This window comes from Sorangium sp. So ce131 (genome assembly GCF_051519095.1).
GTDB lineage: Bacteria > Myxococcota_A > Polyangia > Polyangiales > Polyangiaceae > Sorangium.
The window spans coordinates 10,302,907-10,418,249 of sequence record NZ_CP150455.1; the positions used below are offsets into that span (position 1 = coordinate 10,302,907).

The 115,343-nt window shown below is 69.9% G+C and carries 79 protein-coding genes and 1 pseudogene; 51 read left to right on the forward strand and 29 right to left on the reverse strand.

Going from position 1 to position 115,343, the window contains the following annotated elements; translation table 11 throughout:
- Positions 1–741: 741 nt before the first annotated feature.
- The 7 genes from WMF43_RS37440 (at position 742) to WMF43_RS37470 (ending at position 20,250) form a co-directional block, all read left to right on the forward strand.
- Positions 742–6,417, forward strand: a complete 5,676-nt coding sequence (locus WMF43_RS37440; protein ID WP_437672231.1) for a pentapeptide repeat-containing protein — start codon at positions 742–744, stop codon at positions 6,415–6,417.
- 221 nt (positions 6,418–6,638) lie between these two features.
- The gene (locus WMF43_RS37445) at positions 6,639–7,985 is read left to right on the forward strand and encodes an SIR2 family protein (protein ID WP_437672233.1); all 1,347 of its coding nucleotides are present in this window, start codon (positions 6,639–6,641) and stop codon (positions 7,983–7,985) included.
- Positions 7,986–9,226: 1,241 nt separating this feature from the next.
- Positions 9,227–16,297 (forward strand): hypothetical protein, encoded by a 7,071-nt coding sequence (locus WMF43_RS37450; protein WP_437672235.1) that lies wholly within the window; start codon positions 9,227–9,229, stop codon positions 16,295–16,297.
- Positions 16,294–17,313, forward strand: a complete 1,020-nt coding sequence (locus WMF43_RS37455; protein WP_437672237.1) for a P-loop NTPase — start codon at positions 16,294–16,296, stop codon at positions 17,311–17,313. Before WMF43_RS37450 ends, WMF43_RS37455 begins: the two co-directional genes overlap by 4 nt.
- Positions 17,310–17,753 (forward strand): hypothetical protein, encoded by a 444-nt coding sequence (locus tag WMF43_RS37460; RefSeq protein ID WP_437672239.1) that lies wholly within the window; start codon positions 17,310–17,312, stop codon positions 17,751–17,753. The genes WMF43_RS37455 and WMF43_RS37460 overlap by 4 nt, the downstream gene beginning before the upstream one ends.
- Positions 17,713–18,450, forward strand: a complete 738-nt coding sequence (locus WMF43_RS37465) for an HNH endonuclease (RefSeq protein WP_437672241.1) — start codon at positions 17,713–17,715, stop codon at positions 18,448–18,450. Before WMF43_RS37460 ends, WMF43_RS37465 begins: the two co-directional genes overlap by 41 nt.
- Positions 18,451–19,407: 957 nt before the next feature.
- Positions 19,408–20,250 (forward strand): helix-turn-helix transcriptional regulator, encoded by an 843-nt coding sequence (locus WMF43_RS37470; RefSeq protein ID WP_437672243.1) that lies wholly within the window; start codon positions 19,408–19,410, stop codon positions 20,248–20,250.
- Between the two features lie 98 nt (positions 20,251–20,348).
- Here WMF43_RS37470 and WMF43_RS37475 read toward each other — a convergent pair whose 3' ends face one another.
- A complete protein-coding gene (locus WMF43_RS37475) occupies positions 20,349–21,083 on the reverse strand; it encodes a ferritin-like domain-containing protein (protein WP_437672245.1) in 735 nt (244 codons plus the stop codon).
- The gene (locus WMF43_RS37480; protein ID WP_437672246.1) at positions 21,080–21,742 is read right to left on the reverse strand and encodes a hypothetical protein; all 663 of its coding nucleotides are present in this window, start codon (positions 21,740–21,742) and stop codon (positions 21,080–21,082) included. Before WMF43_RS37480 ends, WMF43_RS37475 begins: the two co-directional genes overlap by 4 nt.
- 243 nt (positions 21,743–21,985) lie before the next feature.
- Here WMF43_RS37480 and WMF43_RS37485 point away from each other — a divergent pair, with 243 nt between their 5' ends.
- From WMF43_RS37485 to WMF43_RS37495, 3 genes are all read left to right on the forward strand, one after another.
- Positions 21,986–22,465 carry a hypothetical protein gene (locus WMF43_RS37485; protein WP_437672248.1) on the forward strand — a complete coding sequence of 160 codons (480 nt, stop codon included), beginning with the start codon at positions 21,986–21,988 and terminating at the stop codon, positions 22,463–22,465.
- Between the two features lie 342 nt (positions 22,466–22,807).
- The gene (locus WMF43_RS37490) at positions 22,808–23,317 is read left to right on the forward strand and encodes a hypothetical protein (RefSeq protein WP_437672250.1); all 510 of its coding nucleotides are present in this window, start codon (positions 22,808–22,810) and stop codon (positions 23,315–23,317) included.
- Between the two features lie 566 nt (positions 23,318–23,883).
- Positions 23,884–24,723, forward strand: coding sequence for a fibrinogen-like YCDxxxxGGGW domain-containing protein (locus tag WMF43_RS37495; protein WP_437672252.1), 840 nt, complete (start codon positions 23,884–23,886; stop codon positions 24,721–24,723).
- Positions 24,724–24,746: 23 nt separating this feature from the next.
- Here the strand turns inward: WMF43_RS37495 and WMF43_RS37500 are convergent, their stop codons facing one another.
- The 3 genes from WMF43_RS37500 to WMF43_RS37510 form a co-directional block, all read right to left on the reverse strand.
- On the reverse strand, positions 24,747–25,232 hold the full coding sequence (locus WMF43_RS37500) for a PaaI family thioesterase (RefSeq protein WP_437672254.1): 486 nt from the start codon (positions 25,230–25,232) through the stop codon (positions 24,747–24,749).
- Positions 25,233–25,329: 97 nt separating this feature from the next.
- Positions 25,330–26,571 carry a fatty acid desaturase family protein gene (locus tag WMF43_RS37505; RefSeq protein WP_437672255.1) on the reverse strand — a complete coding sequence of 414 codons (1,242 nt, stop codon included), beginning with the start codon at positions 26,569–26,571 and terminating at the stop codon, positions 25,330–25,332.
- A gap of 83 nt (positions 26,572–26,654) precedes the next feature.
- Positions 26,655–27,704 carry an alpha/beta fold hydrolase gene (locus WMF43_RS37510; RefSeq protein ID WP_437672257.1) on the reverse strand — a complete coding sequence of 350 codons (1,050 nt, stop codon included), beginning with the start codon at positions 27,702–27,704 and terminating at the stop codon, positions 26,655–26,657.
- A gap of 552 nt (positions 27,705–28,256) precedes the next feature.
- On the opposite strand from WMF43_RS37510, the gene WMF43_RS37515 reads away from it, so the two are divergent.
- Positions 28,257–28,949, forward strand: coding sequence for a hypothetical protein (locus tag WMF43_RS37515; RefSeq protein WP_437672259.1), 693 nt, complete (start codon positions 28,257–28,259; stop codon positions 28,947–28,949).
- A gap of 320 nt (positions 28,950–29,269) precedes the next feature.
- Here WMF43_RS37515 and WMF43_RS37520 read toward each other — a convergent pair whose 3' ends face one another.
- Complete coding sequence (locus WMF43_RS37520; protein ID WP_437672261.1) at positions 29,270–30,457, reverse strand: MFS transporter; 1,188 nt, start codon at positions 30,455–30,457, stop codon at positions 29,270–29,272.
- A gap of 247 nt (positions 30,458–30,704) precedes the next feature.
- On the opposite strand from WMF43_RS37520, the gene WMF43_RS37525 reads away from it, so the two are divergent.
- Positions 30,705–33,497 (forward strand): PAS domain S-box protein, encoded by a 2,793-nt coding sequence (locus WMF43_RS37525; protein WP_437672263.1) that lies wholly within the window; start codon positions 30,705–30,707, stop codon positions 33,495–33,497.
- Between the two features lie 203 nt (positions 33,498–33,700).
- The gene (locus WMF43_RS37530; RefSeq protein WP_437672265.1) at positions 33,701–36,472 is read left to right on the forward strand and encodes a beta-propeller fold lactonase family protein; all 2,772 of its coding nucleotides are present in this window, start codon (positions 33,701–33,703) and stop codon (positions 36,470–36,472) included.
- A 32-nt stretch (positions 36,473–36,504) separates the two neighbouring features.
- On the opposite strand, the gene WMF43_RS37535 is transcribed toward WMF43_RS37530, so the two are convergent.
- Positions 36,505–38,811: a GMC oxidoreductase gene (locus WMF43_RS37535; RefSeq protein ID WP_437672267.1), complete on the reverse strand. Its 2,307-nt coding sequence runs from the start codon at positions 38,809–38,811 to the stop codon at positions 36,505–36,507.
- Positions 38,812–39,074: 263 nt separating this feature from the next.
- On the opposite strand from WMF43_RS37535, the gene WMF43_RS37540 reads away from it, so the two are divergent.
- From WMF43_RS37540 to WMF43_RS37550, 3 genes and pseudogenes are all read left to right on the forward strand, one after another.
- Positions 39,075–40,145, forward strand: coding sequence for an NAD-dependent epimerase/dehydratase family protein (locus WMF43_RS37540; protein WP_437672269.1), 1,071 nt, complete (start codon positions 39,075–39,077; stop codon positions 40,143–40,145).
- A gap of 263 nt (positions 40,146–40,408) precedes the next feature.
- Positions 40,409–41,845: an FAD-dependent oxidoreductase gene (locus tag WMF43_RS37545; protein ID WP_437672270.1), complete on the forward strand. Its 1,437-nt coding sequence runs from the start codon at positions 40,409–40,411 to the stop codon at positions 41,843–41,845.
- Positions 41,846–41,976: 131 nt separating this feature from the next.
- A pseudogene (locus tag WMF43_RS37550) lies at positions 41,977–42,517 on the forward strand (integrase core domain-containing protein); the annotation flags it as partial.
- Between the two features lie 164 nt (positions 42,518–42,681).
- Here the strand turns inward: WMF43_RS37550 and WMF43_RS37555 are convergent.
- Complete coding sequence (locus tag WMF43_RS37555; protein ID WP_437672272.1) at positions 42,682–43,659, reverse strand: LysR family transcriptional regulator; 978 nt, start codon at positions 43,657–43,659, stop codon at positions 42,682–42,684.
- A 238-nt stretch (positions 43,660–43,897) separates the two neighbouring features.
- Between WMF43_RS37555 and WMF43_RS37560 the strand changes: the two genes are divergently transcribed.
- A complete protein-coding gene (locus WMF43_RS37560) occupies positions 43,898–44,947 on the forward strand; it encodes a DUF998 domain-containing protein (RefSeq protein ID WP_437672274.1) in 1,050 nt (349 codons plus the stop codon).
- Between the two features lie 665 nt (positions 44,948–45,612).
- Here WMF43_RS37560 and WMF43_RS37565 read toward each other — a convergent pair.
- From WMF43_RS37565 to WMF43_RS37575, 3 genes are all read right to left on the reverse strand, one after another.
- A complete protein-coding gene (locus WMF43_RS37565; protein ID WP_437672276.1) occupies positions 45,613–45,762 on the reverse strand; it encodes a hypothetical protein in 150 nt (49 codons plus the stop codon).
- 77 nt (positions 45,763–45,839) lie between these two features.
- Positions 45,840–46,229: an FG-GAP repeat domain-containing protein gene (locus WMF43_RS37570; RefSeq protein ID WP_437672278.1), complete on the reverse strand. Its 390-nt coding sequence runs from the start codon at positions 46,227–46,229 to the stop codon at positions 45,840–45,842.
- A 107-nt stretch (positions 46,230–46,336) separates the two neighbouring features.
- Positions 46,337–47,899 carry a hypothetical protein gene (locus tag WMF43_RS37575; protein WP_437672280.1) on the reverse strand — a complete coding sequence of 521 codons (1,563 nt, stop codon included), beginning with the start codon at positions 47,897–47,899 and terminating at the stop codon, positions 46,337–46,339.
- Positions 47,900–48,489: 590 nt separating this feature from the next.
- Here WMF43_RS37575 and WMF43_RS37580 point away from each other — a divergent pair.
- Positions 48,490–49,962, forward strand: a complete 1,473-nt coding sequence (locus WMF43_RS37580; RefSeq protein ID WP_437672282.1) for a glycoside hydrolase family 5 protein — start codon at positions 48,490–48,492, stop codon at positions 49,960–49,962.
- Positions 49,963–50,123: 161 nt separating this feature from the next.
- Here the strand turns inward: WMF43_RS37580 and WMF43_RS37585 are convergent, their stop codons facing one another.
- Entirely contained in the window at positions 50,124–50,522 is a 399-nt protein-coding gene (locus tag WMF43_RS37585; protein ID WP_437672284.1) for a hypothetical protein, read from the reverse strand.
- 155 nt (positions 50,523–50,677) lie between these two features.
- Between WMF43_RS37585 and WMF43_RS37590 the strand changes: the two genes are divergently transcribed.
- Genes WMF43_RS37590 through WMF43_RS37600 form a run of 3 tightly spaced genes read left to right on the forward strand, consistent with a single transcriptional unit; the run spans position 50,678 to position 55,178 of the window.
- The gene (locus WMF43_RS37590) at positions 50,678–50,869 is read left to right on the forward strand and encodes a hypothetical protein (RefSeq protein ID WP_437672286.1); all 192 of its coding nucleotides are present in this window, start codon (positions 50,678–50,680) and stop codon (positions 50,867–50,869) included.
- A gap of 60 nt (positions 50,870–50,929) precedes the next feature.
- Entirely contained in the window at positions 50,930–51,496 is a 567-nt protein-coding gene (locus tag WMF43_RS37595; RefSeq protein ID WP_437672288.1) for a winged helix DNA-binding protein, read from the forward strand.
- A gap of 10 nt (positions 51,497–51,506) precedes the next feature.
- Positions 51,507–55,178: a hydantoinase B/oxoprolinase family protein gene (locus WMF43_RS37600; protein WP_437672290.1), complete on the forward strand. Its 3,672-nt coding sequence runs from the start codon at positions 51,507–51,509 to the stop codon at positions 55,176–55,178.
- Between the two features lie 119 nt (positions 55,179–55,297).
- Here the strand turns inward: WMF43_RS37600 and WMF43_RS37605 are convergent, their stop codons facing one another.
- Positions 55,298–56,104 carry a hypothetical protein gene (locus WMF43_RS37605; RefSeq protein WP_437672292.1) on the reverse strand — a complete coding sequence of 269 codons (807 nt, stop codon included), beginning with the start codon at positions 56,102–56,104 and terminating at the stop codon, positions 55,298–55,300.
- 428 nt (positions 56,105–56,532) lie between these two features.
- On the opposite strand from WMF43_RS37605, the gene gstA reads away from it, so the two are divergent.
- The 6 genes from gstA (at position 56,533) to WMF43_RS37635 (ending at position 61,499) form a co-directional block, all read left to right on the forward strand.
- Positions 56,533–57,141, forward strand: coding sequence for a glutathione transferase GstA (gene gstA / locus WMF43_RS37610; protein WP_437672294.1), 609 nt, complete (start codon positions 56,533–56,535; stop codon positions 57,139–57,141).
- A gap of 166 nt (positions 57,142–57,307) precedes the next feature.
- Positions 57,308–58,078 carry a TVP38/TMEM64 family protein gene (locus WMF43_RS37615; protein WP_437672296.1) on the forward strand — a complete coding sequence of 257 codons (771 nt, stop codon included), beginning with the start codon at positions 57,308–57,310 and terminating at the stop codon, positions 58,076–58,078.
- 188 nt (positions 58,079–58,266) lie between these two features.
- Positions 58,267–58,698, forward strand: coding sequence for a hypothetical protein (locus tag WMF43_RS37620; protein WP_437672298.1), 432 nt, complete (start codon positions 58,267–58,269; stop codon positions 58,696–58,698).
- Between the two features lie 17 nt (positions 58,699–58,715).
- A complete protein-coding gene (locus WMF43_RS37625; RefSeq protein WP_437672300.1) occupies positions 58,716–59,129 on the forward strand; it encodes an HNH endonuclease in 414 nt (137 codons plus the stop codon).
- Positions 59,130–59,346: 217 nt separating this feature from the next.
- Entirely contained in the window at positions 59,347–60,180 is an 834-nt protein-coding gene (locus WMF43_RS37630) for a hypothetical protein (protein ID WP_437672302.1), read from the forward strand.
- A gap of 20 nt (positions 60,181–60,200) precedes the next feature.
- Positions 60,201–61,499: a PAS domain-containing protein gene (locus WMF43_RS37635; RefSeq protein WP_437672304.1), complete on the forward strand. Its 1,299-nt coding sequence runs from the start codon at positions 60,201–60,203 to the stop codon at positions 61,497–61,499.
- A gap of 68 nt (positions 61,500–61,567) precedes the next feature.
- Here the strand turns inward: WMF43_RS37635 and WMF43_RS37640 are convergent, their stop codons facing one another.
- Positions 61,568–62,539, reverse strand: a complete 972-nt coding sequence (locus tag WMF43_RS37640) for a matrixin family metalloprotease (RefSeq protein ID WP_437672306.1) — start codon at positions 62,537–62,539, stop codon at positions 61,568–61,570.
- 226 nt (positions 62,540–62,765) lie between these two features.
- Here WMF43_RS37640 and WMF43_RS37645 point away from each other — a divergent pair, with 226 nt between their 5' ends.
- The 4 genes from WMF43_RS37645 to WMF43_RS37660 all read left to right on the forward strand — a co-directional run bounded on the left by WMF43_RS37645 (position 62,766) and on the right by WMF43_RS37660 (position 65,303).
- Positions 62,766–63,350 carry a Mut7-C RNAse domain-containing protein gene (locus WMF43_RS37645; RefSeq protein ID WP_437672308.1) on the forward strand — a complete coding sequence of 195 codons (585 nt, stop codon included), beginning with the start codon at positions 62,766–62,768 and terminating at the stop codon, positions 63,348–63,350.
- Positions 63,351–63,577: 227 nt separating this feature from the next.
- Positions 63,578–64,171, forward strand: a complete 594-nt coding sequence (locus WMF43_RS37650; protein ID WP_437672309.1) for a hypothetical protein — start codon at positions 63,578–63,580, stop codon at positions 64,169–64,171.
- Positions 64,172–64,220: 49 nt separating this feature from the next.
- Positions 64,221–64,571 carry a 4Fe-4S binding protein gene (locus WMF43_RS37655; RefSeq protein WP_437672311.1) on the forward strand — a complete coding sequence of 117 codons (351 nt, stop codon included), beginning with the start codon at positions 64,221–64,223 and terminating at the stop codon, positions 64,569–64,571.
- Positions 64,572–64,679: 108 nt separating this feature from the next.
- The gene (locus WMF43_RS37660; protein WP_437672313.1) at positions 64,680–65,303 is read left to right on the forward strand and encodes a glutathione S-transferase family protein; all 624 of its coding nucleotides are present in this window, start codon (positions 64,680–64,682) and stop codon (positions 65,301–65,303) included.
- A gap of 56 nt (positions 65,304–65,359) precedes the next feature.
- Here WMF43_RS37660 and WMF43_RS37665 read toward each other — a convergent pair whose 3' ends face one another.
- Positions 65,360–67,606, reverse strand: coding sequence for a prolyl oligopeptidase family serine peptidase (locus WMF43_RS37665; RefSeq protein WP_437672315.1), 2,247 nt, complete (start codon positions 67,604–67,606; stop codon positions 65,360–65,362).
- A gap of 108 nt (positions 67,607–67,714) precedes the next feature.
- On the reverse strand, positions 67,715–68,650 hold the full coding sequence (locus WMF43_RS37670; protein ID WP_437672316.1) for a hypothetical protein: 936 nt from the start codon (positions 68,648–68,650) through the stop codon (positions 67,715–67,717).
- A gap of 369 nt (positions 68,651–69,019) precedes the next feature.
- Between WMF43_RS37670 and WMF43_RS37675 the strand changes: the two genes are divergently transcribed.
- Together WMF43_RS37675 and WMF43_RS37680 are read left to right on the forward strand one after the other, a co-directional pair.
- Entirely contained in the window at positions 69,020–70,624 is a 1,605-nt protein-coding gene (locus WMF43_RS37675; RefSeq protein WP_437672318.1) for a sigma 54-interacting transcriptional regulator, read from the forward strand.
- A gap of 151 nt (positions 70,625–70,775) precedes the next feature.
- Positions 70,776–74,552 carry an nSTAND1 domain-containing NTPase gene (locus tag WMF43_RS37680; protein ID WP_437672320.1) on the forward strand — a complete coding sequence of 1,259 codons (3,777 nt, stop codon included), beginning with the start codon at positions 70,776–70,778 and terminating at the stop codon, positions 74,550–74,552.
- A 36-nt stretch (positions 74,553–74,588) separates the two neighbouring features.
- On the opposite strand, the gene WMF43_RS37685 is transcribed toward WMF43_RS37680, so the two are convergent.
- Positions 74,589–75,653, reverse strand: a complete 1,065-nt coding sequence (locus WMF43_RS37685) for an ADYC domain-containing protein (RefSeq protein ID WP_437672321.1) — start codon at positions 75,651–75,653, stop codon at positions 74,589–74,591.
- Between the two features lie 357 nt (positions 75,654–76,010).
- On the opposite strand from WMF43_RS37685, the gene WMF43_RS37690 reads away from it, so the two are divergent.
- The 3 genes from WMF43_RS37690 to WMF43_RS37700 all read left to right on the forward strand — a co-directional run bounded on the left by WMF43_RS37690 (position 76,011) and on the right by WMF43_RS37700 (position 79,842).
- Positions 76,011–77,102 carry an ADYC domain-containing protein gene (locus WMF43_RS37690; RefSeq protein WP_437672323.1) on the forward strand — a complete coding sequence of 364 codons (1,092 nt, stop codon included), beginning with the start codon at positions 76,011–76,013 and terminating at the stop codon, positions 77,100–77,102.
- A 210-nt stretch (positions 77,103–77,312) separates the two neighbouring features.
- Complete coding sequence (locus WMF43_RS37695; RefSeq protein ID WP_437672325.1) at positions 77,313–78,503, forward strand: M20/M25/M40 family metallo-hydrolase; 1,191 nt, start codon at positions 77,313–77,315, stop codon at positions 78,501–78,503.
- A 226-nt stretch (positions 78,504–78,729) separates the two neighbouring features.
- Complete coding sequence (locus WMF43_RS37700; protein WP_437672327.1) at positions 78,730–79,842, forward strand: hypothetical protein; 1,113 nt, start codon at positions 78,730–78,732, stop codon at positions 79,840–79,842.
- A 54-nt stretch (positions 79,843–79,896) separates the two neighbouring features.
- Here the strand turns inward: WMF43_RS37700 and WMF43_RS37705 are convergent, their stop codons facing one another.
- Together WMF43_RS37705 and WMF43_RS37710 are read right to left on the reverse strand one after the other, a co-directional pair.
- Positions 79,897–80,865, reverse strand: coding sequence for an alpha/beta hydrolase family esterase (locus WMF43_RS37705; RefSeq protein ID WP_437672328.1), 969 nt, complete (start codon positions 80,863–80,865; stop codon positions 79,897–79,899).
- 265 nt (positions 80,866–81,130) lie between these two features.
- Positions 81,131–81,964, reverse strand: coding sequence for an alpha/beta hydrolase family esterase (locus WMF43_RS37710; RefSeq protein WP_437672330.1), 834 nt, complete (start codon positions 81,962–81,964; stop codon positions 81,131–81,133).
- A 755-nt stretch (positions 81,965–82,719) separates the two neighbouring features.
- Here WMF43_RS37710 and WMF43_RS37715 point away from each other — a divergent pair.
- The 5 genes from WMF43_RS37715 (at position 82,720) to WMF43_RS37735 (ending at position 88,527) form a co-directional block, all read left to right on the forward strand.
- On the forward strand, positions 82,720–84,288 hold the full coding sequence (locus tag WMF43_RS37715) for a S8 family peptidase (RefSeq protein ID WP_437672332.1): 1,569 nt from the start codon (positions 82,720–82,722) through the stop codon (positions 84,286–84,288).
- Between the two features lie 220 nt (positions 84,289–84,508).
- Positions 84,509–85,162, forward strand: a complete 654-nt coding sequence (locus WMF43_RS37720; RefSeq protein ID WP_437672334.1) for a PGRP and LysM peptidoglycan-binding domain-containing protein — start codon at positions 84,509–84,511, stop codon at positions 85,160–85,162.
- 14 nt (positions 85,163–85,176) lie between these two features.
- Entirely contained in the window at positions 85,177–87,228 is a 2,052-nt protein-coding gene (locus WMF43_RS37725) for a hypothetical protein (RefSeq protein ID WP_437672335.1), read from the forward strand.
- Positions 87,219–88,043, forward strand: a complete 825-nt coding sequence (locus tag WMF43_RS37730; protein ID WP_437672336.1) for a hypothetical protein — start codon at positions 87,219–87,221, stop codon at positions 88,041–88,043. Before WMF43_RS37725 ends, WMF43_RS37730 begins: the two co-directional genes overlap by 10 nt.
- A gap of 4 nt (positions 88,044–88,047) precedes the next feature.
- Complete coding sequence (locus tag WMF43_RS37735) at positions 88,048–88,527, forward strand: hypothetical protein (RefSeq protein ID WP_437672338.1); 480 nt, start codon at positions 88,048–88,050, stop codon at positions 88,525–88,527.
- A gap of 54 nt (positions 88,528–88,581) precedes the next feature.
- Here the strand turns inward: WMF43_RS37735 and WMF43_RS37740 are convergent, their stop codons facing one another.
- Positions 88,582–88,881: an alpha/beta fold hydrolase gene (locus WMF43_RS37740; protein WP_437672340.1), complete on the reverse strand. Its 300-nt coding sequence runs from the start codon at positions 88,879–88,881 to the stop codon at positions 88,582–88,584.
- A gap of 417 nt (positions 88,882–89,298) precedes the next feature.
- Between WMF43_RS37740 and WMF43_RS37745 the strand changes: the two genes are divergently transcribed.
- Positions 89,299–90,108, forward strand: a complete 810-nt coding sequence (locus WMF43_RS37745; protein WP_437672342.1) for a hypothetical protein — start codon at positions 89,299–89,301, stop codon at positions 90,106–90,108.
- Positions 90,109–90,343: 235 nt separating this feature from the next.
- The gene (locus WMF43_RS37750; protein WP_437672344.1) at positions 90,344–92,644 is read left to right on the forward strand and encodes a DUF2169 domain-containing protein; all 2,301 of its coding nucleotides are present in this window, start codon (positions 90,344–90,346) and stop codon (positions 92,642–92,644) included.
- Between the two features lie 108 nt (positions 92,645–92,752).
- Here the strand turns inward: WMF43_RS37750 and WMF43_RS37755 are convergent, their stop codons facing one another.
- The 6 genes from WMF43_RS37755 to WMF43_RS37780 all read right to left on the reverse strand — a co-directional run bounded on the left by WMF43_RS37755 (position 92,753) and on the right by WMF43_RS37780 (position 101,056).
- Entirely contained in the window at positions 92,753–93,223 is a 471-nt protein-coding gene (locus WMF43_RS37755; RefSeq protein WP_437672345.1) for a hypothetical protein, read from the reverse strand.
- A gap of 69 nt (positions 93,224–93,292) precedes the next feature.
- Positions 93,293–93,667 (reverse strand): DUF4150 domain-containing protein, encoded by a 375-nt coding sequence (locus tag WMF43_RS37760; RefSeq protein WP_437672347.1) that lies wholly within the window; start codon positions 93,665–93,667, stop codon positions 93,293–93,295.
- 6 nt (positions 93,668–93,673) lie between these two features.
- On the reverse strand, positions 93,674–94,264 hold the full coding sequence (locus tag WMF43_RS37765; RefSeq protein ID WP_437672349.1) for a DUF3540 domain-containing protein: 591 nt from the start codon (positions 94,262–94,264) through the stop codon (positions 93,674–93,676).
- Between the two features lie 67 nt (positions 94,265–94,331).
- Positions 94,332–95,423: a pentapeptide repeat-containing protein gene (locus WMF43_RS37770; RefSeq protein ID WP_437672351.1), complete on the reverse strand. Its 1,092-nt coding sequence runs from the start codon at positions 95,421–95,423 to the stop codon at positions 94,332–94,334.
- Positions 95,416–98,559, reverse strand: a complete 3,144-nt coding sequence (locus WMF43_RS37775; protein ID WP_437672353.1) for a DUF2169 family type VI secretion system accessory protein — start codon at positions 98,557–98,559, stop codon at positions 95,416–95,418. Before WMF43_RS37775 ends, WMF43_RS37770 begins: the two co-directional genes overlap by 8 nt.
- An 82-nt stretch (positions 98,560–98,641) precedes the next feature.
- Positions 98,642–101,056, reverse strand: a complete 2,415-nt coding sequence (locus tag WMF43_RS37780; protein ID WP_437672355.1) for a type VI secretion system Vgr family protein — start codon at positions 101,054–101,056, stop codon at positions 98,642–98,644.
- 609 nt (positions 101,057–101,665) lie between these two features.
- On the opposite strand from WMF43_RS37780, the gene WMF43_RS37785 reads away from it, so the two are divergent.
- Both WMF43_RS37785 and WMF43_RS37790 read left to right on the forward strand, forming a co-directional pair.
- The gene (locus tag WMF43_RS37785; protein WP_437672357.1) at positions 101,666–102,085 is read left to right on the forward strand and encodes a Nif11-like leader peptide family RiPP precursor; all 420 of its coding nucleotides are present in this window, start codon (positions 101,666–101,668) and stop codon (positions 102,083–102,085) included.
- 97 nt (positions 102,086–102,182) lie between these two features.
- Positions 102,183–103,478 (forward strand): cytochrome P450, encoded by a 1,296-nt coding sequence (locus WMF43_RS37790; protein ID WP_437672359.1) that lies wholly within the window; start codon positions 102,183–102,185, stop codon positions 103,476–103,478.
- A 76-nt stretch (positions 103,479–103,554) separates the two neighbouring features.
- Here the strand turns inward: WMF43_RS37790 and WMF43_RS37795 are convergent, their stop codons facing one another.
- A complete protein-coding gene (locus WMF43_RS37795) occupies positions 103,555–104,727 on the reverse strand; it encodes an endo-1,4-beta-xylanase (RefSeq protein WP_437672361.1) in 1,173 nt (390 codons plus the stop codon).
- A gap of 508 nt (positions 104,728–105,235) precedes the next feature.
- On the opposite strand from WMF43_RS37795, the gene WMF43_RS37800 reads away from it, so the two are divergent.
- Entirely contained in the window at positions 105,236–106,810 is a 1,575-nt protein-coding gene (locus WMF43_RS37800) for a hypothetical protein (RefSeq protein ID WP_437684170.1), read from the forward strand.
- A 107-nt stretch (positions 106,811–106,917) separates the two neighbouring features.
- Here WMF43_RS37800 and WMF43_RS37805 read toward each other — a convergent pair whose 3' ends face one another.
- A complete protein-coding gene (locus tag WMF43_RS37805) occupies positions 106,918–107,838 on the reverse strand; it encodes a transposase (protein WP_437672363.1) in 921 nt (306 codons plus the stop codon).
- Positions 107,839–108,393: 555 nt separating this feature from the next.
- Between WMF43_RS37805 and WMF43_RS37810 the strand changes: the two genes are divergently transcribed.
- The 5 genes from WMF43_RS37810 (at position 108,394) to WMF43_RS37830 (ending at position 114,808) form a co-directional block, all read left to right on the forward strand.
- The gene (locus WMF43_RS37810; RefSeq protein WP_437672365.1) at positions 108,394–109,179 is read left to right on the forward strand and encodes a phytanoyl-CoA dioxygenase family protein; all 786 of its coding nucleotides are present in this window, start codon (positions 108,394–108,396) and stop codon (positions 109,177–109,179) included.
- Between the two features lie 59 nt (positions 109,180–109,238).
- Entirely contained in the window at positions 109,239–110,657 is a 1,419-nt protein-coding gene (locus WMF43_RS37815) for a family 43 glycosylhydrolase (RefSeq protein WP_437672367.1), read from the forward strand.
- Positions 110,658–111,262: 605 nt separating this feature from the next.
- Positions 111,263–112,303: a poly(ethylene terephthalate) hydrolase family protein gene (locus tag WMF43_RS37820; protein WP_437672369.1), complete on the forward strand. Its 1,041-nt coding sequence runs from the start codon at positions 111,263–111,265 to the stop codon at positions 112,301–112,303.
- Between the two features lie 401 nt (positions 112,304–112,704).
- The gene (locus WMF43_RS37825; protein ID WP_437672370.1) at positions 112,705–113,442 is read left to right on the forward strand and encodes an alpha/beta hydrolase family esterase; all 738 of its coding nucleotides are present in this window, start codon (positions 112,705–112,707) and stop codon (positions 113,440–113,442) included.
- 64 nt (positions 113,443–113,506) lie between these two features.
- Positions 113,507–114,808 carry an extracellular catalytic domain type 1 short-chain-length polyhydroxyalkanoate depolymerase gene (locus tag WMF43_RS37830; RefSeq protein ID WP_437672371.1) on the forward strand — a complete coding sequence of 434 codons (1,302 nt, stop codon included), beginning with the start codon at positions 113,507–113,509 and terminating at the stop codon, positions 114,806–114,808.
- A gap of 157 nt (positions 114,809–114,965) precedes the next feature.
- Here WMF43_RS37830 and WMF43_RS37835 read toward each other — a convergent pair whose 3' ends face one another.
- Positions 114,966–115,262, reverse strand: coding sequence for a hypothetical protein (locus WMF43_RS37835; protein WP_437672372.1), 297 nt, complete (start codon positions 115,260–115,262; stop codon positions 114,966–114,968).
- Positions 115,263–115,343: the final 81 nt, after the last annotated feature.

Here is a 115,343-nt window from a genome sequence, read left to right on the forward strand (position 1 = left end):
TGTCGCAGTCTGTTCTCGGGCCCGCGTCCGCGGGGGTCGTTGGGACCGGTCCTGCCGGCCATGCCCTTGCGCTTACCTCCTAGACCGACGCGACCACCGCATGGGCCTCTGCCTCCGGCCGCGTTGTTCGTCGCGGCCCTTGATGGTACTACGGCCCCCTCGGACTCCCGCCGCGCAGCGCTCGACTTCACCTTCGGCTGATACAAGCCACTTTGCCGCGACGACGGCAGCGCCGATGAGTCTCCCGTGTTCCGTACTTTCCTTGAACGCGTGCTCCGTCTTCTACCCCGGAGGGACCCGACGCTCATGCTGCTCCGGACTGCCATGTGGCGGACGTGGCCTTCTGTGGCGTGCGCCGCTCGGCTCCCTCGTTGTTGGCCTGTCGAGGCGGCAGGCTTCTCTCGATGCTACGGCCCGCGTTCTTGCTCTCTTCGTGGAGGCCTTCTACGCCCCGCTCGGACCGCGGGGTCTCCCCCGCCAACCTGAGGCATGCAACCGGGCGCTCCGGCGCTTACCCGGGCGGGACTCCCAGTCACTGGAGATGTGCACCGTGAGACCGCTCGCCTGCTCTGCGGACGGGGCCAAGGCTCGATCTCATCACGACGCACCATGGTCGCCTCTTATGGAACACTTGACAAGGAGGGCCTACTGTCGGCTACACTACCCCCAACGATTACCGGGAGCGGCATCGTGAAAGTGAAGCGATATGTAGGATCGAGTACGCTCCTTTAGGGTCCGGTCATGCCAACCGTTCGTCTTGCAGCCGCACAGCTGAGCTACCACGCCGCCTTCGAGGGTGGCGGAAGGCAACTGCAGCGCGAGCCTACCGGCTCGTGGGAGGGGCGCGGGCTCTCCGCTCTACGCGCTGGGACCGCAGACGGTGACCGACTATTGCGAACGCTACGCGAGCGTATCGAGCAGGTTTACCTCGACGAATTCAGACCGCGACTGGAAGGCGTGGTGCGATTTTGTCGAGATCTCAATGTCGACCTACTCGTGCTTCCGGAGTATGCCGCGCCATACCCGCTGTTGCCGACCGTCGCTAAGGCTGCGGGAGCACGAATGACTGTCGTCGCCGGAACACATCTCGTGACCGTCGATGCCTATCGAAAGTCCGGTGTGTATGAGCGGCTCGGTCTATCGGGTGACACGAAGCCAGTGATCGGATCCGCCACGGCCCCCGTGCTCCGCAACGGCGTCGCAATCGCAATGCAGACCAAGTTGAGCGCATCGAAATGGGAGCCGGATCTCGTGCTCGGCGACCGATGGTCGGCGATTCCGATCGGATCCTGGGCTCTGGGCGTGCTGGTCTGTCTTGATTTTCTAAAGCGAGAGGGCGACGTGGGGGCGAAGGTGGCGGCGGAGCTCAATCGATGCGCCGTCCTTGCGGTGCCGTCGTTGACGCCGTTCGCGACCATTGAGCATTTTGAGCGCAATGCCGAGGAACTTCTATTCGGCTATGGCACGCCGGTCGTCTACGCAAATCACGCCAGCGAAGGCGGCACAAGGCTGATCACGCCTGAAGACGCTGCGCCCGCCGTGCTCGCCTCCGGGCGACCGCCCATATTGCCTAGTGGCGTGGAGGGCGTCGTCGTGGCCGACGTGCAGATCGAAGAGCCCAGGCAAAGATACGCGCCCGTCGTAGCGTCGCGAACCGTCGCCGCAGCCGTTTTTATGGAGGAGCGCCACTGGCGCGATCTGAAGGAAAAGGCAGAGGCGATCCTCGCGTCGAGCAGCGTCGACGAAGCCTTCTCGCGGTTGGAGGGCGGCGCGACTATCTTCCGGCAAGCAGCAGCGAGCGCCGAACTTCCGTCGATCGCCAGGGACCGCTGGCAGTATCTCGCGGACGGCGCGGAAGGTACGCAGCGGCTCGAGCACCTCCACGCGCTCTCGCGCGACGTTTGGCACGACGGCATCGTCTCGCACGCCCGGCTCGAGCGCGCTCTCACCGAGGCATCGATCCGGGTCTTGCGCGAGGTGGAGCGAGGCGCACAGGTGCCGATCGAGGTCGCCGGCGTTCGCCGGTGGCTCGAGAGTGAGGTCTTAGAGCGTTTGAAATCGGCAGGGCCGCCTCCTGAGCGTATCATCAATCAAATTATCCACGGCCTCGTGCCGGAAGCCCTGCCGCTGCCGCGAAAAACGCCCGCCTCAGACGGTCGGATCGAGCGGTGGATCGAGGATCCCGGAGAAATTCCGAACGGTATCTCGACAATCCTGGTAGGCGCGCTACGAGTGCCCCTCCCAGCCTGGTCTCGAGCAGAGTTAGAGAAAGTTCCCATCGACAGCGGAACATTACGTGACGGTGCCTCGTTCCGCGCCACCAAGTTGGCGCTCCCACGCCTCGATCGCGCGGCGGGCCTGCTCTCGCTCCTTGGCGCGCCGCCCGCTTGGGCATCTTCGGTGGATGGGCACCTATTGCTGATCCTTCGCGACGGCCGGATCGTCCTTTATGGGAACGAGGCATCCTTCCCCGAGGAACTCGTGTCGCTGACGGCCTCGCGTAGGGACTTCCCGCAGGCGCTCATCGAGTTCGGCCCGCCCCCGTCGGCAGCTCCTCTTTATACGTCCGCGGTGGTCGGGACCGAAATTCGTCGAATGGCGCGCCATCAGCGGCACATCCATAAGATCTCACAGTTCGAGACATCGGACGAGGGTAAGCGCTTCGTCGAGCCTGACGCTCGGCTGCGCGGCGGAAAAATCGCCCCCATTTTTACCCACTTCGACAGCTGGCTCGTCGGCAACCAGTCGCTGCTCCTCGTCCTTGGTGAATACGGCGTCGGCAAATCCACCACGGCCCGCGCGCTGGCTGCACGCCTCGCGCATGCTGCCATCGAAGGCGGCGCGAGGCCGATCGTTCTTGTCGATCTTCGAGAGTGGTCCGGGGACGTCGACCTGGCCGGTCTCGTCCGCCGCGCCATCGGAGAAGAGGACGTGTCCAAAATTCGCTTCGCGGTCGAGGAAGGGGAGTGCATCCTCATTCTAGACGGATTTGACGAGATGACGAATCAATTGTCGCCGTCGCAGCTCGCCGATGCGCTGCGGGCATTGCTTTCGTGGCGTACCGACCGGAGCAAGATTGTCCTCACGTGCCGCACGCATCTCTTCGTTGATCCTGTAGAGCTTGAGAAGGTGTTCTCCGAGGTCGTCGTAGCGCCGCTAAGAACCACCCTTGGCAACCTGACGAACCTCGCCGTCGTGGAGCTTCAGCTCTTTAATGAGAGCCACATTCGTTCCTACTTGCGTCGTGTTTCCGCGGCCGATGGTTCTTGGGAGGCGCTCACGAGGACGCATGACCTGCGCAACTTGGCGGAACGCCCGCTCCTTCTGGACCTTATACGCCAGACGCTGCCTAAGTTGGTCGATGACGACAACCTGGCCGTCAGCGATATCTACGAATACTACATCGACGGTTGGGCGACCTGGGCCGGCAGCCAAGAATGGCTGACGCCCGAGGAGAAGATCGCATTCGCGGAGGCTCTGGCGCGCGTCATCTGGCGTGGCGGAGACGGCGTCGACGGCGACGCTGTGCACTGGTCTGCCCTTGTAGGACTCGTCAGCAATAAGCTTAGCGAGGACATCTGTAGAAAAATCGCGAGTCATGCAGGCGCCCAGCTTGAGCTCCGGTCGGGCTCGTTCCTCGTCTGGCGCGACGCCGAGGGAGGCGGCTACTATCGATTTGCGCACAGATCGTTTCTTGAGTACCTGCTCGCCCGCCGTATCGTGCGGGAGCTCGCGAGCGGTGTCGAGATCACGCTCGACCTTCCGAGGGTATCCCCCGAGGTCATCGCGTACTGTCTAGCTCGTCCAGCGTGGGCCGAGGCGCGACGCGCCGTGGAAGCGATCCTCATCAGCGGGTACCGGTCGCGACTCTCTGAAAATGCGCTTCTCCTCGCGCATCATGATCGCACGATCGCTTCGTCGAAGACTCGCCCGTGGCGCCTCGACGGCGCCCAGCTCGAGAGCATGCGCCTTCCCAATGCGGCGCTTGCAGGCGCGTGGCTTGAGGGCGCGAACCTCTCGGGCGCGCAGCTTAACGCCGCGAATTTGTCGGGCGCCCGCCTCATGAATGCAAATCTTCAGAGGGCGGATCTCCGGCACGCAACATGCGAAGACGCAGGGATGCGTTCGATTGATGCGCGAGGTACTCAAATCGATGATTGTCGTTTTGACAGGGCAGACCTTCGCGACGCACGGTTCGACGGCAGCTCAGCCCTGGAGCGCCAGCCATCATTCGTGGATTCAATGCTTAGCAATGTGTCGGTCGCGGCCACCGCATGGCGCAAACCTATATTGAATAGCACGCAGGGACTTGTCGGGTTATCCGACGCTCGATGGCGGGACGACCTTCGACATGCCGAGCAGCCTGCGTCGAGCGGTGAAGTGGTGACTGTCGAAGTCGGCCTGCATACGGACCAAGTTGCCGACATTGCGTTCGATCCGTCCGGCGCGCGGTTAGTGACCGCTTGTCATGATGGTAAAGTGAGGATTTTTGATTCGTCCAGCGGCCGGCTATTGATGTCGTTGGTTGGTCACGCCTATTGGGTTACCTGCCTGTCGCTCTCGGCCGACGGGACCAAGATCGTTTCGGGGTCACGGGACAAGACGGTTCGCGTGTGGGACGCAGCAAGCGGCGCGCTTCTCCGCTGTATCGAGGAGCAGAACATGCTCTTCGGCGTGTCCATTTCGAGAGACAATTCGTTGGTCGCAGCCGCTGTCCTCAAAAACGTCGTTCGGATTTGGAGCACAACGACGGGCAGGGTTGTCCGCGAATTGACGGGCCATGAGGGGCCGGTTGTCGCTGTCGTCTTTCTCCCTGACGGTGCGCGTGTGATGACGGCCTCCTGGGACAAGACGGTGCGTCTCTGGGACGTCCAGTCCGGGGCTCAGCTTCAGGTGCTCACAGGACACACCGAAATAATTCGCAAGCTCGTCGTTTCGGCCGACGGGCTTCGCGCCGTTACGGGTTCAGACGATAAGACGGCGCGCGTGTGGGACATCATTGAGAGCCGCGAGATTAAAGTATTAACCGGTAGTCTTCACCAGGTAATTAGCGTGGGGATCTCTCCGGATGGGCAACGTGTAGCCGCCGGATCGACGTCAACAATCTTGTGGGATGTCAATAGCGGTATCGAAGTCGCTCAGATTTCTAGGCGCGGTGTATATTCCATTGCATTTTCGCCCGATGGCGCGCGTATCGCGCTTGGATTGGTCGGATCGTTTTCGGTCTTTGGTGCGAGGACATGTAATCTGCAGCTCGCGGTTGAGGCCGGGTCTCCCCACGAGGGGGAGGTGTGTGCCTCAAAGGACGGCCGGTTAATCGCTAGTGCGTCCTTTGGAAGTCCGGCTAGCGTTCATCTATGGAGCGCGCTTGATGGCCGGTTCCTGCGTGAGATCGAGGCTCATCCGAGTCTCATCGGAGGCATTGCCGCTTCGCGGGATGGTCGGCGAGTCGCGTCTGGTGCCCACGACGGTATCGTCAAAGTTTGGGATACGGAATCTGGAGCGCTGATCGTTACGCTGCTTGAGCCGGGCGTTACTGTCAACGCCGGCTCATCCGATGAAACTGTCGACGCTCTAGCGATCTCGGATGACGGTAAAATTGTTGTGGCCGGTCATCGCGGAGGCTGGATAAGAATCTGGGAGCTTGCCACGAATAGCCTGTTAAAACGCTTGATTGGTCATAAGAGTGCGGTAGCCGACGCAGCATTTTCACCAGACGGTCGCTTCCTTGCTACTGCATCCCACGATGATACTGTCCGCCTTTGGAATGTTTCGAGTTGGACGCCGGGTCCGGCATTTGTTTGGCACGGCTCTTGCGTTAGCGCGGTCGCATTCTCGCCAGATTCGAGCCTGCTCGCGACGGCTTCATATGATAATTTTGTGGGCATCTGGGATATTCGGAATGTTCGAAGAGGTCCACTGAGGGTCCTTCGTGGACATTCAGATTGGGTTAGTGGCGTTGTGTTCACGGCGGACGGAAAGCGTGTTGTCAGTAGTTCGTTCGACGCAACACTGCGTATATGGGATGTTGCGACCGGTCGTCAGAACAACGTGCTCGGCGCGCATAGCGGCCCTGTCGTGGCAATGGCATCGCTGAGCAACGGAAATGGTGTGGTTACGACGAGTTTCGACGGCACGACCCGGATCTGGGACATCGACAAGGGTTTAGTGCGGGCGCAGTTCTGGGCGGTTCGCAATGGTGGGGTGACGACAGCCGGCTCGTACGCGGCGCTTTCAAACCCGGTGGATGTCGAGCTGTGCGCGGTCCGCACGTCGGCGGGATGCGCGCCCCTCGCATTGTACGCAGACCTGTGCGTGCGGCCCGATCTAGTCGCCGCGATCGTATCCGGGGAGACCGTGCCTTTCCTTTCAATACCAATGGACGTAGCAGAGAGATTTTTGCCGCAAGGGAGTTAGTCCTGGTTCCCCTCCGAGTCCGGGTCCGCACGTAGAGCCGGATACGCCGAGCTCCGTCGGAGGAGAGCGGTCGCGACGGCCACCACGCACGCCAGCAGCGCATTCTATGCTTTCCTCTCCAAGGCGGGCGGAAGGACTGTTTCCTGACTACCCAGCGCGTAATGTGTAGCCGTTCTCATACGGCGCGAAGGTCGTGATCCATGCTGCGCCGCTAAAGGGGCGTGAGCTTCAAGCTTGACAGAGCGTGGGCGTTGGTGTCTCCTCGTCCGGTCATGAGATTACCTGCCAACGACCGCGCCTTCGTGGCGCTCCTCGGCGCGCTGCAGACTGGGTTGGTCGCTTTTGTTGGAGCCGGCACGAGCATTCCGTGCGGGTATCCGGGATGGCAGGCTCTCCTCGATATGTTAGCAGACGAGGCGGACGTATATGACCCGCGTCCTCCACGCACGTCACCTCAGCTCGATGCCGATGATTTGCTCTGGACTGCAGAAGAGTATCGCCGACGATTGACGGACGATCGCTATCTCGCGTTTGTTAAGAAGACTTTTAGCCCGAAACCGCATGGTAATGCCGAAGCCCTTCGGCATCTGGTGAAGCTCCCTATCAAGGAGTTCTTGACCACCAACTATGACGACCTGCTCGAACGGGTGGAGACCGCCGAACGCCACGTTGGACCCACCAGTTTCTGCTGGGATAGTAAAGATGCCGTCCGGGAATTCCTGGCTGAATTGACTATGCCGCGCGCCTCGGACGCGGCCCGTCGCGTGGTCCATCTACATGGGAGGTGGGACGATCCCAGGACGGTCGTACTCACGGAGCGCGATTACATCAGCCGGTATGTGTCGAGCGAGTCCACGAACCGAATGCTCTTCGGGTTGTTCGCGGTGCAACCCGTATTCTTCATTGGCTTCGCGCTTGGGGATCCGGATCTTATCGCGCTTCTCCGGGAGGTGCAGGCGTCGCTTGGCCCCGGCCTTCCACGCCACTACGCCATCCTGGGCCTGAAGGACTGGAATCACGAGCCGGCCATCCGGCGCCGTCTTGAGGGCAAATTCGGCGTATCGCCGGTGTTCTACCCGATCGTGACGCGGCCCAATGGCGACGACCACGTCGGGCTTGTGATACTTCTGCGCAGGCTTGTGGACGCTCTGGCCGCCGCGAGAGCCGCGTCCACGAGCGTAGCGTGCGGTGGCACCACGCCATCGGGACTCGATCCGGCTGATCCTCACAAGCGAGCGTTCGGTGGTAGTCCCGAGGCGGACGGCTTCGCTCTGAGGGGGCTCGTCGAGCCTGCCAGCACCCGCCCGGGGTGGTTCAGCATTCAGTTGAAGGTGACGAGCATCGATCCATTGCGACCGCTGACGGATGAGGTGGCGTTTCACCTACACCCCAGCTTCCGAGATCCAGTACGAACCGTGGCGCCGATAGGCGGGGAGGCAGCGCTGCGGCTGCTGGCGTATGGGGCCTTCACTGCGGGGGCAAGGGTCAAGCAGGGCGGCAAAGAAGTCGCACTGGAGCTGGACCTCGCCGAGCTCACAACCGCACCTCACGAATTTCTAAAGCGCTGAATTTTGCCGCAGGCTATGGTACGAAGGTGGTCCCTTCGGCGCGTGGATACGCTATTCCTATAACTGCAATGTTATCAGAGGATGGGCGGGTCGCACAAGGAGCCTTGTGCTACCTCAGAGGCCAGGAAGGCGAGGTCTACCGGAACCGAGGCCAGTCCTTGAGCACCTGCGCGAGGCAATCGCGAGCATAGGCGGAGTTGCGAGAACGTGGTTTCGATGGGCATCTTCAGGATTCGGGCGATCTGTCGGCCCTGGTCGCTTTAGCCGACACCAAGAGGATGACGATGCGCTGATCAGCCGGAGCTGATCGGGGCATTGCGCGCCTCGACCAGCCCGTGAGGGGACGGCGCCTGCTGCTCGGCGACGTGGTGCGATCCGCGGGTGCCTCCTCCCGGTGGCGGTAGGCCTGCGCGCTACGGGCGCGAGCGCACTCGCGCGTCCGACACGGGCGCCAGACCGAGATGTCCACCGATCGCCTCGTGAACGACGCGGGCTGCTAGCTCATCTCCGAGGGTGACGGCACGGCTCAGGGGGCCGGCGAGCGACGCGACCACGGCGGTCGGTGGCGACGGGCCGGTCTCGGCGAGCTCCCCGGGCCCGGGGCTCGCCGGTTCGGCCTGGGTTGGGCCGTACGCCCAACCGTACGCGTTCGGTAGAGCCCATCCTGACGTCGAGGCGGCCAGCGACATAGGCTTGCCGTGCGATGCGAGAGCGACGGCGCCGGCAAGGGCGGCGAGACCGGGCTGAGGAGCCCCCCGAGGCGACGACCGAGGAGCGCACGGCCAGTGACGCCAGCGTGCGGAGGCGGCTGTCGGTGATCATCGCGTTCCGCGTCGGATCGGTGACGACCGCGGCTGCGTAACCGCCCGACGATCGCGATGGGCGCGGCGCGTTGCGGCGCTCGTCAGGGTCGACGAGACTGGACGCGGGGCCGCGTTGGCCCACGGCCGGTGCGGTCCTGCAACGATGCCCACCGAGGCGGTCTCGGCCCGCCTCGCCGCGTCGCGACGAGGTCTGCGTTGCTCAGGTCGCGTCGTCGCCGGCGGTCGGAGCAGCGCGCGACGAGCTCGCCCACGCGTCGGGCAGCAGTTCGTCTAGTCGTTCGCGCTGCCAGCCCGCCTGCAACTTGCCCCCCCCCCGGGGGGGGGAGGCTCAGGCTCGGGTGCCTCGCGCTCCCTGTTCGCGCTCGCAGCACCGGCGGGTCGAGGCTAGCATCCCGCTGCTGCTCCGCAGCCGCAGCCATGAGCAACTCCCCGGAAACATCACAGAAAGACGGCCAGACGAGCGAGGGGGCCGGGCGACCTCTGGCGGCGAGGCACCTGCGCGTCGGCGTGGTCCAGCTCGCTTTTCATCCGGCGGTGCCCATCCCCAAGCCCAGCGGCGCGCTGGATGACCCGCTCGGCGACCCCAATCGGGAGATGTCGTCCCTGCTCCCCGCCGGCCATGCCAGTGCCCCCCGGCCCGTCCAGCTCCAGTTCAAGCAGCTCAGACGGCGGATTCGCCAGGCCTACCTCGATCAGACGCAGCGCAAGGTGGAAGCGATCCTCGATGTGTGCCGCGCATGGCGCGTGCAGATTGTCGTCTTCCCTGAGTACAGCATCCCGGCCGCGCTGCTGGAGAGCATCGCAAGGAGGGCACCGAACACCGTCGTCGTCGCCGGGACGCACTTTGTCGATGACGAAACGCTCGAAGAGAAGATCTATGAGAAGCTCGGCAGCACCGCCGATCATGACGCGCTGCTCAGGTGCGCCGTGAGCCCGGTGCTGTACGGCGGCCGGCTGCTCGCGCTGGTTCCGAAGCTCCACCCGGCCAAGCCGGAGCTCCGCTTCCTGAGCCCAGGGCAAGGCTGGGAGCCCATCGACCTTCCCGAGAACATCGGCGGTCGGCTCGGGGTGCTCATTTGCCTGGACCTCGTACAACGCGAGAGCGAGCCTCACCGCGAGCTGATCGGCCCGCGCCTCTCGCAGTGCAGGCTCATCGCCGCGCCGAGCCTCACCGGGAAGCACACGCGCGCCGAGTTCAGCGCCAAGGCCCTTGACGATGCCCGGCGCAAGGGTCGCCCGGTGCTTTACGCCAACCATGCTCCGGACGGGGGTAGCAGCATTTATGTGGACGAGGGGCGTGCGGAGGATCTCCGCCTCTTCCCCGAGCACGCAGGGTGCCTGGAGGAGGACGAAGAAGGCGTCATCGTCGCGGACATCGATCTCGGCTACGATGCGGCGGGGACGTCGACTCGCCACGTCTCGACGCATCCGGTCCTCCCCTTCGCGGCGGCGTCGCTCGTTTACTCGGGGGTGGATCGCGAAGGCGCTGGCTGGTACCAGCGGCTCGTCGCGGAGCTCGACGCGCCGGCGCGGAGCGAACGGCAGCGGCTCCGCGCCGTGAAGGCGTTCGCGGCGGAAGCGCCGCCCGATATACCGAAACGACCCAGCGCCCGCCAGCGCCGCTTGCAGCGCTTCGTAGAGGAAATTGAGGAGGAGTCGGATCTCGATCGCGTCCGGCAGCTCACGCGCGAGATCGTGCTGCCCGAGGACGTGCTCCCGCTCCAAGGGCTCCGCGCGGCGCTCGCGCGCGGCGCGGCGGACGAGATCCAGCGGTGGACCATCGAGCACGGGGCCGGAGACTTCGGCCCCGTCGTGAACCGGCTGCGGGAGCTGTGGGAGAGGCTGGAGCGCACGGCCGCGTTGTGGAGTGAGAGGGCCAGCCGCGCGGCCGACGAGGTGAGCGCGACGGTGCGAGGCGGGCCGACGCCGCTCAAGGAAAGCATGCTCCGGCAGCTGCTCTCCACCTACGAGAAGGACTTCGACGCGTCGCTGGAGCAGATCAACCAGGAAGCGTTGAAGCTATTCAACGCAGGCCGTTACGCCGAGGCGCGGGAGCGCTATCAACAGATGCTGCGCCGGGCGGAAGAGAAGCTCGCCGCTGCCGGCAACGCGGCGCCGGTCGAGCTGAAGCAGCGCGTCGCGCGTTCTCGCCTGAACATCGCCGTGACCACCCTCAACCTGCAGGAGGTGGATGAGGCCAGGAGGCTTCTCGCCACCGTCGATGCGGACCAGCTGTCCGTCAAGGGCCGGCTCAGCCTGGCCGAAGCCGTGGCCCTCGCCGGCGACCTGGACCGTGCCGAGGCCCTGCTGCCCGGCGAGGACGCGCTGGAAGATGCCGAGCAGCACGGGCGCATCGCGGAGGTCCGGCAACGGATCGCGATCCGGCGCGGCCACATCCCGGCGGACCTACGGCCCTCTGCGCCGGTCCAGGTGGACGCGACCATGGCCCTGCTCTCGCGCGACGATCTCGCCGGTGCCGCAGCGCTCGCGCTGGCGGTGCTGAAGAGCAGCGACGACGACATGCTCACAGCTGCCTTGCTCACGACCGCGCTCACCGACGCGCTCGTGAGGACGATCCTCGAGAAGCCACCGAGGGCTGTGCTCGTCCCCGTCGGGCAGCGCGCCGACGTCATCGCGGCGCTGGAGAAGTGCTTCCGTGTCCTGCGTGATCGGGATCTACCGCCCCCGCAGCGCCGGGATCTGGACCATGCCGAAGAGGTCTTCCGCGGGATCACACACGACGACGACCAGCTGGAGGAGCGCTTTGCGACGCGGGGTGGCGACGAGAGCGAGGAGGCGGACGATGGCCCTCGCCGCATCGCGTTCCAGCTCGCCGTCGATGGTCGTGCGGAAGAGGCGTTGCGCGCTCTGCCGGCCGATCCGGACAACCACCCGTGGCGCGGGCGCCTCGAGCGCGTGGAGCTGCTCGCCGTGGGCGGGAAGCTCGATCGGGCGCTCGACGAGGCCTTGGCGCTCGTGCGCGACTTCCCCGGGCGGGCGCCCATCGAGCACATCACGGCGCAGCTCTGCGCGAGCCAGGGCCGGCCGGAGGAGGCGCTGGAGCACGCGGCGTCGGCCTATGCGCAGCTTCCCGGCAAGGGGTACCGCTTGCTCCTCGCGGGGCAACTCTTGGTCAACGATCAGGCCGAAGCCGCGTGGGAGCTCGTCAAAGATCTCCACGACGACCGCCCGCTCACGCTGCGCACATATGCTATCGCAGCCGAGCGGACCGGCCGCCTGGAGGAGGCAGACCAAGGATGGCGACGGTACGTGGAGCGCAGGCCTGAGGACGTTCCGGCCCGCGTGCGCCATGCACAGCTCCTCCTCCGCATGCACCGGCCGGAGGAGGCCGCCGCGGTGGCCTGGAGGCTCTACACGGAGCAGCCCGACCGCCTCGACCTGGATGCCCTCTACGTCGTCGGCTCGCTCCAGCGGCTCGCGGGCGCGCTCGATGCGGAGCAAACGCGGCGGCTCAAGGACATCGCGAGCCGCGTCAAACAGAGGTTTCCTGCTGATGCCAGGGCCGAGTTCCTGCGGCTTCAGCTCCTCATGCTCCTGGGAGAGTTGCCGGAGGACAGGGAACCCATCGACTATGAGCGCCTGATCGAAGCTGGGTTCCTGGAGGCGCGCCCTGCATCCGAGCTTGTCGACTTCATCCATCAGCAGCAAGCCCTCCGTCATACCGTGTCGCAGCTCGCGCGGCTGGGTGCCATCCCGACGTCCACTGCGCTCGAGCTCACCGGAACCCAGCTCGCCTTCTTCGTGACGCGCATCCTGGAACGGAGGCGTATGGCCGCCCCGGGCTTCCTCTGTCCTCCGGTCTCTCTCAGCGATCAGCCGCCGTCACTCCAGCTTGAGGGCGCCACGATCCTGGTTTCGGAACTGGAGTTGCTACTCATCGAGGTCCTCGACCTGACCCGCACGCTGCGCGATGCCCTCGGCCCGAGCGGCCGGCTCGTCCTCTTCTCGCGCGCCTGCGACCGCATTCGAGACGACTTCACCAAGCTCCGGATTGCTGCGACCCCGAAGAAGCTCGCAGAGACTGAGGCGCTCCTGCGCCAAGTCGAGCACCTCCCGGCCCTCGAAGCCGATCCCAGCGCGCCCTACGACGATCTTGCAGCCGCCCGGAAGAACGGCGCCGCCATCGTCGACGTCGAGGCGCCGGCCGATGTGCAACGTATCTCGCCGCGGGCGTTCCTGAACTACCTTCACGACGAGGGGTGCATCGACGAAGCCCAGCGACGCCGCATCGAGCCTCATCTGCCGAGCGAACCGGAGCCTCCCACGACGCCAGAGTCGCTCCCTGAACGGATCCTGATCCCTTGGTATTTCATTGAGAGGCTCTTTCAGGAAGACGCCCTCCTCTCGGTGTTTAGGGCTCACCACGGGCGCGTCCGCCTCGGGCCACGCGCGAAGATCCACTTCCAGACCGAGCACGACGATCAGGCGGACACGATCCGTGCGGAGAAGCTAGCCGAGAGGGTTCACGCGCTGCTCGCGGAGACCTGGATCCAGGAGGTGCACGAGCCCGCCGTGAGCGATGTCCCTGCCCTGCGAGAGCCAGAGGAGGGTTGGGGAGAAGCCCTGGCGCTAGAGCCGCTTCGAGAGATGCTGGCCTGCCGCTACGCGGTGCTGCAGAACCCTACGTGGTGGAGGCTTTCGGCCGACTTCTTCGGGACTAACGCTCTTGGGGCGCCGAGGCTCACCGCCGCGCTGGCCTGGAAGAGCCATGATGAGTATCATGCCCTGATGGAGCGCGTGCGCCCTGCCGCCGCGCGAGACGTCACGCTGCCGGGGCTTGTCAGGCTTCTTCTTGAGTACGAGGGAGAGGCAGATTCGCGGCTGCTCAAGCTCGCTGAGCTGGGCTTCCCGGACGCGCTGGGCGCCGCTGAGATCTTGCGCCTGGAGCGCCGGTACAGAGGACTTGACAAGGTCGAACCGAAGCGAATCCTCAATAATCAGGAGTGGATGGCGCGGGAAGCGGGGCACCTCGGAGGAGATCTCGCCCGGCTCCGACTGGCTCAGACGTACGCGGCGTGCGTCTTTCGCGCCTTCTGCAATGAAGACGGCTCGGCGGCCGCCGGTCGCTCCGGAGCCGAGCAGGCCGCCCTCGCCCGCGCGCTCCTCAGTCGACAAGAGACCATGGCAGCTGCGTCCATGAGCGATTCGCTGGCGCAAACACTGCAATTTTTGGGCTTTAAAACCCTGGACAACCCTCTGATCGCGTGGAGGCGGGAGGACGGCGGGTATGTGACCGATCACGAGGGCTCGGCGGCTCGTCTATGGGATGCCATCAGGGAATGGACGGGTGAGAACAGGGTACGACGTGCGGCTCATAACCGTGCCATCCGGGAGGCCTGGCTCCTGCTCGACAAGCGGGAGGACGACGGTGCGCTGATGATGAGAGCGATGACGCTCGACTTCGCTCATCCTCCCGAGAAGAGCAACCTTGGCGAGACCGTGACCCTTGTCGATACCAGCGTAGAGGCGCTGGCAATCCTCTCGGCAAACTGGCAAGAGCGCCCTCTCAAGCAGCGCGGGGTCGACGTCGCTCATCCAGACGCGCAAAGAACAGAACGGATCGACTTCGAGCAGATGCTCGAGCACGGCGCCGCCGTCCTCGCCGCTGATCCCACAGACGTGCACGGCAGCCGGAGCATCGAGTACGAGATGGAGATCCCCGGAGGTGATGGCGCACTTCCTGTGCAGGCGCCGGTGGAAGCGGCGCTCTTGAGGGCGGCAGCGGGAGACCGGAGCGAAATCGCCAGACAGCTCAAGACAGTCCAGGGTCGTCATGACGGTGTGCTCTACGATCTCCTCGAAGAGATTGAGCGAGCACCCACGAATCGAAGCGCCCTGCGAAACTACGCACAGAGATCCGCATCCGCATTGTTTCGCCTCGTTCGTGATGATCCGCCGTTCATCCGCGCCTTTAGCCAGACGCGCGGCGTTAGCGCGGGAGGCGCGCGTCCTCACATCGCTGATCTGCTAAAAATTCTATCTGAGCCCGACGAGCCGCTGCCTGCGTCGCTCCGGGACGTCCTTCGAAATCGCCGTGGCGGCGCCTGGTCGACCCGTGAGGATCGAGGCGTCCTGTTAATCATGGCGAGCGAAATTCCTGGATTCTTCTGCTCCGCACTTACTCCATGGAGGCTGGAGCAGGCTGATTATGAACAGCACATCGATGTGGCTCTTGACCACCTCGATCACCCTGATGAGTTTCCGATCGCCCGCGTGGCTGGCGATGTCATCTTCCTCCGCCTCGCTGCCACCCGCCGCGCGCTCGTCAATCTCCCCGAGGGAGAGGTCGACCTCCGAGAAATCCTTCCTGCGCGCTTCGCGCGCCTCCTCAACAAAGTGAGCGAACCGCCGGAACCGGACACTCTCGGCGCCGCGGAAGGTCCTCTGCTGCGCGTATGCGGCGAGGTGGTGCAGCGCCTTGCCCATCCGGCGCTCCTCCCGCTCCGCGAAGGTCTCTGGCTTACCTGGCGACTCTTCCAGTGGCTATGCCTCCAGCTCGGCGCCCTCTCCCCCGACGCGCGACGCGACGGCATCCGACGCCTCGTTGCGCAGGCACCACCGCCCGCGGAGCAACGTGACGTCCTCGACCCCTTCGGCTTCGGTCGCGACGCCTTCGATCATCGCCTCGCCGCCGTGCTCCACGCGCTCGGTGCCATGGAGGATCTCGCCCGGGTCCTCCGGCAAGAGCAGCCGGGACAGCACGCTTCTGAGCCACGGAGTGTCTCCTCGCCGGCACTGGAGGACAAGCTCCTCACCCTTGCGCGCCGCGTCCACTTGGGCCCGAAGCTCGGTTCGGTGCTCGAATGGCATGCACCTGGAGACATACCGGATCTCGCGCTCTATGCGCTTTTGCACATGAACCGCGGGCGCATCGCCGACCTGAGCCCAGAAGCGCGGATGCGCCGCCTCGAGGCACTCCCCACGGATCTGCAGGCCCTGGAGAAATCCGACGAGGCAGCGTTCTGGTTCGTGCGCCGGCTGGTGCTTGCTGCTGCCGATGTGGCGGAGCATCTGACTCCCGAGGAGCGCGCACTCCTGGAGACGAAGCTGCGCGCGACGGTCGGCAGCCCCCGAGTCCAGGAGTTACGCTGGTGGGGGTTCGTGCGCCTCTTCGCCGCGGGTGTGGATTCTCTGGAGAACGAGTCGCACGCCTTGACGATCAAGCATATCCGCCTTCCGCTTGCCTCCGCCGCGGTCGGCCTCTACCTGCTCGGCGTGGCCGCGCGCGATCCGGCCCGCGTGGAAGGAGCGACTGAGGCCATCCTCACCGCGGCGGAGGAAGACGGCGCAGATATCGCTGCGCTAGCTGCCGGTGCACTCGGTCGCCTCGTGGTCCATGGCAAGCCCCCCACCCAGAAGATCGCGGGGGCGCTCCTGCTACGGCTTGCGGAGCGGTCGCCGTTCCGGGAGGATCCTCGCATGCACGAGGTGATCGGCGCCTTCGGCCTGCGGGAGGGGAAGCCGTGAGCGAGCGCACGATACGTCTGCACGCCTTCTGCTCCGTCAAGGGGGGCGTCGGGAAGTCGACTCTCGCGACCGCGTGCGCCAAGCTCCTCGCAAAGGGCGGCCGCGTGCCCGTGCTCGTCGACTGCGATCTCACGGGGACCTCGCTGGCCGATGGCCTCCGCCTGCGCGCGCCCGCCGTGACGCTGCTCGACGACGGCTCGATCAACCTCGAAGCGCCCCCAACGGGGCAGTTCCTCAGCGTCGAGGAGACACGGGCGCGGCGCGGGCGGCGGCGGGATGCCCTGCGGGGCGACGGGCAGAAGTGGAAAGACAAGCCGCTTCCGCCGCCGTACTTCAACGATCCCCTGAACTACGCGTTCCTTACCGGGCAGCCGGCGAGGGTGGATGCGCTGCTGTGGCGGCACGAGCGCGACGACCGCGTGCTCTACCTGCCGTCATCGTCCACCCATGACGACGTGATCCAGAGCGTCGAGTGGTTCTTCGGGCAGCCATTTGACTGGGCGAGGAGCTTCGCCTGGACCCTCGATGGACTTGCGCATCAGGTGCCGGCACTCACCGACGTGGTCGTCGACCTTCCGCCCGGCATCTGGGGCTTCCCGCACGAGGCGTTGGTGCTGGTCTCGACTTTGCTCCTGGGAGAGCCGATGCCCGACGACTACCCGCCGTGGCACGCGGGACCGGTTCGATGGGCGCCGAACCCTTTCCTGGTCACGAGCCGCGATCCGAACGACATCCTGCCGGCACTCGAGTATGTCGCGCGGCAGCGGGCGCGGGTTCCGAGCCTCAAACCGGTCGTGAACCGGGATACCGAGGGCCTGAACGCGCTGCGTGCGATGGCGCGGGCTCGCGTCGGCCCTCTCCTCGAGGCCGCGGGGCTCCACGAAACCCTGGAGCGGGTTGCGGAGATGTCCGGACTGGCGCGCCTCTTCTGGAATGGTGATGTGGCGGTCGACGGAGAGCACCGAGAAGAGTTCCGAGAGGTCACGAGGACGCTCCGGCTGGAGGACGAGCCATGAGCATGGCGACGGCTGAGCTTCTGGTAGAACGGCGGAAGGCGACCGAAGGCAGGATGAGCTGGCGCCTCCCGCGGGGCAATGTGCTCTCCCCGAGCCAGCCTCCTGCCGAGGATGCGCGCGCCGCGCTGCGCCGCCGGATCGAAGCCCTGGAGGAGCAGACGGGGGCCCAGCACGACCGCATTGCCGCGCTGATGCACGAACGGAACGCACACCCGGACGACGGCGATGTCGCCGCGCGGCTCCAGCAGGCGCTCGACGTGCTCCTGGACATGCAGCGCGAGTACACCGAGCTGATGTCGGCGTACTACCGCCCGACGTTCCCGATGCCGTCCGAAGATGCCCTCCAGCTGCTGGAAGAAGCGAGAGGAATCCTGAAGCACTATGAAGATCTTACCTCCCGTGACGAGACCGCCGGCGACCCCCTTCTTCCGAAGCCATGATCCTGCGGCGGCGGAGCGGCAGCGCGGCTACCAGGCTTTTCGCCCGTGCCTGCGGTGGGAGTTCGGCTTCACCTGCGCTCTTTGCATGTTGCACGAGGCGGACCTTGCGGAGCACGGGATAAACTCCACCGGCCTCACCACCGTGGAGCACATCGTACCCCAGAGCAAGGACGTGACGCATGCCAATACGTATGCAAATTGCCTGTATGCGTGTCGCTGGTGCAACCGTTCAAGGTCGACGAAACCGCTGCACGACGCGAGTGGAAACGCACTTCTGAATCCGACGACATGCGCCTGGGCGGATCATTTCGAGGCGCAGGACGACACGCTGGTGCCGAAGACTGGCAGCGGCAAGTACACCGAGGTGGTCTACAGCATCAACGACCCGTTCAAGGTCCGGATGAGGGCGACGAGACGAGAGCTCATCGAGCGCTGCCGCAAGCTGGTTCTCGAGGGACCTTCAGACATCGAAAAGCTATTGCAGCTTCTCCAACGCCTCGTGTCGCGCAATGAACTGAAGGATGCAGAGGCAGAGACGATGCGCTCCACGATAAAGCGTCTCATGGCTGACGTGGCGCGCGCCCGGCAGGCGCTCGAACGTTACCGAGGCGTCCCGGTCGGCGCCGACACGGTGTGCCGCTGCCGAATCGAGCTGACGATGCCTCCACAGGTCGCCGAGCAGCTCATCGATATCTGAGCCAGCGCCGTCGGGCCGACGCCGGCATCCCTACACGTCCCTTCGCGCCGGTACCCGCCACGCCCCGCGCGTCCGGTGCGACGCAACCGGCGCCACCGTCCGGTCGATACCCCGGACATGATTGACCCTGACGATGTGGCCGACATCGCTGAGGCCGCTCTCGCGGAAGAGACAGAAACTTGCTCCCTGCCCGTAGCGCCCGGCCTCATGCTGGTGCTCGTTTACGACGATTGGGGGGTGTTCATGGCAACCTGGCAGGCGGGGTCATGGTCGCGGGTGGGTCGAGATCGGGGAGGCGTGAGCCCCGAGGCCCGCCGCGAAGTCGAGCGAGAGCGACGCCGTCGCTTGAGAGCCGCAACGAGGCGGTCAGGTTGCGGGAGAGCGAGACAGTCCGCCCCAATGCGGCGGGCTACTATCGGCACGAGCGTGCTCGTCGCCCGCCCGCAGCTGGCGACGCGCCGAGCAGCTGCCCGATCGCCTCGTGAACGACCAGGGCTGCTTCTACATCCCCGAGGGCGACGGCTCGGCTCAGTGTGCCGGCGAGCGACGCAACCACGGCGGATCGAGGCGACGGTTCGACCGTCGCGAACTCCCAGGGCCCAGGGCTCGGCGGTTGGGCCCGGGTTGGGTCCATGCCCTCCGAATGGGAGCCATCCGTCGTCACACCCTCCCGAAATGCCGGCCGATCCCACGGATCGCCACGGTTCGCCACCGCAGAATCGTTGCCCAAGTTCGTCCCTGCTCCCGAAGGGCCGCAGGCCCCCACCCTCCCCCGGCCCCTCGGCCCAACTCCCGCCCAACCAGGGACGTATCGAAGCGGGATTGAACCCGGCGAGGCCCCAGCGCCCGCAGCGCAGGAGAACCCCTCCCTGGCCGCCTTTTCGACCGCCTGGGCCTCCTCTTCGATCCCCGCCCCCGCGAGCCCATGCCCCGACCGGCGGGTGCTAGAATGCCGCGGTGATCTTCGACGACCTCGGCCCCACGCCGATCCGGGTCATGCGGCAAGCCGGGCCCCTGGAGTGCCTGCGGCCGCCGCGGACCCCGGCCGTGCACACGTTCGTCGTGCTCGCCCTGCACGTCGGTGGTCGCACCCGGGTCGAGCACCACGGCGAGTTCGAGCTGCGGGCCGGCCACCTGCACCTCATCCCCGCCGGCGACGCGCACCGCGTGCTGTCCGCGAGCGGCCCCGAGGTGTGGAAGTTGGCCTTCTGCCGGTCGTGCCTGGACCCGGATCGTTATGGCCAGCTCCTCGCCCCGCTCGACCGCGTCCGTCAGGGCGCCTCCCCCGTCGTCGAGCTGCCCACGGCGCGCCAGGCATACGTGCTCGACCTGTTCCGGGAGCTCGATCGCGAGCAAACGGCCGCGGGCGCGATGCCCGTCGTGGCCGAGAGCCTGCTCGCGCTGGTGCTCGCCGAGGTCGTGCGCGCGCGCGGCGCCGGCGCCGCCGCGCCGCCGCCGCCGCCGCGTCAGCCGCCCTCGCTCGTGGCCGACGCCCTGGCCTTCATCGAGGCGCGCTGCCTCGGGCCGCTGACCCTGAACGAGGTGGCGCAGGCGGTGCGGCGCACGCCCGCCCACGTGACCACGGCGGTCAAGCAGGCCACCGGGCGCACCGTCGTCGCGTGGATCGTGGAGGGGCGCATGGCCGAGGCGCGGCGCCGCCTCCTCGCGACCGACGAGTACGTGGACGCGATCGCCGAGCGCGTCGGCTACGCGGATCCAAGCCACTTCGTGCGGCTGTTCCGGCGCCACCACGGCGCCACGCCCGCCGCCTGGCGCGCCCGGCACCGGAGCGCCGGCTGAGGGACAGGCCTCACGCCCCACCTCACGCCCCGGGCCCACCCCGGGGGGCAACACCCCCGAGGGCTCCCGACGGGAGCCCTCGGGAGGCCGTCAACAACTCAACAAGCGAAGAAGCGCCCGAGCCCAGGGCGAATGACCTGATCGATGGTCTCGTCGAGCAGCGATCGGGCGCTCAGGCCGCTGCACAGCCCGAGCTGCTCCCCTTCCGGCGGAGCGTCGTGGGGCGGCAGGTGCGCGTGCTCGTGGGCCACGAGGTGCCGGAACGCGACCGGCAGGTACCGCTCGACCGCGCTCCGCTCCTCCGCGGAGAGCGTCGGCGCCACCTCGTCGAGCAGGCGCCAGCCGAAGCGGGCGTGGCCCACCTCGTCTGCATAGATGCGGGTCAAGAGCTCCAGGAGAGGCCCCGGCGGCATCTCCAGCCGCTCCGCGCCGATCAGCGCGACCGCCACGGTCTCGCTCATGCAGCAGATGTGGATCACGTTGCGGAGCACGGCGGCGCGCGGCGGCGCGTCGCGGTGCAGCGGGAACTCCGCGCGCTCCGGGAGGCTCGCGGCCGCGACCCCCCCGAGGGACTCGACCACGGCGCCGCACAGGATCCCGTGCTCCCGCTCCTCGCGGGCGAACCCGAGGCACGTGTCGACGAGCTCCGGCGAGAACCGCGCCTCGGCGAGCTGACGCGCGAGCGCCTCGAACACGGCCGACGACGTGTACTCGTTCACCATCCGCCCGCGCCAGGTGCGGATCGCCGACGGAAACAGCGCCTCCGGATAACCGCTCACGTCGAGGGCGCGCGCCCGCGCCCGCTCGCGGAGATCGAGGACCGGCGCGTTCATGCGACCTCCAGCGCGGCGCCCGCGTCGAGCGCCGGCGGGACAGGAGGACCCCAGGGCGTGCAGAAGGCGCGCGAGTAAAGCTCCTCCTCGGGAGCGACGATGTCACCGAAGCAGCACACGCCGCGGACGGGCTCGGCGTCCGCGTACGTGACGACATTGGTCTCCACGCCCTCGATCACCGCCGCGCAGCAGTTCACGAACGACTCGTCCCCCGAGAGGGCGGCCAGCTGCGCCTCGGAGGGCACGGGGTCAGCAACGGGCATTCGCTCCTTCGTGTAGCTCAGGCAGCAGTCGATCTCCTCGCGCGGACGCGCCTGCACGTGGTCGAGATTGACCTTGTCGGTGCACGCGAGCGTCCCCGGCTCCGGCAGCGAGCCCCCGCCGCCCTCGCCGGGCCCGGATCCGGCCGTCCCGACCGAGGTCGTCCCCCCGCCGCCGTTGACGGCGGCGTACGGATCGGTGCCGCCCGGCGCGCCGCCGCCGGTGGAGGCGCCGCCGGTCAGCACCTCCGGCGGCTGCTGCTCCCCGCCGCCCAGGCCCGGCGGCCCCTCGCCGGTGGTGTAGTGTCCGCCGCAGCCCGCCAGGACCTCACAAGCCAGCATGCCCAGCGCGACCCGCGCCGCAGCATTCAGCGCCTTCCGCCTCGTCTCCTCACGCATGATCTCCTCCAGAAGAAGGACCAGGCCAGCGGACCACATCCGCTGTCCATGAGGGGCGCGCACGCCTCCCATCGACCCATAGTATGCCCGCGGGGCGGCAGGAGTGAATCTGCACGTTCGTTACGCAATTATATTGATCGGCCAAACAATGTCGCGCGCCGGCGCGCCTCCCCTCGCTTGCTCCTGACCGCCCCCTCGCTTGCTCCTGGACGAGCTCACGGCGGTGCTGCTACCAGGGCAGCCATGCGAATGACCCCTGCGTTTGGCTTCATCGCCGCCGCGCTCGCGGCTGCGTGCGGCTCCTCGACCGCCGATCCGGACCCGAGCGAGACGTTCTGCGTCCCGGGCTCGACCACATCGTGCACCTGTCACGCCGTCAGCGGGCCGGGCACGGCGACGTGCCTCCCTGACGGCAGCGCCTACGGCCCGTGCCAGGAAGAAGGCGGCGGCGAGTGCGCCTGCCCCCTGGGACGCAGCGACAGCTGCTGTCCGGGCGACGGCATCTGCTGCCCCTGCGTGCTCGGCTGCGACGAGGACAAGATCTTCTCGCAGGATCCCGCGACCGACGCGCTCATCGCCTGCGCCTGCGCGGCGGGCGTCTGCGCCGAGGAGTGCGAGGTGGAGTGCGCCGGCGAGGGCATCTCGGCGCGCTGCGCGCCGTGCGTGGAGCAGGCGGGGATGGACCAGTGCAAGGCCGAGCTCGAGGCGTGCAGCGGGAGCTGAGCTCCGCTCGCGCGGGCAGGTCCAGCGCCGCCGGGGCGAGCTCCGCCGGGCTGCGGGCAGGCTCGCGAGCTCGACGGGTGATCCTGCCGTGGTCACCTCGCTCGATCGGCCTGCTGCCTGCCTGAGCCGCCGCGCTCCTCCGTCTGCCTGACGCGCCGAGCTCGCCGAGCGCGCCGACCGCTACGACCCCGACGACCTCGACCCACGCCGCGCGCTGAGCCCGCCGTGACACCCGACCAGACCGCCACGCCGGAGATCGCGCTGACCACGCGGCCGTGCGGCGACTTCCGCGCGCGGAGACCCCGGTCCACGGATTGCTTCCGAGCGGGCCGGGAGGTTCTCATGACACAGTCCGTTGTTTACCCCGCCATGGACGACGTGCTTCCGGCGGCGGAGCAGGCCGAACCCGGCGCCGTCGCGCCGGCGGTCCAGCAGAACGCAGCGATCCCCTCGAAGTTGCTCTTCGGCGTCCTGCCCATCCGGCGCGTCATCCCCCAGGACGTCCACTCGGTCCTCGACTACGCAAACGGTTTCATGGTCGCCATGGCCGGCCTCTCCTCCAGCAGGCGGGAGGCGAAGATCGCCGGCGTGATGCTCGGCGCATCGGTCATCTCCGTGTCTCTGCTCACCGACTATCGGCTGAGCCTGGCGAAGCTGATCCCGATCGAGATGCACGAAGCGCTCGATTATGCGTGGAGCGCGTCCGTGATCGCGGCGCCGTTCGTCTTCGGGTACACAAAGCGCGCACCGCTCGCGGCGATGGTCCAAATTGCCACAGGCGCGGCCACCATCCTGGGGTCGATGTTCACCGACTACCGGGCGGCGCGAGGGAGCATGCAGAGCGCCACGTAGCGCGGCGCGGCCCCGCGGGCAGCCAGCCGGGCTCGTCCCGGGCTGCGCGGGGGTGGCGCCGAGCAGGCCGGCCCCCAGCGAGAGAGCTCGCCGCGCGGCGAACTCCCTCGCTGGGGGTCTGTCGTCTTCACGTACCCAAAGCCCAATTTGGGCGATACCGTACCAGGATGTCCGCGGCTGCGAGCGCGAGCAGCGAGCGCTTGTGTGCAGATGCAGCACGGCTCGTGATCGCGGGAGAGCGCGATCCGTGTGTCGTGTCGCGCCTCGGAATCACAAGGCGCCGGGAGGCCGACACGAAAACCGTCACCTCAGCGAGGTGAGGACGCCCTTCCCGACGGGCGGGACGGGTGCCCACAGCTCGGCCTCGAGCGCCCACACTTTTTGACTTGACATTTTATTACAATTGTGCACCTACCGATGCCTCCCGCCCGCGCGTATCCGGCGAGGCGGCCGCGCCTCCGCACCGCCAGGGCGACAGCGCTCGCCGCGCGGGCGAGGGATGCATGCGTTGCCTGCCGTGCCGGAGTGAGGCAGGAGCGGTGGGTGATGCCGCAGGAGGAAGCGAGATGAGGAGCGGGTCCGCGACATGGATCGGGGCGGCGTGGTGCCTTCTGGCCTGCGGGTGTACGGCGCTCGCCGGGCTGGACAAGCCGTATCACCCGATAGACGGCGAGGCGGGCGGAGGCGGAGCTGGGGGAGCTGACGGAGGCAGCGGAGGTGGAGGCGGTGAGATCGGCGGCTACCAGCGGTGCAGCGACGTCCCCGAGAGCCTCCCGGACGGCGCCTATGCGCTCGATCCGGACGGGTCCGGCCCGGAGGAGGAGCTCCTGGTCTACTGCGGCCCGCCCATCGACGGCGAGCGGTGGGCCCTCGTCTACAACAGCGTCGGCTCGGAGGAAGGCACCACCCTCGCCTTCTGGAAATTCCTGTACAGCGATCGGCTCAAGACGAGGGGCGAGCCGTCGATCGAAAACAACCATTACCAGCCTGCCCTTTACCGCGTCGGACGGGAGTACCGCGACGAGATCGAGGATCGCGAGGGGCTCGCCCTGGACGTCATGCGCGCGACCGCCGAGGGGATCGACACCGAGACCATGCGCTTCGTCAACCCGGTGCCGGTCTCCGGGCACGGCAAGATCTTCGAGTGGCAGTTCGCCGCCGGGTGGTCCTCGACGGATTACGACGGCGACACCGACGACGACAACTGCGCGGAACACTACGCGGGCGTCGCGCAGCACTACGGGTACTGCTTCGTCTACAACCTCGGCGCCGACGCCGACGATCCGTACGAGGACGGCGGCTTCGGCCCGCACATCGCCACCGACGACGCGACCGCGTTCGGGTTCGTGAACGACGGCACCCCGTACACGCGGCTCAACCGGATCTCCCGCTGGACCCGGTGGTGAACGCGCCGCGGCTGGAGACCTCCTCACCTCAGGATGAGGCACGTCGTCGTGGCGTGGGCATACAGGGTGCCCTCGGCGTCGCGCAGCGTCCCGTCGGCGGTCGCGTGGCGCTTGCCGAGGTACACGACGCGCCCCTCGGCGAAGAGCTCGACGCCGGCGCGCGGGCCGCGCACGAAGCTCACCTGGAGCGAGACCGTCGAGTAACCGACCCCAGCCTCCAGGGACGTATGAACGGCGCAGCCCACAGCCGAGTCGAGCATCGTGCTCAGGTAACCGCCGTGGACCGTGCCGATCGGGTTCTGGTGCTGCTCGCCCGGGGTGCCGGCGACCACGACGCGGCCCGACTCCACCACGTCGAGCCGGAGCCCGAGGAGGTGGGCTATCGGAGCGGCCGGCAGCTCTCCCTTCATCATCGCGGTGAGGTAGTCGACGCCGGACATCGACCGCACCTTCTCCGCGGCCGGCGCCGGATCCGGCCATGCCACCACAAGCTGCCTCTCCTGGCTCATCGTCATCGCTCCTTCTCCAAGCGGCCCACCACGCTGCCGCTGCTGTATCGATGCTCGTCCTGTACAATGTGCCTGCGGGCCCAGCTGACCGCCGAGCTTAGGCGGAAAGCCGCGTCACCTCAAGGTCGCCGCCGACCCGCCGCGCGGCGCGGCGCGCCTCGGCAGGGGTGATCGTGACGCGCGCGACCTGCACCTTGTCGTCGCTCACCACCGCGCGGACCATCTCGACGATGCGCCGCCAGACCGAGTCCCGCCGGTACGGGAGCCCGTGCTCGCGGCAGAGCGCCTCGACCTCCCTCGCGACCTGCGGAACCTGCCGCAACGGCAGATCCGGCCAGAGGTGATGCTCGATCTGGTAGCCCATGTAACCGTGCAGGAAGTCGGCGGCGCCGCTCGGGCTCCTGTAGTTCACCGAGCCCACGATCTGCCGGACGTAATACTCCTCGCGGCTCCGCGCGGGGCCCTCGAAGATCGGGATGTCCAGGCCGGTGTGGGTCGGCGCGATCGCCGCGAAGCTGTGCAGGTTCGACAGGAGCTCCGCGACGAGGCTGTTGACGAGCACGCCGAGCGCGGCCCAGCGGCCGAGCGGGAGGAACACGAGCGGCAGGATCACGAAGTGCACGGCCGCGTAAGGCAGGTAAGAGCGCAGCAGCATCTCGCGGTCGAGCAGCGCCGCGGGCGTCCACCCGTCGCCGGACGCCTCCTGCGCCGCCTGAGCCGCGCGGCCGCGCCCCTCGCGGGCGTTCTTCCGCGTCGCGGGGCCGTAGTAGATCCACTTCCACGTGCCCGCGGTCGCGAGGAGCGCGAGCGCGCGGACGAGCTTCGACCGCTTCTTCAGCCACTCCATGTTGACGGCCAGCCGGTCGGGATCCCGCTCGTCGCCGACGTAGCAATGGTGAGAGACGTTGTGCTGGCCCTGCCACTCGCTCGCGTCCAGCCAGTCGAACCAGTCCCAGAAGCGGCGCCGCCCGCGCGCGAACGTGCGGCTGTGCCACGCCGGATCGCCGGCGGCGACGTCGTCGTACGCCCGGTGGAGGACCGGATGGGCGATCACGACCCACCGGGCGAACCGGCCAAGGGCGATGAGCGCCATCGAGAGGGGGTTCGGGCCGAGCACGCAGGTGGCATAACCAAGGAACGAGAACGCGCGGCCGAGCCACGACAGGCGCTTGATGTGGTCGAGATCCTCCTGGCCCGTCCGGGCCGTGGCGCGGGCGCGGATCGCCTTGAGGCCCGCGACGAGCCGCCGGGCGTCCTCGGACGACAGGACGACGTCGCCGCGAGCGTTCGTGACGGCGCGAGACGGCAGGGCACGGGAAGGGGCTTGTTCGGTCTTCATCTTCATCTCTCCAGCGGAGCGAGGTGTGCTATCGGCGGCGGCGACGGCGGCGATGACAGGGACGGCGGCGAGGTCCCGAGCGCTCATGACGCGGCCTCCGGGGCCGGCTGGCGGCGCAGCCAGGCGGCGATCTGCTCGTACGGGGTGCAGGGGACCGCCGGGCCGAGCCCGAGATCCAGCCTGCGGGGGAAGGCGATGTGGCCGCCGCCATCCATCCAGGCGACGCGGACGGCCGGCGAGCGCCGCGCGTGCGCCTCGAGGCCGGCGAGCGTCGACGGCGGCACCATCGGATCCTGAGGCGAGTAGAGGAGCAGCGCCGGCGTGGCGATCGCGCCGAGGATCCTGCCGGCGCTCTGGGACTCGTAGTACTCCGTGGGATCGCGGAAGCCGAAGCGGCGGACGACGGTGAGCTCGTCCCACGCGCGCAGGGTCTCCGCGCGATCGACCTCGGCGGGAGAGACCGGCACCGGCCGCCGCCGCGCGATGTCCCGGTACATCTGCTGCAGGCCCGCGAGGACGTGGCGCCGATACACGGCGCTCTCCGGGCGGTCCATGTGGCGGACGGCGCCGTCGAGGTACAGGGGCGAGCAGATCGAGGCCACCGCGGCGAGCCGCGGGCGCCGCGCCGCCGCGAGGTGGAGCGCCACGTGCCCGCCCATCGAGAAGCCGACGACATAGACCCGCTCGTAACGGCCGACGGTCGCGTCGTCGCGCAGCACCGCGGCGAGGTCCTCCCAGAGCCCGGCGTGGTGGAGATCCTCCGGGTCGCGCGACGAGCCGCGCTGGCCGAGGCGGAGCACCGACATGCCCAGCGCGCACAGGGCCGATGTCGCCCGGCGCTGGTAAGCCGAGCGGACGTTCCCGCCCATGCCGTGGAGCAGGACGACCAGCTCGCGGCTGCCAGGCGTCGGGAAGTACAGGCCGGTCAACGTCGCCGGGCCGTGGACGCCGCCCGAGACACGGAATCGAAAGGGGAGCGCGGACGGGAGGTCCGAGGCGAAGCCGTTCGCGACGAACGCCGCGATCGTCGCGACGTGGCCGCGCAGGAGAGAGGGGCTGTCGGGCCGACGTGCGGCGGCCGGCGGCTCGAGGCCGATCGCGGGGGTGCAGTACGCGGCATGCTGCTGGGCCATGGGTCCTCTCGTGCCTTTCTTCTCCGCCGTGGCGCGCTGCCCGGCCGGGCTTCGGGTCTCTGGGTACTCGTGGAGGATGGGGTAGGAGCGGCAGCGGGCGACGCGCTCACCGGGCGGCCCGCGCGCTCTGCCGAGAGGCGCCTTTGCAGCGAGGATGCCAGGCCGCGCGAGGCCCGGGATCCAGCGCGCAGAGCGCCTCCGGCGCGGCGCGACGCGGGTGGCCGCGGGGCGCGCGGGCGGCGCGCCTGGAGGGGCCAACCTCCAGCCGGGGGGGCCGGCCTTCAGCGCGATGGGCGACGGCCCCCGACCGAGGGCGCCTGCCTCCAGCCGAGGGCGTCGACCTCCAGCCGACGAGGGAGAGCGCGCGCCGCCGCGAGGGCTCCGGCCGCCTGAACACGGCAGATCCTCGCGGGCGCAGCGGCGCGGCCGGGTGGCATCGCGATTGCCATACACGCAGCGGCGAGGACGAGAGGCGCAGCGCCCTACAGCGGGTGGACGCGCACGTCCTCGCGAAGAGAAGCACCAGGCAAAGGAGCGTTAACGATGCATCCCGTGGCGTTGACTACAGGGGTTATCCAGCTGGTGGCGGGCGCGGCGCTCGGCTACCTCACCGTCTCCGTGGCGGAGTCGTTTCTTCACCGGAACGCGCTGCACGCGAGCGGCAGGACCCGCCGCGCGGCGCAGAAGCTCGGCGCCGCCGGCCGTCCGCTGCTGCGCGCCTATACGAGCCACACCGTCGTGCACCACGGCAAGACCTACCGCGAGAGCCACGTCCAGCAGTTCAGGAGCCTCGAGGAGCAAGAGCGCCTCGATCGCTGGATCGTCGAGACCCAGGGCAGCCGGCGGATCATCCAGGAGAAATACGGCGTCTCGCTCGCCGGCCTCGGGATCCTCGCGTTCGCCGCCCCGGTGCTGCCGTTCTTCGCCGCGTACGTGTTCTTCCTGCCCGTGCCGGCGCTGCTCGGCGCCCTGGCCGCGCTCGTGATCTACCCGCTGTCCTCGCTGGTGCTCCACCCGTACCTGCACATGCCCCGCGCCGAGGCCATGGCCCGCGCGTCGGCGCCGATGCGGTGGCTGCTCGACACCCGGTACGTGCGCTTCATCTCGCGGCACCACTACCTCCATCACCGGTACATGCACTGCAACTACAACCTCCTCTGGCTCGGCGACGTGCTCCTCGGGCGGCACCGCCGCCCGAGCGACAAGGACGTCGAGGAGATGCGCAAGATCGGAATGATCTGCTAACGAGGGCGCGCCCGTCGCCCCTCGACCCACGGCGTCCGGGCGGCGCGCCGCGCCGCGCTACGCCGACGATCGAGCATGTTCCTGTCGCGGTCCTGGGCGCCGGCCTCGCGCGCCGGGAGCTCGAGATCAGCCTCGCGGCCGTCCTGCGGCGCATGCCCGACCTGCGCCTGTCCAGCGAGCACGCGCCGCGGCCCAAGTTCGAGAGCCTGCTCTTCCGCGGCTTCCATTCGCTGCCGCTCGAGTTCTGACGGCAGGCGGGACGCCGGGAAGACCGCGAGCTCCCGGCGTCCTCGCCGCCCTGGCGGCGCCGCCTCGGGCCATCAGCCCGCCCGGCGCTCCGCGGGCTCGCGCGTCGCGCGGAGCAGCGCCTCGTGCAGCAGAAAGAGGCCCACGGCCGCGACCACCGCGAGCGCGCCGACCGCCGAGAGCCCCACCCGCGCGGCGAGGAGGCCGCCGATGCTGGGCAGGACGATGCCGCCGATCATGCCCGCGCTCACCTGGAACCCGATCGCATGGGCCGTGTACGGGCCGAGACGAGCCGGGGTGCGGGACATCAACGTCGGGTAGATGGGCGCGAGGCCGAGCCCGGCCAGCATGAGCCCCACGGCCCCCGGCCACGCCGGGCCGACCGCGAACAGCGCGCTGCCGAGCAGCGCCGCGACCGTGGCCATGCGGAGCAGCCGGTCCGCGCCGACCCGATCCACCGCGATCCCGAGCAGGAAGCGGCCGACGCCGAGGCTGGCCCAGTAGGCGCCCGCCCAGACGCCGGCCGTCTCCGTCGCCACGCCGCGCGCCTCGGTGTTCACCGTGAAGCTCCATTGCCCGAGCGTCACCTCGAGGCCGACGTAGAGAAAGAACACCGCGATCTGCAGCCACACGCGGCCCTGCCGCAGCGCCGCGCCGGTCGGGGCGCCCGGCGCATCCTGGGCGCCCGGCGCATCCTGGGCGCCCGCGCCGGCCGCCGCGGGCGCGCGGAACGACGCCTTGGCCAGGGCGAACGCCGTGGTCAGGACCAGCATGATCGCGCCGAGGATCGCGTAGCCCCAGCGCCAGGAGCCGGTGGTCGCGAGCGCCGCCGTCGCGATGAGCGGCCCGAGCGCCGCGCCGACGCAGTAGCAGGCGTGCAGCCAGTTCATGTGGCGCGCGGAGAAGTTGCTCGCCGCGTACGCGTTGAGCCCCGCGTCGATCGCGCCCGAGCCCAGGCCGGCGATCAGCCCGCAGAGGATCAGGAGCGGCCAGACCGGCGTCGACGCATAAGCGAGCATGGCGACCGTGATGAGTCCGCTGCTGACGGCGAGCAGCTTGCCCACCCCGAGCCGCTCCACCAGCCTCCCCGCCGCGATCCCGGACGAGAAATACCCCGCGCCCGTCCCGACCAGGAGCGCGCCAAGGGCGCTCTGGGGCAGGGCGAACGCCGTGCGCAGCGAGGGCCACGCGACGCCGAGCACCGCGTCGGGCAGCCCGAGGCTCACGAACCCGACATAGGTGAGGATCAGCAGCGGCGGCACGCAGGCAGCCTTTCTCCCGGCGCTCCGCAGGCCCTGGAGTAACGAAGCTTGCACGAAGTCGACATGGCCGGTGAGGTTACATCCTCGCCACCCCCACCGGAGGTGGAAAGGCGCTGCCCCGGAGCAGGGCGGGCAACCCTCGTTCTTTCAGGACGGAGAGGCTCGGTTCAGGTCCTTCGCTTGCCTCGGGCGGCCGGATCGCGCGGACCGGGCGTCCGACCTCGAAGCATTGTATGAGCAAACGACCATGCGCCCGCCGGTCGCCGCCGTGCTGCTTCTGGAGGACAACGAGCTCGACGCCGCGCGCGTCCGCGAGCGGCTCGATCTGGCGGGGCTCCCGGTAGCGGTCGAACGCGTCAGTGGCCGCGACGACTTCGTGGCACGGCTCCAGGAGAGGCCTTACGACCTCATCCTCTCCGACTACGAGCTTCCGGCGCTGGAGGGGCTCGCCTCGCTGGAGCTCGCCCGCGAGCACCAGCCCGAGGCGGCGTTCGTCTTCGTCTCCGGGACGCCGGGAGAGGAGCGCGCGGTCGAGGCGCTGAAGCGCGGGGCGACCGACTACGTCATGAAGCAGCGCCTCTCCGCGCTCCCGGCCGCCGTCGCGCGGGCGCTCGACGAGGCCTGCGCGCGGCGCGCGCAGAAGGCGGCCGCGGCGGCCCTCCAGGAGAGGGAAGCGGAGTACCGGACCCTGTTCGAGGCGGCCGCGGCCGGGAGCGCGGAGGTGGAGCTTCCGACTGGCCAGCTCATCCGTGTGAACCAGAAGTTCTGCGAGATGACCGGCTACACCCGGGAGGAGCTGACCCGAGGCATGACCCTCGCCGACCTCACCCACCCGGACGACCGGGCCGACCACCAGGCCGCGGTGGAGCGCCTCGAGCGGGGCGAGATCCCCGAGTACCAGTTCGAGAAGCGGTATGTCCGCAAGGACGGCACGCTGCTCTGGGTCCATGTGACCGACTCCGTGGTCCGCCGGGCCGCGGGGCGGCCGGCCCGGCTCCTCGCCGTCGTTCAGGACATCACCGCCCGGAAGCGGGCCGAGGAGCGCCTGCGGCTCCTCTACGCGGTGGGCGAGGCGACGCGGTCGGCGGTGGATCCCAGGGACGTGATGACCGCCACGACCCGGCTCCTGGGCGAGCACCTGAAGGCCACGCGCTGCGCCTACGCCGGCGTGGAGCCCGACAACGACCAGTTCACGATTCACGAGGACTGGGCGGCCCACGGGGCCCCGAGCTCCGCCGGCACGTACTCGCTCGACCGGTTCGGCCCCCGCGCCGCGGCGGACATGCGCGCGGGTCGGACGCTCGTGGTGCGGGACATGGACCGGGAGGTCGCCCCCTCGGAGGGGGCAAACATGTTCAACGCGCTCGGCATCAAGGCGATCGTCTGCTGTCCGCTCGTGAAAGGGGGGCGGCTGGTCGCGATGATGGCCGTCCACCAGGCTGCCCCGCGCGACTGGCTCCCTGAAGAGATCACCACCGTGGAAGAGGTGGTGGAGCGCTCGTGGGCGCACATCGAGCGGGTGCGGGCGGAGGTCGAGCGGACGCGGTTCGCCCTGCTCGCCGAGAACGCGCATGACTTCGTCGGCATCGCCGGGCCGGACCTCTCGCCGCTCTACGTGAACCAAGCGGGCATGGCCCTGGTCGGGCTGGACAGCGCCGACGAGTTCCGGGCGACCAAGGTGCTCGACTTCTTCTTTCCGGAAGATCATCCGACCATCCGCGACGAGTTCCTCCCCCGCGTCGCGCGCGAAGGGGCGGCCGAGATCGAGGTCCGGTTCCGGCACTTCAAGACCGGGGAGCCGATCTGGATGACCTACGGCGTCGTGGCGCTCAGGGATACCTCCGGGCGGCTCACCGGGTTCGCGACCGTGAGCCGCAACATCACCGCGCGGCGGCGGGCCGAGGAGGCGCTCAAGGAGGCCGACCGGCGGAAGGACGAGTTCCTCGCCATCCTCGCCCACGAGCTCAGGAACCCGCTCGCGCCGATCCGCACGGGGCTCCAGACCCTCAAGCGGGTTCCGGCCGACGGCCCGGAGGCCGAGAGGACCCTGGCCATCATGGAGCGGCAGCTCGCGCACATGGTGCGCCTCATCGACGATCTGCTCGACGTCTCGCGGATCACCCGCGGGAAGATCGATCTCCGCAAGGAGCGGATCGATCTCGAGACCGTCATCGAGAACGCCGTCGAGGCGAGCCGCCCGCTCATCGAGGCCGGGAGGCACCAGCTCTCCGTCGCGCTGCCGGACGAGCCGCTGTGGCTCGACGCCGATCTCACCCGGCTGGCGCAGGTGGTGAGCAACCTCATCAACAACGCGGCGAAATACACCCCCGACGGCGGCCGTATCGATGTCTCGGTCCGCCGGGAGGAGCGCGAGGCGCTCGTCGTGGTCAAGGACTCCGGCGTCGGCATCTCGGGGGAGATGCTCCCTCGCGTCTTCGAGATGTTCGCCCAGGCGAATCGCACCCTGGAGCGCGCCCACGGGGGCCTCGGCATCGGCCTGACGCTCGTCCACCGGCTCGTCGAGATGCACGGCGGAACGGTGCAGGTGGAGAGCGAGGGCCCGAATCGGGGGAGCACGTTCACCGCGCGGCTGCCGCTCCTGGACGCCCCCGCGCCGGCCCGCGCGGAGGCCCCTGAGAACGGCCGCGCGGAGGCCAAGGTGGCGGGCAAACGCGTCCTGGTCGTCGACGACAACCGGGACGGCGCCGAGACCCTCGCCCTCTTGCTCGAGATCTTCGGCCACGACACCCAGATCGCGTACGACGGCCCGGGCGCCCTGGAGGCCGTCCAGACGTTCCGCCCCGACGTCGCGTTCCTCGACATCGGCCTCCCGGGGTTCAGCGGCTACGAGGTCGCGAGGAGGCTCCGCGAGGACCCGGCGCTCCGGTCGACGGTGCTGGTCGCCCTGACCGGCTGGGGGGCGGAAGAATACCGGCAGAAGAGCCGGGAGGCCGGGTTCGACTTTCACCTCACGAAGCCGGTGGAGGCCGCCCAGGTGAACGCCATCCTGTCGAGGGTCGCCGGGCTCGGCGGAGAGTGACGCGCTGCGGGCGGCCACCCGGCGCGGAGCTGCAAGACATACAGCGGGGCACCGGTAGGTCGTCGCGAGAGCGCGTTCGCGGGAGGTGTTGCCGAGGCGGCAGACGCGCCGTCGCGCTCGGGTCGCGCGCGGCTTAGGCCACCGCGCGAGCTCGCGAGCTTCAACCAGTTGCGAAATTGTTCTTTTTTGAATAGTCTGAAAAGATGTTATCTTTCCGCCATCTGCGTCATTTTGTGGCTGTGTGTTCCGGTGTCACAGCCGCGCTCCTCGTTGCCGCCCACCCCGCGGCGGCTGCCACGCCGTTTACGACGTTCGAATCGGGCCAGGTCCGCCCCCTGGCCCTCTCTGCGAACGGTCAGCTGCTCTTCGCGGTGAACACGCCCGACAACCGGCTGGAGATCTTCCACGTCCGAGCAAACCGGTTGCAGCACAAGGCTTCTGTGCCCGTGGGCCTCGAGCCGGTCGCCGTGGCTGCCCGGAGCAACGACGAAGTCTGGGTGGTGAACCACCTGTCCGACAGCGTGAGCGTGGTCGACGTCCGAGACGCGGGCAACGCGCACGTCGTGCGCACGCTGCTCGTCGGAGATGAGCCGCGCGACATCGTATTCGCTGGACCGGGGCGCTCGCGCGCCTTCATCACCGCGGCCCACCGCGGGCAAAACATCCCCTTCGATCCGCAGATCACGACGCCCGGCGTGGGGCGCGCGGATGTCTGGGTGTTCGACGCCGACCAGCTCGGAACCTCGCTCGGCGGCGCGCCGCTCTCCATCGTGACGCTCTTCGGCGACACCCCCCGCGCGCTCGCAGTGACGCCGGACGGCAGCAGGGTGTACGCGGCCGCCTTCCACTCGGGCAACCGCACGACCGCCATCGACGAGAGCCTCGTGCCGAACGGCGGGGAGGCCGCGGGCGGATTGCCCTGGCCCAACGCCAATTTCGAGGGGATCCCGCAGCCGGAGGTGGGGCTCATCGTCAAGTTCGACGGGACCCACTGGGTCGACGAGCTGGATCGTCCCTGGGATGACGTGGTGCGCTTCTCGCTGCCCGACAAGGATGTCTTCGTCATCGACGCGCTCGCCGATCCGCCTCGCCAGGTGGACGGGCCGGGCGGCTTCTTCTCCGGCGTGGGGACCATCCTGTTCAACATGGTCGTGAACCCGGTGAACAAGAAGATCTACGTGTCCAACACCGACGCCCGCAACGAGGAGCGGTTCGAGGGAGCGGGCCTCTTCGCCGGCCACAGCGTGCGAGGCCACCTGCACGAGAGCCGGATCACCGTCCTCGGTCCGACCGGCGTCGCCCCGAGGCACCTCAACAAGCACATCGATTACAGCAGCTGCTGCGCGCCGGTCGCGAACGCCGAGAGCGCGAGGAGCCTGGCACAGCCGCTGGAGATGGCCGTGACGAGCGACGGCGCGACCCTGTATGTCGCGGCGCTCGGCTCGGACAAGATCGGCGTCTTCGACACCGCGGCGCTCGAGGACGACACGTTCGTGCCCAGCACGGCGAACCAGATCCACGTCCCTGGAGGCGGCCCGACCGGCCTCGTGCTCGATGAGCGCCGGAAGCGGCTCTACGTGCTCACGCGCTTCGACAACGCAATCTCGGTCATCAATACGCGGACCCGCCGTGAGGTCGCGCACGTGCCGATGCACAACCCGGAGCCTCCGAGCGTCGTCCGGGGGCGCCGCGTTCTCTACGACGCGTCGCTGAGCTCGAGCCACGGCGACTCGTCCTGCGCGAGCTGCCACATCTTCGGCGACTTCGATAGCCTCGCGTGGGATCTCGGGAATCCGGACGGCTCCGTCCTGGAGAACCCAGGACCGTTCTGCACCGAGCTCTTCGGCCTGGATCCGAGCCTCCATCCGATGAAGGGGCCGATGACGACCCAGAGCCTGCGCGGGATGGCCAACCACGGGCCGATGCACTGGCGCGGCGACCGCACGGGCGGCCATGATGCCCCCACGTCCCAGCCGGACAGCGGTGTGTTCGACGAGCGGGCAGCGTTCAGGGAGTTCCGGGCATCGTTCGTCGATCTGCTCGGGCGAGACGAGTCGATCTCCGAGGAGGATATGGACGCCTTCACGGACTTCATCCTCCAGGTCACCTACCCGCCGAGCCCCATCCGCGCGCTCGACGACTCGCTCACGCCCGACCAGCTCGCGGGACGCGCCTTCTTCGGGGGCCCCGTCTCGAGCATCCTCGGCGCCTCGTGCATCGGGTGTCACGTCGTCGATCCCGAGGCCAACCCCGGCGCCTCCGCGCCGGGCTTCTTCGGCAGCGACGGCGGCTCGGCCAACGCCAACGAGTCCCAGGTGTTCAAGGTCCCGCACCTGCGCAACCAGTACCAGAAGGTCGGGATGTTCGGCATGGCGGAGTCGTTCGTGTTCCCGTTCGGCGGCTCCAACGCTCACATGGGTGACCAGGTCCGCGGCTTCGGGTTCCTCCACGACGGCGCCGTCGATACGCTCTTCCGCTTCAACTCCTTCTCCGATTTCGTCCAGATTCCGGAGAACCCTGGCGGCTTCCCCGTCGGCCCCGAGGGGGACCTCCTGAAGCACCAGGTGGCGGCGTACATGCTGGCGCTGGAGTCGAACCTGAAGCCGATCGTGGGTCAGCAGATCACGCTCACGTCATCGAACGGTGCGGTGGCCGGTCCGCGCATCGATCTGCTCGTGGCGCGCGCTGACGCTGGCGATTGTGATCTCGTCGTCAAAGGTCAATCCTACGGCGAGGAGATTGGCTTTTTATACACGGGAAATGGCCTGTTCGCCGCCGACCGCGAGCTCGAGCCGTGGCGGTCCAGCGCCGAGCTCCGCCTGCTCGCCGGCGGGAGCGACGGCGAGCTGACGTATACCTGCGTGCCGCCGGGATCGGGCGAGCGTATCGGCGTCGATCGCGACGGCGATGGCGCACGGGACGGTGACGAGCGGGACGCTGGCAGCGACCCGGCCGACCCGACGAGCGTCCCGTGACGGCGGCTTGAGCCGGAGGCCGGCCGCGTCGGTCAGCGCCCTCGCGCGATCTGGAAGAGCGCGCGGAAGAAGAACGCGAGGAACCCGAACACCGCCCGCGTCTTGTCCGGCAGGATGCGCCCCCCGGGTACCCGGAACGACAGGAGGAGATGCACGACGTCGATCGCCCGGAGCCGCGTCATGCCCTCGCCCACCACGCGCCCCTGCTCGTCGTCTCCCTCCTGGATCCGGAAGGGGAGCGCGGCGCCCTCTCGCCACATCCGCCACAAGGCAGCGACACCCCGCGACCGGAAGACCCGGGCGCCGCGCAGCGTGAACCGCCGGCCCCCGTCGCCGTAGAACGGGAGCACGTAGCGGATCTCCCGATCCGGACCGGTCCCGCCGGCGGCGAACAGGTTCCAGACTCCCTCCTTGATCGCGGTCCTCCGTGCGGTCAGGCCCTCCGCGAACACCGTGCCCGTCACGACCGCCGGGTGCGCCGGATCGCTGATGAACCTGGCCAGGTACGAGATGGTGATGCGCAGGCGAAGGCGCACCCGGCGAGGCGCCGCGCGCCCGGCGGCCGCCCCTTCCGCGCGGCTCTCCCAGGATCCGGCGAGCCGCTCACGGAACATCAGGCCGAGCCCCGTGTGCCGCGGCGGCGACGTCCCCTCGGTCGGTATCGCGATGGCCGTCAGCGGATCCGCGTACGGCGTCGCGTGCGCGCGCTCCGGCGCCGTCCAGCCCTCCTGGCCGGTGATCCGCCGGATGATCTGCTCGATGTTCCGCTCGGCCACCGCGGCGATGGTGTGCGAGGGGTTGACCCCGGTCGCCGCCGGCAGGATCGAGCCATCGAGCACGAAGAGGTTCGGGTAATTGAACACCTCCCCGAGCCCGCTCGTGACGCCGTCGGCCGCGCTGTCCCCCATGCGGCAGCCGCCGAGGCTGTGGACGGTGATCGGCAGGTGCGCGAACCGCCAGAGCGGAGAGACGGCGTAATTGCCCCTGAGCTGCGTGACGATGTCCTGGGCGAGCCGCTCTGCCACGCTGTAGAGCAGCAGGTTCGACGCGACGTCCCACCGGACCGACAGCTTCCTGTCGCCCTTCACGAGCTCGATCCGCCCGTTGGCCAGGTCTCGCCCCATGACCAGGAAGACCGCGGTGTGCCGCATCTCCTCCGGCGTGACCGGGGGCGGCGGCTGCTTGGACGCGGCCTCCACGATCTCGTCGATCACGTCGGCGGTCGGCGGCTCCGCCGTGGCCGTCCAGCGCCTGTGGAGCGCCGTGAACATCGGCGAGCGCCAGTGGGTGTGCGGCCGCGCGAGCCTCAGGATCGGCCAGAGCTCCTTCGGGAAGCCGCCGTCCTCGATGAGGAACCACCCCGCGTCGCGCCCGCCCGGGCGCGCGTAGACGACGCCCACGGTGATGGGCGGCCCGCGGTCCGGCTCGAACGGCGCGGCGACGTCGAAGCCGAGGGCGAGCATGTCCCCGTTGCCCGAGTATCCCGCGCCGAGCTGCTCGCTGAGCTGCCGCATCGCGCCCGCCTCCCTGCAGCGCAGGAGCAGCTCCGTCGAGTTGAGCGCGCCCCCGCAGACGAAGACGTGCTCGGCCTCCTCCGACAGCACCTGTCCGCCGCGTCCGTGGTCGCGGTACGTCACGCGGTACCGTTGCCCCTCAGCGCCGGAGAGCGGCTCTATCAGCTCGACCTCGCACTGCGTGCGCATCACCGCGCCGGCGCGCTCGGCGAGCGGGAGGTAGTTCATGTCCAGGGTGTTCCGCGCCCGGTGGCGGCAGCCCAGGGTGCACTCGCCGCAGTCGACGCACCCGCCCTGGAGCACCCCGAACTTGTTCGGCCGGAGCGTCGGATCGTCGGAGAAGTTGATGGCCAGCGGCGGATAGAAGCTCTGGCCTCCGCGCTCCAGCCGGGAGAGCGCCTCGACCATCTGCCGCGTCTTGGGCGGCGCCCCCCCGGGTGAGCGGGTGATCGGCTGGACGTCCAGCATGTAGGCGACGAGATCGTAATACGGGTCGAGCACCTCGCGGCTGTAGCCCTCGGGCCACCCGCGCGCGAAGACGTCCGCGGGCGCGCGCAGGTGCACGTTCGCGTAGATCAACGAGCCGCCGCCGTAGGCCGCCGACTGCACGACGCGCATCTGATCGATGGGCCGGACGTCGTACATCCCTCCCGTCTTTTTCCAGAGCCACTGATCGGGCGGGCCTTGTGGGAATTCAGGGACCGCCTGGTCGTAGCGGCGTCCGCGCTCCAGCACGGTCACCGCGAATCCGGCCTGGGCGAGGCGGCAGGCCGAGACCGCGCCGCCAAAACCGGTTCCGATCACGATCGCTCGATGTTGTGCCATGGATCCCCCCGCTGCCCGGGATCAAGCCTAGTGACCGCAGCGCCTTACCGCCATCGGGCGAGGCCGCGGCACCGGCATGGCGCTCGTTGGGGGCGGACGCGCGACGGGGCGAAGCACGAGAGTCGGGAGCACGATGAAGGAAGGCGCTCTCTTCGGTCGAGTACGCGCTATCCGCGCGTTATCCGGTCGTGGACAACGCTCCGACGAAAAAGCACATCGTTCCAGTTCCACCGCCGGCGGGCTTCGGGTAAGAGCCGGGCATCATGGAACGTCTTCTCAGCGAGGAGCTGCGGCGTCTCTCGGCGATGCTGGAGGATGTGGCCCACCGGCTCGACGGGAAGACCGTGCTCATCACCGGGGCGGCCGGGTTCATCGGGAGCTACCTCGTCGGCGTCCTCCAGGAGCTGAGCCGGAGCAGGCTCGCGCGGCCGGCGCGGATCGTCGCGCTCGACAACTTCATCACGGGGACGAAGGACAGCCGGTTCTTCGACCTCGACGATCCGGCGCTCACCTTCGAGAAGCACGATGTGACGGAGCCCTACCGGGGCGAGGTGAACCCCGATTTCATCCTCCACGCCGCCGGGATCGCCTCGCCGGTGGTTTACGCCAGGTACCCGCTCGAGACGATCACCGCGGCCATCGACGGCATCCGGAACGTCCTGGAGCTCGCGCGCCGCACGCGCCCCGAGGCCGTCCTCTACTTCAGCTCGAGCGAGATCTACGGCGATCCGCCGCCGGAGCTCATCCCGACCCCGGAGGACTACCCGGGGCGCGTCTCGCCCACGGGGCTCCGCGCCTGTTACGACGAGTCGAAGCGCCTCGGCGAGACGATCGCGACCGTCTACCACCGGAAGTACGGCGTCCCGGTGACGATCGTCCGCCCCTTCAACGTCTACGGCCCCGGGATGCGGCGCGACGACTACCGCGTGCTGCCGAGCTTCCTCGGCGCCGCGCTCGACCGGAGGGCCCTCGAGGTCTTCGGGGACGGGACACAGACACGCACGTTCTGCTACGCGACCGACGGGGTGAACGGCTTCCTGCGCGCGCTCCTGCTCGGTCGGCCCGGCGAGGTCTACAACATCGGCTCCGACGCCGAGGAGATCTCGATGCGCGACCTGGCGAGGAAGGTGGAAGAGGCCCTCGGCGAGCCGCTCGACATCCGCCTCGCCGCCCCGCCGGAGGGGTACCCGGTCGGCGACCCGAGCCGCCGCCGGCCGGACATCACCAAGGCGAAGCGGGAGCTCGGGTATGCGCCGACGGTGCCGCTCGCGGAAGGGCTCCCGCGGATGATCGCGTGGTACCGGCTCCTCCGCGAGCAGGACGCGCCGCCCTGAGGCGCCGCGGGACGCCGCGGAACCGCAGGGCCGCGGCGGCGAGGTGAGGGCGCGAGCCGCCATCGCTGAGGGTCGCAGCCGCCAGATCGCCGGCCGGATCGCTGGCACCATCCGCCACGGTGCCAGGAGATCTGCCGTGTGCCGCTCGCGCAGGGCGGGCACGAGAGCCCCCGGCGCGTGTGGATCACCCTCCCCGGGACGGCGCGCGGCGCGTCGTGGGGTGTCCGTCGGCGACGGCCCGCGCGTTGCAATGACCAGTCGCCATGAACCACGTTATCCAGCAGAACCTCCGTTCTAGCGACTCTCTCGGCGGCCGCAGGGCCGTTGTCCTCGGCGGGAGCCTCGCGGGCCTCGTCGCGGCGCGCGTGCTCGCCGACCATTTCGACGAGGTCACCGTCGTCGAGCGCGACGGCATCCCCGACGACCTCCGCGAGCCCCGCAAGGGCGTGCCGCAGTCTCGCCAGCTCCACGGCCTGCTCGGGCGCGGGGAGACGATCCTGAACGACCTGTTCCCCGGGCTCACCGAGGCGCTGGTCGCGGACGGGGCGCACGCCTACGACTTCGGCCTCGGCCTCGCCTGGCACCACCTCGGCGCGTGGAAGCTGCGCTGCCAGACGGGGGTGCGGACGGTGAGCATGAGCCGCCCGCTGCTCGAGGCGCACGTGCGGCGACGCACCTTCGCGCTGCCCCGCGTGCGCCGCCTGGACGGGCACGACGTGCTCGATCTCTCGGCGTCGCCCGATCGCTCGCGGCTCACGGGCGTCGTGGTCCGGCGGCGCGACGGGCAGGCCGGGCCCGAGCAGCTGCAGGCGGACCTCGTGGTGGACGCCAGCGGTCGCGGCTCGCGGACGCCGGCGTGGCTCGAGGCGCTCGGGTACGAGCGGCCGGAGGAGTCGACGATCAAGGTGCAGGTGGGTTACGCGAGCCGGCAGTACCGGCCGCGGGACCCGTCGAAGTTCTCGTGGAAGAGCCTGTACGTGCTCGGCTCGCCGTCCGACAGCCGGCGGTTCGGCTGCATCGCGCCGATCGAGGGCGGGCGCTGGATGGTGCTGCTCGCGGGGCTCTTCGGCGATCACGCGCCCGCCGACCCCGAGGGGTTCCTGGAGTACGCGCGGGGCCTGCCGAACGACACGCTCTACCGGGCGCTGCTCGCGGCCGAGCCGGAGACGGAGGTCTTCACCTACAAGTTCCCGGCGCACGTCCGCCGGCATTACGAGCGCGCGGCGCGCCTGCCCGAGGGGCTCGCCGTGCTCGGCGACGCCCACGCGAGCTTCAACCCCGTCTACGGACAGGGCATGACGTCGGCTTGCCTCCAGGCGGTCGCGCTCGGCGAGGCGCTCGTGGAGCAGCGCCGCCGCGCGGGCCAGGGCGCAATCGCGGGGCTCACCCGGCATTACCAGGCGGCCGCGGCGAAGGTGGTCGAGACCCCGTGGCAGATGTCCACCGGGGAGGACCTCGCCTATCCGGAGACCGAGGGGCAGCGGCCGCTCCTCCAGCCCGTCATGCGCTGGTACACCGGGATGCTGCACCGGGCGGCGCAGGTGGATCGCGAGGTGTTCGTGCAGTTCGTGCGCGTGATGAACCTGCTCGATCGCCCCGAGTCGCTGATGACGCCCGGCATGTTCCTGCGCGTGCTGCTCGCGGCGCGCACGGCGGGGTCGCCCGCGGTGAGCCCGGCCGTCGCGGGGTACGCCGGCTGAGCGGGCTAGCGCGTGTCAGAAATCCCGCCAGAAACACCGATCGATGACGAGCAGTCGCCGGAAACAGTAGCGATTTTCATAATTTCCGCCTGCTTCGCCGCCGAGGGCGGCTCCGACGTGGCCCAACGGGGCCCTATGACCCCGAGGCGCGCGGCAAGATGGAGCGCTTCTGGCGGACGCTGCGCGAGGGGTGCCTGAATTTCCTCGGCGACGTCGTGTCGCTCCAGGACCTCAACGCTCGGCTACAGGCCTTCCTTGACCGGCGCTACCACACGGCGCCGCACGCTGGGCTGATGGGCAAGAGCCCAGCCAAGGTGTATGCGCAAAAGCCCGCCGGCGAGGGCGCGATCGACGAGACGAGGCTGCGCACCGCGCTGACGGTGCGCAGCCGTCGCCGCCTCTCCGCCGACAACGTGCTCTCGCTCGACGGCAAGGCGTGGGAGCTCGACCAGGGCTTCTTGGCCGGGCAGCTCGTCACGGTGGCGCACTGCTTCGCCGCTGCCGAGGCGGCGCCGTGGGTCGAGCACGAGGGCAAGCGCCTGACGCTGCGCCCCTCGATCCCGTCAAGAATGCGCGACGCAAGCGGTCCTTACGCACCAGCAGTGCTGCCCAAAGCCGAGCCGGCCGGTGGACTTCGACCCTGCGAGGACACTGTTGCAGGCCACTCTCGGTCTTGCACTGGGGGCGGCTGCTCGACGGGGAGTTGTTCGCAACGTCGCGCTACGTCGAGTGGGCTGTGCTCATGAAACGCACCTTCGGGTTCGATGCTTTGCGATGCCCCAGATGCGAACGGAAGATGCGCGCGCTTTCAGTCGCGGGATCGACCTGGCGCATGCCTACCGTGAGGATCCATGCACCGAATTCGTGATCTCGAGGAGCGACCGCACGAGCGGGTCCTTGTCGTCGGCGCGCCACACCGAGCGGCCAAGGATGACAACGTCGAGGTCCCGAACCCGCTTGAACACCACTCCGGCAAGGAGCGTCGACGCGGAACTCTCGGGAAACAAGCTGAGACCTTCGCCGCTCGCCACGAGCATGAGGATCACATCGCTGCCGGCATCCTCGTGGGCGAGTTCGAGCGTATGGTCACGCGCTCGGAAGGCGGCGATGATGTCGTCGTAGAGGCGCGGGCCCTCCTTGCGCGGAGGCCAGAGGAAGCGCTCGTGCTTCAGGTCCGCGACCCTCAGTGTGCGCCGTGCAGCGAGGCGATGGCTCTTCGACATCACAACGCCGACGCGCTCGCGATACAGCACGCGGACGCGGAAGAGCGGGTTGTCTTCCGGCGAATGATAGCCGTACCCGACTGAGATCTTGCCATCGCGCAGCGCGGCGACCTGCTCCTCGCTCGGCAGCGGCCGAAGGCGTACCTCGACGCGCGGATGACGCGCGCGGAACGTCTGCACGATCCCAGGCAGCAGGAGGGTGTCAGCCAGGGCGCCGTCGAATCCGACCACGACCGTCCCGATACGGCCTTGCGCCGTCGCGCGGGCGTCCTCGACCGCGAGCGTGGCGCGAGCTAGGGTCGCACGCGCACCTTCGAGGAAACTCCGACCGGCGGCGGACAGCTTCACCCCGCGTCCCGAGGGCACGAAGAGCTCGACGCCGATCTCCTCTTCGAGCTGAGCGATTTGCCGGCTCAAGGGCGACTGCGAGACGTGAAGCTGCTCGGCCGCCCTTCCGAAGTGCTCCGCTTCCGCGACGGCGATGAAGTACCGCAGGTGACGTAGCTCCATGATTTCAGACCTATAGGGTCTGAAACCGTTGCGATCAATGTCCTGGTGGGGCTGAACGCGACGGTGCAGGCTGTTCAACATGGGGCGGCACGGGGCGCCTCGCCCCAAGCACCCGACGCGTCGGTCGCTGCGGTCGAGCCCTTCGCGAACGCCACGTGGTGCGCATCAGCGGCGGTGGGCGTCAGGTGCGCAGCCGCTTTACCAACGAGTACGGAACGACTCCCTCACCGAAGGCACCGGCTCGACCCCGGACGCCAAAGTCCATCGACCTGTCGCTGTTTCGCTGAGCCTCGCGCTCGACAACCGAGAGAACCCGACTATGACCGAGAACAACCCCACTTCCAGCTCCGAACGAAAGGAGCGCGCGAGGCCCGCCCCCGAGGCGAACCAGATGATGCAACGTCGCCCCGCCGGCGCGGTGCTCGTCGCCGCGGCAGTGATCTTCTTCCTCGCCGAGTTCATCGCCGCCGCGGCATGGACGGATCCTCCATACAGCTACACGTATCACTACATCAGCAACCTGGGAGTCCGTGGCCCCCTCGAGGCTCTTGGCCAGTTCATGAACTCGCCACTCGCGTGGGTCATGAACACCGGGTTCTTCCTCTTCGGGATCATGTTCCTCATCGGTGTCGCCGCGCTCAAGGGCCTGCGAAGCTGGCGCCGCTGGGCAGCGCTCATCCTGGGAGCTCTCGTGGCGCTTGGCGGCGTCTTGCTGGCGTTCAACCCCGGTTCCGGAGAGCCGCCCGGCGGCGCAGTCGACTATCACGGCTTGGGCGCCTTCGCGTCTATCGTCGGAGGCAACGTGCTCGTGATCCTCCTTGGACGCCAGCGCCAACAAATCGGAGTCACTCCGAAAGCTGGGAGGGCCATGGTCGTCCTCGGCGTGTTCGGGCTCGCCTCGATGGTGGCCTTCCTCGCGGTCGCCAGCTCGGGGGCCAACGTCCTCATCGGCCTCGTCGAACGTTGCGCCGTCTATCCCATCATGGTCGGTTTCATCTGTGCGGGGGCGTCGATCTGGAATCGCCGGACCTGTGCACGCTCGAGCGGCGAGGACGAGACTTCCCGACCACAGATGCTGAAGCAGCAGCCAGCCTACATTATCAAGATGCGCGCCAAGCCTGGAGCGCGTGACAAGCTGTTCCAACTAGCCACGGTTGGAATGGAGAAATCGGGCGCATCGGACCGGTGGATCATCTGTCGGGAAGACGGCGACCCGGATCTTCTGTGGTGCGTGGAGGTGTTCAAGTCCGACGAGGCGAAGAACGCCTATGAGAATGGCCCGCTGGCTGACGAACTTCGCGAGGAGATCCTGGCTCTGCTGGCCGAGGCGCCGACGCGGATTTCGGTCCATCCGTACTCCGCGGCCTGAGTTCAAGTCGCCGCCCCGGTCTACTCGTCCGGGGTCTCGCTGATACGAAGCAGCAGCTCATGAAGCTTCGCGACCTCCGCCTTCGAGAGCTCAGCGAACGCGCGGGCAGCGACGTCGCGCGCGACCGCGGTGCCGGCGACGAGCGTCTTCGCGCCGCCCGCGGCCCCCCGTGTCAGGGAAGATGTCGCCGAGGGACCACGCGCAGGCCTCGGCACGGCCGAGGGGGCGGATGCAGCGCTGGCCGAGCCGATCGCTGCGGGGGCGCAAGCGCTGACCGGCTGGCAGTGCGCGGCGTGCGTCAGCGGTGAATACGTGCACTCCGTGTCGCTGAGCCAGGGCAGCGCGCTCGGCTGCGCGAACGGCGAGGCCTACCGCTGCGAGCTCATCCCCTGGGCCACGCGGGCGTCCTTCGCGCATTGCGGCGCCTCCGTCGCTCGTCCCTCGGCGTGCCGCCCGCACGTGCCGGAGGTCCACCTCTGCCCCCCTGGTCGACCAACTGCGAGTTGCTCACTCCTTCTTGGGTGGGCCACGACGCTCTATCCCGTCCGGCTGGAGTATCCACCCAACGCGGCGCCTGACCAGGCGCTTCGGGTCGCCATCTTCCTGGCGCTGCTCAGGCCAGCGAGTCCGCGCGAGCGGCGGGCTCGACGCTCGGCCCGGCTTGCTCACCCCTCCGGTGTCACCGGCAGCCCGAGCAGCCGACCGATCGCCTCGTGAACGACCCGGGCCGCCACCTCGTCCCCGACGGCGACGGCGCGGCTCAGGGTGCTGGCGAGCGAGGCGACGACGGCCGCCCGATGCGACTGATCAGTCACGGCGAGCTCCCCAGGCCCGGCGCTCGACCCTTGGGCCCGGGTTGGGCCCACGCCTTCCGAGGGGCTGCGATCCGTCGTCACGCCCTCCCCCAAATCCCCGGGAAAGCGACAGATCGCGACGGTTCGCCCCCGCGGAAGAGTCCCGCCAGGATTCCGGTGCGGTGCTCGCCGGCACCCTGAGCCGTGCCGTCGCCCTCGGCGATGAGGAGGCAGCCCGGGTCGTCCTCGCCGTCGCCGTTCAGGTCCGCCGCCGCGACCGCGGCGGGGGTCCCGCCCACCGGCGACGCCGGCGGCCCGGAGAGCCCGACCGTCCCGAGGCACTGGGAGACCGTGCAAGCGCCGCCGACGCAGCTCTGGCCCGCGGGGCAGCCCGGGCCGCTGACGCAGGCGCCGGCCTGGCAGGTGTCGCTCTGGGTACACGCGTCGCCATCGCTGCACGCGGCGCCGTCGGCCAGGTTCACGTGCACGGGCTCGCGGTCGGCTCGCAGAAGGCGCCCGCGCCGCGCGGAGCTCCCTGGCGAGCCCGCGTCAGCGCGCTTGATCGATGCGGCCGGAGCTCCCTGGCGAGCCCGCGTCAGCGCGCTTGATCGATGCGGCTCGTCCACGCCGCCATGCTCGGCTTCTCGCTGCCGTCCACGCGCAGCAGGCCGAAGTGGCCCTCCGTGCTCTCGGGCTGATCGGAAGCATCGATGAGGGCGTAGACGAAGGCAGGGCCTCCGTACGGCTTCTGGACCCACGTGTCCCAGAACACGCGCATCTGGCGCGCCTGCTCTTCTTCACTGACAGGCACGAAGCCCGGGACGGGCGCCGTTCCGCCCGTGGGTACGCCCCACTCGGTGATGACGATCGGCTTGTGGGCGTCGCCGTGCGCGGCGAGGATCGCCGCGACAACGTCGAGGTTCTGGAAGATGCCGTTGTCCGGGGTGGGAGGCGACGGCCATGTGTAGGGGTGAGCGGCGACCCCATCGAACGCCCCAGCCGCGTGGGTGTAGAGCGTCTCCATCCAGAGCTGGGCGTCCTCGAGCGGCCAGAGCGACCCGCTCCCCGCGAGCACCACCGCATCAGGATCCGCCGCCTTGATGGCGAGCGACGCCGGCACCAGCGCGTTCTCGGCGTAGAGCCGCGCTTTCTCCGCGAGGGAGGCGCCCCCGTAGTCGTCGAGCACGGGCTCGTTCTCGATCTCGTACACACGCGCGCGCCCCGCGACCTTCTCCACGACGGCCGTGGCGAACGCGCGGTAATGGTCCGGGTCGAGGTCCTGTCGGCCCTGCTCGTCGCGATCGCGGTGCAGGATGATCAGCACCACGGACTCCCCGCCGCGCGCGCCCCAGCCGTCGAGGAGCCCGTCCAACCCGCCCCAGTTCAGGTCCGGGTCGGTGTGGTCATAGCCATGGACCTCGACGCGCAGCCAGCGCGCGCCCGAGCCGGCCATGGTATCGAGGTGCGCCGCCAGCGTGTCGCCGGCCCAGTAACGCTGGATGAAGCCGTTGGCGAAGCCGGCCCGGTCGCGCAGCGTCGCCGAGGTCGTCACCTCGAAGGCGTCCACGTCGAAGGCGTCGCCCGGCGCCGCGTCTTCCTGCAGCACGTAGGCGTCGATCGGGTCGAAGCTCCGGGCCACGCTGGCCTCCACGCAGATCCGCTGAAACGAGCTCGTGAGCGCGACGCTGGGAGCGCTCGCGTCGGAGAGCCACTCGCCGGCGGGGGTGCGCTCGCGCAGGGTGATGTGGATCGGCTTGCCGACCGCCGAGGAGGAGGCCGCGGCGACGGACGCGCACGCCCGGTACGTGGTGCCCGCCATCGCCCACGGGACGGTGTCCGGATCGTCGTCGATGGAGTAGGCGTCCCCGGCGCCGCCGAAGGTGACGCGCGCGACACGAGCACCCTCCGGCGCGTCGGGCCGCTCGACGGTGGTGAGGTGGCCCTGCCACGCAGCCCACCCCGCGGCGTCCGCCTCGAACGACGAATCGCGGAGCAGGTTGTCGGCGCCGAGCGCGTTTGCCATGGCCGCCTGCGCGGGATCCCGCCCCGCGGGCTCGCCGCAGCCGGCGCCCAGCGCGACCGCTGCAGCAGCGACGGCGACGCTCCGGGCGCTCGCGCGGCGCCGCCCCCGCGGGGCGCTCGGCGCGGGAGTGGTCATTGCTCCACGAACGGGTGAGCCCCTGCGGGGTGACACCCTCGACTGCATCGGTAGTGCTGACGTCATGGTGAATGGTCTATCTAGCATCATATCGTGTCGACGCCCGGTCTCGCTGGCGATGGGCCCGTGCTCACGACAGCCGACAGCTGAACGTCTCGTGCTCGATCGGCCGGAGGAGTCGCTCCTGCTCGTCCATGACCGCGGCTTTACACTACTTCAAATACGACCCGCGGGCGCGTTCTTCTCCGGCGAAACCATGGCTCTCGGCCGCTCGCGATCGCGGCGCGCGCAGGGGTCTCCCTCGTCGAGCGCTTGACCCAGCAGGTTTTGCCGTTAGCCTGCAGGGATACGTATCGCTGGTTCTCCCTTGGCGAAGCTCCGGGAGGCATCCGGAAAGTGATGCCGGCTCCAGGCGTGTCGATATATTACACGAACGCCATTGATCACGAGTACGACTTGACTTCCGTCCCGGAGAGTATACGAATACTGAAGCCGGACGAGCTCAAGAGCCTACGTCCTTGTGACCTCCTGCTCCGCGCCCAACAGGCAGCGATCCGCAGCCCCGCGCAACCCCTGGAGAGGAGAGGACCATGAAGCGTCTCGTTCACATGGGCGTGGCCATCACTGCCTGCTTCGCAATCTCGTCATGCGCGGTCCACGCCGGAGATGAGGAGAGCGAGGACGGGGACGAGGCCATCGGTCAAGCCGCCCAGAGCCTCGGCGGCCTGGTCATCTCGAGCCCGCTCACGCTGAGCACGAGCACGGTCGTGAGCGGCCAGACCCTCACCGCCACCGTGACCTATCAGAACACCAGCGCGTCGCCGATCACCATCGGGTCGCTGGTCATCGCGTCGCGCCCGCCCGGCGGCACCCACGGCGGCGGCCCCTTCGCCGACCTCAGCCCGACGCTCACGACGACCACCATCAACCCCGGGGCCACGGTCACCTTGAGCGCCTCCCGCACCTACTCCACGTCCGAGCCGATCGGCCGGTGGGAGGCCTACAGCACCTACAAGGACTCCGCGAACGTCTGGCATGACGGCCCGAGCACCAATTTCATCGTCTCGAAGGAGCTGTTCCACACCGCCTACCCCCACGCCTTCGTGAACGCCCAGGGCAACTCGGTGCGCCTCAACGGCTTCAACGCGCGCGAGAGCACCGTGTATAACCCGCAGAACGGCTGGAGCCAGACGCAGGCGCACTTCGCCACCATCAAGAACAAGGGGTTCAACGCGGTCCGCTTCACGCTGGATTGGTTCTCCTTCGAGCCTTCGCAGGGCGTGTTCAACCAGACCGCCATCAACGCCCTGACCACGGCGGTCGCCAACGCCAAGGCCGCGGGGCTGTACATCATCCTCGATCCCATCCACATGAAGAGCGGGGGCACGGTGGGCGTCCCCGCCTGGGCCGCCGGATCCGGCGACGACATCGACCAGATCAACAACTACGCCCTGCCTTACCTCCAGAAGATGGCCTCGCTCTTCAAGGACGAGCCGAACGTCGTCGCCTACGACGTGGTGAACGAGCCCTACATGACCACGGCGGATCAGAACCGGATGCTGCCGGTGTACAGCAAGCTGGTCCAGGGGATCCGGACCATCGATCCCGACAAGATCTGCATCCTCGAGCCCATCTGGGGGGACTCGGGGCTCGACCAGGCCGACTTCTCGCTCCTCACCGACAAATTGAACATCGTCTGGTCGATCCACGACTACTTCGCGGGCTGCGACTACGACGGCTTCAACGCCGCCGGCGTCCCGGTGGGCTGCTATGTGTGGAACGGCACGAGCGGCTATCCCAGCTCTACGCCCGACCAGCTCGAGAGGCACGTCACCGTCATCCTGGACCGCCTGGCCACGGTGGGCTTGCCGGCCTACGTCGGCGAGTACGGGATCGGCGATGGCGTCGCGAACCACGATCTCTGGCTCCAGCAGCAGACGGCCATCTTCAACAAGTACGACCTCAGCCGCACCTACTGGGAGTGGCATAGCGGCGGCAGCATGTCGGCGCAGAACCTGGACTACACCTGGAAGCCCTGGGTCGATCTCCTCCTCGTGCCGTGATCGCCCGGCGATCGCGAGGCGCTCGCCTCCTCACCCCCTGAGAGCCAGTTGTAGCTCCAGGGGTCGTCGATGCGGATCCTCCACCGCCCGGACGACATCGACGTGCTCCGGAGCTTGTGTCGCGCGGAGCCGCAGGAGAATGTTCGTATCAAGGAGAACCTTCACGGGTAGAGGTTCTCTCGATCCATCGCCGCGAGCGGCACCGCGGGAGCCTCAGGAAGCGACGCGAGCAGCGCCCGGAACGCGCGGAGCCGCTCGTCCGGCGTCGCAGCGGCCGCGATGGGGACGTGCGTTCCCTCGAGGTCGGATTTCTTTTCCTCGAGAAAGTCCTCTTTCTGAAGATGCTCCCAGGCCGTCGGGGTCGAGTTCGCCTGGATGGTCGTGGGCTCGGGTGTCGCCGCCGGGCTCGGCCCCTCCGCGACCGCGGGCTCGGCGACCTCCGTCGCCTTTGTCGCCGGCTCAAGGAAGGTCACGACCACACGCGCCTCCTTGATGTTCGTCGGCGTTTCCCGAAGCTCGACGCGCCCGTTCCTGAAGACGCCTTCCACTGCCGTCAGCATGATCGAGGACCTCGCCTGTAGCTTACATCACCCCAAGCGCGGGAGACATCGGGAGAACGACCGGGTGGGCGCCACGCGGGACGTCGTTTGTCGGGGATCGGCTCAGGGGATGTTGAAGTACTGCTGGCAGCAGGTCTCTTTCAGATCAACGCCGCATGCCTCGACCGTGCTGCGGCGACAGCGACGATGACGGAAAGCGCGGCGGTGGCCCCGCCACGCAGCTCACGGTCGCGCAGCTCGCGGCCGAGCCGGAGACGGAGGTCTTCACCTACAAGTTCCCGGCGCACGTCCGCCGGCATTTCCTGGCGCCCGGCTGCGGCAGGCGCGCGCCGTGGCGTTCTCCTTGACACATCTACATAACATTGATAATTTATCAACGTTACGTCGACGTTCAGGAGGCGTCCGCGATGGCGAAGCGCAAGACCGCTGCACGCACTACCCCAGATCCGCCCCGGCCTCCTGAAGAGGGCTCCGTGAAGCTCGTGACGTCGGCCCACCTCGTCTCGCCGAGGAGCCCGGAGCTGTCGGAGCTGGAGTTCGGCCTGATCATGGCCGGCAACGCGTTCAGCCGGTGGGTCGTGCGGTGCATGGCGGCGGCGGGCCTGCCCGATCTCACGACGCTCGACGTGCTGGTGCTCCACCACGTGAACCACCGCGAGAGGCCGAAGAAGACGGCCGACATCTGCTTCATCCTGAACGTCGAGGACACGCACACGGTGACCTACGCGCTCAAGAAGCTCGTCGGCCTCGGCGTCGTCGTCGGCGAGAAGGTCGGCAAGGAGGTCTTCTACACGACGACCGAGCGCGGCCAGGAGCTCGTGGCGCGTTACCGCGAGGTCCGCGAGGGCTGCCTGCTCGCGTCGATCGCCGGCGGCGACGCGGCGAGCAACGACGAGCTCGGCCGCGCCGCGCGGCTCCTGCGCACCCTCTCCGGCATCTACGACCAGGCGGCGCGCGCCGCCTCTTCCCTCTGAGGAGCACCCGATGGGCCGATGGCAATTCTGGATCGATCGCGGCGGCACGTTCACCGACATCGTCGGCAAGCGCCCGGACGGCTCGCTGGTCACACACAAGCTGCTCTCGGAGAACCCCGAGGCGTACCGCGACGCGGCGGTCGCCGGCGTCCGGCGCCTGCTCGAGGCCCACGGCGCGGCCGAGGGCGGCCCCGCGCCGCCGTGGGGCGACCTGATCGAGGCGGTCAAGATGGGCACCACGGTCGCCACGAACGCGCTGCTCGAGCGCAAGGGCGAGCCGACGGCGCTCGCGATCACGCGGGGCTTCCGCGACGCGCTGCGCATCGCGTACCAGAACCGCCCGCGCCTGTTCGACCGGCGCATCGCGCTGCCGGAGCTGCTCACCAGCCACGTCGTCGAGATCGACGAGCGCGTGGGCGCCCGCGGCGAGGTGCTCGCGCCGCTCGACGAGGCCGCGGCGCGGGCGGGGCTCCAGCGCGCCTTCGACGCGGGCGTCCGCGCCCTCGCCATCGTGCTGATGCACGGCTACCGCTACCCGGCGCACGAGGCGGCGCTCGAGCGCCTCGCGCGCGAGATCGGCTTCTCGCAGATCAGCGCCTCGCACGTGGTGTCGCCGATGATGAAGCTCGTCCCGCGCGGCGACACGACCGTCGTCGACGCCTACCTGTCGCCGATCCTGCGGCGGTACGTGGAGCAGGTCGCGTCGGAGCTGCCCGGCGTGAACCTCCAGTTCATGCAGTCGAGCGGCGGCCTGACCGACGCGCGCCGCTTCCAGGGCAAGGACTCGATCCTCTCCGGGCCCGCCGGCGGGATCGTCGGCATGGCGCGCACGAGCCTCTCGGCCGGCTTCGACAAGGTGATCGGCTTCGACATGGGCGGCACGTCGACCGACGTCTCGCACTTCGCCGGCTCGCAGCTCAGCGACCTGGAGCGCGCGTTCGAGACGCAGGTCGCCGGGGTCCGGATGCGCGCGCCGATGCTGTCGATCCACACGGTCGCCGCGGGCGGCGGCTCGATCCTGCGCTTCGACGGGGCGCGTTACCGCGTCGGGCCGGAGTCGGCGGGCGCGCACCCCGGCCCCGCGTGTTACCGCCGCGGCGGGCCGCTCGCGGTGACGGACTGCAACGTGATGCTCGGCAAGATCCAGCCCGCGTTCTTCCCGCGCGTGTTCGGCCCGGGCGCGGACCAGCCGCTCGACGCGGAGCGCGTGCGCGCGGCGTTCGCGGCGCTCGCCGCGGAGATCGCGGCGGCGACGGGCGTGCTGCGCGCGCCCGAGGAGGTCGCCGAGGGGTTCATCGAGGTCGCGGTCGGCGGCATGGCGAGCGCGATCAAGCAGATCTCGGTCGCGCGCGGGCACGACGTCACGGAATACACGCTCGCCGTGTTCGGCGGCGCGGGCGGGCAGCACGCGTGCCTGGTCGCCGACGCGCTCGGCATGACGCGGGTGTTCGCGCACCCGCTCGCGGGGGTGCTGTCGGCCTACGGCATGGGCCTCTCGGACCAGACAGCGATGCGCGAGCGGTCGATCGAGCTCCGGCTCGACGCCGGCGCGACGGCGCCCCTCGAGGCCGCGCTGGACGAGCTCGCGGCCGACGCGCGCGCCGACCTCTGCGCCCAGGGGGTGGCGCCGGAGCGGGTCGAGGTGCTCCGCCGGGTGCACCTCCGGTACGAGGGCACCGACACCGCGCTCGTCGTGGCGCACGGCGCGCCCGAGGCGATGCGCGCCGCGTTCGAGGCCGCGTACCGCCGGCGGTTCGCGTTCCTGATGGAGCGGCGCCCGCTCGTCATCGAGGCGGCCTCGGTGGAGGCGGTCGGCCGGGGGGAGCCGGTCGGCGAGGCGACGCGCGCGCTGCCGCCGCGGCCGGCTCCGCTCTCCCCGGCCGAGGTGGTGCGCATGTTCTCGGGCGGCCGCTGGCACGACGCCCCGCTCTACCGGCGCGACGACACGCGGCCCGGCGACGTCGTGCGCGGGCCGGCGATCGTCGCGGAGCAGAACCAGACCACGGTCGTCGAGCCCGGCTGGCAGGCCGAGGTCACGCCGCAGGACCACCTCGTGCTCCAGCGCGTCGAGGCGCGGCCGAGGCGCCGGGCGATCGGCACCGAGGCCGACCCGGTGATGCTCGAGGTGTTCAACAACCTGTTCATGAGCATCGCCGAGCAGATGGGCCTGCGGCTGCAGAACACGGCCCACTCCGTGAACATCAAGGAGCGGCTCGACTTCTCGTGCGCGATCTTCGACGCGGACGGCAACCTGATCGCGAACGCGCCGCACATGCCGGTGCACCTCGGCTCGATGGGCGAGAGCATCAGGACGGTGATCCGGGAGAACCGCGGTGTGATGAGGCCCGGGGACGTCTACGTGCTCAACGCGCCGTACAACGGCGGCACGCACCTGCCCGACGTGACCGTCGTGACGCCGGTGTTCGACGACGCGGGTCGGGAGGTGCTGTTCTACCTCGGCTCGCGCGGCCATCACGCGGACATCGGCGGCACGACGCCGGGCTCGATGCCGGCCGACAGCGCGAGCGTCGAGGAGGAGGGCGTCCTCATCGACAACTTCAGGATGATCGACGGCGGCGTGTACCGGGAGGCGGAGACGCGGGCGCTGCTCTCGTCGGGCCGCTACCCGGCGCGCAACGTCGACCAGAACCTGGCCGACCTGCGCGCCCAGGTCGCCGCGAACGCGAAGGGCGCCGAGGAGCTCGGCAAGATGGTGGCGCACTGGGGCCTCGACGTGGTGCGGGCCTACATGCGGCACGTGCAGGACAACGCCGAGGAGGCGGTGCGGCGGGTGATCACGGCCCTCGACGACGGCGCCTACGAGTACCGGCTCGACCCGATCGAGGGCGTCGGCGAGCCGGTGATCAAGGTGGCGATCCGCGTCGACCGGGCGCGGCGTGAGGCGACCATCGATTTCACCGGCACGTCGGCCGAGCTGCCGAACAACTTCAACGCGCCGAGGTCGATCGCGATGGCGGCGGTGCTGTACGTGTTCCGCACGCTGGTCGACAGCGACATCCCGCTGAACGCGGGCTGCCTGAAGCCGCTCAAGGTCATCGTGCCCGAGGGGACGATGCTGAACCCGCGGTATCCGGCCGCGGTCGTCGCGGGCAACGTGGAGACGAGCCAGTGCGTCACGCAGGCGCTCTACGGCGCCCTCGGCGTGATGAGCGAGAGCCAGGGCTCGATGAACAACTTCACGTTCGGGAGCGAGCGATACCAGTATTACGAGACGATCGCCGGGGGCTCGTCGGCCGGGGTGGTGCGCGGGGAGAAGGGGGAGGTCGCCTCCGGGTTCGACGGCACGGACGTGGTGCAAACCCACATGACGAACTCGCGGCTCACGGATCCCGAGGTGCTCGAGTGGCGCTTCCCGGTGCTGCTCGAGGAGTACCGGATCCGCGCCGGATCGGGCGGCGCGGGGCGCTGGAAGGGCGGCGACGGCGGGGTGCGGCGCGTGCGGTTCCTGGAGCGGATGACGGCGTCGATCCTGTCGAACAACCGCGTCCACGCGCCGCGCGGGGCGGCGGGCGGCGAGGACGGCAAGACCGGGGAGAACCGGGTCGAGCGCGCGGACGGGCGGATAGAGCGGCTCGGGGGGTGCGCGCGGACGGAGGTGGGGCCGGGGGACGTGTTCGTGATCGAGACGCCCGGGGCCGGGGGGTACGGGCGGGCCGGGTGACGGGGTGGGACGCCTCTCTCCTCGGAGGTCAAGTGATGAATTCGGCACGTATCGCGGGGCTGCTCGGTCCTTCAACCCGGCATGGCGAGCTCATAAGCGACGCCGTGGCCGATTCATGATCATGGCCAGCGCCGGTTGCGCTTCAGGTGCTCGCGCAGGGCGCTGAGCTCGGCTTCCGCCATGGTGTCCAGCGCCGCCGCCCGCTCGGGTGAGATCCCGATGCCGAGCAGCTCGCACACGTCCCGCACCCAGGCGCGCAATCCGGCGACGCGCTCTTCCTCTCTCACCGCGTCGAGGCCGGCGTACCCTCGGCGCTGGAGCAGGTTGCGCAGGGTCGCCTCGTGCGCCGCTTCACGGTCGTAGAGCGCTTCGACCAGGACCGGGTTCTGGAGGACACCCTGCGCCTCCAGATGCTCGCCGGGGTAGGCCACGCGCGCCGGACGCGGCGGCGGCGTCCGTGCCGCCGCGCGCACGGCGCGAGCCGGCGCCTTCCGCGCCGGCGCGTCCGTCGTCGCTTCGTAGACCTCGACCCGCCGCGCGCCGTGCAGGCGCACCACCCAGATCCAGCGCGTGCCCGCCGCCAGCAGCTCGTCGATCTTGCGCAGCAGCTCGGCTTCGTCCTGGCCCGTGTCCGCGTACTCGACCGCGAGCGGCGGCGCCGCGGCGGCCCACCCCGGCTCGTCGGGGATCTTGCCCACCGCGATGTCCGGCGCCCGAAGCATCCCGGGCCGTGGGGAGACGCCGATGTCGACGCCGGCGGACTCGACCGCAGGATCGGTGTCCAGCACCGCGCCGCCCACCAGGTTGCCCCGACCACCGCGCCGCCCGGTCGGCAGGCACTCGACGAGCCGGCCTTCGGACAGCTCGTAGGGGTCGCCCGGCCGGAGCTGGTCGGCGGTCACAGGAGAACGGGGCGGCGCGCTCATGGGATGTTTCATACCTTCAAATTCAGGGAAGGCGCCGGCTTCGGTCCCGATTTGTTCCCGGCAGTCTCCCTGGGCCGGCGGTCACGAGGCGGAGCACGTCATTTCCAATCGCCCTCGCGGCGCTGCCGAGGAGGCGCCGCGTCCTGCGCGCCCACGTCCTGGCGCTGCCCCGCTGGGGCGCCGCCGCGGAGCGGAGGCCCGCTGCGCGCTGAACCTCCGTTATATCCCCCATAACGGATGCGCATCCGTTATAGTAGACACGGTCCACCCCCTGTGGTAGTGGACGCCCCGGCTCGAGCACGGCGCGCGAGCGTGAGGGTCAGCCAGGAGCAGCCGCTTTCCTGCGGCGCTGGTCGTCGACTTCGACGCTCGCATCGCTGCCGCGCACCCCGGAATCTTGAAGCATTTCTTCACGTGAAAGGACGATCATGAAGCTCTACTACACCCCCGGCGCCTGCTCCCTCTCGCCCCACATCGCGCTGCGCGAGTCTGGCCTCTCCTTCGAGCTGGAGCAGGTGGATCTCAAGGCGAAGAAGCTCAAGGACGGCGGCGACTACCTCGCCGTCAACCCGAAGGGGTATGTCCCTGCCCTCGCGCTCGACAGCGGCGAGGTGCTGACCGAGGGGGCGATCATCGTGCAGTACATCGCGGACAAGGTCCCTTCCTCCAAGCTCGCGCCCGCGGCGGGGACGACGGAGCGGCTGCGGCTCCAGGAGTGGCTGCACTTCATCGCCACCGAGCTGCACAAGGGGTTCGGCCCCATCAACCACCCGAAGTCCAATGACGAGCTGAAGCAGGCGTTCCGGGAGCGGCTCGAGGCGCGCTTCGCGATCCTCGCGAAGGGCGTCGAAGGGAAGAGCTTCCTCCTCGGCGACACCTTCACCGTGGCCGACGGCTACGCGTTCTACACGCTCCGCAACCTCCGCCGCCTCGACGAGCAGGCGCTCGATCGCTCGCCCGCGCTCAAGGCCTATTTCGAGCGCGTCGGCGCGCGCCCGGCGGTGAAGGCGGCGCTCGCGGCCGAGGGGCTCTCGTAGCCGCCGAGGGCTCTCGTCACCGAGGACTCTCGTCGCCTCCTCCGCGGGCTCCGCGCTCCGCCGCGGCGCCGCTTCCCGCCGCCCCGGCGGCCTATACTCGGGCCTCGACCGGCCCGCTCCTCCTCCTCGCAGCAGGCCGGGCCCCCTCACCCGACGCGGAGCCTGCATGCGGCAATCTTCCGGACCGACCGACCCCCCGGGCCTCCCGGCCTCCCCGGGCCTCCCGGCCCCGCCGGACAGCGCCCGCCCCGCCGGCGAGGCGGCGCGCCCGCGGCGCACCTGGCTGGGCTGGGCCGGCTTCTCCGGCGTGCTCCTGTCGGTGATCCTCGTGCCGTTTTTCCTGTTCGCGGACTCCATCGAGGCGGCGGCCCGCCGGCTCCTCGCGTCGCCTCCCTCGGGCGCCGCGACGGCGCTCGTGCTCGGCGGGCTGCTCGCGGGCGACATCGTGCTGCCGGTGCCTTCCAGCCTGGTGAGCACGGCGGCGGGCGCGCTGCTCGGGTTCTGGCGGGGGACGGGCGTCACCTGGGCGGGCATGATGGTGAGCGCGGGGCTCGGTTACCTGCTCGGCGCGCGGGCGGGCGCTCCGGCGCTGGGGCGTATGGTGGGCGCGGCGGAGCTCGCGCGGCTCGCGCGGTCCGCCGAGCGGCACGGCCCCTGGTTCCTGCTCCTGTTCCGCGGCGTGCCGGTGCTGGCGGAGGCGTCGGTCGTCGTCGCGGGCGCGGGCCGCATGCCCCGGCGCGTGTTCTTCACCGTGACGGCGCTGGCCAACCTGGGCATCGCCGCGACGTACGCGGCGGTGGGGGCTTCCGCCGCGCGGTTCACGTCGTCCCTGCTGCTGTTCGCGGGGATCGTGCTCCTCCCGGGGCTCGCGTTGCTGCTCGTCCGCCTGCCGGCGCTGCGGCGCGGGGCGCAGGGCCCGACCCGGGACAACACATGACGCCGCATGACGCAACCAGGTAGAGCGCATCGCTCACCCGAGAGAACATAGCGCTTCGTATTCCTCTGATACCTCACCCGAGAGTGCGTGGATCCACCGCGTCCGTCGTGCGCCGCGGAGGGGCCGCGTCTGCTACACTCCGCGAGGATCGACCGGGGGACGAGCCCGGCGGAGCCGCAGGAGCATCCATGTCGCAGACCGTCACGCTCACCCTCCCGGACCGACTCTACGAACCGGTCCGCCGGATCGCGGAAGCGACCAACCAGCCCCTGGAAGCGGTCCTGCTCACGGCGCTCCAGGTCTCGCTACCGCCGATCGAAGGGCTCCCAGCCGACATCGCCGCGGATCTCGTTCAGCTGGAGACGCTGGACGACGAGGCGCTTCAGGAGGTCATGTTCGAGAGGGTCCCTGCCGAAAATCACGAGGAAATCGAGGCCCTGCTGCAGAGCAGCCGGGAGGACACGCCGACCGACGCGGATCGTGACAGGCTGGCCGCGCTCCAGCGCGCCGCGGATCGCGTCATGCTGCGCAAAGCGCGCGCGGCGGTCCTGCTGCGCTTCCGCGGGCACCGGATCCCGACCCCCGCGGAGCTGGGCCAGCGAGCTCTCCTGAGACCATGACCTCGGCGAAGGCTCGGATGCCCGCCGCGCTCCGCGAGCGGGTGAGCCGACAGGCGGGCCATCGCTGCGGTTACTGCCTGAGCAGCCAGGAGCTGCTCGGTATGCCGATGACGATCGATCACCTGCTCCCCGAAGCGGCGGGAGGCCCGACCGTCGAAGAGAACCTGTGGCTCTCGTGCAGCCGGTGCAATCAGTTCAAGGGAGCACAGACCAGCGCGCGGGATCCGGAGACCGGCGAGTCCGTGCCGCTCTTCAATCCTCGCCGCGACCTGTGGGGCGATCACTTCGGGTGGGATCATGGAGGGTTCGAGATCGTCGGGAAGACAGCGCGAGGCCGGGCGACACGGGCCGCGTTGCGCCTCAACAACCCGGAGATCCTCGCAGCGCGTCGCCTGTGGGTGGCGGCGGGATGGTGGCCTCCACGCGACTGAGCAAGCGAAGCGGGCAGGGTCCCTGATCGAGCGAGCTCTTCCTCGATGGGCGTGTGCACCGTTACGCTGACTCGCCGCGGCAACCTCCCCGACTCATCTCACATCCGTCTCCAGACTGGCCAGCATGGACGTCACGCCGTCCGGGGACGCGTGGACTCCGTGCGCGCCGGGCACAAGCCACCTCGACGCGCCCAGGGCGCCCGTCTAGGCTCGCGCAATGGGGTTCATCGCGAGTCTTCTCATCGTGTACGGGGTTGCGGGGGTGGCGCTGGGCGCCGCGGTCGCGGTCGCGATCGGGCTCAGTCTGCACCACCGGCGGCGCTCGCGGGTCGCGGCGTACGCGCGGAGCCCTTCCGCCTCGCCGGCGGCCATGCGCGAGGGGTTCGCCCTGCTCCGCGGCGAGGTGGCCGCGGACGACGCCGCCCCGGATGACGCGGTGATCGCCGTCGAGATCCCGTACTGCGGCGAGGCGAGCCCCGGCGCCGCGCTGGGCCCCTGGCAGACGCGGGCGCGCGCGTTCTCGCTCCGGCTCTCGTCGGGCGCCGCGGTGCGCGTCGTGCCGGCGAGCGGCAGGCTCGCCCTCGATACGACCTTCGTCCCGACGAGCCGCGGCGGCATGCCCGTCTACGTGTCCGAGGTCCGCCCGGGCGACGCGATCTACATCGCCGGCGCCGTGCGCCGCGAGATCGACCCGAGCGCCGCCGGGAAGGGGTACCGCGACGCGGCGCAGGCGTGGGTGCTCCGCGCGCCCGCGCACGGCAACCTCTGCGTCTCCTCCGAGACGGTCATCGCCCACCACGCCCGGCGCGCGCGCTTCCACCGCGCGTGGGCGCTCGCGCTCGGCGCGTCGCTCGCGGCGCTGCACCTCGTCCTGTTCCGCCCGTTCCACGCGAGCGTCTTCGGCGCCCTCGGCCCGGCCGGCGACATCGGCGTCGGCCCGGCGGCGCTCGCGCTCTTCCTCGTCGGCGCCGCGGCGCTCGCCTACCGCACCGTGGCCGAGCAGACCTCCCCCTGGACCGAGCTCCGCGTGGAGCGCCCCCGAGCAGCCTAGAGCGCGCCGAGCGAGGAACGATGAACGCACCGCACATCGACGAGTCCCTGAGGGCAGAGAACGCGCGCCTGCGAGCCCGCGTCGAGGAGCTCGAGCGCAGGCTCGGCGAGGCCGCGCCGCCGCGCGAGGCGCAGGCCGCCGCGGGCGAGCGCCCCGTCCCGTTCGAGGCCGTCTTCGACCTGATGCCGATGCCCATCTTCGTCCACCGCACCGACGGGACGGTGGTCGCGATCAACACGATCTGCAGTACGTGGTTCAAGGCCAGGCGGGAGAACGTGGTGGGCGTGCAGAACGTCCTCAAGAACCCCGAAGCCGAGAGGACGGGGATCGCCGAGGCGTTCCGGCGCGCGGCCGCCGGCGAGGTGGTCACGGTCCCCGCGACCCCCTATGACCACGCGACAGGCCGCCGGTTCTGGGTCGAGGTCACCTACCTGCCGCTCCGGGACGAGGCCGGGGTCCACTTCGTGGTGGCGGTGACCCGCGACGTCACCGCGCACAAGGAGGCCGAGGCCCAGCAGCGCCGGAGCGCCGCGCTGCTGGAGAGCATCATCGAGAACGCGCCGCTCCTGATCTACGCGGTGGACACCGAGGGCCGCTACACCGTCGCGAACCGCCGGGTCGAGGAGGGGGTCGGCCGGCCCCGGAGCGAGTTCCTCGGCGGGGACGGGCGCGGCTTCGTGCCCGACGAGGCCCTCGAGCGGTTCGCCGCGCAGAACCGCGAGGCCCAGGCCTCCAGCGTGCCGATCACGATGGAGGACCGGCTCGAAGGGCCCGACGGCACGCGCGTGTACATCACCACGAAGTTCGCCCTCCGCGACGAGGACGGCAAGGTCACGGGCGTCTGCGGCATCTCGGCGGACATCACCGAGCGCGTGCGCGCCGAGGAGGAGAACCTCCGGCTGCAGGAGCAGATGTTCCGCATCCGCGAGGAGACGCTCCGGTCGATCTCCACGCCGCTCCTGCCGATCGCCGCCGGCGTGCTCGTGGTGCCGCTCGTCGGCAAGATGACCCGCGAGCGGGCCGATCTGGTGATCGAGGCGCTCCTCCACGGGATTTCAGACCAGCAGGCCAGGATCGCGATCCTCGACGTCACCGGGATGCCGGAGGCCGGGGCGGAGGTGACCGACGCGCTGATCCGGGCAGCCAGGAGCGTGAGGCTGCTCGGGGCCGAGATCGTGATCACCGGGGTCCGGCCGAGCGTGGCCCAGGCGCTCGTCCAGCTCGAGGCCGATCTCGGCGGCATCGTCACCCGGGGAACGCTGGAGCGGGGGGTCGCCTACGCGCTCTCATCTCGCTCCCGCCAGGTCGCGGCGCGGTAGCCGGCCTCGCCGCCGCCGCGGTGTCCGCCTCTGTTGCGCCGGCCGCCGCGGCCGCCGCCGCCGCTGCGTCAGCCGCCTCCGCTGCGGCGGCCGCCTCTGTTGCGCCGGCCGCCGCGGCCGCCCGCCCGGCGGAGGGTGGCGGCGCCGAGCGCGGCGGCGGCGCCGAGCGCGGCGCTCCACCACCCGCCGCCGACCGAGGCGTTCGCCACGCCGCAGCTGACCAGCTGGTCTTCCGCGCACTCCGGGGAGAACCCGTGAGGGGGAATCGGGTTGCATTCCTCGGTCGAGAGATCGCGCGGCGGGTAGATCTGACAGATGCCCGCGATATCGTCCGGGTGCAGCGTCCGGAAAGCGCTCGCGTCCTGCGGATCGTACCTGAAATGCATGGTCGCCTCTTCGCCGGCCATGGTGTGATCGAGCCCGAGGAAGTGCCCGGCTTCGTGGGTGACGACGGCGAGCAGATCGAACTTCGGCGGAGGGGCGGCTTCCTCCGTCGAGAAGTCGAAGAGATCGGTGTTGATCTCCATGTCGGCGCCCCAGATCTCGCCGGTCTTCCTGTCGAACTGCACCGTGGTGAGCGCGAGCATGCTGGCGTCATGCTCGTCGCTCTCGAGCCAGCGCATGTCGCGAAAGGTGATCACGTTGGCGTTGCCCGGCACGAGCCCGTCGACGAGCCTGGTCTTGCCGTCCCTCGCGTTCAGCTCCACCTCGCTGCACGCGACGGGGCCGAAGTTCTGCACGCGGATGCCCGGGGTTCCGGTGGCGCAGGGCGCGTCCTGCCATGCCCTGAACGCGTAGTCGGCCGCGTCCGAGATCTGCTTGAAGGTGACCTCGTCCGACGCGTCCTCCTGGACGGCGAAGCCGATGCAGCTGCTGGGCCAGCGGAACGGCTTGCAATCGCCGACCGGCTGGTCGTCCTGCAGGCACAGGCTCGCGTCCTTGCAGGTATTGGAGCGGCAGTAGGCCGAAGCCTGCTGCGCGCTCGCCAGGACGGCGAGGACGGCAGCGGCGCAGGAACACCTCGCAAGCTTGATCGACATCGACTCCTCCAGGATCACTCTACCGCACGGCGGCGGGTTCAGCGCCCGGCGAAGGTGGCGGCGCCCTCCCGGCCGGCGCCGCCTGCCGCCGTCCGCTGCTTGCCGCCTGCCGCCGTCCGCTGCTTGCCGTCCGCTGCTCGCCGCCTGCCGCCGTCCGCTGCTTGCCGCCTGCCGCCTGCCGCCGTCCGCTGCTTGCCGTCGTCCGTGGAGGCGCCATCCTGACCGCATGGGCGTGCTCGTGGAGGGGGCGGGCGGCGAAGCTACCGGCGCGGCGGAGGAGCCGGCGGCGCCGAGCTTCCTGTGCGACGCGATGCTCGGCGGCCTGTCGCGCTGGCTGCGCGGCGCCGGCTACGACGCGGCGTTCGAGCACGGCATCGACGACGGCGAGCTCGTTCGCCGCGCGCAGGAGACCGGCCGGGTGCTGCTGAGCTCGGACGCGGGTGTGTTCGAGCGCCGCCCGCTGCGCACCGCGGCGGTGCGCGGCCTCTACGTGCCCCGCGGGCTCCGGCCGATGGAGCAGGCCGGCTTCGTGCTGCGGGAGCTCGGCCTGCCCGTGCGGGATCCGCGCTGCATGGCGTGCGGCGGCGCGCTCGCGGCCGCGCCGCGGGAGGGGGTGCGCGGCGCGGTGCCGGAGGTGGTGGCCGAGCGCTACGACGAGTTCTGGCGCTGCGAGCGCTGCGGCAAGGTGCTCTGGAAGGGCAGCCACTGGGAGGGCATCGTCGCCGGCGTGGCCGCCGCGGCGGCCGAGGCGGCCGCGCCCGCGGCGGCCGCAGCGGCGCAGGCGGCGAGCGACCGCAAGCCCTCGCCGTAAGGGCGCGTTCCGGTCTCCGCTGCTCTTTCATCTCCTCGAGCAGACTTGGCCTCTCTCGCCGCTGGGGTGTTGTCCGGCAGGGCGGAGTCGCTCCGGCGCCCCCTGCGGATGACTCCGCCGTTGCTCGCTCGGGCGCAGGGGAACCCGCCGCATTGACCGGCCGGGGTGGAGCTGGTAGCCCCTTCTGCCGGGCCGCGCGCGGCGCCGGCGCCCCTGGAGGTACACCGATGTTCCGCAAGACGCTCGCCGCAGCTCTCCCGCTCTCGCTCGCGCTGGCCGCCGTGCCCCGCGACGGCGCCGCCTCGAACTACCCGCCGAGCTACAACGTCTGCGGCCCCACGAGGACGGTGCACACCGGCCCGTTCGAGATCATCCAGGACCCGGTGCGGGAGGACTGCGCGAACCTGACCGTGGCCTACCGCGGTTACCTGCGCGACTGGTACCCGGACCACGAGATTGCGATCTACGTCCGGCTGAACGGCCAGGACGTGCTCCTCCCGGCGAGCGCGGGCGCCCACGGCGACGCCTATGTCTTCGCCAGCAACGCGCCCCGCGACTGCGCGTGGTGCTCGCCGTCCCCCTACAGCAGCGCCACCCCGTCCGTCTGCGGCGGCGTGCAGCTCCCGCCCGGCTCCAGCGGGACGTGGGTCTGCAACGGGCCGACCCCGACCGAGGAGGAGCTCTTCTTCTGGGCTTACAACGAGTACGGCGACATGAACGCCTGGGACATCGAGGTGGCCGCGGAGTCTCACGGCGAATGGGACAGCAACTTCGGCGCGAACTACGCCGCGCGCTTCGAGCCCCGGACGAGCTGCTTCTGATCGGCGCGTTCGGGCGAGGGCGGTACGGCGGCGGGAGGAGTCCAGACAGATGGCGGAGTCGTTGAACAAGGAGAAGGCGCGGCGCGCGGCCTCGCACCCGGATCGGCCGGGTGATCGTTGCCGGGCCGAGCCGGGCGCGTTCCGGCCCGTGGTGAACCGGAACCGGTGCGAGGCGAAGGGCGATTGCGTCGAGGTGTGCCCTTACCAGGTCTTCGAGGTCGCCCGCATCGAGAGCGCCGACTTCGACGCCCTCTCGCTGCGCGGCAAGCTCAAGGTGCTCGTCCACGGCCGGAAGACGGCTTACACGCCGAACGCGGCGCAGTGCCAGGCGTGTGGCCTCTGCGTCGTCGCCTGCCCGGAGAAGGCGATCGCGCTGGTGGCGTCCCCGGCGCCGGGTTAGGCCGAGCAGCCCGCTCACCGCGGGCAGCGCGGCGCGCGATCGGCCGCATGGTCCTGCTGCCCGCCGTCGGCCGCGGCGCGGCGTTCGCTGGAGGCGCTGGAGGCATCGATGAAGCTCTACGAGTTCCCCCCTACCCGATCGATCCGCGTGCGCTGGACGCTCCAGGAGCTCGGCGTCGATTTCGAGTCGGTCCGCGTCAACCTCATGGCGGGCGAGCACCGCCGCCCCGAGTTCCTCAAGATCAACCCTGCCGGCAAGGTCCCCGTGCTCGTCGACGGCGACCTCGTGCTCACCGAGTCCATCGCGATCGTGCTCTACCTGGCCGAGAAGTACCCCGGCAAGGGCCTGCTCCCCACGGACCTCGAGGAGCGAGCCCAGGTCCACCAATGGCTGCTGTTCACGACGACCGAGCTGGAGCAGCCTCTCTGGCGCATCGCGCGTCACACGTCGCTGTATCCGGAGGAGCAGCGCCTCCCCGGCGACGTGGCCCTCGCCAGCCAGGAGTTCAGGGACATGGCAGAGGTCCTCGAGAGGCACATGCAACAGCGGCAGTTCGTCGTCGGCGACCGGGTGACGGTCGCCGATTTCGTCGCGGCCTACACGCTCGACTGGGCCAACGAGGTCCATCTGCTGGACCGCTCGCCCAACCTCGTGGCCTACATGAATCGCATGTATTCCCGCCCGCACGCGGCCCCGCGCATCACCGAGGCGTTCGCCAGCCTCAAGGCCTGAGGCGCCGCTGCGAGGGCGCGCGCGGCGCCCTCACCCCTCGACGTCGACGCCCGCCGTCAGCGCGCCCCCTCCTTGGAGCCCCCGTACGTGATCCCGAGCTCCTTGAAGAGGAACGTGAACAGGTCCGTCTGCTGCTCGATCTCCTCGGAGAGCGGCGTCCCGATCCCGTGCCCCGTCGCGCCGCTCGCCCGCAGCAGGATGGGCGCCGTCCCCGAGGTCGCCGCTTGCATCCGCGCCGCCATCTTCCGGGAATGCCACGGATCGACCCGCGGGTCGTTGGCCCCCGTCATGAACAGCGTCGCCGGATACGCCGTCCCCGGCTTGACGTTGTGGTACGGCGAGTAGGCATAAAGCGCCTTGAACTGCTCGGGGTCCTTCACCGTGCCGAACTCGGTCACGTTGAACGCCCCGTTCGTCGTGAGCTCCACCCGCAGCATGTCGTAGATGCCCACGAGCGACACCACGGCCTTGTACGTCTCCGGGTGCTGCGTGAGCTGCGCCCCCATCAGGAGGCCGCCGTTCGAGCCGCCGAGGATGGCGAGCTTCTCCGGGCTCGCGTAACGCGCGTCGACGAGGTGCTTTGCGCACGCCGCGAAGTCGTCGAAGACGTTCTGCTTCCTGGTCAGGTTGCCGCCGTGGTGCCACGCCTCGCCGAACTCGCCCCCGCCCCGCAGGTTGGCGACCGCGTACACGCCGCCCTGATCGAACCACAGCCGCCAGAGCGGGCTGAAGCCCGGCGAGAGGCTCGTGCCATATCCGCCGTACCCCGTGAGCAGCGCCGGCGCGGTCCCGTCGAGCGCCGACCCCTTCCGCCGGAGGATGTTGATCGGCACCTTCGTCCCGTCCTTGGAGGAGCACACCTCGCGCACCACCTCCACGTCGGCGTACGACACGGGGGACGTCACCGCGAGCGGCGTCTTCGCCAGCTTGCCGTCCCTGGCCGAGTACGTGTACCAGGCCGGCGGCTCGGTGTAGCTCACGATACGGAGGAGCACGTCGTCGCCGGCCGCGCGCACGAGCTGCCGCACCGAGGAGATCGGCGGGGTCGGCGCCATCCCGAGCGCCTTGCCCTTGAGATCGAAGACGCGGACCTGCGACGGGCCGCCGAGCAGATCCCGCACGTAGAGCCGCCCCGTCGTGGGCAGGAAGTCCTGGATCACCGACGCGCTCTCGGGCACCACGAGCTCGGCCTTCGCGAGGTCGGGCTTGCCCGCGGGCAGGCGCAGCACCTTGCCGCGCGGCGCGTCCTTCAGCGACAGCACGTAAAGCCGATCGTCGCTGCCGAACCTCGCCCGGACGACCTTGTCGGGCAGGCCGGCGAAGCGCGTCCACTTGCCCGCCGCGTCGAGCAGGTAATGCCAGTACTCGCCGCCGTCGCCGTTCTGCACGCTCGCGTGCACGAGCCGGCCGCTCTCGCTCGTCGTGAGCTCCACCTCGGCGATGCGGGGGAAATCCTTGCCGAGCGAGTACGTATCCTCCTTCTCCGGCGCGCCGAGCGCGTGGAAGTAGATCTGCTGATAGAAGCCCATGTCCTCCGGCGGGCGCTCGCCGGGGCGCGGGTGGCGGGTATAGTAGAACCCCTTGCCGTCGCCGCGCCACGCGAGGCTGCCGCCGGCCGTGCCGCTGTGCACGAAAGGGACGGTGTCGCCCGTCTCCTTGCCGGTCGCGACGTCGTAGACGCGCACGGTGCCGTTCTCGCTGCCGCCCTCGGACATCGAGACCGCGACCTTCTTGCCGTCGCGCGAGGGGACGAACCAGTCGATGGCGGTGTGCCCCTTCGGGTCGATGACGTTCGGGTCGACGAGGATCCGCTCCGAGGCGAGGTCGCTCGCCGATTTCAGGACGACGAGGGACGGCTGCTGCTTCGGCGGCTGCGTCTTGAGCGCGAAGAGCTGCCCGCCGGCCTCGTCGAGCAGGAAGTGGCTCGCGGAGGTCGCCGACAGGATCTCCTTCACGCGCTCCCGGATGGCCGGCCGCATCGGGGCCGCGTCGAGGTAGCCGCGCGTGAGGCGGTTCTGCTCCTCGACCCAGCGCTGGACCTCGGGGGCGCGGCTATCCTCGAGCCACTGGTACTCGTCGACGACCTTCGTGCCGTGGTACTCGTTCGTGACCGGCCGCCGCGCGGCCTCGGGGTAACTCAGGCCTGCTCTCGGCGTAGCCGCCGTGGCCGCCGCGGCGGGCGCGGGGGCCCCGGCGGGCGGGGCCGCGGCGGGCCCCCCCGGCGGCTTCGCCGGGGGCGCGCTGCACGCCGCGAGGAGCGGGAGCGTCAGGAACACAGCGGGGGTCGTGCGCAGGCGGTTCATGCGGCGACCCTAGCACCGCTGCGCCAGGTCGGCGCGGGCCGGCGGCGGCGCTCCGCCGCGCGAGCGCCGCCGCGCGCGGCGCCGCCCGACACCGCAGCTCCGGCCGCTTCAGGCGACGCTGCGCGCGGGCGCAGACGCGGGTGCGACGGCGCACATCTCGCGGTATCGCGCGCAGCGCTCGACGAACTCGGCGGTGGTCTTGGGCATCGGCACGCGCGCGCGCGTGATGTACGAGATCACGTTTTTGCCGCGGACGATCAGCTCGACGCCCTGGGCCGCCTGCTCCCGGTCGGCCGGCGACGCGTCCGCGCCGAGCAGCGGCTGGAACGCGGCGAGCCTCTCCGCCGCCACGACGAAGGAGGTCCAGACATCGAAGATCTCGGCGTCCGTGCGCAGCGTCTCGCACTTGACCTTGGCCGCGTGCGAGAACTCGTGGACCAGGCGGTCCACCCCGGCGAACACCGGCAGATCCGCGAAGCTCGCGATCATCTCGTCGCGAATGCCGTCGATGGCCCGCATGCTCTGCGCGATCTTGACGTACCGGCTGTTGTAGAACGCCTCGATCGGGTAGGAGAACGCCTTGAACGGCTCTCCCCAGAGCTCGTCGAGCCCCTCCTCGCCGCTGCGATGGAGCACCATCTTCCCGAGCGTCAACGCCTCCATGAGGTGCTCTCCGCACTCGCGCATGAGCGCGTTGTCGGAGTCGATGGTCACGCCGAGCTCCTGGATCTCGACGAGCTTGGTGAAGATGTCCGCCGCTCGATTGAAGATCGCGCCCGCGAGCATGGCGGCCTTCACGCGCTTGCGCTGCGGGTCGGTCTCCGACTCGTAGGCGCGCCGCGCCTCGTCCAGCCGCTTCCCCGGGACGTTGATGCCGTGCTCGACGTGGTTGAACAGCCGCCGCGTGAGCGCCTCGATGAGGCGCTTCTTCGCGAGCAGCGTGTCGGCGGGCGCCTCGTACGCCTTGATCCAGTAGCCGTAGTAGTAGACGCGCAGCCGGCCGTCGATGATCTGCTTCTTCCCGATCGGAATCGCGTTGTCCATGGACCGCCTCTGTCGGCCGCGCGATCGTCGCGCTCGCGCTCGCGCCGCGCGAGGGCGCGCGGCCGTGCGACGAGCAAGTATTATGGAGACACGCGACGCGCAAGGCGCGAGACGCGCGATGTGATCGCGTCGGCTGCTCGAAACCTGGCGTCAACCGCGGGGAAATCGGCGAGCGACGCGCGGCGGGCGCGGAGCCGCCCGCCGCCGCGGCGGCGATCGATCGCGCGGCTCAACCCTGAAGTCGACACCCGCCGTGCCGTCGCGCCGCGCGCGCCAAAGCCCCTGTAAAATTGAAGACTTGTGGGAATCTGGGACCGGCGTCGGGCGGCGCAGTTCACGCGGGGCGGCGGCTCGGTTTAGGATGCCCTGATGCCCGACGCTGTCGTCAACCCGTCCGAGTTCGGGAGGCTGAAGCGGGAGCGCGACCTGTACCGCCGGCTCCTCGAGCTCGGGGCGAAGACCGAGGTAGAGCCGTTCCTGGAGGACGTGCTCTCGCTGTTCGTGGAGCTCGCGGGCGCGAAGCGCGGCTACATCGAGCTTCGCGGCGAGCGGGAAGAGGGGCCCCCGCGCTTCTGGATGGCGCACGGGTGCTACGACGACGACGTCGAGGAGATCCGGCAGGCATTCTCGCGCGGGGTCATCGCCGAGGCGATCGCGACGGGACAGACCATCGTCACCGAATCGGCGATCCGGGACCCGCGCTTCCTCAAGCGCGGCAGCATCCGGCGGAACGGGACCGAGGCGGTCCTCTGCGCGCCCATCGGCGTGGAGCCGCCGTTCGGCGTCGTGTATTTGCAGGACCGAAGCCAGCCCGGCGCGTTCTCGGACGACGATCGCGCGAACATCGAGCTCTTCGCCGGGCACGTCGCCGCCCTCGCCGCGCGGCTCCTCCTCTGCCAGCAGCAGCGCGACCAGGAGGACCACACGTTGCCTTTCCGGAAGACGCTGCGCGCCGAGCGGCTCGTCGGCCGCAGCCCCGCGCTCGCCAAGGTGCTCAAGGTCATGGTGGCGGCGGCGCCGCTCGACGTGGGCGTGCTGCTGACCGGCCCCTCGGGGACCGGCAAGACGGAGATCGCCCGCATCCTCCACGAGAACAGCGCGCGCTCGGCCGGGCCCTTCGTCGAGCTGAACTGCGCCACGCTGCCCGAGACCCTCGTCGAGAGCGAGCTCTTCGGCGCCATGCCGGGAGCACACTCGACGGCCGCCAAGCGCGTCCTCGGCAAGGTCGCCGCCGCCGAAGGCGGGACGCTCTTCCTCGACGAGGTCGGCGAGCTCCGGCCGCCGGCGCAGGCCAAGCTGCTCCAGCTGCTCCAGGGCCGGGAGTACTACCCCCTCGGCAGCGCCAAGCCCGTCCGCGCCAATGTCCGGGTCATCGCGGCGACGAACGTGGACCTCGAGGCCGCGGTGCTCCGCAAAGAGTTCCGAGACGACCTGTTCTATCGGCTGCGGGTCATGACCATCCGGGTCCCGTCGCTCGCCGAGCGCCCGGAGGACATCGCGGACCTCGCCGCGCATTTCTGCGCGCACGCGTGCGACGTGCACCGCCTGCCGCGGATCACGCTCTCGGCGGGCGCGGCGCGGGCCGTCGCGGCGGCGGCCTGGCCGGGCAACGTCCGCCAGCTCGCCCACGCCGTGGAGTCGGCGGTGATCCTCGCGGCGTCCGAGGGAATGCTGGAGGTGCACCGCGGGCACCTGTTCCCCGAGCTGGAGGGGACCGACGCCCGCCGGATGACGTTCCAGGAGGCGACGCTGCGCTTCCAGGAGCAGCTCGTGCGCAAGACGCTCGAGGAGACGAGCTGGAACGTCACGGAGGCCGCGGAGCTGCTCGATCTCGCCCGCTCCCACGTCTACAACCTGATCAAGGCGTTCGGGCTCGGCCGCGGGCGCAAGGGCCCGCAGGAGCAGCGCCAGCGCCGGAGCGGGCCGCAGGGGCAGGTGGACCTGCGCGACGACGACGGCGTCGTGCGCCCATGAGCGGACGTCCGGGGCCGGGGGACAGCGCCGCGCTGGCGGCAGCGCGCCGCGCGCGCCGGCGGAGCGGCCGGGCGCGGAGGGCCGCGCTCTGACCCAGGCGCTGCTCAAACCGGCGTGGACCCCGCCGAGCGCCGTCGAGGAGTACCGGCTCGTGAGGCTGCTCGGCCGGGGTGGAATGGGGCAGGTCTACCTCGCGGAGGACACGCTGCTCGACCGGCGTGTCGCCGTGAAGTTCATCGCGTCGAGGCGCCCGGACGAGGCCGCCAGGCGCCGCTTCTACGTCGAGGCCCGCGCGGTCGCGCGCCTCCAGCACCCCAACGTCGTCGCCGTCCATCGCGTGGGCGAGGTCGACGGGCGCCCCTACCTCGTCACCGAGTTCGTCCAGGGTCAGACGCTCGAGCAGCTGGAGAAGCCGGTGCCCTGGCAGCGCGCCGCCGAGATCGGCCTCGGGCTGGCCCAGGGTCTGGCCGCCGCCCACCGGAGCGGCGTGCTCCACCGGGACATCAAGCCCGCCAACGCCATGCTCACCGAGGCCGGGGAGGTGAAGCTGCTCGACTTCGGTCTCGCGAAGCTGCTCGCCTCGCCGGGCGAGCCCGGCGAGATCGCGACGCGCGCCGGCGCCGCGCCGCGCGACGCCGCGCACGGGGTGATACCCCCTGCGGACGAGCCGTCGGGGAGCCGGGCGCGCGCGTCCGGCGACTGGACGAGCAACGACGAGATCGCCGGCACGCCGCGCTACATGGCCCCGGAGGTCCTCCGCGGCGAGCCGGCCACCCGCCGCAGCGACCTCTACGCCCTCGGCGCGCTCCTGTACGAGCTCTGCGCCGGGGTCCCGCCCCGCGACACGGTGCCCGAGGAGCTCCCCTTCGAGGACTGGATCGTCGCGGCGCCGACGCCGCTCCGGGAGCTCGCGGGGGGCATCTCCGCGCGCTTCGCGGCCGCCGTGAGCCGCTGCCTGCACGTGGACCCGGAGCTGCGGTTCCCGTCTGCGGAGTCGCTGGGCGACGAGCTCCAGCAGATCGGCGCCGAGAGATCCCCCGGCGACCTCCCCGAGGGCAACCCCTACCGTGGCCTGCGCCCCTTCGAGGCCGAGCACCGGGCGCTCTTCTTCGGCCGGAGCGCCGAGGTCGAGGCCGTGCTCGATCGGCTGCGCTCCGATCCGCTGGTCGTGGTGGCGGGCGACTCCGGCGTCGGCAAGTCGTCCCTGTGCCGCGCCGGCGTCGCGCCGCGGGTCGAGGGGGGTGATCTCGGCGACGGCCGGCGGTACACGACGCTGCAGGTCATCCCGGGGAGGCGGCCGCTCGCCGGGCTCGCGGCCGTCGCCGCGCCGGCGCTGCAGCGGAGCGAGGAGTCGCTCTACCGGCAGATGCTGGACGAGCCGGGGGCGCTCGGCCGCGAGCTGCGGCGGGCGCTCGGTCGATCGGCGGGCGCCCTGATCCTGGTCGACCAGCTCGAGGAGCTGCACACGCTGAGCGATCACGAGGAGGCGGCGCGCTTCGCCGAGGAGATCGCCCGCGCGGGCGCGGTGGCCGGCGGGGTGCGTGTGCTCGCGACCGTGCGGGGCGACTTCTTCACGCGGCTCGCGGCGCTGCCGGGGCTCGGGGAGGAGCTCGCCCGCGCGCTCTACCTCCTGCGCACGCTCTCCGCCGAGTCGATGCGGCAGGCGATCGCGGGGCCCGCGGGGCGCAAAGGGTTCACCTTCGAGTCGGACGAGATGGTCGAGGCGCTGGTCGCCTCGGCGATGCGCGCCCCGGGCGGGCTCCCGCTGCTCCAGTTCGCGATGGCCGAGCTCTGGGAGGCCCGGGACCTCGCGCAGCAGCGGATCCCGGCGTCGGCGCTCTCGGCGATCGGCGGCGTCGCCGGGGCGCTGGCGCGCCACGCGGACGGCGTCCTGAAGGGGCTCCAGCCCGAGCAGCGCGAGGCGGCGCGCCGCGTGCTGCTCCGGCTGGTCACGGCGGAGGGCACCCGGACGCGCCGCACCGCGGGCGAGCTCGACGGCGAGCGCGGGGCCACACGCGCGGCGATCGAGGCGCTCGTGCGAGGGCGGCTGCTCGTGGCGCGCGAGGTGGACGGCGAGACCACGTACGAGGTCGCCCACGAGGCGCTGCTGCAGGGCTGGGACACGCTGCGCCGGTGGCTCGACGCCGGCGGGGAGAAGCGCCGGCTCCGGGAGCGCGTCGAGGTGGCCGCGGCCGAGTGGGAGCGGCTCGGCAGGACGGACGAGGTGCTGTGGAGCGCGCGCATGCTCGCGGAGGCGGCGGCGGTCGACCCGGGCGACCTCCAGGCGCGCGAGGTCGAGTTCGTCGAGGCGTCGCGCCGGCGGGCCCGGCGCCTGCGCCGCCGCCGGTGGGCGGCCGTCGCCGCCGCGCCGCTCCTCGTGGCGGCCGCGTGGGCGGGGCTCCGGCTGAAGGCGCAGCACGACCTCGACCGGGTGATCGCCGGCCACGAGGCGCAGGGGCGCGCGGCGCTGGAAGAGGGCCGCCGGAGCAAGGCGGAGGCCGATGCGCTGCGGCGCAAGGCGTTCGAGCTCTTCGACGCCGGGAGCGCCGCGACCGCGGCGGAGACCGCCGCGCGGCGCGAGGAGGCCGAGTTCGACTGGGCGCGGGCGCTCGATGCGTCGCGGCGGGCCGACGGCGCGCTCGCGCGCGCGGCGCAGTCGCTCGAGGCGGGCTTGATGCTCGACCTGGCGCGGCGGGAGATCCGCGCGCTGCTCGGCGACGCACACGTCGAGCGGATCGTGCTCGCCGAGTGGTTCCACCACGAGGAGCGGCGGGCCGACCTGACCGGGCGCCTCGCTTACTACGACGAGGACGGCTCGCGCCGGCGCTGGTTGTCGGCGCCGCCGCGCGTGCGCCTCGCGTCGTCCCCTGCCGGCGCGCGGATCACGCTCGCGCGTTATCATGACGAGGACGGCCGCCTGAAGCTCGGCCCGTCGCAGGCGCTCATTCCGTCGCCCGACGGCGAGGTCGAGATCGACCAGGGGCCCGGCTCGTATGTGATGACGCTGGAGGCCGCGGGTCACGAGGCCCTGCGGCTGCCGTTGCTGCTCGAGCGCGGCGAGCGGCTCTCTCTCGAGGTCGCCTTGCGCCCGGCCGGCGCGGTGCCTGACGGGTACATCTACATTCCTCCGGGGCGTTTCCTTTATGGCAGCAGGGACGTCGAGGGCTTCCGGCGCGGGCTCCTCGCCACGGTGCCGCTCCACGAGGTGCACACGGGCGGCTACCTCATCGGCCGCACGGAGGTGACGTTTGCGGCGTGGATCGAGTTCCTCGCCGATCTGCCGCCGGCCGAGCGAGCGAGGAGGACGCCCGGCGCGCGCTCGCGGACGTGGGCCATCGAGCTCGCTCAGCTCCCGGGCGGCGCCTGGCAGCTGGATCTGACGATCCAGGCCGAGCGCGCCACGGCCCGCGAGGGCGAGCCGATCCGGTTCAACGGGCGCGACCGGCGCGCGATCCAGGACTGGCGCCGGTTCCCCGTGTCCGGGATATCGAGCGAGGACGCGCAGGCCTACGTGGACTGGCTCCATCACACCGGCCGCCTCCGCGGCGCCCGGCTGTGCGACGAGCGCGAGTGGGAGCGCGCCGCCCGAGGCGCGGACGACCGGGCGTACCCTCACGGCGACCGGCTCGAGGCCGAGGACGCGAACTTCGACCAGACGTACGGCCGGCGCAAGCAGGCGTTCGGCCCGGACGAGGTGGGGTCGCACCCTGCGTCCGCGAGCCCCTTCGGCGCGCTCGACATGACGGGGAACGTGTACGAGCTCACGCGGTCCGCCGCGTGGCAGGGCGACGTGCCGATCCGCGGCGGATCCTGGTATTACGACGCGATTTCGGACATGGTCGCGAACCGGACCGTGGTCGAGGCGGAGACGAGGGACATCTCGATCGGGCTCCGCGTGTGCGCGGACGCCGAGCCGGGCAGGCCGTGAGGCCTGCGGCACGGGCGGGGCGCGTGAGGGATCGGGCTAAGGCTTGGGGCCGACGGGGCAGTTCTTATCATTCGGGCATCCGTCGTTGCCGAGGTCGTTCCGGAGAGAGCTGCGGACCGCCACGAGACCGTCGGCGGGCCAGCTGCCATCCGCTGGGTCAAGGCAGGCCTTTCCGTCGATTGTCACACCGGCGGCACGAAGATCGTCCTCGCAGCGCGCGTAGCGTGGCCGCCTGATGCATGAGGGCGCCTTCTCTCCCCAGGTGGCCTCGAACTCGAGCGGAGAGCCTTGGCGGGGCTTCTGGATCCCCAGACGGTCATAGACGTCGACGATCGTTTTATCACAGGTGAACGCGCGGTCGACCGAGTCCTTCGTGGCATAATCGGCCCGCGCGGCGTGGACGCACGCGCGCATGTAGGGCAGCAGATCCTTCCCGGGATCCTTCGGGTTTGCGGCCCACGGCGCATAGCCCCAGTGGATGCACTTGGCGATCACTCCGGTGACGCAGGACAACGTGAACACCTCTGTATTGCCGTCCGTTCCATGGTGTTCGCCCGCATCGTCCCAGTACCCAGGGACCGCGAACGCCTTGCCTTCCAGCTTGCGGAGCTGATCCGGATGGCACTGCTCTTCGAGCTCGGCCTTCTCATACCTCTCGCCTTCGCAGAGATCTTTCCCCGTAGCGGAGTCCACAACCTTGTACACGGGGAGCACTTCCGCGGTTGCGTTATAGGTCGGGTTGCACGGATCCTTGTCCTCCTCGACTCGAGATAGCGTAACCTTGACCTTTGGCAGCTTAGGGTCTCCACGGTACTTGCCCGTGATTTCGCTCAGTGACCCGGTGACGTATCCCTTCTTTACTTGGCCGACGAAGTAGAGGACCGGCTCGAGACAACCCTTCCTGTACTGCGGCGATTGAGGCTTCGGCTCGGCCCCCTTGATATCGCACGGAGTGAGTAGTTGCTCCGCGGCGCCCGCGTCCGTTGACGTGCCGCCCGGAGCCTCGGCAGGCGCGCTCGTCGCCTTTACCGGAGCCGGAGCTGCGGGGGAGCATCCCGCCGCGCCGAGCGCGATGCTGAAGAAAAGTGCGCACCTTGTCATAGTCTGGTCTCCCGACCCGAGGTCATGGCCCCAGCCATAGGACCTCCTCGTCGCTGGAGCCAGCCCACCCGAGGGCCGCTCGCGGCGATCCGGCGGAGTACATCACGGGCCCTGCGCGCTGTCCAGCGCAGTGGACTCGCCTGTCCAGCGCAATGGCTCGCCGCGCGGAAGCACAGCGCTCCGCCCGGGGGCGGCGGGTGTCCGGCGGAGCGGACACCTGCGCGCCCGGCGAGCCGGCGCGGCGCCGAGATCGGCGCGAGCGCGCCGCGCCGGCGCCTCGCGCGATCGCGCCCGCCCCTCGCGACCACGGCGTGGCCTCGAGCTTGCTTTGCCCCCTCGCGAACCCGCGAGGTGACCATGTACATCGCCGTCGAGCAGGGAATCCAACGTAGGATGATCCGGGGCCTCTCACCCATCCTGGGCGTCGTGATCGCAGGCGTCCTCGGGTGTGATCCGAGCCAGGCTGCGCCGAGCGCCTCGAGCTCCGCCACCCCGGCGCCCGAGTCCGCCGCCGCGCCGGCCCCGTCCTGCAGCCCGCCTCCAAGGGCACAGACCGTCGAGCCGAAGCCGCAATCCGGTCGATACCACGGCGGCTGGCTCGAGAATTTCGACTATTTCTACGGAGACATCAACGCGCTGCCCACGACGAAGAAGTTCGTGGGCAAGCTCTCCCACGGCGGCCGCGTCGAGGTGAGCGTCGTCAAGTCGGGCGAGGATCCTTGTATCAAGGAGGAGAAAGTCCCGCTCTACACGGTCCACGGGCAAATCGAAGGGGAATGGCGGTCCCTGTGCGCGAACGAGGCGCTGCCCGAGCCGCTCAGCAGCTGCGAGCAGGGCTCGCGGGAGGCGCTCCGCGAGAAGGCGATCGCGATCCCGGGGTACTGGGAGCGCAGGACCGGCGTCTACATGCCCGACTGCGGCAAGGGCAAGCCGTGCTTCACGCTCGCCTGCCTCCCCGGCGCCGCGGCGAAGTGCGTCCACTGGGGTTATCGCGTCTGGGAGGACGCCTACACCGACGCGCAGGGCCGTAAGCACGACCTCCGCCCTTATTACGAGGCCTGCACCCACGCGGCGCGCGCCCAGTACCTCGGCGAGGGCACGGGGTTCACCTGCGATGGAACCACCATCGACGTCTATGACAGGCTCGGCCTCCAGAAGCGGGACGAGGCCTTCGACCGCGCCCACGGCCTGGCGTTCGAGTCCCTCTGGTCGGCCAAGGGCCTCCACTGCATGGCGCGACCGCGCTGGCAGGGATGCGACGAGGAGCTCGGCTCGGGCGCGGCGCTCCTCCCGGGGAAGCCCTGCCTCGACCCGGTGAGCGGCGCCGGCGCAGCGTGGCCGACGGGCGCGCTCGTCGGCGTGATGAGCTCGCCGGCCAACGACTCCCGCGCCCGCGGCACAGGCTGCCCCTCCAATCCCTGGAACTGCCCTGCTCTGCTCGACGACTAGCTCCGAGCGTTACACGTCTGGCCAGGGATCCCGGGAGATTTCAACGCAAAGGCGCAAAGGCGCAAAGGCGCAAACCAGAATTTTCTCTGTATTTTTGCGTCTTTGCGTCTTTGCGCCTTTGCGTTGAAATCTCTCCTCTGTCGCCGTGATCCCTGCCAAGACGTCTGACAGGCGGAACCAGCCTATCCATCCCTCGCAAGAAGGTGTCCCATGGCGATCGTCTCTCCCCTGCGCCGCCGGTCTTCGCCGCAGATCGCGAGGCGGCCGGGGCTCGGCGCGCTCTCGGCTGCAGGCCTCGCGCTCGCGCTCGCTGCGTGCTCGTGCGCTGGCACAGCGCCGCGGCGGCTCATCCAGTTCGGTCCCCAGGGCAAGCAGCGCGCGTGGATGACGGAGGACGAGATCGCCGTGCTGGCGCGGCAGGTCCACAGGGACGGGCTGTGCGGCGGGCTGCTCGACGTCACGGACCCGCGGGACAGGGTGCCCGCGCCCGTGGTGCCGTCCCCTGCCCTGCGGGCCCTGACCGTGCGCGGCCCTTCCCTGCAGAACGCTGTCCGGCCCCTCCTCGAGCGGGTGTCCTCCGCCTTCCTGAAACGCACCGTGGTCGAGCTCGCGAGCTTTCCCACGCGCTCGTCCTGGTATCCGTCGGGGGTGGCGGTCGCCGAGTCGCTTCAGCGAACGCTCCTCGGCATGTCGCAGGGACGTGTCGACGTGACCGTGGAGCGCGTGGAGCACTCGGCCTTCGAGCAGCCGTCGCTGGTCGCGACCGTCCGCGGCGCGGGGCCGCGCCGGGACGAGCTGGTCGTCCTCGGAGCGCACCTCGACTCGACGGGGGGCAGGTACGGCGATGAGAGGTCTCCAGGAGCGGACGACGACGCCTCGGGGGTGGCCACGGTGCTCGAGGTGTTCCGGGTGCTCGTCCAGTCCGGGATCCGGCTCGATCGCTCCGTCGTCTTCGCCCTGTACGCCGGCGAGGAGAAGGGGCTCGTCGGAAGCAAGGGCGTCGCCGCGCGGTACGACCCTGCCAAGGTGCTCGGCGTCATGCAGCTCGACATGACCATGTTCCCGGCCGCCGACCGGAAGATCACGCTGATGCTGGACTACAACGACCGTCAGCTGACCGATTTCACGGCGACGCTCATCGAAGAATACCTCGGCTCGACCGCCGCGTTCAGCAAGTGTGGTTACGAGTGCAGCGATCACGTCCGCTGGGCGAGGAGGGGCGTGCCCACGGTGTTCCCGTTCGAGGCTCCGTTCGGCACGAACCCGTGGATCCACACGCTGCAGGACACGCCGGACAAGCTCGATTTCGAGTTCGGCGCGCTGTTCGCGAAGCTCGGGCTCGCGTTCGCCATCGAGATGGCTGGACTGCGGCCACCGCGGGCCGGTCTCGTCGAAAGATAGGCGCCGCGCATCGCCGTCCGCAGATCCAGCGGCGCGCCAACCACGAGCCGCTTGCGCGAGCCATAGGCATAATCGCCCATGGCTCGACGCGAGACGTCACGCCCACACGGGTGGCCTGGATGATTCGGGTGAGGGTCGATCGCGCTTGCGCGCCGAGGCGCCCCGGAGACATATGATCGCCCAGCGGCGCGCCCAGAACGGGTCTCTCGCGTCCTCCGGAGTGAAAATGAAGAAACATCGAGTCCTTTCGTCACTGGCCTGCATCGGCTGCGCCCTGTCGCTCGCCGCTTGCGGAAGCAATGGCGGCGACAGCGGCGCCACCGCCACCGGTCAGGGTGGCGGCGGAGCCAGCACGGCGGGCGCCGACGCCAGCGGCGCGTCCACTGGAGGCGCGTCGGCCAGCGCGGGAGGCCAGGGAGGCGGCGGGGCGCCCAGCGGCGGAACGACGGCGGCCGGCGGCGAGGCCGGCGCTGGAGGCTCGACGGGGGCGGGCGGCCAGGACGAATTCGAGCCGGTGACCATCTCGTTCGGGACCAGCCTCGATCCGCGCACCGAGGTGCTCGAGGCGCGAGCGCTCGCCAGCTCCATCGCCGATCCCAGCTCGCCGCAGTGGCGCGCCAAGGGTGACCAGCGCAGGACCTATCGCTTTCCAGCCGCTGGCGCCGACGTTCCTTACCGCGTCTGCGTCCCGAATCGCTGGGACGGCACGTCGGAGCTGCCCCTCGTGATGTTCTTGCACGGCGCCGGGAACGACGAGAGCTCGTACCTGGACCAGAACGACAAGCAGATGGTCACGCTGGCCGACCAGCATGGCGTGCTGCTGGTCTCGCCGCTCGGCTACAACGGCGCGTACGGCAACTTCCTGCGGCTGCCGGCCGTGTTCGGGCAGCCCGAGGAGGCCGAGAGGCTCCTCAGCATGCGTACGCCCGAGCGCGAGCGCGATCAGGAGCTCAGCGAGAAGGACGTCATCAACGTCCTGGAGCTCGTGCTGGCCGAGTACCCGATCGATCGCAGCGCGATGTTCCTCACCGGACACTCGATGGGGAGCGGCGGCACCTGGTACATCGGCGCCAAATACTCCGACTACTGGACGGCGCTGGCGCCCATGTCCGGCCCCTTCGTCATGGAGTCGGGTTATCCCTGGGACCGGCTGCGCGACAAGCCCATCTTCGTGACGGAAGGGACCGGCGCCACACCTTCCCTGACTGGCAGCCGGGAGCTGCGCGACTGGATGATGGCCGGCGGCTACGCGATCACGTACAAGGAAGTCGACGCGGACCATCCAGGGATGGTGCCGCTCGTGCTGCCCGACGTCTTCGACTTCTTCGACCGCCCGTAGCCTCCGCGCTCGTCGCGCGCCTTCAAGAGGCGCGCGCCGAGCAGCCTGCGGGGGTCAATCGAGCGACTGGAAGAAGCGCCAGGCTCGCCCGCCCGCGCCGGACGGTACGGAGTGACCGCCGGGGTGCGTGCAGTACACGACCGGCAGGCCCTCCTTGCAGCCTTGATACTCGACGCACGCATCACCGAAGGTCGCTGACGGCATCGTGTTCGCCCCGCAGCCGTTCCGGTTGCGCCAGAAGTCGCGGGTACCTTGCCCGAGCGCGGGGGTCACGGTCCCGTCGGTGTCGCCTTGCGTTTGGATCAGCGCGTGCGCGGCGCCGGCGTCGCTGCACGTGGGCTGGGACCCGTTGGGGCCCCACCCGGCGACCGGAGCGAGGCCGCGGAACACGGAAGAGCGCTCGCAGCCGAGCGTGTTCGTCATGAAGCCACCCTGGCTGAACCCGACCGAGAAGACGCGCTTCGTATCCACGCAGTAGTTCTCCTTGGCGTGCTCCACCATGGCGTCGAAGAACGCCAGGTCGGCGTCCAGGCGCGCCCGATTGGCGTTGGGCGGCGGACCGCCCCAGTTGGAATCCGCAGTGCCCCACTGCGATTGGGTGCTCGGAGGTGTGGATCGCCCGTCCGCCGGCAACCCCTGCGGGTAGATGAGCAGCGCCTGGTCGTGGGTCTCCTGGATGAGCTGGAACCCGCTGTTGTCGTGCGCAGCCCACACGTTGTTCATGTTCAGGCCGTGGATGCCGAAGATCAGCGGCAGCGGCTTGCTCGGGTCGTAGTCCTCCGGCACGTACATCAGGTAGTAGCGCGTCACCCCGCCGACCGTCAGCGTCTGCTGCGTGCGAGGGTCGGGGCGCGTCACGGCTCTGCCGCAGCCCGCCGAGCTGCCCTCGCCAGCGCTCGCCGAGCCGCCGCCGCCGCCCGCGCCCCCGCCGCCGTCGCCGCCCGCGCCGCCGGAGCTGCTCGCGCTCTCGGCCGTGCTCGCGCTCCCGCTCCCGCCGGCTCCTCCGCCCGACGTCGATCCCACGGTGGTACCGCCGCTCGTGGTGGCGCCAGAAGGATCACCAGAGCCGGGCTCGACGGGATCCGGATCCGACGAGCAAGCGACCAGCCCCGTCGCCACGCCTACAGTGAAAAGAACGCTCAGCCCAAACGCAACTTTACTCATGGGGACACCACCTCGCTGACTGCTGCTCGTCGGGGGCTCGGACGATCACCGGTTGTCCGCCGCGCGCCCCCGGCTGGTTGATGCAGGCATCGTGCGCCGGTCGCCGCCGGGACAATCACGATCCTCAATAGGTCGAGAACAGGCTCCAGAGGAACTTGGGCGCGAACGCGGGCCAGCCGTGATTGGTGTTGCTGTAGTTCGGGTCTCCGTGCTCGCACCAGTAGACCGGGTGGTCCTCTTCACAGCCCTGATACATGACGCAGTTCGAGAGGTCGTCCGTGTATCCTTCGACCGGCGTCGTGCTCGCCTCGCACTGGTTCAGCTCGGTATAGAAGTCGCGCGTCCTCGGGCCGTTCTCCGTCCCGACCACCGAGTCGCGCTCTCCGTGAATGACGACCGCCGTGACCCGTCCGGTACACTCTCGGGTGCCGGCGTTGAGTGGATACTGGGGTACGTTCTTGGTGGCGCACGGGCCCACCGCGCGCAGCTTGTCCGCGTGCTCGCAGCCAAGGATGCTCGAGAAGTCGCCGCCGGAGCTCTCGCCCGCCGCGAACACGCGCGCCTTGTCGATGCAGAAGCTGTCCGTGATCTGATCGTAGAACGGCTGAAAAAAGGCGACGTCGTTGGCCACCCAGCCCGAGCTGGAGTTGGCCGGGTGGGGGTAGACGCGGATCCAGGCCTCCTTGGGCCCGGTCGCCTCGAAGCCCGCGTTCTGCTCCGCCCAGCTGATGGGGTTGTTCGTCGGGTTGAACATGATCATCACTGGATACGGCTTGCTGGCGTCGTAGTTGGTCGGCAGCTTCACGTAGTACTGGTGCCCCGCCACGGTGAGCGGGCTCTGCGCGCTGCCCGTCTGCGGATTGGCTTTGTTGCAACCCGTGCTCGGCTGCGGGGCGACCTTGCCGTCCGCCGATCCGCCCGAGCCGCCGGCTCCCGGCGAACCGCCGCTTCCGCTCATCCCTCCCCCGTCGCCCGCTCCCCCCGCGGACCCGCCGCCGTCGCCGGTCGTGGTGCTGCCGCCGCTGCTCGAGACGGCGGCCCCGCCCGTTCCGGCTTGAGGGTCGTTGCCCGACGCGCCCGTGCCGTGATCACCGTCACCGCTGCAACCCGAGAGAGCGTAAGAGCCGATCAGTGCCGCGAAAAATGTGGTGCGAGCGAAAATGGGTTTGTTGGTCATTTGAATCCCCAGGCTCGATTTCGCCCTCACCGGCAGCGTTCCACGAGGCGCGCCCTCAGCGAGGTCGTTCCGTTTGATTGAGTGATCGGAGGTCGACGACGGAGCCAGGACTCGGCGATACCACGCGATTTTTATGCAGACAGCATCTTCACCGCTTGTGACGAGCGCCGATCGCGGCAAGGTCCGCACTGTGAACGTTCACATTCCCGATGTCAACTCTTGTCGGCGGCGCATGGCCGGGGTCAACGGCTGCCGCAACGCGCCACCACGAGCGGAGGCGGCGCGCGTCCCCTCGGGCGCTCACGCCCCTCGTCTCCAGCAGTGTACGGCGTGTCCACTGCGCTGGACGGGCCGACGCCGCGCCCCGCGCCGGCGCGCCGCCGAACAAGCCCGTAGCGCCTCGGCCACGGCTGGCGCGCCCGATGCAACTTGCAACAGCCGGATGCAACGGGCGGAGCGCCACGTCGCGCGACCGAGACGGCATGACGGGCAAACGGTCGCCCCGTGGCCTGACCAGCAGAAAGGCGGACGTCACCATGAGCAAGATTTCCCTCAAGTATGGGGAGGGTGTCCTCGATCTGACGAAGAGCGAAAAGACCATCGCGGTGAAGCTCACGCCGGAGGCCGACGCCGCGGCCCGGGCGAGCTTCGGGGCGCTGCCGTCCCCGCGAGGCCCAGAGGCGCTGGGCGGCTTCCGCCTGATCGACGTCGAGAGCCTCCCCGCGCGCACCAAGGACACGCTGGATCGGCTGCGCGCCCGCGGCGCGCTCGTGACGCGGACCCAGGTCTACGAGACGTCCGACGACGGGGTGCCGTTCGTGCCGACAGGGCAGATCTACCTGGAGTTCGACGAGACCGCGACCGACGACGAGCTCCAGCAGATCATCGACGAGCACCGGCTGGAGATCGTCGAGGCGCGCGGCGCGCGCGAGTTCATCCTCCAGGTGACCTCGAGCACGGCGGATCCGGTCGAGACCGCGACGGCGCTGCAGCAGTCGAAGGCGGTGAAGGTGGCCGAGCCCGATCTGGCCACGCCCGGCGTCCTCAAGGGCTTCGCGCTGCCGGCGGACGACCTGCTCCGCGAGCAATGGCACCTCCGGAACACCGGCAAGCACCGGGGCACGCCCGTCGGGTTCAAGCAGGGCGCCGATGCGCGCGTCATCGACGCCTGGGAGCACGCCCGCACCCTGGGCAGCCCCGACGTGGTCGTCGCGGTGATCGACGACGGCTTCGACCTGGAGCACCTCGACCTCTGCGGCCCGGGCAAGATCGTCGCGCCGGCGGACTTCAGCCGGAACGGCCACCACCCCGTGCCCGACCCGCTGGGCGGCGACTGGCATGGAACGGCGTGCGCGGGCGTCGCCGTGGGCAACGCGAACGGGAGCGGCGTCGTCGGCGCCGCGCCAGGCTGCCGCCTGATGCCGGTGCGCTGGGGGCCCGATCTGTCCGACACCCAGATCGAGAAGTGGTTCGGCTGGGTGACGGCGCAGGGCGCGTCGGTGGTCAGCTGCAGCTGGGGCGCGGCGGCGAAGGTGTTCCCGCTCTCGACGCGCGCCCGCCGGGCGATCGCCCGCTGCGCGAGGCGAGGACGCGGCGGCCTCGGCTGCGTGATCGTCTTCGCCGCCGGAAACGAGAACCACAACATCAACGACCCTCCCCGCTCGCTGGACGGCTTCGCGACACACCCGGACGTGATCGCCGTCGCCGCGTGCAACAGCCGGGACGAGAAGTCGAGCTACTCGAATTACGGCCGGGAGATCTCCGTGTGCGCCCCCTCGAGCGGCGCCGGCGGATGGGGGATCACGACCACCGACGTCCGGGGGCGCTTCCAGCGGAACGGCGTGTGGTTCGAGGCAGGGTATTCCCCGGGCGATTACACGCACGATTTCGGGGGCACGTCGAGCGCGTGCCCCCTCGTCGCAGGCATCTGCGCCCTGCTGCTCTCGATCAAGCCGCAGATGACGGCCCGCCAGGTCAGGGACGTCATCCAGCGCTCCGCGCGCCGCATCGGGGATCCCAAGCTGTACAGCGAGAATGAGAGGTCCGTGTACTATGGACATGGCTGCATCGACGCGCTGAACGCCGTGAAGGCGCTCGAGGCATAAGGCGAGGAGGGCCCCGGCGGAGGCGCGCGGCGGGAGACCGGCGGGTCGCGCCGCCGCCGCGCAGCGGGGTCGCGCGGCGAGCTCCTTCGCCGCGGTGGAGGGCAGACGGCGGCATGCAGGCCAGCGCGCGCTGCGCGCGCCCGGGCCGGCGCGCTCGCGGCGCTTGAATGCGCCGGCGCGGGCCGGTACGATGCCGGCAGGTTCTGCCGCAGGATCGTCGATGCCCCACCAGCATGTCGTGAAGCAGGGAGAGTGCCTCTCGAGCATCGCCCCGAAGTACGGCTTCTCCGACTGGCGGGTCATTTACAACCATCCTGACAACGCCGAGTTCAAGAAGCGGCGCCCCAACCCGAACCTCATCTATCCGGGCGACGTCCTCGTCATCCCCGACATGGCGCCGAAGGAGGTCGAGGTCTCGACGGGCGGGAACCACGTCTTCACGGTCAAGGTCCCGAAGACGATGCTGCGCGTCCTCCTCGAGGTCGAGGAGCCGTTCGCGTACGAGCTGAAGTACCGCGACGTGGTCGCCTCGGGCACGACGGACGGCAAGAGCCCCATCGAGCACCCCATCCCCGCCGACCTGGAGGACGCCGAGCTCGCGGCCTGGCCGGACACGCCCGGCAACGAGGTGGCGCGCGCGGGCGGGGTCACCTGGGCGCTGAAGCTCGGGCACCTCGATCCGATCGAGGCCGCGAGCGGCGTCCAGGGTCGGCTCAAGAACCTCGGCTATTTCTCGCGCGAGGTCGACGGCAACGACGGGCCCGAGCTCGCCAATGCCGTGGCCTGGTACCAGTCGGCGTCGGGTCTCACGCCCACCGGGGTCGTCGACGACGCGACGCGCGCGAAGCTCTTGAAGCGCCACGACGGGGCCTGACGAGAAAAGAAGCGATGGCACAGACGGCCGCGGTCACGATCACCCTCCAGAAGGTCCTCGGCATCGATGGATGGCTCGCCGGCGCGAAGCGGCCGTATGCGCTCGGCTTCATCGCCGGGCGGCGCTTCGGCCGCAGCAAGCCGATCCCGGCCGGCGCCAAGGAGCTGGATCTCACGGCGGAGGCGACCCCGTGGAAGCTCGAGGTCGCCGCGGCCGGGGCGATCCCGGTGGCCGTCGAGCTCTGGGACGATCAGGGCGACGCCGGCTCGAAGCGCCTCGGCGCCGTGACGGGCAGCCTGAGCAGCCCGTACCCGACGAAGGTCCACGAGCTCGGCGGCGGTCCGCTCCTGCGCTTCGACGTGGTCACGCGCGAGGTGCCCGCCGCGCCGGGCGTGGCGCCCGTGCCGCGCGTCGCCGAGGGGGAGAAGGCGCGCGCGACGCTGCGCGTGCCGAACACCGTGCTCGTCTCCATCACGGAGGTCCTCGGGCTCCACGCGCCCGTCTCGCCGGGCGCGCCGGGGGTGAAGCGCGCCGAGGCGCGGCCCGGGTACACGAGCCAGGACGACCTCGGCCGGGTGTACGTCAACAGCGACCTCGCCGGGGGCTGGGCCAAGGACAAGCAGCTCATCCAGCTGACCGCCAAGGTGAAGGTCCAGCGGGGGAAGCTCCCCGCCGACGCGAAGATCCGGTGGACGGTCGTCGAGCCGGACGACCCGACCAACGACGACCCCGGCTTCCACGCCGCGTGGGGGCAGTACGTCGACAAGAAGGACTACGACGCCGCCGGCGTCCACCAGGGCTCGCGCGCGGGCGACAACGAGGGCAAACCCGCGAAGAGCCCGCCGTGGGAGGCCGTCTCCGGGTTCGCGCTCGCGTCGGCGGCGGCCGCCGAGGCGAAGACGACCATCGTGGGCGACGAGAGCAAGGTCGTCTTCCACTGCCCCGACACGGCGGGGGACAACTTCATCCTCCGGGCGGACATCGACTCTGCGACCCAGGTGGAGGGGTTCGGCGCCCAGACCGGCATCATGACCATGTGGCACCGCATCCGGGTCGAGTCGATCCGCATGAAGAGCGCGTTCGCGCTGCCGATGGACGAGGTGCCCGTGCCGTTCGAGCCGTGCTGCGTCCAGCTCGACTGCGAGCCGGCGCGGGAGGTGGCCGACCAGCCGCACATGGCCCCCAAGGACGAGGACCTCGAGACCGAGTGCGTGGCCTACGTCGACAAGGTCTTCACGAATAAGGCGAAGCCCGGCTGGTTCTGCGTCATCTCGGCGATGGAGCCGCACCCCTTGCCGAGCAAGAAGGGCGACAAGGTCTTCGAGGGGGACGCGGAGCTGAAGGGCGGCGGCGCGGGCGCGGGCTTCTCCGAGTACTTCGAGGTGCCAGGGACGTTCCCCGACGTGAATTTCGCCGAGCTCACCTCCGGCTCGGACACGGTCGGCTTCAACCTGTTCAGCATCCAGACCGAGGCGAAGGCCTCCGGGCCGATCACGCGCTGCTGGATCGTGGAGCACGACGCCCAGCCGGAGTTCACGGCGGGCGACGGGTCGATCGCGCACGCGTACAAGGTGCAGTACAACTACTCGCCGCGGCACCGGAAGAAGGGCGGCGCCGTGACCCCCGGCGGCTACGGGATGGTCGCGAAGGTGAAGGTCAAGCTGTTCAACCCCGGGGCCTTCTACACCGCCGGAATCAGCCCCACGGTGACGGCCAAAGGCAAGGAGTACTTCGCCGGCCGGACCATCATGTTCACGCACCACCAGGCGTACCGCGACGCGACCACCGGCCAGCCGAAGCCGAACTACCGCGAGCGCATCGTCGGGACCATCGTGCACGAGCTCGTCCACGCGTTCGGCATGCCGCACAAGTGCGGCTACTTCGATTTCCGCGCGCCGCGCGACAAGACCTGCTGCATGAACTACAGGCCCAACTGGATGGTGGACGACAAGCGCAACCTCATCCCCGGGACGTCGGGGAAGACCGGCATGGACGTCTGCGGCAGGCACCTCAAGGAGGTGCGGCGGGTGCACCTCGAGGACAACAAGGGGCTCGCGTGGAAGTGAGCGCGGCGGACATCGCGCCTCCGGGCCCGGCGCTCGTCGGGGTCGACGTGGAGCCGGAGTACGTGCTCGGCTTTCCGATGTACGTGGGCATCACGATCGGCAGCGCTCCTCCGGGCGCCTCGCTCCTGCGGCTGCCGCTGCCGTCGCCCGCGGCGCTGCGGGGCGCGATCGGCCTCCGGTTGTGGCGGCCGGGCGAGGCGGAGCCGTTCTTCGAGGAGGCGCCCACGGCCGTGGTGGATCCCGATCTGTCAGCGCCGAGCTTCCGCCTCCGGGCCGGCGAGGTCCGCCGGCTGCTCGTGGAGGTCGCCGAGCTCCTCCCGGACGACCTCTCGGCGGGCGCGGTCGACGGCGTGCTGCTCTACGGGGCGCCGCCGCACATCGCGGAGAGCGGCCGCGGGCGGCTGTCCTTCCGGGAGCCCACGGACGCGGAGCGCGCGTCGCTCGCCGAGCTCCGCCCCGAGGTCGAGGCGGCGGGCTCGTTCGGGCGCTGGCTCCGCGCGCCGCCGCCCGACCCGAGCCGGCTCGCGCCGCCCACCGATCCGGGCGATCCGCTGCGGTATCCGAGGCTCGTGAAGTACCTGATCCACGGCCCGGAGGAGCTCGACGCCGTCGATCCCGCGCTGCTCGGCGTGCTCGGCGGGGTGTTCGCGCCCGAGGCGTACGGCCTGGCGGCGGAGCTCGTCGCGGCGCGGGATCCCGGGGCGTTCGCCGGGTATGCGCAGCAGGTGAAGGCGGCCTATCCGGGGCTCACGGCGTGGATGGACGCGATCGCGGCCGGGCAAAGCGATCTCGCGTGGGCCCGGGGCCACCGGTGACGTGATGACGACCCGTCGAGCGCGCGCGGCAGCCGTCGTCCTGGGGCTCGCGGCGGGGGCGATCTCCGGCTGTGGTCGGTCCGAGGCGCCGCTGTACGAGCGGGCGGCGTCGCCGGAGGCGCAGGGCGCCGCGACGGCGCCGGGGGCAGCCGCGCCGCCGTCGAGCCCCGCGCCGCCGTCGAGCCCCGTGCCAGTCGCCAGCGCCGCGCCGACCGCCAGCGCGGCGCCGACCGCCGGCGCCGCGCCGGCCGCCAGCGCTGCTGCCGCGCCGACCGCCGGCGCCGCGCCGGCCGCCAGCGCTGCTGCCGCGCCGGCCGCCAGCGCTGCTGCCGCGCCGGCCGCCGGCGCCGCGGGACAGGCGAAGAAGCCCACGCCCAGCGCGGGCGGCCCGCTCCCCAACGCGAAGCCGAAGCTCAAGTGCGGCAGGACGTACTGCAATGCCAGCGGAGAGTGCTTCTCGCCGTCGCCGCCGATGTGCGAGTGACCGGCCTCCCCGCCTTCGTGGTCGATCCGGCCGCGCCCGCGCGCGGGCGGCGGCTCAGGCGGCCTGGCTCGCGCGCAGCGATCGGAAGAAGCCGCGCACGTCCTCGAGGAGGAGCTCTGGCGTCTCGAGCGCCGCGAAGTGCCCGCCTCTCGGCATCTCCGTCCACCGCACCAGGTTGGCCCTCTGCTCGACCCAGGCGCGCGGCATGCGGTAGATCTCCTTGGGGAAGTCGGCCACGGCCGTCGGCGCGGTGATCTTGTCGTACAGATAAGGCGGGATGACCCCGTTGCGGACGGTCTCGTAATAGAGGTTGGCCGCGCTGGCGATGCTGTTCGGCGCCCAGTAGAACATCAACAGAAAATTCTGGTTTGCGCCTTTGCGCCTTTGCTTTGAAATCTCTCGGGATCCCTGCCCGGACTTGTGAGGCACGGACCTCGAGCCGGTACGTACGCCCGTCCAGGGGCCGCGTCCCGCCGCCCGGGGGGCCGCGCAGCGCGCCGGCACGCTGGCACGCTGGCACGCTGGCACGCCGGGTCGGCCGGGTGGATCTCGCCGGGACGCGCGGAAACGCCGCGTTTCCGCGCGCCGGAGCAGCAATCGGGCGCGGGTCGGCCCGGGCTCGCCGGTGTGGCAGATGACTTGCAATCGTCATGGCCATCGCCGTCGCCGTCGCGCGGGGCGCCGCAGGCCTCGGACCCGATGGTCCGAGCAGCGCGCGCATTCGCAGCGTTTTGCCCAGCGTCGGATCGAGTTGCCATGACGAGCCACATCATGATAAGCGGACTGTTTGCCCTCGTCGCGGCGGGGGCCAGCGCGTGTGTCGCGGACACCGTGGACCCGAACCCCCTCCTGAAGAGCACCGAGGTCGAGGATGCGCCCATCAACAGCGCCGGGACGTACCGCTGGCGGTCGGGGAACACGCCCGTCGAGATGGGCAGCGCCTCGGAGAAGAGCTGCTTCCTGTCGGCGATCGAGGGAGATTACGAGTCCGACGAGGAATGGGTCCATGCCGACGTCTCGGAGGGACGCTGGTATCTGAGCGGCAGCAACGAGGAGGGGAGCAGCAGGGCCGCGGCCACCTGCGTCTCCACGACCGCGGGGCTGACGGAAGAGATCACGTGGACGCAGGGCCAGGGCAACGTCTATCTCGGTCCCGTCACGACCCCGGACGGCACCGAGCGGGCGTGTTTCCTCACCCGCGTCGGCGGGGACTTCGACGGGAGCAGCGAGAGCGTCGCCATCACCGAGACCGACGGCGCCTTCTGGCTCGGCGGGAGCTCGCGCAGCACCGGCGTGCACGCCCGGGCGCGATGTATCGACGTGACGGCGCGGATCAGCCGCTGGACGGGCAAGGACGAGCTCGGCGTCACCGGCAAAGACATGCCGACAGCCATCCCGATGACGGAGCACTCCGAGCCGTATACGCACTGTCTGCTCACCGGCATCAAGGGCGAGCTCAGCGGCGACGACGTGGCGGATCAGTACATCAGGATCTGGCCCAACGTGGAGACCCAGGAGCTCATCCTCCACGTCTGGACGACCAGGAGCCAAATCGAGGGCAGCGCGATCTGCTTCCGGTAGCGCCGCGCCTGCGCCGCGAGCCGGCGCGGGGAGCTCAGGCCGCGCTGCGACGACGGCGAGGTGGGTGCACGTGCGCCCACCGGACCTCGCCGGCCCGCACGGAATCGAGATGCGACGGCGATGCTGCGCCGCGCGGTCGCGTCGTCGATGCCTCGTCCGGGGGAGAGATCCTGACGTCGCTGTCGCGGAGGCGTCACGAACCCCGCGCCTTCCCCATGATAGAGAGTGCGCCGGCATGCTTGAGCCCGCCCTCCCCAGCGACGCCGTGATAGCGCTGCCCGGAACGGCCGCGACCGCCATTCCGTGGCGCACGGCCCAGGGACAGCTTTACCTCACCGCAATCGTCAAGGCGACCTTCGCCTTCGCCCCGGATGCGGCGATGCCGCTCGTCGAGCCGCAGCCGATCGTCCGCGCGGAGGTGCACCACGGCAATAACCCGCTCCGGGGTATCCGCTTCGCGAGCGACCTCGCCCCCTACCTCGGCCGCGCCGACGTCATGTTCACGGGGCACGCGCACGCGCCGCCCGGCACGAGGGTGCAATCGATGCTCGTGCGGCTCGCGGTCGCCGACAGCGGCCGCCTGCTGCTCGACCGGCGGCTCCTCGTCCGCCATCCCGACGGCTTCGAGCGCATCCCCATCACCTGCGACCGCGCCACGAGCGGGGCCGGCGGGCAGGAGAATCCGTTCGGGCGGGGCCCTGACCCGGCCGCGGCGAACATCCTCGATCCGAGAGATCCATGCCGCCCGGCGTGCTTCGGGCCGGTCGCGCGCGCGCTGCCGGCGCGCAGGCGGCGGCTCGGCTCGACGCCGCGGAAGGCGCTGGAGGCGCCGATCGCCGAGGTCCCCGACGGCTTCGACTGGGGCTACTTCCAGGCGGCGCCCGAGGGCCAGCAGATCGATCACCTGCGCGGCGACGAGTGGATCCTCCTCGAGGGCCTCCACGCGCGCTTGCCGCGCGTCACCATGCGGCTGCCCAGCGCGCGCGGCGCCGCGCGGATCCACGGGCTCGGCGGCTTCGGGGTGACGGAGGGGGCGCGGCTCGATCTCGTCGCCGACACGCTGCACATCGACGGCGATGAGGAGCGGTGCACCGTCGTCTGGCGGCGGAGCTTGCCGCTCCCGAACGAGGGGGCGCTCTCGGCGGTGCGCATCGTCGCGGGCGTCGAAGTCGACGGCGCTCCCATCGCGTGGGCGCCTCCGCCCAGCGCGAGGCGGGCGGAGGCGGCGGCGTCGCCTGTCTCGCAGCGCGGGCCAACCGGCACCATCGTCATGGTCGAGGAACCCGAGAGCCTGCCACGGCCCGCGGCGACGATCGCCATGGCCCCGGGCGAGGCGCAGGTGATCACGGAAGGCGCGGTGACCCCGTTCACGGTTGCGCGAGCTCCGCACGCGGCGACGGTGGCGCTTGGACCGGACGAGGACGCAGCGGCGAGCGTGCGGCTCGCGCTGCCCTTCGAGCGTTCCTCGGACCCGCATGCCGCGAGCGCGAGGCTGCCGCCGCCCGCGGCGACGCCGCGTTCCGTGGCGACGTCGCCGTGCGTGGCGACGCCGCCGTGCGTGGCAACGCCGCCTTCCGCGGTGACGCCGCTCGCGACGCTCGCGTTGTCCCCGGACGACGACGCCCGCGCGTCTGCGTCCGCGGCGCTGCCCTTTCCTGCGAGCCCGAGGGCCAGCGCGGAGTGGCGCATGGCAAGGCCTGCCCCCATTCTCGGCGCGCCGTGGTCGACCGAGAGCGTGTCAGTCGAGAGGGCGCTGCCCCCGCCGAGCACGCCGCTCCCGCCGAGCACGCCGCTCCCGCCGAGCACGCCGCTCCCGCCGAGCACGCCGCTCCCGCCGAGCACGCCGCCCGCATCGAGCATTCTGCCGGCGCCGAGCGCGCCGCCCGCATCGGGCGTTCTGCCGGCGCCGAGCGCACCGCGCGCATCGAGCGTTCCGCCGGTGCCGAGCGCACCGCCCGGGCTGCTCACGCCCAGCGCGCCGCCCGCGCCCTCGTCATCGCCCCTCAGCGCCACACCTCAGGTGAAGGCGCCGCCCGCCCCGCCAATGGCTCCGGCGGACCCCGTGGACCTCAGCGTGGAGCGTTATGCGACCGTCGCGGCGCAGCTCTCGGAGCGGCGTATGTCGCGGGCCGACGTGCTGGGCGTGCACGGGCTCTCCGAGGCGCGCTTCGCCGAGATCGAGCGGCGCTGGAGCGGCGCGATGACCGATGAGGACGTGCGCGGCGGGCACGCGCTCCGCGACGCCTACGACGCCGCATATATCAAGGAATGGGAGGCGCACCGCGGGCCCTTCGAGCTCGCCCACTACGCGCGGCTCACCGTGGCGGCCGAGCGCGGCCAGCTCGCCGCCGCGCTCGATTCGCTCGGCATCCGCCGTACGTTGTGGATGCGGCTGAAACGGGTCTGGGCAAAGCGGCTCGCCGAGAACCGGAGCCTCGCTGCCGCGCTCCAGCGCGAGCTCGCGCGGCAACGCGAGCTGCGGAGCGCAGACGCCCACGGCGCGGCGAGGGGTCGCCTGGGCGCCCCCGGAGCCTGACGCGTCCGTCCGACAAGCACCGTACGCCCACAGGCTCTCCAGAGGAGCCGGAGCCCCCTCCGAGCGTTCAACAGGCTCTCCAGAGGAGCCGGAACCCCCTCGGAGCGCTCAGCGAGCGTTGCAGGCGAAGACGTGCTCGATGGCGTCCACGCACATCTGCTCTGCGACATCCTGCGTGATCCGAGACAGCACCCGGAACCGCGTGAGCTCGGTCAAGGTCTGGGCCACGTTGACCTCGGCGATCACCTCTCCATCGCCCTCGGCGTCCGCCCTGGAGAAGAGGCGGATCAGGTTGTTGGCGTCCGCCGGTACGCCCCGGAGCAGGATGTGAAACTCGAGGCTGGGGGTCTGTTCGCCCACGTCGTACTCGATCCGGAAGCCATGGCCCGACGCGGCGAGCTCGTCGCCGATGGCCTTGAGCGTGGGCACGATGATGTCGGCCAGGATCCGCCGGAAATCGGAGTTGAAGCGCTCGCGCCGGTCGGGCACGTCAGAGCCGCTCGCGCCCCGGGCGAGGCGCGGGCCGTACTTTCTCTGGATGATCGCCAGGCGGATGCGGGCGTGCTCATTGATGGTCATGCTTGTGTCTCTCAACGGGCAGAGCAGCGCAGAGGTCGGGTTCGCTCTCGCGGACGGCTCTCGCGGACCTCAGAGGAGCAGGACCTTGAACTGGCTCGGGACGATGTTCGTCCCGTTGATGTTGATCTGGTTCTGGATGCCCGTGGCGCCGAGCCGCACCGCCGGCTTGTTCTGGAGCAGCAGCTTCGGATAGGGGACGAGGCGCCGCGAGGGGCCCATGTTGCGACGGGAAACCACGCCGCCAAGAATCCCAGGGTTATCGCCCATGGAGATGGGGACGATGGTCGCCAGGGTATGGGCTGCGCCCCTCCCCAGGATCACCTTGTACGCGACGGACGTCCCCATGCATCGACTCGCGGTGTTCGGGTACGGGATGGGTCCTGGCAAGCAGACGTCCGGGACGCCGAAGTCGATCCCGCCGCCCGAGGTGATGGCAAAACACATGTCCGGTCACCCAACCTGGATCTGGTCGCCGTCGATCTTCACGACGTGCGACGCGGTGATCTTGGCGTTCTCGCCGTGCATGGCGAGGCCGCCCTTGGCCGCGTAGTCGATGCGCTCGGCGCGCACGTGGTCCGCCTCTTCCACGATGCGGTAGGAGCGCTTCACCCTCTGCATCAGCCGCTCGAGCTGGGAGTCGAGGCTCCGGCCGATCAGCTTGGCCCGGTCGACCTCCGCGCGAACCATCCCGCTGACGAACGAGAGCAGCCCCAGCGCGACGTGCCCCTCCCTGGCCTGGACACGGAAGGTCGACGCGGCCATCGAGAGGTCCTTGCCGGACGCGACGTGCACGCCGTCCGGCGCCGAGAGGCCCAGCGAGCCGCGCTGCAGCCGGATCTGGAGATCCCCTTCGGAGACGAGGAGCGAGGGCGCGCCTTGCTCCCGCTCGAGGACGGCGAGGATGTAATGCGCGCCGTTCACCACGGCGAGGAGCACCAGGTCCCCGGCGGCGGGCTCCAGCAGGCAGCTCGTGGCGCGCTTCGCGCGGACCTCGCCGTCCTCGGTCTCGACAATGTACGTGGAGCCGTCGGCACGGAGCACGGCGCCATGGTCACCGTAAGCTCCCCGTTCGTATCGCCTCGTCCTTGCTACGCTCTGCATCGTCTCCTCATGATGTCGGGGTACGTTGACCGCCGGCAGGCCTCCCGAGGACGTTGGCCTGCCAGTCTTCTGCTTCCTTGAGCTCCTCGTCGTCGCCGTGCGCCAGCGCCTTGCCCAGCGGCCAGATCGTGCCCTTGTCCGTCACGCGGTGCAGCCGCGCGCGCGCCAGCGTCGCGTCGGAGAAATCGGCGAAGGACACGTCGGCGTGGGAGAGGTCCGCATAACTCAGGTCCGCCCGGCAGAAGCGCGTACCCGGGCAGCTCGCCCGGTGCCAGACGCTCGTCTCGAGCCGCGCGCCCGAGAGGTTCGCGGCGGCGACGCGCGCGTCGACGAAGAGCGCCTGGCTCAGGTCAGCCTGGGCGAGGCTCGCGTTCATCAGGGTCGCCTCGACAAAGACCGCCATGTGGGCGATGGCCCCGTCCAGCCGAGCCCCGGTCAGGTCGGCGCCTTTGAAGCTGCATTGCGTCAGCGTGGCCCCGGAGAAGTCGCAGCCGTGCAGGTCGGCGCTCGTGAACTGCGCCCCGCTGAGGTCCATCCGCCGGAAGTCCTTGAGTCCCATCCGCACCTCGACCAGGATCGCTTCCGCGAGGGTGGTGCCCGTGAGAACGGCCTGGGACAGGTCCTGGCGGAACAAGACCGCCTTGGTCAGGTTGGCCTGGGAGAAGTCCGCGCCCGCGCAGTCGGTCTGAAACAGGGAGGCGTCGGTCAGGTTGGCGCGGACCAGTCGGGTGTCCTTGAGGCTGGCGTGCGCGATGCCGGCCGACGAGAGGTCTGCTCCGGTCAGATCGGCCGCTTCGAGGTTCACGTGCGAGAGGTTCGCTCCAACCAGCGACGCGTCGGCGAGCGCAGCCCCCGCGAGCGTGCAGTCCATGGCCGTGCCAAGGTGGAAGTCCAGCCCCTTCAGGTTCGCTCCCGCGAGGTCGCAGCGGTGGAAGATCGCCTCGCGCACCTTGACGCCCGAAAGGTTGGCGCTGGTGAAGCGGACATCCTCGAAGATCCCGCCGGAGAGGTCGAGGCCCGAGAGGTCGAGGCCCGACAGGTCCAGCTCCGAGACGACCTCTCCTTCTTCGATCAACTTGCGCAGCGCTTCTCTATCCATGCTGCCTCTGGGCCGGTATCACCCGGAGTCGCTTGAGGTTGGCGCCCTCGAAGCTCGTGTCGTCGTCTCCGATCATCCGGTCGGCGCACACGCCGAACAGGTTGGCCTTCTCGAAGATGGCGCCGCGGACGCACGCGTGGTTCATGACGCCCTGCCTCAGGTCGGCGGCGTAGAGCGACGCCCCGGTCAGGTTGGCCCGGGTCAACATGGCCTCGACGAGGTTCGCGCGATCCAGGGTCGCCTCGGTCAGGTCCGCCTCGTCGAGCAGCGCGCCGCGCAGGTCGGCATCGGAGAGGTCGCTGCCGCGAAGGCACGTCCCCATCAGGTTCGCGCCCACGAGCGTCGCGCCGCCGAAGTCTGCGCCCGCGAACGACGAGCCCTTCACGCTCGCGAGGTCCTTTGCCATGACGTTGCGGAAGACGGCGCCGTCGCCCTTGGCAGCGATGAAGGTGGCGGAGCTCAGGTCGACGCCGGTGAAATCGACCTCGGTCACGTTCACCTCGTTGAACGTGGACCCCGAGAGCCGCGCGCCCAGGAGGCGCGCGCCCGTGAGGTCTACATTCTGGAACGTCGCTTTCTCTGCGACGACGCGCTCCAGGTTGGTGTCGCGGAGATCGGCCTCGGAGAGGTCGGCGCCCGAGAGCTTGGCGCCGGACAGGTCCGCTCCCCAGAGGTCGGCCTTGACGAGCACAGCCTCGCCGAGATCGACGCCGCCGAGGGCCTTCACGTCCCGCAGACACGCCGAGCCGAGATTGGCCCCGTCGAGCTTGGCCTCCGAGAGATCCGCGCCCTCCAGGTTCGCGTGCGCCAGGATGGCTCCTGTGAGATTCGCCTTTCGCAGGCTGCTCCCGTTGAGGAAGGCCGATTCGAGGATGGCGCCCGAGAAGTCGACTCCCGCGAGGTCGAGATGAGAAAGGTCGGCGCCCGTGAGGTCGCACCCCGCAAAGCTCTGCCCGTCCTTGTGCCCGGCCTCGACCTCGTGGCGACGTCGCAGCGCTTCTTTGCTGTCGAGGCGCGCCGAGGCCGGCAAGAGGTGCGCGAGCAGCCGCCCGTCTTCGCCCCACGCGGCGCGAAGCGAGCCCTTCTCGTCCAGTCCCTCCGCGAACTCAGGGTCGTCGTCCTCCTCGAATTCAGGGTCGTCGTCCTCCTCGAATTCAGGGTCGTCGTCCTCCGTAAACGCAGCGGCCTCGTCCTCTGGAAAGGTGTCTCCGGCTGGCTCCTCGGGCTGGGCGCGGGCGGCCTCGGTCGCCTCGTCGGGGATGTCGTCGTCGAGGTCGGCCAGGGCCGCCCGGGGCTCGTCCTGGAGCCTTTGCCAGTCCACCACCGACAGGAGCTCTTCGGTTTTATCCGGTGCGACGCCCTCGCGCTGCATCACTTGCCGCAAGCGCTCGCGCGTCTCCAGCACCGAGATCTCGCTCGCCGGCGCGCCGGCGTGCCGGCGCGACTCCGCGAGCAGCGCACCGACGTCCACCCCGTCGATCTTCAACGTTCGGCCGGCGATCTTGCTCTCGACCAGGCTGACCGTGGCCTCCTCGGATTCATCGAGGAACTCGGGGTCCTCGGACGGGCCTTGCTGGGAGAGATAGGCCTCGGGATCGACGCCCTGGTCCCGCAGCCGCGTCTTGGCCAGCTCCCAGATCGCATCCTGCTGGCGTAGCATCTCGGCGTCCTCGGCGTCGTCTGCCAGATCGGGGGTCGTCGTCGCGGCCGCAGGCGCGATCGGCTCCGGGTCGGCGTCGTGGTGCGCCTCAGACTCGGACTCGGACCACGCGAGGCTCTCCACGTCCTCCCCGCCGTCTGGGAAGTCCATGGCCGGCTCGGCCTCGTCCTCGTCGGCCGCAGCGTCGAGGTGCTCGGGATCCATCCCCATCCCGGCGAGGTCGGCCTCGATCTCTTCGATCTCGGGGTCCCTCTCTGCTCCGGCACCGTGGACACCGGTGGCGGCGACTCCGGCCCCGGCCCCGACCGCTACCGCGGCCGCGCGCCTGACGGCTCGATCCGGAGTACCTCCCAGGAACCCTTGCCGCCGCAGCCTCGACGCGAGCCCGGAGAGCTTGTCATCGGGCAGCGGCGGCGCCTCCGGATCCTCGGGCTCGGGCATGAGCATGTCATCCTCGTCGTCCGGGAGATCGGGGTTCCGGGGGCCGAGCCGGGCGGCCAGGTACTCGTGGTAATACGCGGCGGGCCTGGGGGCGCCCATGGCCTCGCAGGCGACCAGCACGGCGACCACGTCCTTCGCGTCGTCCTCGGCGATCTCGACGCCGCCGCGGAAGAGGACGACTCCCCGCTCGCGGTGCGGGAACAGGCGCACCGTGTCGAGCGTCAGGGCGGGCTCGCGGATCTCCACCCCGTCGCTCGTCTTGAGGCAGACGAAACATCGGCTCGCGACCCCGGGGAGGGCGCCCTCGATCCGGGGCTTGTCGGGGTGCATGTTCTCGACCACGAAGGTCTCGTCGCCCCGGAAGAACCCGTCGATGTGCTGGTCGTCCGGGGCCATGTTGAACAGCGTCGGGTCCAGATCCCGCGCAAAACCAGGGAAGCACTGCTCGCGCCACGCCGTATCGTACGTGCCGATCTTGGAGAACCTCTGGGGCCACGCGACGTCGTACCCGTCGAGACCGGCGGGCATCGGGCGGTCGCCGCGCGCGCGGATCAGGTGTTTGGGCGACTCGATGTTGGGCAGCGCTGCGCTCCCGTCGCCGTGGCCCTTGCCCAGCGGGTTCTTGGCGAACCCCTCTCCGCCGAAGGCGTTGCGCCAGGTGACCGGCATCTCGGTGAAAGGCGTCGGGTCCGACATGCCGAGCAGACCCCACGTCCGGTCGCCGATGACATAGAGGCTCTTGTCGATGGATCCGAGCTTCACGCGGACCGAGCTCGCGGGGCGAGCGACACGTCCCGGCGGATAGCAGCGGCCCGTGACGAGGAGCTCGCCCCGGGTCTTGGGGTTGAGCTCATCGAGGACGCCGTCCTTGCCGAGCTCCTCCGCGGCCATCGTCCAGACCGTCGGCTCGTAGAGCAGCCGGGCCGGCCTGTCGTAGGAGAAGCCGACGAAGGCGGTGACCAGGAGGTGCGGGGTGCGCTGGTTCATGAAGACCCTCGGCACCACCCCGAGACGCATGGGCTTGACGATTTTCATCCGACGGAATCCAGGGTAGCGGGCTCGATGGGCCGCGCGGCTCGGCGCCGAGCGGGAGCCTGTTTCACGCGCGGCACGTGGACTACTTGACGATGGTCAAGTCTGCGTTCGTCAAGCTGAGGTGGGTCTTGATCTTCTGCAGCTCGGCCTTGACGTCGATCCCCCTCGCCTTGAGCTGCGCCAGGTTGAACTCCTTCACCTCCATCGGGGACTTCTTGAACGCCAGCCCTTTGATTCTCTCGTACTTTGTTCCGTGGATGTTCTCGACCCGCGACCCGATGTCGGTCTTGTAAAGACCGGTCACCTTGCCGGTGGCATTGCCCACGACAGTGGTCTTTCTCTGCCCCGTGATCACAGTCCGGGCGCCGCCGTTGATCTTGGTGGTGGACCCGCCGTTGATGGTCGTCTCGCTTCCCCCCGTGTGAACGGTGGTCTTTCGCCCTGCGAGCAGGTCGGTGGTGACGCGACCGCCGATCCTCGTCTTCTTCGTCCCCACGACCTCGGTCTCGCTGTTGGCCCAGATCTTCGTGTCGCTCTGTCCGGTCACATCGGTCTTTCGCGAACCCAGGACCGTGCTCCTGTCGTTCCCCACGATCCGGGTGGTGCGGTTCCCCGAGACGACCAGGCCGCTGTTGCCCCTGATGGTGACGCTGCGATTGGCCATGAGCAAGGCCGTGTCGTCGCCGACGATCTTCGTATTCCGGCTCTTCGCGATGAAGGTATCTCGCTTTCCGTAGACCCTCGTCTTCTCGTTGCCCACGATGCGCGTGTCGCGGTAGCCCAGGACCACGTTCTGCGAGTATCCAGCGACGAAGCTCCCGGAGTATCCCCCGACGAAGCTCAAGGCGAAGCCTCCGACGACGCTCTCGGAGATCCCCGCGGTGATCGCCGTCCGGTTGCCGGTCACGATGTTCTCGGAGGAGCCTCCGATCCACGTGTAGGCGTGGCCCTGCGTCTTGACCTCATACGACGCGCCGGCGTTGGGCGCCCCCATCCGGATGTAGGTGTTGTCATAGGGCGTCGACAGCGTGATCCGCTCTTGCCCGGCCAGGTCCTCGAGCTCGAGCCGGTTCCGTCCGCCCGTCTGGAGCACGTTCCGCGTGTTGTTCCCCGACGTCACCGGGCTCGGCGTCAGCGCGTTGGGCGCGACCCCGACGATGGCCGGCCGGTCGGGGTCACCTCCCTCGAAGGCGCACATGACCTCGGTGCCAGCGCGCAGCGGGAAGTGGAAGCCCTCGATGCCGCCGCCATGGGGCTGGAGCATCCGGACCCAGGTCGACGCCTTCCCCCCGTTCAGATCGCTCTCGTCGAAGTGAAACTTGATCCGGTAGCGACCATGGCTGTCGATCTGCGCGTACTCGCTGACCGCCGCGCCGTCGACGACCGCCGGCTCGGTGCCGTAGATGCGCGGCCACTCGGTGACCTGCGGCGCGCGGAACTGCGCCGTCGCGGCGATGGCCTTGGCCTCGATACGATAGTTTTCTTCGGACGAGATGAGCGCGGGGAGCTCCGGCATGTCCGGGGCCTGGTTGGCCCAGTGCTCGACCTCGGTGGTCAGATACTTCGTGTTGAACGCGGCCCGCGGGTGGTCCTCGAGCTCGAAGGTGAACCCTGGGACCAGCATCGCCGCCGTGCCCGCCGCCTGGTAGACGACGCCGGTCGCGGAGAGGCTCTCGGCCTTGATCCGCGCCAGCCGCTCCCCGTCGCCCGACGAGAAGAACCGCGCTCCGTACAGGCTGACCTCGCCGAAGCCGCTCGGGGAGACCGACGCCTGCCCGGCCACCGGTACGGCCGGCGTGGCGTAGTTATAGTCCTTGAGGCGCACCGCGCCGGGCACGGCGCCGTGCCGGCAGGTGAAGGCGCGGAAGGTGTCTTTCGCCGTGTTGACGTTGACCTGCGGATAATAACGGACGGGCTTGTCGCCCTGGGGCTGATGGGCCGACTTGTCGTCGGTCAGCACCAGCGTCTCGCCGCCCTCCCCGTGCTCGAAGTAGTAGTAGATGCCCTCGCGCTCCATCCACCGGGCGATGAAAGCATAGTCGCTCTCGCGGTACTGGCAGATATGCTCTTCGGCGGCGTAGGCGCCCCGGAGCTGGAAGGCGCAGTCCGTGACGCCGCCCTTTCGAAGGACGCTCTCGATGACCGCCGGGACGGCCTTCTCGGTGAAGATTCGGCTGTGAAACGACAGGGTAAGCAGCGCGAGGCGGGGGATCATGGTGGCCCGGAAGACGCACCGACCGGCGAAGTCGTTGATGAGCTCGATGCTGCCAAGGACGCCGCTTCGAACGAAGCGCTCGCCGCCGTCGCTCCGCTCCAGGGAGACGGTCACCGGCTGGCCCACGGCCGCCGCCATATCGAAATCGTGGCCGACATCGTTCGTCATCACCAGGTAGAGATCGAATCGATAGAGCTTCGAGACGCCCTCGGTGCCATGGAAAGCTACGAGCTTGGTGGCAGGGGGCAGGGCGCTAGAGTGAACGACGAACAGATCGGGCATGGGGGCCTCACGTGTGATAGCCGGCGGCAGGCGCAAAGGCGCTGCAGAGACTATAGGATCTTTGTGTCAACCGTGTGTCGCGGCGCCTGCTTATCGTTGTCTGCCGATGACGCGGAAGTAACGGGCTCGTTACACACAAGATCATCTGCTGCAATGTTGCAGTGGAGAGCTCCGTTAGAGTCCGCTCGTGGGGCGGCGCAAGTCCGCGTGCCCGCCGTGGGTCCAGGAGCTCATCGCCCGCGTGTGGACGACCAGGGCCAAACCGGTCGCTGAAGTCCAGGAGCTGCGACCCGAGCATCCGCTGAGCGCCGCGCGCGAAGCGCGCTCGCGATGCGCGCGGGACGCCCGGCGAGGGGCGGCTGCTCAACTTGCGCGAGCGCTCGCGCAACTGGCGCGACGGCGCGCCCAGCGAGCGCCGCCGGCGCCGCGAAAGCCGGCGATTTCGCGCGCTCACGGCGCTGGCGCGCGACCTGCACTCAGGGACGGCGGACGGCGGACGGCGGACGGCGACGGCGGACGGCAACGACGACGGCGGACAGCGGCGACGGGCCGCGCGGCACGCCGCCGCCGTCCGTGGCCTCGGCCGATCCCGAGAGAGGTAGGAGCATCATGAACGGACACATCGTGAACACCAGCGTTTCCCGCATGGATGAGGGCATGAGCGCCGCAGCGACGACGAGGCGCGACGCGCGCGCGTTCCTGGCTCAGGTCGAGGTGGACGAGGTCCTCGCCGCGAAGATGGCGGAGGCCGACGGCGACATGGGGCGCATCCTCGCGATCGCCTCCGAGGCGGGCTGCTCGTGCACCGAGCGGGATCTCCTGCGTGCCTACGAGCAGCACCTGCGCTCCGGGCCGGACGCCGGGCTCCGCGACCTCGGCGCCGCGGCGTCGGCTCCGAAGCTCGGCGCGCCGTCGGACCTCAGCCACGCGGCGGTGTACCTGAGCCTCCGCGCGCCTGCGGACTTCGGCTGGCCGTTCGTCTACCTGAACGCCCGCGCGCCCGCGGTCTCGCCCCAGCCGACGGTCTGACCGCACCTCCGCGGCGGCCCGGGAGGACACCCGCCGGCCGCCGCGCTCGCGATCCCACGGTCCCCTTGTATTGCTCCCGCACAGGAGACAGCCCGACATGATCCAGCCGCCTGGCCCCAAAGGCCACCCCCTGCACGGCTCGTGGCCGGAGTTCCGGGAGGACCCGCTCGCCTTCCTGCTCGACGGCGCGCTCTCGCACGGCGACTTCTTCCGCGTCCGGCTGGGCTTGAAGCAGTGCTTCGTCCTCTCGGATCCGGCCGCGATCCTCGCGGTGTTCTCGGACCGGGAAGGCTTCGCGGACAAGGCGCCGCCGGACCGCATGCAGGACGCGTATCCCCGGAGCGTGGCCCGCCTCGAGGGGAGCGAGCACCTCGCCCGGCGGCGGGCGCTCGCGCCGGCGTTTCACCGGGAGGCGGTGCTGGCGCGCGCCGAGGGGGCGCTGTGCGTCGTGCGCGCCGGGCTCGGGCGGCTGCGCGCGGGCGAGGTGCGCCCGGCGCTGCCCGCGCTCGAGGACGTGGCGCTGCGGAGCGCGGCGATGCTGCTCCTCGGGGACGCGGGCGAGAGGGTCGTGGAGCACATCGCGGCCGAGCTGCCCCGGGTCGAGGCGTGGCTCGGCCACGCCGCGGACGACGAGGCGGCGTATGACCAGGCCAGGGCGGCGCTCGCGGCGGCCATCCTCGAGGCGGCAGCGCACCGCCGGGCCGGCGGGAGCCCGGCGACCGTCGACCTGCTCGATCCGCTCGTGCGCGCCGTGGACGCCGGGCAGATCGACGAGCAGGCGATGATCGACGAGATCGTGATGATGCTGGTGACCCACGTTCCGACGGCCGCGGCGACGGCGTGGGCGCTCTACGAGCTCGCGCGGCGCCCGGACGTGCGGCGGCGGCTCGAGGAAGAGCTCGACGCCGTCGCGACGCGGGCCGCGGAGGTGGAGCGCGCGCCGCTCTTGTCCGCGGTGGTGATGGAGACCTTGCGGCTGCACCCGCCGGTCTGGGTGCTGGTGCGCGAGGCGCGGCGGGAGTTCCGCCACGGGCCTTACTCGGTGAGCGCCGGGAGCGAGGTGCTCGTCAGCCCTTATGTGATGCAGCGGCTCCCGCGGCGCTGGAAGCGTCCGGAGGAGTTCCTGCCGGAGCGCTTCGAGCCGGGCTCGCCGTGGCACGAGGAGCGCCCGCCGGCGGCGTTCCTCCCGTTCGGGCTCGGCATGCGCAAGTGCATCGGCGAGCGGACCGCCCTGCTGCAGATGAAGCTGATGCTGGCCGCGCTGATGCAGGAGCTCCGGTTCGAGCTGCCCGCAGGGTACGAGGCCGGCGTGGGCCACCGGAGGCCGATCGTGCCGCGGGACGGGCTGCCGCTCGCGGCGGAGCGGCGCAGGGTGGAGGGGGGCCGCGCGTAGGGCGACCCGAGGAGGAGGCGCGCGCGAGCTCCTCGGCGCAGAGAGCTCGCGCGCGATCAGCGCGTCGCGCGTGGCGTCAGCCGCCGCGATCCAGGAAGTCCATCAGCCAGGCCATGGCCGGCCGCATGGTGCCGTTCGAGTGCTGGATCCCGGTGTTATCCCTCCAGGTGGCGCCGACGATGTAACCCCACAGGGTGATGCCCGGGATGTTGGGGTGATTCCAGAACATCGTGAACTGCTCCTCCATCACCCGGCGCTGCTCCTCGTCGTTCTGAATGCCGATGTCGTACTCGGTGATGTACACGGGCTTGCCCAGCTCGGAGAGCGAGTCGATGAAGCCCTTCACCTGGTTGGTGTTGATCTTGTACGCGTCGTGGGCCTGCGCGCCGATGGCGTCGACCGGGGCGCCCGCCTCGATGACCTTCCTCGCGATGTCCTTGAAGTGGTTGTGCTCGCCCTGGTACTCGATGTTGTTGTAGTCGTTGAGGATCAAGACCGCGTTCGGGCAGAACTCGTCAGCCCACTTGAAGGAGTTGACGATCCAGTCCCATCCGCTGGCGCCGTCGCCGCCGAGGCCTGCCTTGTAGGAGGGCGTGGTGTGGGGCGGCGGCTCGTTGACGACGTCGATGTACTTCGTCTCGGGGTAGCGCGCGCAGAACGCCTGCATCCAGTCCCGCACGGCCTGCCGCTGGTCTGCCGCGGAGAGGTTCGCGATCCAGTCCGGCTGCTGGCTGCCCCACACGAAGACGTGGTGCTTGAAGATGATGTTGTGCTCCTGCGCGTACCGGTAGATGGCGTCGAGCTTGCTCCAGTCTCGGACGCCGCGGGACCTCTCGACGGAGCCCCACTTGCCTTCGTTCTCTGGCGTGATCTGGTTCCAGTAGCTGGCGAAGCCTTCGCGCACCGCGCCGCTCGTCGTGATGTTGCCGACGAACTTCTCGTCGCTGGGGGTGGCGCCGCCGGTTCCGCTGCTCGAGCCGCCGCCGCCCTCGTTCGATCCGCTCGAGGTGGAGCTGGTCGTCGATCCGGGGCCTGCGGTGGTGCTCGTGCTGCTGGTGACGCCGGTGCTGCTGGTGCTGCCGGGGCCAGGGCCGTTGGTGGACGTCGAGCTCGTGCCCGAGCCACCGCCCCCCGCTCCCCCCGCGCCGCCGCCGCCATCTTCGCCACCAGAGCAGCCAAAGAGCGTCGCGACTCCGAGCGCGATCCAGGTCGTGCCGCACAGCCATCGAGAAGAACGGTTCTTGTTCATGTTGGACTTCCGCAAGTTGAGCGATTGAAGTTGGTGATTCGTGAAGCGATAGGGCCGATGGGCAACGGCCACGAGCCGGAGCGCACACGCTGAGCAATACGCACGCCAGCAGCTCGGCACCTACAATTCCCGCCACAGCGGGATGTGATCATGACACCCGCGCGAAAACGCTCACATCCTGCGTTCCACGTCGACAGGAATTGTGTAGTGACACCGTACGATACAGCGGTACGGCATCTTTGCGGGAGCGGAGCGACCCGTCCCAGCTTTGAGCGAAAAGCGACCCGTCCCAGGTTGCGGAGCGACCCGTCCCAGGTTGAGCGACCCGTCCCAGGTTGGGCAATGAACAGACCTAGGTTCGGGCAGCCACAGTGAGGGAGCCAACCTTTTGCGAACCGACCCGGGTTGGAAGCCGTCGAACCGAACCAGGTTCGGGCAGTCGACCCGGGTTGAGAAAGCCACGGTGGGAGAGCCGACCCTTCGTGCGCCCTAGGCGAACACGTTGTCGATGGTCGAGAGACGTGATTGGTTCTGCTCCCAGATCGACACCATCCTGATGCCTGCAGCTCCGCAGTCGCTCAGCGCTGCCCATCCGACAGCCGAGACGTCGCGGCCCAGCGCGAGCCGACCAGAAGTGGCAGGTGCCTCTCACCCTTCGGAGCCCATGATGACGACCCGAATGCCCGCAACTTTTGTGATACTCGCGACATTCACCGGGTTGCTCGCGGCAACAGGTTGCGGGTCGAACTCCGGCAGCGACCCGGAGGGTAGCGTTGGCAGTTCGGCCGCAGGGGGCATCCCCTCGAGCGCTGGTCCCGGCGTGGGCGGCGGCCCTCCGGCCACGGATGGGTCGGGCGTGGGCGGCGGCGGCGCGACCGGCGGTACCTCGGGAGGCGGCGCGTCGGGTTCGGGCGGCTCGGACGACACGGAAGGGACGGGCTCCGGAGGCGCCGGGACAGTCGGCACGGGCGCTGGAGGAGCGGGGACGGGCGGCAGCGGCGGGGGTGATGCAGCCTATCCCTGCGACGGAGATGCGAGCGGCTACAACGCTGTGGTGACCAGATCCGGATCCAACTGGATCGCGCAGAACGGCGCCCGCAGCGTCTACAGCGGCGCCGACATGCGGGCCGCGATGCAGGCGGCGCTCGACAGCCTGAGCTCCGGCCGCACCAGCAAGGAGAGCGTCCTGGTTCAGGGCTCGGGCTCCACGACCGCGAGCTCGCGGCTGAGCGTGCCCAGCTACACCGTGCTCAACGTCTGCGGCACGATCGACGTCACCGGCAGCGGCTCCGGCGACATGGCGCCCATCTATGCGCGCGGCCGGACCGACATCGAGATCCCGAACGTCACGATCAGCGGCACCCCGCTTTACGCCATGTTCTTCCGTGACGTCGAGAACCTGCGCCTCGGCCACGTCGAGCTGCGTGTCTCGAGCGGCCTCGGCGTTCGCATCGACAATCACGGGCGCTCGGACCGCGCCGACAAAGTGACGAACATCGACATCGACCACGTCGACGCTGAGGGGACCAGCTCTCACGCGGTCGAGACCTATGGCGTCGACGGCCTCCGCATCGGCGCCGTCATCGCGCGCGACACGGGCGAGTGTGGTCTCCTCCTGAATGACACGACCAACGCCGAGATCGGGACGGTCGACGCCGTGAACGCGGGCGCGGGTACCGGATATGCGGCATTCCGCCTCGCCAATCGCGCGGGGCGCATCGGCAGCGGCTACCCTACCAACATCCACGTTGGCCAGGTCATCGCTCGCGGAGGCGGGCGCGGGATCTTCTGCGTGTCAGAGAGCGGCGGCGTCACGATCGATCACATCGACCTCGCCGACACGGGCAGCAACTCGATCCTGCTCGAGAACTGCCACAACGTGAACATCGCCGCTCAATCCGGAGCCGTCACCGGCGGCGGCGACATCCGGCTCGCCGCACGTGCCGAGTTCGCGAACTCCTCCGACATCACGATCCAGAACCTCACGATCACGAACACGGCCGTCAACGAGAGCCCGTGCGCTGACAACAGCACCTTTCGCGACCTCACGCTGGTGAACGCGCGCGACAACACCTGCGACTAGCCAAGGACCTGACCCGAGCCCCGCCTCGCCCGACCGACCTTGGTTGCCGTACGGCGACCGGCAGCGACCCGACCGCCCGTAGCGCAGTCGAGCTCCCGCGTGCGGTGCTACGACGCGAGCACGGCGTCGCTCACGCTGGCCCCGTGAAACGTGCGCATCCACCACGTCCCCACCGGGAACACGGCGCTGCGCACCCCAGCACACCATCGCTCGAGCGCCGCGCGGTACGACGCACGAAACGCGCGCACCGCGGCCGCAGCCGCTCGCCACGCGTCCCCCTGCTCACGGCCGACTGCGAAGGTTGGATTGCGCTCGCGCAGCCTCTCGGGGCTCGTGGCTCGCTCGTAGGGGGAGATCTCGCTGGCTCGCTCTGCGCCCAGGACGCGGGACCCTTGCCGCTCGATCTCCGCATAGGCCAGCGCTTCCTGTCGCTCGAGCTCGGCAGCTACCTGACGACGAAAGCCATCGGCGCCCTCCGGTGCGATGGCCGGCGGCAGCGCGAGCGGGAGCGTCGCCTCGTCCACCCACTGCGGATTGTCCGGGTCGAGATACACGGAGGGACGCGTCGCGCGCAGCGCGCCACGGCCAAGGTCCCTCACGTCTACCTTGGCACCTGGCCATTCCCTCGCGTGTCGGACCAGGCCGGCCGCCACAGGGTTCGCGAGCACGTAGGCGATCTTCTCCACCAAGGCCGCCTGCGTCAGCAGCTCTACCATGCTCGTGCGCTCGTGGTCCCAGACTGGTCCTTCCCACTTGCGCAGCACCTTCGTGCCCAGCGCGACGAGCCGATGGAAGGATTGCAAGAAGAGCGGCAGCACGCCCTGCACATCGGTCACGACCAGGTGCAGGTGCGTCGACATTGCGCAAAAGGCATGAACCTCGACGCCATGGCGGCGGGCGGAGACGGCGAGGGCGTAGACCAACAGCTGGTTGATGCCGGCATCGGGGCGCAGCAGGAGGTGCCGGCGCAGGACCCGACGGGTAAGCAGGTAGGTGGCGCCTGGAACGATCTTGCGAGGCTGGCTCATGGCCGAATCGCATAGACAAGTACCGTGCCTGGATCGGCATGAATCATTTCAAGGATTTGCCGCGCTCGGTGGGTGGCGGATGGCGATTTCCGCCGATTTCCGCCATGCTGTCAACGCGCGCAGCGCCCCCGGCGGCGACCCGACCCAGGTTGAGGTCCGGGACTCCGGTGACCCGACCCAGGTTGAGGTCCGTGACTCCGGTGACCCGACCCAGGTTGAGGTCCGATGACCCGACCCAGGTTGAGGTCCGGGGATGACCGGACGCCGTCACCCGACCCGGGTTGAGGTCCCGGGCGCAGGTCAAGTTCCCGGAGTTTCCGACCCGATCCAGGTTGAGGTAGCCCAGGTTGAGGTCGACCCAGGTTGGGGTCGCCGCGCCGGGGTAGCCCAGGTTGGGATCGCCGCCGGCGTCGCCAATCCGGCCCAGGTTGGGGTCCCCCCGGGGTAGCCCGACCCAGGTTGGGGTCGCCGGGGGTCGCCGCCGGCCGGGGGTCGCCGCCCACTCAGGTTGGGGTCGCCGGCGCCGCCGCCGCCGTGTAGAGTGGTCAACGCGCCGTGATCGAGTTGAGCCATTCGCAGATCGAGCACTTCATCGCCGAGGGATTCGTCCGGATCGACGCCGCTTTTCCTCGACCCCTCGCCGACGAGGCCCGCGCCATCCTGTGGCGTGACACCGGGATGGACCCGCACGAGCCGAAGACCTGGACGAAGCCGGTCGTTCGCCTCGGCCTGTACGCCCAGCGACCGTTCGCTGACGCGGCGAACACGCCAGTGCTTCGAGCCGCGTTCGATCAACTGGTCGGCCCCGGGCGCTGGCAGCCGCTAACCGCGCTCGGCACGTTCCCCATTCGCTTCCCATCGCCTGACGATCCGGGAGACGCGGGCTGGCACGTCGACGCGAGCTTCGGCACCGAGACCCCCGATTTCATGGCGTGGCGCGTGAACGTCGCGTCGCGCGGCCGCGCGCTGCTCATGTTATTTCTCTTCTCCGATGTCGGCGAAACCGACGCGCCGACGCGCATCCGCTCGGGGTCGCATCTGGACATCGCGAGGCAGCTTGCGCCGGCAGGCGCGCAGGGGATGACGTTGCGTGAGCTGGCCGCGAACGGCTTCGCAGAGACGGCGCGTCGACCGCAGGTGCTCGCGACGGGCGAAGCCGGGACGGTCTACCTGTGTCATCCGTTCCTGGTCCACGCGGCGCAGCCGCACCGCGGCGCTCGCCCGCGCTTCCTGGCCCAGCCGCCCCTGCTCCCGACCGAGCCGTTGCAGCTCGACCGCGAAACCGGGGTGTACTCCCCCGTCGAGCAGGCCATCCGCAGGGCGCTCCGGGGCGACGTGTGACGCTCCGCTGGCCGCAACGCGCCGGCCGTGAGGGGTAGAGTCACAGAGGAGCCCATCGCATGAACACCGACGCCACGCCCTTGCGCCTGCTGACGCCGCCCGGCGCGCCGTTCGCCTTCGACGTCACCGTCACCCGCCAGGGACCTCGCGGCTTCCAGGTGGCCGAGCCGGGGCGAGCCGCGCAGCGCTACGAGCTCGCCCGCGCGGAGCAGCCGGACTACCTCGACTTCTTCGATGCGCTCGCGCGGGACTTCGGCACCCGCATGCCGCTGGCCCGCACCCCGCCGCCGCCGCGGCATGACGGGCCGCCGCTGCGCCCCCTGCTCACCGAGGCGGTCGCGCCGGAGATCCCCTATGGCTACGGCGACCCCTGCGTGGTGAAGGTGGGCGAGAGCGACTGGCGTTTGCTGGTGACCTCGAACGACGCGCCGAACGCCTTTCCCATCCTGGCCTCCAGCGATCTGACCACCTGGCGGCTGACCGGCTTCGTCTTCCCGGAAGGCCACACGCCGGCCTGGGCGCTGACCGGCTTGAACCGGGCGGACTTCTGGGCGCCGGAGATGCATCGGGTCGGCGACGAGCTCTGGGTCTGCTTCACGGCCCGCATGCAGGATCGATCGCTGGCGATCGGCCTCGCCAGATCCGGGAGCCCGGACGGTCCGTTCCATCCCGACGAAGCGCCGCTCGTCACCGGCGACGTGATCGACGCCCATCTCCTCGTGGACGCCCACGGCGCGCCCTGGCTGGTCTGGAAGAAGGACGACAACGGCGTGTGGCCCCGCAGGCTGGCCGCGTTGCTCCACCGGGATCCCGCCCGCGTGCGCGCGCTCTTCGCCGCCCGCGAAGACCAGCGCACCGCCGTCTTCGCGCTGACGTCGTGGCCCTGGATCGAGACCCTCGAGCCCATGGAGCAGTTCTTCGTGCTGCAGCCGCTGATCGAGGCGGCGACGGCGGATTTCACGGGCTTCGCGGCGCGGCTGGAGAGCCTGCGGGCGCGGACGTGCGGCGCGGAGGCGGAGGAGATCGCCGTGATGTCGCGGGAGCTCAGGACCCGCATCTACGCCCAGCGGCTGTCGCCGGACGGCCGCGCGCTGCAAGGGGAGCCCGCCGTCATCCTCGAGAACGACCAGCCCTGGGAGGCGCACCTCATCGAGGGCATCTGGATCACCCAGGAGGGCGGGCGTTATCACCTGCTTTACGCCGGCAACGACTTCTCGACCGCGCATTACGGCATCGGCGCGGCCGTGGCGGACGAGCCCACGGGCCCGTACCGCAAGTCGTCGGAGGTCCTCCTGAGCTCCGGCGCGGCGTGGTGGGGGCCAGGGCACCCGTCCGTCGCCCTCGGCGCCGACGGGCGCCACCACATCTTCCTGCACGCCTTTCGCCCGGGGGTGGCGGGGTACAAGGCCTTTCGCGCCCTGCTCGCCGCGCCCATCCGTTTCGAGGGCGGCCTCGTCTCGCTGGACCGATCGGCCTAGTCTCGACTCGGGCCCCGCTGCGCGATGCCAGGCAGCACGGCGGCTCAGGTCACCCGATCGAGAACCTCGATCAGCCCGAGCTCCGGCAGCCCCAGGACCACCAGGGAGGGGCACGTGAGCCGCCGCCAGGGGCCGCATCTCCTCCATCAGGCCGCGCGTGTGCCCTGGGCGGCCAGCCGACGCTCGCCGCCCCGCGCACGGACGCGCCAGCTGGCGCTGCCGCCCCTCTCCTGCTCGACGCCACGAGCGCCACGCCCCGCCAGACGTGGCCTCGCGCTCGCCGACGATCGCCGCGCGCCAGTTTGTGATTGACGCCGCCCATGTGAGCGTTCACATTTGGTGCTCCAGATATTCTTTTGCCTTGTCCTGGATAGGCCGCCCTGCGCACCGGGCCTGCGCCCTCCTGCGCCTTTACGTCGACGGTCGCGCCATGGCTCCAGACGAGGCGCGCGCAGGGGGAGGAGGAGCAGCAGTTGGGCTCGGCTGGGATGACATCAGGGCGCACTCCACGTGCGGAACGTCTAGCAACCACCTGTCTGCCAATCTAGCCATCGTCGGCCTGAAGCGAGCGCTTCGCGCTGGCGTGGCGCAACCGGAGAGGCCCCGTGTACCACGAAGAGAAAGGCGTCAGGCGCTTCCATGTCCTCTGCTCGCTCTCGATCGTCGCGCTGCTGGCGTGCAGCGAAGAGCACGGCGGCGCGGCACAAGCTGCGGGCGCGGGCGGCTCGAGCACGTCAGCCACCGGCGGGGCATCGACCAGCGTAACCGCGGGGTCAGGCGGCGCTGCCAGCGGCAGCGGCGGCGCCGGCATGAGCGACGGTGGAATGGGCGGAGCAGGCGCGGGCGCGGGCGGTGCAGGTGACGGCGGCGCTAGGGCGGGTGGAGCCGGTGGCTCGCCGCTCCCGCCGATCACGGATTACTCTGCCGAGGGGCCGTTCGCGACGACCGTGGAGCGCGGCTCGGGACCCGGCCGAAGCCACACCATATTCAGGCCTGAACGCCTGGGTGAGGACGGTTTCCTGCATGCGCCGATCATCTTTGGCCCCGGGATCAATACGCAGGTGACCAGCTACACGGCTCTCCTGTCGAGCTTCGCTTCCCACGGCTTCGTGGTCGTTGGTGCCGATCTCCTCACGGGCGGCCCCAACGCCGCGAACAATCGCGCGGCCATGCTCGAGGGGCTCGAGTGGATCATCGAGCAAAACAGCAAGGCGGGCAGCATCTACGAGGGCAAGATCGACGTGGAGCACGCCGTTTCCATGGGCTACTCGGTGGGCGGCACCGCCGCCGTGGAAATCGGCGGCCATGAGGCCGTGGCCACCGTCGTCTCCATCCACGGCCACATCGCGACGGCGGCCCTGCACGGGCCCATGCTGCAGACCAGCGGAACGCAGGACACGATCGGGCTTCCAATGCAGCAAAAAACCTACGACATGTCCCAGACCCAGACGTTCCTGGCGACGGTGATGGGCGCGGATCATGGGTACATCACGCGCGACGTGGGAGGCGTCCAGCGGCCGGCGATCGTGGCTTGGCTCCGTTACTGGATCTACAACGACGCCGGTGGGAAGCACTATTTCTATGGCGATGATTGCGTCATGTGCACCTCGCCCTGGGTGAATCCCCAGCGCAAGAACTGGGAGTGACCTCGCGCCGGTGGAGACGCCCGTCCACGCCTCGCTCGTAACCCCCTTGGGTTGGATGTCAACCGAGGAGAGCACCCATGTCGTCCAGTGTTGGCTCTGTGAGCTCCGATCGTGTACACCATCACTCGCGTTGGCTGCGACCGATTCGGGTCGGCTTGGGCCTCTGCGCCGCGCTCAGCCTCGGCTGTAGCGACGACGTCCACGGCGGCGGATCAGCCGCCGGTGAGACCTCCGCGAGCGGCTCCGGCGGTGGCGCTGCCTCCGGTGGCGCGAGCAGCGGCGATGCGGCCGGCAGCGGAGGGGCGACCGCAGGCGCGGGTGGAGCGGACGCGGGTGAAACAGGCGGCGCGGGCGGCGCCGGCACCGGTGAGGTCGGCGGCAGCGGCGGTGCAGGTGACGCGATGAGGTCCGCCGGCTGCGGCAAGATGCGCACGCTTCAGAACGGCGATGGCACCGTGCAGAGCGGCGGGAAGAGCCGCAAGTACACCCTGCATGCTCCCGACGATTACGATAACGGGCACCCGTACCGGCTCATTCTCTCCTTCCACGGGGCCACGGGCAACAGCGGCCAAGTTGCGCCCTCGTACTTCGGGCTCTGGTCCCTCTCCGAGGGGAGCACCATCTTCATCGCGCCCGACGCCGTCGGCGGGTTCTGGTCAGCCGACGACGATGTGACCTTCGTCGACGACATCCTCAGGCAGGTCACAGACGATCTCTGCATCGACACCTCGCGCATCGAGCTCGAAGGCTTCAGCCAGGGCGGCGCCATGGTGTGGACGCTGGCCTGCGCGCGTCCGGGCGTTTACCGCGCCGCGGTGGTCCACTCCGGCGGCGGTCTCCCCAGGCCGGCGAGCTGTCAGCCGGTCGCCTTCATGTCCTCGCTCGGTCAGCAGGAGAGCGGCGGAGCCGGACAAACCTCCAACAGCGATTTCTTCGCCCAGCAAAATGGATGCACGGTGGAGGCCTTGCCCAAGGCGCCCAGAGGTGGCCACGCCTGCTCGGACTACGAGGGCTGCTCCGCGGGGCACCCCACCCGCTGGTGTGATTACGACGGCGGTCATACTCCATCGCCGAACGACGCCGGGGAGCACATGCCGTGGATGCCCCAGGAAGTCTGGACGTTCCTGAGTCAGTTCTAGAGCGCGCGGAGCAAAACGGCAATGGCTTGCGTACCAGGTTGACGTTGATATAGGATCTCTACCGATGGACCACCTCCAAAAGCACATCCTCGGGCTCGCATCGCTCTCGTTGGCGCTGCTCGCTGCGCTGCCTGCGCGCGGGGCATCGCTACAACAAGTCAATCAGAGCGAATGGGGGGCGGACGGCCTCCCCAGCTACGTCAACATGTACATTTACGTGCCTGACAGGCTGGCGACCAAGCCTCCCATCGTCGTCGCGCCCCATCATTGCCAGGGGAACGGCCCGGGGACGTTCAGCGAGATGTCGAGCCTGGTTTCCATAGCGGACACCAATGGCTTCATCATGATCTTTCCGGAGGCCACCGGGCAGAACTGCTGGGACGCGGGATCGACGAGATCGCTGAGCCACGGCGGCGGTGGCGACACGGGAGCCATCGTCCAGATGGTAAAACACACGCTCGCGAAGTACAGCGGCGATGCTGGCCGCGTCTACTCCGTTGGCGGTTCATCGGGCGGGATCATGACCGAGGCGCTGCTCGGTGTGTACCCCGACGTGTTCATGGCCGGCGTGTCGCTCATGGGCGTTCCGTGCGGCTGCTGGGCCGAGGGCTACAACGACGTCACCGGGACGGGGAGCACGGCCCAGTGGAGCGGGCCCTGCGGGGGCGGCAACGTCACGAAGACCGGGCAGCAGTGGGGAGACCTCGTTCGCTCGTACTATCCCGGTTATACCGGCCATCGCCCGCGCCTGCAGCATTGGCATGGCACCGCCGACACGATCCTCAGCTACAAGAACATGGCTGAAGACGTCAAGGAGTGGACGAACGTTTTGGGTCTGAGCGAAACCCCGGATGGGACCGACACTCCAAAGCCCGGGACCACACGCCAGTTCTGGAAGAGCTCTTGCGGCCACACGGTCTACGAGGCCTTTTCGATGGACGGCGTCGGGCACGCGGTGCCGTTCGACGGCCCCGCCGTCGCCGCCTATTTCGGCCTCGACGAGGCCGGCGGTCAGGATCCAGAGACGGCAGCTTGTCCCGGCGCCGTTCCCGGTGGTAGCGACACCGGTGGCGCGGGTGGCGCGGGTGGCGCGGGTGGCGCGGCCGGAGCCGGAGGCGCGGGCGGGGCCGTTGGGAATGGCGCAGGCGACAGTGTAGGAAGCGGCGGCACGATTGACGCCGGGTCCGGGGGGGCGACCGGACAAGGCGCCAGCTCGGGAACTGGCGACTCGACGGGAGGAGAAAGCTCGAGCTCCGGCTGCAGCTGCGCCCTGGGCAACGACGCGAGAGACTCAGGCGTCCAGGCGGGGTTCCTCCTCGCGGCGCTGGGATTGCTGCTCGGTCGCACGAAGCGCCGCCGACGCTGAGCGCACAGGGAGAAACCCCGGCATTCTTCGGCGCCGTGCCCTCCACGACGCAGCGGCGGAGGGTGCCCCGTTGGGCCACCCCGGAGCGCTGCGTACGGTTCTCTGCCTCCAGGACCGCAGCGGGCGGCCGTCATGACGGGCTGCGGCGGTTGCCAACCTACGCCACGTCGAACGCGAGCGGCGTCTGTTGCCATGTTCGGTCGAGCGCTGGCGCTGCCGTTCGCGGCACCGAGGGCAACATCAGATGATCGAGGATGCGGCGCACCGTCATGGCGTCGGAGTTCGTCGAAAGCACGCACATCTTCCGTTCGCAGCTCGAGTATCGCAGAACATCGACCCCGAACGTACGTTTCATGATCGCGGCCCATTGCGCATAGCGCGACGTCGCGAACGACTCCCCGTCGAGCAACCGCCCCCAGTGCAAGACCGAGATCGTGGTCAGCTCGACTCGCACCCAGGCTCGGCGTGCGCTGGCGATGGAGCGGAGAGCGTCGGCGCAGCGTCCGGCAGCGCAGCAGACTCAGCAGACGCAGCA

Coding starts and splice junctions, on each gene's coding strand:
- WMF43_RS37585 (WP_437672284.1), bottom strand. CDS start 50,522: ATGCTGACGGCAGTGGAAGGCGTCTTCAGGAACGGGCGCGTCGAGCTT.
- WMF43_RS37540 (WP_437672269.1), top strand. CDS start 39,075: ATGGAACGTCTTCTCAGCGAGGAGCTGCGGCGTCTCTCGGCGATGCTG.
- WMF43_RS37815 (WP_437672367.1), top strand. CDS start 109,239: ATGAACACCGACGCCACGCCCTTGCGCCTGCTGACGCCGCCCGGCGCG.
- WMF43_RS37735 (WP_437672338.1), top strand. CDS start 88,048: ATGACGACCCGTCGAGCGCGCGCGGCAGCCGTCGTCCTGGGGCTCGCG.
- WMF43_RS37830 (WP_437672371.1), top strand. CDS start 113,507: ATGGACCACCTCCAAAAGCACATCCTCGGGCTCGCATCGCTCTCGTTG.
- WMF43_RS37695 (WP_437672325.1), top strand. CDS start 77,313: ATGGCGATCGTCTCTCCCCTGCGCCGCCGGTCTTCGCCGCAGATCGCG.
- WMF43_RS37770 (WP_437672351.1), bottom strand. CDS start 95,423: ATGGATAGAGAAGCGCTGCGCAAGTTGATCGAAGAAGGAGAGGTCGTC.
- WMF43_RS37710 (WP_437672330.1), bottom strand. CDS start 81,964: ATGAGCGGAAGCGGCGGTTCGCCGGGAGCCGGCGGCTCGGGCGGATCG.
- WMF43_RS37675 (WP_437672318.1), top strand. CDS start 69,020: ATGCCCGACGCTGTCGTCAACCCGTCCGAGTTCGGGAGGCTGAAGCGG.
- WMF43_RS37790 (WP_437672359.1), top strand. CDS start 102,183: ATGATCCAGCCGCCTGGCCCCAAAGGCCACCCCCTGCACGGCTCGTGG.
- WMF43_RS37745 (WP_437672342.1), top strand. CDS start 89,299: ATGATAAGCGGACTGTTTGCCCTCGTCGCGGCGGGGGCCAGCGCGTGT.
- WMF43_RS37480 (WP_437672246.1), bottom strand. CDS start 21,742: ATGCGTGAGGAGACGAGGCGGAAGGCGCTGAATGCTGCGGCGCGGGTC.
- WMF43_RS37600 (WP_437672290.1), top strand. CDS start 51,507: ATGGGCCGATGGCAATTCTGGATCGATCGCGGCGGCACGTTCACCGAC.
- WMF43_RS37665 (WP_437672315.1), bottom strand. CDS start 67,606: ATGAACCGCCTGCGCACGACCCCCGCTGTGTTCCTGACGCTCCCGCTC.
- WMF43_RS37755 (WP_437672345.1), bottom strand. CDS start 93,223: ATGACCATCAATGAGCACGCCCGCATCCGCCTGGCGATCATCCAGAGA.
- WMF43_RS37800 (WP_437684170.1), top strand. CDS start 105,236: ATGGTCGAGAGACGTGATTGGTTCTGCTCCCAGATCGACACCATCCTG.
- WMF43_RS37560 (WP_437672274.1), top strand. CDS start 43,898: ATGACCGAGAACAACCCCACTTCCAGCTCCGAACGAAAGGAGCGCGCG.
- WMF43_RS37645 (WP_437672308.1), top strand. CDS start 62,766: ATGGGCGTGCTCGTGGAGGGGGCGGGCGGCGAAGCTACCGGCGCGGCG.
- WMF43_RS37460 (WP_437672239.1), top strand. CDS start 17,310: ATGAGCATGGCGACGGCTGAGCTTCTGGTAGAACGGCGGAAGGCGACC.
- WMF43_RS37725 (WP_437672335.1), top strand. CDS start 85,177: ATGGCACAGACGGCCGCGGTCACGATCACCCTCCAGAAGGTCCTCGGC.
- WMF43_RS37485 (WP_437672248.1), top strand. CDS start 21,986: ATGCGAATGACCCCTGCGTTTGGCTTCATCGCCGCCGCGCTCGCGGCT.
- WMF43_RS37775 (WP_437672353.1), bottom strand. CDS start 98,559: ATGAAAATCGTCAAGCCCATGCGTCTCGGGGTGGTGCCGAGGGTCTTC.
- WMF43_RS37595 (WP_437672288.1), top strand. CDS start 50,930: ATGGCGAAGCGCAAGACCGCTGCACGCACTACCCCAGATCCGCCCCGG.
- WMF43_RS37605 (WP_437672292.1), bottom strand. CDS start 56,104: ATGAGCGCGCCGCCCCGTTCTCCTGTGACCGCCGACCAGCTCCGGCCG.
- WMF43_RS37690 (WP_437672323.1), top strand. CDS start 76,011: ATGTACATCGCCGTCGAGCAGGGAATCCAACGTAGGATGATCCGGGGC.
- WMF43_RS37500 (WP_437672254.1), bottom strand. CDS start 25,232: ATGAGCCAGGAGAGGCAGCTTGTGGTGGCATGGCCGGATCCGGCGCCG.
- WMF43_RS37510 (WP_437672257.1), bottom strand. CDS start 27,704: ATGGCCCAGCAGCATGCCGCGTACTGCACCCCCGCGATCGGCCTCGAG.
- WMF43_RS37620 (WP_437672298.1), top strand. CDS start 58,267: ATGTCGCAGACCGTCACGCTCACCCTCCCGGACCGACTCTACGAACCG.
- WMF43_RS37495 (WP_437672252.1), top strand. CDS start 23,884: ATGAGGAGCGGGTCCGCGACATGGATCGGGGCGGCGTGGTGCCTTCTG.
- WMF43_RS37670 (WP_437672316.1), bottom strand. CDS start 68,650: ATGGACAACGCGATTCCGATCGGGAAGAAGCAGATCATCGACGGCCGG.
- WMF43_RS37555 (WP_437672272.1), bottom strand. CDS start 43,659: ATGTTGAACAGCCTGCACCGTCGCGTTCAGCCCCACCAGGACATTGAT.
- WMF43_RS37525 (WP_437672263.1), top strand. CDS start 30,705: ATGCGCCCGCCGGTCGCCGCCGTGCTGCTTCTGGAGGACAACGAGCTC.
- WMF43_RS37580 (WP_437672282.1), top strand. CDS start 48,490: ATGAAGCGTCTCGTTCACATGGGCGTGGCCATCACTGCCTGCTTCGCA.
- WMF43_RS37720 (WP_437672334.1), top strand. CDS start 84,509: ATGCCCCACCAGCATGTCGTGAAGCAGGGAGAGTGCCTCTCGAGCATC.
- WMF43_RS37475 (WP_437672245.1), bottom strand. CDS start 21,083: ATGAACGCGCCGGTCCTCGATCTCCGCGAGCGGGCGCGGGCGCGCGCC.
- gstA (WP_437672294.1), top strand. CDS start 56,533: ATGAAGCTCTACTACACCCCCGGCGCCTGCTCCCTCTCGCCCCACATC.
- WMF43_RS37750 (WP_437672344.1), top strand. CDS start 90,344: ATGCTTGAGCCCGCCCTCCCCAGCGACGCCGTGATAGCGCTGCCCGGA.
- WMF43_RS37785 (WP_437672357.1), top strand. CDS start 101,666: ATGAACGGACACATCGTGAACACCAGCGTTTCCCGCATGGATGAGGGC.
- WMF43_RS37530 (WP_437672265.1), top strand. CDS start 33,701: ATGTTATCTTTCCGCCATCTGCGTCATTTTGTGGCTGTGTGTTCCGGT.
- WMF43_RS37590 (WP_437672286.1), top strand. CDS start 50,678: ATGCCTCGACCGTGCTGCGGCGACAGCGACGATGACGGAAAGCGCGGC.
- WMF43_RS37685 (WP_437672321.1), bottom strand. CDS start 75,653: ATGACAAGGTGCGCACTTTTCTTCAGCATCGCGCTCGGCGCGGCGGGA.
- WMF43_RS37715 (WP_437672332.1), top strand. CDS start 82,720: ATGAGCAAGATTTCCCTCAAGTATGGGGAGGGTGTCCTCGATCTGACG.
- WMF43_RS37655 (WP_437672311.1), top strand. CDS start 64,221: ATGGCGGAGTCGTTGAACAAGGAGAAGGCGCGGCGCGCGGCCTCGCAC.
- WMF43_RS37650 (WP_437672309.1), top strand. CDS start 63,578: ATGTTCCGCAAGACGCTCGCCGCAGCTCTCCCGCTCTCGCTCGCGCTG.
- WMF43_RS37450 (WP_437672235.1), top strand. CDS start 9,227: ATGAGCAACTCCCCGGAAACATCACAGAAAGACGGCCAGACGAGCGAG.
- WMF43_RS37615 (WP_437672296.1), top strand. CDS start 57,308: ATGCGGCAATCTTCCGGACCGACCGACCCCCCGGGCCTCCCGGCCTCC.
- WMF43_RS37575 (WP_437672280.1), bottom strand. CDS start 47,899: ATGACCACTCCCGCGCCGAGCGCCCCGCGGGGGCGGCGCCGCGCGAGC.
- WMF43_RS37760 (WP_437672347.1), bottom strand. CDS start 93,667: ATGTGTTTTGCCATCACCTCGGGCGGCGGGATCGACTTCGGCGTCCCG.
- WMF43_RS37630 (WP_437672302.1), top strand. CDS start 59,347: ATGGGGTTCATCGCGAGTCTTCTCATCGTGTACGGGGTTGCGGGGGTG.
- WMF43_RS37825 (WP_437672370.1), top strand. CDS start 112,705: ATGAGGTCCGCCGGCTGCGGCAAGATGCGCACGCTTCAGAACGGCGAT.
- WMF43_RS37640 (WP_437672306.1), bottom strand. CDS start 62,539: ATGTCGATCAAGCTTGCGAGGTGTTCCTGCGCCGCTGCCGTCCTCGCC.
- WMF43_RS37440 (WP_437672231.1), top strand. CDS start 742: ATGCCAACCGTTCGTCTTGCAGCCGCACAGCTGAGCTACCACGCCGCC.
- WMF43_RS37505 (WP_437672255.1), bottom strand. CDS start 26,571: ATGAAGACCGAACAAGCCCCTTCCCGTGCCCTGCCGTCTCGCGCCGTC.
- WMF43_RS37625 (WP_437672300.1), top strand. CDS start 58,716: ATGCCCGCCGCGCTCCGCGAGCGGGTGAGCCGACAGGCGGGCCATCGC.
- WMF43_RS37660 (WP_437672313.1), top strand. CDS start 64,680: ATGAAGCTCTACGAGTTCCCCCCTACCCGATCGATCCGCGTGCGCTGG.
- WMF43_RS37795 (WP_437672361.1), bottom strand. CDS start 104,727: ATGAACAAGAACCGTTCTTCTCGATGGCTGTGCGGCACGACCTGGATC.
- WMF43_RS37635 (WP_437672304.1), top strand. CDS start 60,201: ATGAACGCACCGCACATCGACGAGTCCCTGAGGGCAGAGAACGCGCGC.
- WMF43_RS37780 (WP_437672355.1), bottom strand. CDS start 101,056: ATGCCCGATCTGTTCGTCGTTCACTCTAGCGCCCTGCCCCCTGCCACC.
- WMF43_RS37535 (WP_437672267.1), bottom strand. CDS start 38,811: ATGGCACAACATCGAGCGATCGTGATCGGAACCGGTTTTGGCGGCGCG.
- WMF43_RS37700 (WP_437672327.1), top strand. CDS start 78,730: ATGAAGAAACATCGAGTCCTTTCGTCACTGGCCTGCATCGGCTGCGCC.
- WMF43_RS37805 (WP_437672363.1), bottom strand. CDS start 107,838: ATGAGCCAGCCTCGCAAGATCGTTCCAGGCGCCACCTACCTGCTTACC.
- WMF43_RS37545 (WP_437672270.1), top strand. CDS start 40,409: ATGAACCACGTTATCCAGCAGAACCTCCGTTCTAGCGACTCTCTCGGC.
- WMF43_RS37490 (WP_437672250.1), top strand. CDS start 22,808: ATGACACAGTCCGTTGTTTACCCCGCCATGGACGACGTGCTTCCGGCG.